This is a genomic window from Candidatus Tenderia electrophaga (genome assembly GCA_001447805.1).
GTDB lineage: Bacteria > Pseudomonadota > Gammaproteobacteria > Tenderiales > Tenderiaceae > Tenderia > Tenderia electrophaga.
Map to the genome: position 1 here is coordinate 1,955,598 of CP013099.1, position 115,343 is coordinate 2,070,940.

99 protein-coding genes and 2 pseudogenes (2 of these 101 cut by a window edge) are annotated in these 115,343 nt (G+C 57.6%); 66 read left to right on the top strand and 35 right to left on the bottom strand.

The window, feature by feature from the left end; translation table 11 throughout:
• The 11 genes from Tel_08975 to Tel_09025 all read left to right on the top strand — a co-directional run.
• On the top strand, window positions 1-2,597 hold the 3' portion of the coding sequence (locus Tel_08975; protein ALP53277.1) for an oxygenase. The gene continues 280 nt to the left of window position 1, outside the view; only the last 2,597 of its 2,877 coding nucleotides appear in the window; its start codon lies off the left edge, out of view; it ends in the stop codon at window positions 2,595-2,597.
• A 7-nt stretch (window positions 2,598-2,604) separates the two neighbouring features.
• Complete coding sequence (locus Tel_08980; GenBank protein ID ALP53278.1) at window positions 2,605-3,924, top strand: hypothetical protein; 1,320 nt, start codon at window positions 2,605-2,607, stop codon at window positions 3,922-3,924.
• A gap of 44 nt (window positions 3,925-3,968) precedes the next feature.
• Window positions 3,969-4,424 (top strand): hypothetical protein, encoded by a 456-nt coding sequence (locus Tel_08985; GenBank protein ID ALP53279.1) that lies wholly within the window; start codon window positions 3,969-3,971, stop codon window positions 4,422-4,424.
• A 2-nt stretch (window positions 4,425-4,426) separates the two neighbouring features.
• Window positions 4,427-5,917: a hypothetical protein gene (locus Tel_08990; protein ID ALP53280.1), complete on the top strand. Its 1,491-nt coding sequence runs from the start codon at window positions 4,427-4,429 to the stop codon at window positions 5,915-5,917.
• Between the two features lie 22 nt (window positions 5,918-5,939).
• On the top strand, window positions 5,940-7,409 hold the full coding sequence (locus Tel_08995) for a hypothetical protein (protein ID ALP53281.1): 1,470 nt from the start codon (window positions 5,940-5,942) through the stop codon (window positions 7,407-7,409).
• Window positions 7,410-7,443: 34 nt separating this feature from the next.
• Complete coding sequence (locus tag Tel_09000) at window positions 7,444-7,938, top strand: hypothetical protein (GenBank protein ID ALP53282.1); 495 nt, start codon at window positions 7,444-7,446, stop codon at window positions 7,936-7,938.
• Window positions 7,935-9,395, top strand: a complete 1,461-nt coding sequence (locus Tel_09005) for a hypothetical protein (GenBank protein ID ALP53283.1) — start codon at window positions 7,935-7,937, stop codon at window positions 9,393-9,395. Before Tel_09000 ends, Tel_09005 begins: the two co-directional genes overlap by 4 nt.
• 368 nt (window positions 9,396-9,763) lie before the next feature.
• Window positions 9,764-12,796: a hypothetical protein gene (locus Tel_09010; GenBank protein ID ALP53284.1), complete on the top strand. Its 3,033-nt coding sequence runs from the start codon at window positions 9,764-9,766 to the stop codon at window positions 12,794-12,796.
• Window positions 12,797-13,046: 250 nt separating this feature from the next.
• Entirely contained in the window at window positions 13,047-13,403 is a 357-nt protein-coding gene (locus tag Tel_09015; protein ID ALP53285.1) for a hypothetical protein, read from the top strand.
• Window positions 13,400-13,639 (top strand): hypothetical protein, encoded by a 240-nt coding sequence (locus tag Tel_09020; protein ID ALP53286.1) that lies wholly within the window; start codon window positions 13,400-13,402, stop codon window positions 13,637-13,639. The genes Tel_09015 and Tel_09020 overlap by 4 nt, the downstream gene beginning before the upstream one ends.
• 36 nt (window positions 13,640-13,675) lie before the next feature.
• Window positions 13,676-14,173: a hypothetical protein gene (locus tag Tel_09025; protein ID ALP53287.1), complete on the top strand. Its 498-nt coding sequence runs from the start codon at window positions 13,676-13,678 to the stop codon at window positions 14,171-14,173.
• A gap of 19 nt (window positions 14,174-14,192) precedes the next feature.
• Here Tel_09025 and Tel_09030 read toward each other — a convergent pair whose 3' ends face one another.
• Both Tel_09030 and Tel_09035 read right to left on the bottom strand, forming a co-directional pair.
• Entirely contained in the window at window positions 14,193-15,191 is a 999-nt protein-coding gene (locus tag Tel_09030; protein ALP53288.1) for a hypothetical protein, read from the bottom strand.
• 203 nt (window positions 15,192-15,394) lie between these two features.
• Window positions 15,395-16,570 carry a hypothetical protein gene (locus tag Tel_09035; GenBank protein ID ALP53289.1) on the bottom strand — a complete coding sequence of 392 codons (1,176 nt, stop codon included), beginning with the start codon at window positions 16,568-16,570 and terminating at the stop codon, window positions 15,395-15,397.
• An 831-nt stretch (window positions 16,571-17,401) separates the two neighbouring features.
• Between Tel_09035 and Tel_09040 the strand changes: the two genes are divergently transcribed.
• The 6 genes and pseudogenes from Tel_09040 (at window position 17,402) to Tel_09065 (ending at window position 21,611) form a co-directional block, all read left to right on the top strand.
• The gene (locus tag Tel_09040; protein ID ALP53290.1) at window positions 17,402-18,304 is read left to right on the top strand and encodes a hypothetical protein; all 903 of its coding nucleotides are present in this window, start codon (window positions 17,402-17,404) and stop codon (window positions 18,302-18,304) included.
• 73 nt (window positions 18,305-18,377) lie between these two features.
• Window positions 18,378-18,821, top strand: coding sequence for a heat-shock protein Hsp20 (locus tag Tel_09045; protein ALP53291.1), 444 nt, complete (start codon window positions 18,378-18,380; stop codon window positions 18,819-18,821).
• Window positions 18,822-18,901: 80 nt separating this feature from the next.
• Window positions 18,902-19,237, top strand: a complete 336-nt coding sequence (locus tag Tel_09050; GenBank protein ALP54796.1) for a heat-shock protein — start codon at window positions 18,902-18,904, stop codon at window positions 19,235-19,237.
• 164 nt (window positions 19,238-19,401) lie between these two features.
• Window positions 19,402-19,662, top strand: coding sequence for a hypothetical protein (locus Tel_09055; protein ID ALP53292.1), 261 nt, complete (start codon window positions 19,402-19,404; stop codon window positions 19,660-19,662).
• Between the two features lie 34 nt (window positions 19,663-19,696).
• Entirely contained in the window at window positions 19,697-20,167 is a 471-nt protein-coding gene (locus Tel_09060; GenBank protein ID ALP53293.1) for a hypothetical protein, read from the top strand.
• Between the two features lie 359 nt (window positions 20,168-20,526).
• Window positions 20,527-21,611: pseudogene (locus Tel_09065) on the top strand (poly-gamma-glutamate biosynthesis protein).
• Here Tel_09065 and Tel_09070 read toward each other — a convergent pair.
• Window positions 21,608-22,201 carry a hypothetical protein gene (locus Tel_09070; GenBank protein ALP53294.1) on the bottom strand — a complete coding sequence of 198 codons (594 nt, stop codon included), beginning with the start codon at window positions 22,199-22,201 and terminating at the stop codon, window positions 21,608-21,610. The pseudogene Tel_09065 and the gene Tel_09070 sit on opposite strands and share 4 nt — an antisense overlap.
• A gap of 143 nt (window positions 22,202-22,344) precedes the next feature.
• Between Tel_09070 and Tel_09075 the strand changes: the two genes are divergently transcribed.
• A complete protein-coding gene (locus Tel_09075) occupies window positions 22,345-22,650 on the top strand; it encodes a hypothetical protein (protein ID ALP53295.1) in 306 nt (101 codons plus the stop codon).
• 107 nt (window positions 22,651-22,757) lie between these two features.
• Window positions 22,758-23,762: a hypothetical protein gene (locus tag Tel_09080; GenBank protein ALP53296.1), complete on the top strand. Its 1,005-nt coding sequence runs from the start codon at window positions 22,758-22,760 to the stop codon at window positions 23,760-23,762.
• On the opposite strand, the gene Tel_09085 is transcribed toward Tel_09080, so the two are convergent.
• The 3 genes from Tel_09085 to Tel_09095 form a co-directional block, all read right to left on the bottom strand.
• A complete protein-coding gene (locus Tel_09085) occupies window positions 23,748-24,887 on the bottom strand; it encodes a geranylgeranyl reductase (GenBank protein ID ALP53297.1) in 1,140 nt (379 codons plus the stop codon). The two genes, Tel_09080 and Tel_09085, sit on opposite strands and share 15 nt — an antisense overlap.
• Window positions 24,888-24,898: 11 nt before the next feature.
• Entirely contained in the window at window positions 24,899-26,200 is a 1,302-nt protein-coding gene (locus tag Tel_09090; protein ALP53298.1) for a cyclopropane-fatty-acyl-phospholipid synthase, read from the bottom strand.
• A gap of 329 nt (window positions 26,201-26,529) precedes the next feature.
• Window positions 26,530-28,566, bottom strand: a complete 2,037-nt coding sequence (locus Tel_09095) for a hypothetical protein (protein ID ALP53299.1) — start codon at window positions 28,564-28,566, stop codon at window positions 26,530-26,532.
• A 733-nt stretch (window positions 28,567-29,299) separates the two neighbouring features.
• Here Tel_09095 and Tel_09100 point away from each other — a divergent pair.
• The 23 genes from Tel_09100 (at window position 29,300) to Tel_09210 (ending at window position 51,583) form a co-directional block, all read left to right on the top strand.
• Entirely contained in the window at window positions 29,300-29,554 is a 255-nt protein-coding gene (locus Tel_09100) for a hypothetical protein (protein ALP53300.1), read from the top strand.
• A gap of 112 nt (window positions 29,555-29,666) precedes the next feature.
• Window positions 29,667-29,930: a hypothetical protein gene (locus Tel_09105; GenBank protein ALP53301.1), complete on the top strand. Its 264-nt coding sequence runs from the start codon at window positions 29,667-29,669 to the stop codon at window positions 29,928-29,930.
• Between the two features lie 177 nt (window positions 29,931-30,107).
• Window positions 30,108-30,512 carry a hypothetical protein gene (locus Tel_09110; protein ALP53302.1) on the top strand — a complete coding sequence of 135 codons (405 nt, stop codon included), beginning with the start codon at window positions 30,108-30,110 and terminating at the stop codon, window positions 30,510-30,512.
• 275 nt (window positions 30,513-30,787) lie between these two features.
• Complete coding sequence (locus Tel_09115; GenBank protein ALP53303.1) at window positions 30,788-31,096, top strand: hypothetical protein; 309 nt, start codon at window positions 30,788-30,790, stop codon at window positions 31,094-31,096.
• 233 nt (window positions 31,097-31,329) lie between these two features.
• Window positions 31,330-31,659, top strand: a complete 330-nt coding sequence (locus Tel_09120; protein ALP53304.1) for an addiction module protein — start codon at window positions 31,330-31,332, stop codon at window positions 31,657-31,659.
• Between the two features lie 5 nt (window positions 31,660-31,664).
• Window positions 31,665-31,988, top strand: a complete 324-nt coding sequence (locus Tel_09125; GenBank protein ID ALP53305.1) for a transcriptional regulator — start codon at window positions 31,665-31,667, stop codon at window positions 31,986-31,988.
• 447 nt (window positions 31,989-32,435) lie between these two features.
• Window positions 32,436-34,823, top strand: coding sequence for a DNA methylase (locus tag Tel_09130; protein ID ALP53306.1), 2,388 nt, complete (start codon window positions 32,436-32,438; stop codon window positions 34,821-34,823).
• Window positions 34,824-34,836: 13 nt separating this feature from the next.
• The gene (locus tag Tel_09135; protein ALP54797.1) at window positions 34,837-36,120 is read left to right on the top strand and encodes a restriction endonuclease subunit S; all 1,284 of its coding nucleotides are present in this window, start codon (window positions 34,837-34,839) and stop codon (window positions 36,118-36,120) included.
• 12 nt (window positions 36,121-36,132) lie between these two features.
• The gene (locus tag Tel_09140) at window positions 36,133-37,122 is read left to right on the top strand and encodes a cytochrome C (GenBank protein ALP54798.1); all 990 of its coding nucleotides are present in this window, start codon (window positions 36,133-36,135) and stop codon (window positions 37,120-37,122) included.
• A 23-nt stretch (window positions 37,123-37,145) separates the two neighbouring features.
• On the top strand, window positions 37,146-40,172 hold the full coding sequence (locus Tel_09145) for a DEAD/DEAH box helicase (GenBank protein ID ALP53307.1): 3,027 nt from the start codon (window positions 37,146-37,148) through the stop codon (window positions 40,170-40,172).
• 42 nt (window positions 40,173-40,214) lie between these two features.
• On the top strand, window positions 40,215-41,201 hold the full coding sequence (locus Tel_09150; GenBank protein ID ALP54799.1) for a restriction endonuclease: 987 nt from the start codon (window positions 40,215-40,217) through the stop codon (window positions 41,199-41,201).
• A gap of 225 nt (window positions 41,202-41,426) precedes the next feature.
• On the top strand, window positions 41,427-41,918 hold the full coding sequence (locus tag Tel_09155) for a hypothetical protein (GenBank protein ID ALP53308.1): 492 nt from the start codon (window positions 41,427-41,429) through the stop codon (window positions 41,916-41,918).
• Entirely contained in the window at window positions 41,918-42,406 is a 489-nt protein-coding gene (locus Tel_09160) for a hypothetical protein (GenBank protein ID ALP53309.1), read from the top strand. The genes Tel_09155 and Tel_09160 overlap by 1 nt, the downstream gene beginning before the upstream one ends.
• Window positions 42,407-42,408: 2 nt before the next feature.
• Window positions 42,409-43,389, top strand: coding sequence for a hypothetical protein (locus Tel_09165; GenBank protein ID ALP53310.1), 981 nt, complete (start codon window positions 42,409-42,411; stop codon window positions 43,387-43,389).
• A 20-nt stretch (window positions 43,390-43,409) separates the two neighbouring features.
• Window positions 43,410-43,883: a pilus assembly protein PilA gene (locus Tel_09170; GenBank protein ALP54800.1), complete on the top strand. Its 474-nt coding sequence runs from the start codon at window positions 43,410-43,412 to the stop codon at window positions 43,881-43,883.
• A 171-nt stretch (window positions 43,884-44,054) separates the two neighbouring features.
• Complete coding sequence (locus tag Tel_09175; protein ID ALP53311.1) at window positions 44,055-44,939, top strand: restriction endonuclease; 885 nt, start codon at window positions 44,055-44,057, stop codon at window positions 44,937-44,939.
• A 208-nt stretch (window positions 44,940-45,147) separates the two neighbouring features.
• Entirely contained in the window at window positions 45,148-46,059 is a 912-nt protein-coding gene (locus Tel_09180; GenBank protein ID ALP53312.1) for a hypothetical protein, read from the top strand.
• Window positions 46,060-46,172: 113 nt separating this feature from the next.
• Entirely contained in the window at window positions 46,173-46,592 is a 420-nt protein-coding gene (locus Tel_09185) for a hypothetical protein (GenBank protein ID ALP53313.1), read from the top strand.
• Between the two features lie 496 nt (window positions 46,593-47,088).
• Window positions 47,089-47,727 carry a hypothetical protein gene (locus Tel_09190; GenBank protein ALP53314.1) on the top strand — a complete coding sequence of 213 codons (639 nt, stop codon included), beginning with the start codon at window positions 47,089-47,091 and terminating at the stop codon, window positions 47,725-47,727.
• Window positions 47,717-48,070 (top strand): hypothetical protein, encoded by a 354-nt coding sequence (locus Tel_09195; protein ID ALP53315.1) that lies wholly within the window; start codon window positions 47,717-47,719, stop codon window positions 48,068-48,070. Before Tel_09190 ends, Tel_09195 begins: the two co-directional genes overlap by 11 nt.
• A 619-nt stretch (window positions 48,071-48,689) precedes the next feature.
• The gene (locus Tel_09200) at window positions 48,690-49,544 is read left to right on the top strand and encodes a hypothetical protein (GenBank protein ID ALP53316.1); all 855 of its coding nucleotides are present in this window, start codon (window positions 48,690-48,692) and stop codon (window positions 49,542-49,544) included.
• 128 nt (window positions 49,545-49,672) lie between these two features.
• Window positions 49,673-50,356 (top strand): hypothetical protein, encoded by a 684-nt coding sequence (locus tag Tel_09205; protein ALP53317.1) that lies wholly within the window; start codon window positions 49,673-49,675, stop codon window positions 50,354-50,356.
• 261 nt (window positions 50,357-50,617) lie between these two features.
• Window positions 50,618-51,583, top strand: a complete 966-nt coding sequence (locus tag Tel_09210; GenBank protein ALP53318.1) for a cytochrome C — start codon at window positions 50,618-50,620, stop codon at window positions 51,581-51,583.
• A gap of 92 nt (window positions 51,584-51,675) precedes the next feature.
• On the opposite strand, the gene Tel_09215 is transcribed toward Tel_09210, so the two are convergent.
• Entirely contained in the window at window positions 51,676-52,251 is a 576-nt protein-coding gene (locus Tel_09215) for a hypothetical protein (GenBank protein ID ALP53319.1), read from the bottom strand.
• 684 nt (window positions 52,252-52,935) lie between these two features.
• The gene (locus Tel_09220; GenBank protein ID ALP53320.1) at window positions 52,936-53,580 is read right to left on the bottom strand and encodes a hypothetical protein; all 645 of its coding nucleotides are present in this window, start codon (window positions 53,578-53,580) and stop codon (window positions 52,936-52,938) included.
• Window positions 53,581-54,027: 447 nt separating this feature from the next.
• Here Tel_09220 and Tel_09225 point away from each other — a divergent pair, with 447 nt between their 5' ends.
• On the top strand, window positions 54,028-54,288 hold the full coding sequence (locus tag Tel_09225) for a hypothetical protein (GenBank protein ID ALP53321.1): 261 nt from the start codon (window positions 54,028-54,030) through the stop codon (window positions 54,286-54,288).
• An 89-nt stretch (window positions 54,289-54,377) separates the two neighbouring features.
• Here the strand turns inward: Tel_09225 and Tel_09230 are convergent.
• Window positions 54,378-55,259, bottom strand: a pseudogene (locus Tel_09230) (haloalkane dehalogenase).
• A gap of 88 nt (window positions 55,260-55,347) precedes the next feature.
• Window positions 55,348-55,575, bottom strand: coding sequence for a hypothetical protein (locus Tel_09235; GenBank protein ID ALP53322.1), 228 nt, complete (start codon window positions 55,573-55,575; stop codon window positions 55,348-55,350).
• Here Tel_09235 and Tel_09240 point away from each other — a divergent pair.
• From Tel_09240 to Tel_09260, 5 genes are all read left to right on the top strand, one after another.
• The gene (locus Tel_09240) at window positions 55,574-56,236 is read left to right on the top strand and encodes a hypothetical protein (GenBank protein ID ALP53323.1); all 663 of its coding nucleotides are present in this window, start codon (window positions 55,574-55,576) and stop codon (window positions 56,234-56,236) included. The two genes, Tel_09235 and Tel_09240, sit on opposite strands and share 2 nt — an antisense overlap.
• Before the next feature lie 159 nt (window positions 56,237-56,395).
• Complete coding sequence (locus tag Tel_09245; GenBank protein ALP53324.1) at window positions 56,396-58,828, top strand: alpha-glucosidase; 2,433 nt, start codon at window positions 56,396-56,398, stop codon at window positions 58,826-58,828.
• A gap of 156 nt (window positions 58,829-58,984) precedes the next feature.
• Complete coding sequence (locus Tel_09250) at window positions 58,985-60,751, top strand: ABC transporter (protein ALP54801.1); 1,767 nt, start codon at window positions 58,985-58,987, stop codon at window positions 60,749-60,751.
• A 153-nt stretch (window positions 60,752-60,904) separates the two neighbouring features.
• On the top strand, window positions 60,905-61,270 hold the full coding sequence (locus Tel_09255; protein ALP53325.1) for a hypothetical protein: 366 nt from the start codon (window positions 60,905-60,907) through the stop codon (window positions 61,268-61,270).
• A 9-nt stretch (window positions 61,271-61,279) separates the two neighbouring features.
• A complete protein-coding gene (locus Tel_09260) occupies window positions 61,280-62,206 on the top strand; it encodes a hypothetical protein (GenBank protein ID ALP53326.1) in 927 nt (308 codons plus the stop codon).
• Window positions 62,207-62,223: 17 nt separating this feature from the next.
• On the opposite strand, the gene Tel_09265 is transcribed toward Tel_09260, so the two are convergent.
• On the bottom strand, window positions 62,224-63,273 hold the full coding sequence (locus Tel_09265) for a fructose-bisphosphate aldolase (protein ALP53327.1): 1,050 nt from the start codon (window positions 63,271-63,273) through the stop codon (window positions 62,224-62,226).
• A gap of 388 nt (window positions 63,274-63,661) precedes the next feature.
• On the opposite strand from Tel_09265, the gene Tel_09270 reads away from it, so the two are divergent.
• From Tel_09270 to Tel_09290, 5 genes are all read left to right on the top strand, one after another.
• Complete coding sequence (locus tag Tel_09270) at window positions 63,662-64,513, top strand: hypothetical protein (protein ID ALP53328.1); 852 nt, start codon at window positions 63,662-63,664, stop codon at window positions 64,511-64,513.
• 91 nt (window positions 64,514-64,604) lie between these two features.
• A complete protein-coding gene (locus Tel_09275; protein ID ALP53329.1) occupies window positions 64,605-64,817 on the top strand; it encodes a hypothetical protein in 213 nt (70 codons plus the stop codon).
• Window positions 64,818-64,884: 67 nt separating this feature from the next.
• Window positions 64,885-65,334 carry a hypothetical protein gene (locus tag Tel_09280; protein ID ALP54802.1) on the top strand — a complete coding sequence of 150 codons (450 nt, stop codon included), beginning with the start codon at window positions 64,885-64,887 and terminating at the stop codon, window positions 65,332-65,334.
• Between the two features lie 104 nt (window positions 65,335-65,438).
• Window positions 65,439-66,110 (top strand): spermidine synthase, encoded by a 672-nt coding sequence (locus tag Tel_09285; GenBank protein ALP53330.1) that lies wholly within the window; start codon window positions 65,439-65,441, stop codon window positions 66,108-66,110.
• 78 nt (window positions 66,111-66,188) lie between these two features.
• A complete protein-coding gene (locus Tel_09290) occupies window positions 66,189-66,734 on the top strand; it encodes a nucleoprotein/polynucleotide-associated enzyme (GenBank protein ID ALP53331.1) in 546 nt (181 codons plus the stop codon).
• Between the two features lie 115 nt (window positions 66,735-66,849).
• Here the strand turns inward: Tel_09290 and Tel_09295 are convergent, their stop codons facing one another.
• The gene (locus Tel_09295; GenBank protein ALP53332.1) at window positions 66,850-67,056 is read right to left on the bottom strand and encodes a hypothetical protein; all 207 of its coding nucleotides are present in this window, start codon (window positions 67,054-67,056) and stop codon (window positions 66,850-66,852) included.
• A gap of 197 nt (window positions 67,057-67,253) precedes the next feature.
• A complete protein-coding gene (locus Tel_09300; GenBank protein ALP53333.1) occupies window positions 67,254-69,041 on the bottom strand; it encodes a glucoamylase in 1,788 nt (595 codons plus the stop codon).
• A gap of 319 nt (window positions 69,042-69,360) precedes the next feature.
• On the opposite strand from Tel_09300, the gene Tel_09305 reads away from it, so the two are divergent.
• From Tel_09305 to Tel_09315, 3 genes are all read left to right on the top strand, one after another.
• Window positions 69,361-69,846, top strand: coding sequence for a hypothetical protein (locus Tel_09305; GenBank protein ID ALP53334.1), 486 nt, complete (start codon window positions 69,361-69,363; stop codon window positions 69,844-69,846).
• Between the two features lie 401 nt (window positions 69,847-70,247).
• On the top strand, window positions 70,248-70,691 hold the full coding sequence (locus Tel_09310) for a hypothetical protein (GenBank protein ID ALP53335.1): 444 nt from the start codon (window positions 70,248-70,250) through the stop codon (window positions 70,689-70,691).
• Window positions 70,692-70,721: 30 nt separating this feature from the next.
• On the top strand, window positions 70,722-71,030 hold the full coding sequence (locus Tel_09315; GenBank protein ID ALP53336.1) for a hypothetical protein: 309 nt from the start codon (window positions 70,722-70,724) through the stop codon (window positions 71,028-71,030).
• A gap of 47 nt (window positions 71,031-71,077) precedes the next feature.
• Here Tel_09315 and Tel_09320 read toward each other — a convergent pair whose 3' ends face one another.
• On the bottom strand, window positions 71,078-73,006 hold the full coding sequence (locus Tel_09320) for a hypothetical protein (GenBank protein ALP53337.1): 1,929 nt from the start codon (window positions 73,004-73,006) through the stop codon (window positions 71,078-71,080).
• A 327-nt stretch (window positions 73,007-73,333) separates the two neighbouring features.
• Between Tel_09320 and Tel_09325 the strand changes: the two genes are divergently transcribed.
• Window positions 73,334-73,702, top strand: coding sequence for an HNH endonuclease (locus Tel_09325; GenBank protein ID ALP53338.1), 369 nt, complete (start codon window positions 73,334-73,336; stop codon window positions 73,700-73,702).
• A 65-nt stretch (window positions 73,703-73,767) separates the two neighbouring features.
• On the top strand, window positions 73,768-75,483 hold the full coding sequence (locus Tel_09330) for a hypothetical protein (GenBank protein ID ALP53339.1): 1,716 nt from the start codon (window positions 73,768-73,770) through the stop codon (window positions 75,481-75,483).
• On the opposite strand, the gene Tel_09335 is transcribed toward Tel_09330, so the two are convergent.
• A complete protein-coding gene (locus Tel_09335) occupies window positions 75,480-77,030 on the bottom strand; it encodes a hydrolase (protein ALP53340.1) in 1,551 nt (516 codons plus the stop codon). The two genes, Tel_09330 and Tel_09335, sit on opposite strands and share 4 nt — an antisense overlap.
• A gap of 173 nt (window positions 77,031-77,203) precedes the next feature.
• On the opposite strand from Tel_09335, the gene Tel_09340 reads away from it, so the two are divergent.
• From Tel_09340 to Tel_09355, 4 genes are all read left to right on the top strand, one after another.
• The gene (locus tag Tel_09340; GenBank protein ALP53341.1) at window positions 77,204-78,421 is read left to right on the top strand and encodes a hypothetical protein; all 1,218 of its coding nucleotides are present in this window, start codon (window positions 77,204-77,206) and stop codon (window positions 78,419-78,421) included.
• A 19-nt stretch (window positions 78,422-78,440) separates the two neighbouring features.
• Window positions 78,441-78,974, top strand: a complete 534-nt coding sequence (locus Tel_09345) for a hypothetical protein (GenBank protein ALP53342.1) — start codon at window positions 78,441-78,443, stop codon at window positions 78,972-78,974.
• Window positions 78,975-79,071: 97 nt separating this feature from the next.
• A complete protein-coding gene (locus Tel_09350) occupies window positions 79,072-79,752 on the top strand; it encodes a hypothetical protein (protein ALP53343.1) in 681 nt (226 codons plus the stop codon).
• A gap of 253 nt (window positions 79,753-80,005) precedes the next feature.
• Window positions 80,006-81,046: a fructose-bisphosphate aldolase gene (locus tag Tel_09355; GenBank protein ALP53344.1), complete on the top strand. Its 1,041-nt coding sequence runs from the start codon at window positions 80,006-80,008 to the stop codon at window positions 81,044-81,046.
• 489 nt (window positions 81,047-81,535) lie between these two features.
• On the opposite strand, the gene Tel_09360 is transcribed toward Tel_09355, so the two are convergent.
• The 5 genes from Tel_09360 to Tel_09380 form a co-directional block, all read right to left on the bottom strand.
• Window positions 81,536-81,784 carry a hypothetical protein gene (locus Tel_09360; protein ID ALP54803.1) on the bottom strand — a complete coding sequence of 83 codons (249 nt, stop codon included), beginning with the start codon at window positions 81,782-81,784 and terminating at the stop codon, window positions 81,536-81,538.
• 299 nt (window positions 81,785-82,083) lie between these two features.
• On the bottom strand, window positions 82,084-90,261 hold the full coding sequence (locus Tel_09365; protein ALP53345.1) for a hypothetical protein: 8,178 nt from the start codon (window positions 90,259-90,261) through the stop codon (window positions 82,084-82,086).
• 475 nt (window positions 90,262-90,736) lie between these two features.
• On the bottom strand, window positions 90,737-91,495 hold the full coding sequence (locus tag Tel_09370; protein ALP53346.1) for a hypothetical protein: 759 nt from the start codon (window positions 91,493-91,495) through the stop codon (window positions 90,737-90,739).
• On the bottom strand, window positions 91,492-92,874 hold the full coding sequence (locus Tel_09375; GenBank protein ID ALP53347.1) for a serine protease: 1,383 nt from the start codon (window positions 92,872-92,874) through the stop codon (window positions 91,492-91,494). Before Tel_09375 ends, Tel_09370 begins: the two co-directional genes overlap by 4 nt.
• A gap of 329 nt (window positions 92,875-93,203) precedes the next feature.
• A complete protein-coding gene (locus Tel_09380) occupies window positions 93,204-95,054 on the bottom strand; it encodes a hypothetical protein (protein ALP53348.1) in 1,851 nt (616 codons plus the stop codon).
• Between the two features lie 384 nt (window positions 95,055-95,438).
• Here Tel_09380 and Tel_09385 point away from each other — a divergent pair, with 384 nt between their 5' ends.
• From Tel_09385 to Tel_09395, 3 genes are all read left to right on the top strand, one after another.
• Complete coding sequence (locus Tel_09385) at window positions 95,439-97,523, top strand: hypothetical protein (protein ALP53349.1); 2,085 nt, start codon at window positions 95,439-95,441, stop codon at window positions 97,521-97,523.
• A 74-nt stretch (window positions 97,524-97,597) separates the two neighbouring features.
• A complete protein-coding gene (locus tag Tel_09390) occupies window positions 97,598-97,984 on the top strand; it encodes a hypothetical protein (GenBank protein ID ALP53350.1) in 387 nt (128 codons plus the stop codon).
• Window positions 97,985-97,989: 5 nt separating this feature from the next.
• Window positions 97,990-99,765: a hypothetical protein gene (locus Tel_09395; GenBank protein ID ALP53351.1), complete on the top strand. Its 1,776-nt coding sequence runs from the start codon at window positions 97,990-97,992 to the stop codon at window positions 99,763-99,765.
• Between the two features lie 5 nt (window positions 99,766-99,770).
• On the opposite strand, the gene Tel_09400 is transcribed toward Tel_09395, so the two are convergent.
• From Tel_09400 to Tel_09410, 3 genes are all read right to left on the bottom strand, one after another.
• Window positions 99,771-100,847 carry a hypothetical protein gene (locus Tel_09400; GenBank protein ID ALP53352.1) on the bottom strand — a complete coding sequence of 359 codons (1,077 nt, stop codon included), beginning with the start codon at window positions 100,845-100,847 and terminating at the stop codon, window positions 99,771-99,773.
• A 143-nt stretch (window positions 100,848-100,990) separates the two neighbouring features.
• Window positions 100,991-102,058: a hypothetical protein gene (locus Tel_09405; GenBank protein ID ALP53353.1), complete on the bottom strand. Its 1,068-nt coding sequence runs from the start codon at window positions 102,056-102,058 to the stop codon at window positions 100,991-100,993.
• Window positions 102,059-102,339: 281 nt separating this feature from the next.
• Complete coding sequence (locus tag Tel_09410) at window positions 102,340-103,662, bottom strand: hypothetical protein (protein ALP53354.1); 1,323 nt, start codon at window positions 103,660-103,662, stop codon at window positions 102,340-102,342.
• 118 nt (window positions 103,663-103,780) lie between these two features.
• Here Tel_09410 and Tel_09415 point away from each other — a divergent pair, with 118 nt between their 5' ends.
• On the top strand, window positions 103,781-104,911 hold the full coding sequence (locus Tel_09415; GenBank protein ID ALP53355.1) for a class V aminotransferase: 1,131 nt from the start codon (window positions 103,781-103,783) through the stop codon (window positions 104,909-104,911).
• 111 nt (window positions 104,912-105,022) lie between these two features.
• Here the strand turns inward: Tel_09415 and Tel_09420 are convergent, their stop codons facing one another.
• From Tel_09420 to Tel_09475, 12 genes are all read right to left on the bottom strand, one after another.
• Window positions 105,023-105,805 (bottom strand): hypothetical protein, encoded by a 783-nt coding sequence (locus tag Tel_09420; GenBank protein ALP53356.1) that lies wholly within the window; start codon window positions 105,803-105,805, stop codon window positions 105,023-105,025.
• Window positions 105,806-105,838: 33 nt separating this feature from the next.
• Entirely contained in the window at window positions 105,839-106,219 is a 381-nt protein-coding gene (locus tag Tel_09425) for a pilus assembly protein PilZ (GenBank protein ALP53357.1), read from the bottom strand.
• A 33-nt stretch (window positions 106,220-106,252) separates the two neighbouring features.
• Window positions 106,253-107,254: a hypothetical protein gene (locus tag Tel_09430; GenBank protein ALP53358.1), complete on the bottom strand. Its 1,002-nt coding sequence runs from the start codon at window positions 107,252-107,254 to the stop codon at window positions 106,253-106,255.
• A gap of 2 nt (window positions 107,255-107,256) precedes the next feature.
• On the bottom strand, window positions 107,257-107,889 hold the full coding sequence (locus Tel_09435) for a thymidylate kinase (protein ALP53359.1): 633 nt from the start codon (window positions 107,887-107,889) through the stop codon (window positions 107,257-107,259).
• 9 nt (window positions 107,890-107,898) lie between these two features.
• A complete protein-coding gene (locus Tel_09440; protein ID ALP54804.1) occupies window positions 107,899-108,909 on the bottom strand; it encodes an aminodeoxychorismate lyase in 1,011 nt (336 codons plus the stop codon).
• Window positions 108,902-109,747 (bottom strand): hypothetical protein, encoded by an 846-nt coding sequence (locus tag Tel_09445; GenBank protein ALP54805.1) that lies wholly within the window; start codon window positions 109,745-109,747, stop codon window positions 108,902-108,904. The genes Tel_09440 and Tel_09445 overlap by 8 nt, the downstream gene beginning before the upstream one ends.
• Complete coding sequence (locus Tel_09450; protein ALP53360.1) at window positions 109,731-111,068, bottom strand: aminodeoxychorismate synthase, component I; 1,338 nt, start codon at window positions 111,066-111,068, stop codon at window positions 109,731-109,733. The genes Tel_09445 and Tel_09450 overlap by 17 nt, the downstream gene beginning before the upstream one ends.
• Window positions 111,069-111,110: 42 nt before the next feature.
• Window positions 111,111-112,313: a 3-oxoacyl-ACP synthase gene (locus Tel_09455; GenBank protein ALP54806.1), complete on the bottom strand. Its 1,203-nt coding sequence runs from the start codon at window positions 112,311-112,313 to the stop codon at window positions 111,111-111,113.
• A gap of 178 nt (window positions 112,314-112,491) precedes the next feature.
• Complete coding sequence (locus Tel_09460) at window positions 112,492-112,728, bottom strand: acyl carrier protein (GenBank protein ID ALP54807.1); 237 nt, start codon at window positions 112,726-112,728, stop codon at window positions 112,492-112,494.
• Between the two features lie 163 nt (window positions 112,729-112,891).
• Complete coding sequence (gene fabG / locus Tel_09465; GenBank protein ID ALP53361.1) at window positions 112,892-113,635, bottom strand: beta-ketoacyl-ACP reductase; 744 nt, start codon at window positions 113,633-113,635, stop codon at window positions 112,892-112,894.
• A 20-nt stretch (window positions 113,636-113,655) separates the two neighbouring features.
• Entirely contained in the window at window positions 113,656-114,591 is a 936-nt protein-coding gene (locus Tel_09470; protein ID ALP53362.1) for a malonyl CoA-ACP transacylase, read from the bottom strand.
• Window positions 114,592-114,625: 34 nt separating this feature from the next.
• Window positions 114,626-115,343, bottom strand: partial view of a 3-oxoacyl-ACP synthase gene (locus Tel_09475; GenBank protein ID ALP53363.1) — the 3' portion only. Its footprint extends 251 nt past the window's final position; only the last 718 of its 969 coding nucleotides appear in the window; its start codon lies off the right edge, out of view — the gene reads right to left on this strand; its stop codon occupies window positions 114,626-114,628.

The following is a 115,343-nucleotide window of genomic DNA, read 5'->3' on the forward strand; positions in this document are numbered from 1 at the left end:
CTCACGGCGGTCGTCACTTGGGACCCAACGGGCGCGGGATCGACGGCGCCTTGCTGGACCTGGAATACCAGCGCGTCGAACTCATTAAGTTCAATCTGTTCGACAACAGCGGCACCTACGCCGACTATGTGCGCGGCCGCGACGGGGTGCACGGCGCTGCCTTGAAGGTCTGGCCGCAAATGCGACTGGCCGTGGATGATCCTTATTACGCCGCGGTGGGCGGCGAAGGCACGCAGCTATGTGAAGGCGAGTTGATCCGTTTCCGCACCCTCACCGGTATTTGCAACGATATTAAAAATCCCCTGATGGGATCATCCGGCACCCTGTTCGCGCGCAATGTCGAGTTCGAAACTGCATTTCCGGATCTGGGTAAAACCGAACTGGTGCGCAACCGCCACGGCGATCGCCTCGGCCTGTTCAAGCCCGACCCACAGGTCATCAGCCGTAAACTATTCACGCGCGCGCAAAGCAAGCCGGATAAATGCCATGACGGCATGGGACTGGCGGACCACGATCCCACGGCCCACTGCGATTATCAGAAGGCGCCTTTCTTCAACGTATTGGCGGCCTTTTGGATACAGTTCATGACCCATGACTGGTTTTCCCATCTGCATGAAGGGCGCAACGCGGACGCCATGATGGCGGTCGGCTGCACCACGCAGCGTGTCGCTAACGAGGAGCGGGCGCTCACGCCACAGCAGATCGCCGAACTCGGCTGTCGCCCCGGCGACCGCATGGATAAAGGCATGATCGCCCAAACTGACGAACCGCCGACATTCACTGCCCACGGCAAGACCTACCTCGGTCGCGCCCACCAGACCACGGCCAACAATGTGACCGCCTGGTGGGACGCCTCCCAGCTGTATGGCTACAACGAGATTTCTCGCCAACGCGTCAAACGCGACCCGAGCGATCCCGCCAAATTACGGGTCCGTTCGGTCGGCGCGCGCGCCGGCGCCGGTGAACAACAGGGTTACCTGCCACTGTTTGCCGCCGCCGACCCCATCCATCCCCAGTGGACAGGGCAGGAGGCCACCGCCTTCCCCGACAACTGGAGCATCGGACTGAGCTTTTATCACAACCTGTTTGCCCGCGAGCACAATTTGTTCGTCGATGCCTTCCGGCGGCAGGCGGCGCAAACGCCCCAGGCCGATTCCGGCCTGCGCAACCCGGCGCGCCCCGATGCAGTCATTGCTTATCAGGACGTGAGCGACGATGAATTATTCGAAGTGGCGCGTCTGGTGGTGGCTGCCGAGATCGCCAAGATCCACACCATCGAATGGACCCCCCAACTGCTCTACGACGAACCCTTGTACAAGGGCATGAATGCCAACTGGAACGGTCTGTTTGAGAACAGCAAGCTGGTTGGGGCGGCGCTGGAAAAGGTGGTGGTGAACAGCTTCGGCAAGGCCGACGACGCCAAAAAGGCCAATCAATGGTATTCCGTGTTCGCCTCCGGCCCGGGCATAATCGGCTTGGGCAGTCACGTATATCAAGACGACGCCATCTTGTCTGGTTATGATCCGGACAAGACCGACCTGTGGCGTCTGGACAATCCCGACCATGTCAACGGCGGGGTCAACCACTTTGGTTCACCGTTCAATTTTCCCGAGGAGTTCGTCACCGTCTATCGCCTCCACCCGCTGGTGCCGGACCTGCTTGAATACCGCGAGTGGAACCGTGACCCGAACAGGATTCAGGCCAAGGTGCCGGTGGTGGAAACGGTGCGTGGCCAGGCTACCCAGGTCATGGCCGACGGCGGGCTGGCCAACTGGGCGCTGAGTATGGGGCGCCAGCGTCTGGGGCTGCTCACCCTGAAAAACCATCCGCACTTTTTGCAGAATCTGCACCTGCCGCGCTTGGATTCGGACACCGGCCAAATCGACGTGGCGGCATTGGATATTATCCGCGACCGCGAACGCGGCGTGCCACGCTTTAATGAGTTCCGTCGGCAATACGGCCTGCGCCAGCTGACCAGTTTCGATGATTTTATCGATCCGCGCCTGCCCATGAATTCGCCCCAGCGTGTCGAGCAGCAACGCCTGGCCACCTTGCTGCGGGACGTCTACGGCCAGCATCGCTGCGACGCCGCCAAGGTAATCACCCGCGCCCAGCGCAATCCCGACGGCTCCTTGATTACGGATTGCCTCGGCCATCCGGACGGCAGCGTGGTGGACAATATCGAGGATGTGGATACGGTAGTGGGCTGGTTGGCCGAGTTTCCCCGGCCGCACGGCTTCGCCATCTCCGAGACCCAATTCCAGGTGTTTATCCTCAACGCCTCGCGGCGCCTGTTCAGCGATCGTTTCTTTACCTCCAGTTTCCGACCCGAGTTCTACAGTTATCTCGGTATCGACTGGGTCAATAATAACGGGCCGGACGGCAAGGTGATGGAGCGGGGCAGACCCAACGGTCACGAGACGGAGGTCTCGCCCCTCAAGCGCGTACTGTTACGCACTACACCCGAGCTGGCGCCGGAGCTGGAATACGTGGTGAATGCCTTCGACCCATGGGCCCGAGATCGGGGTGCCTATTATTCATTGGCCTGGACACCCAGGCCGGGAGCAGAAAACGATGCCGCCTTCAGTCAGCCTTAAACACTCCATGGCCGCCACGGCGGTCATACCGACCGTGTCCCTGTGGCACAGCGTGGTCTATAACGTGATGCATGTGTTGCCCGCGTATAGCCGGGGTTTGTTCACGCCCAACAAATTCTGGACCGGGTTATGGGATCGCCTGCAACCTGATCCTGCGGCGGTGAAGTTTGTCAGCCGCCTGCGCAAGAAGTATCACAGCGATTATCTTTATATACATGTGTTGACCAAAAAGTCCTTGCTGGTGCTGGACCCGGACGGTATCAGGCACGTGCTGGACCATTCTCCCGATATCTACGCCGATGCCAAGTTGAAACGCAAGGGGATGTCGCATTTTCAGCCTGACGCCGTGACTATCTCGCGCGGCGAGGCCTGGCGCGATCGGCGGCGCTTCAACGAAAGCGTGCTGGATTCCGGCCAGGCCCTGCATCGCCATGCCGATCAATTTCTCGACATCATCAACGGCGAAACCCGGCATGTGTTGCAATCAAAGCAACTGAAATGGTCGGATTGGGCCGACCTGTTTGACCAGATCACCCTACAGGTGATCTTCGGTAAGGGCATTCGCGACAATACATCCTTGCAGGCCCTGCGTCAGCTGATGCGCCAGAGCAATCGTGGCTTTGGATTGGATAAATCCAGTCAGTTCGACGCCTTTTATGACAATATCCAGCGCCGCCGTGAAAGCGCGCCCGATACCTCCTTGGCAGGCCTGTGCAAGCACGCCCCGGTGACTGAGGTCACTAAACCGGATAATCAGATCCCACACTGGATGTTCGCCATGGCCGATACCCTGGCGATCAATACCGCCCGTGCCCTGGCCTTGATTACGAGCCATAGCGAAGCCGAGCAGGCGGTGCGGGAGGAAATGGCCGCTACGCGGCTAAACACCGCGGCGGCTGTCCGCAGTCTGACCTATCTGCGGGGCTGTGTGCAGGAGGCCATGCGTTTGTGGCCCACCACGCCCACCTTGGTGCGCGAAACCTTACAAGACGACCGACTCGGCGGTGCGCCGGTGGCCAAAGGCACACAGGTGCTCATACTCAACAGCTTCAATCACCGCGACCGGGAACAACTGGATTTCGCCGACCGCTTTGAACCGCAACGCTGGCAGCAGGGCGACAGTATAAATTATCGTTTCAATCATCTCAGTAACGGAGCTCAGGTATGTGCCGGCAAGGAATTGGCCCTGTTTATGGCCACCGCCGTGTTGGCCAAGTTGCTGGCCACGCATCGTTTTGCGCTGCAACGGCCGATGCTGGATCGGCGTAAACCGCTGCCTTACCTGTATAACCATTTCAAGCTGAGTTTTTCTATCAGGCCTATATAGCCGTGAAAACAAACGCGTGGCGAATTAAACCGGGAGGTAACAGGGTGCATCCAAGCGTGGCCAAATTCCTGGAGATGTCGCAGGCGGAACTGGACGAGATTTACAAGGGCGCCATTGCCGGTGTGGTGCCCGACGGTAATACCCGCGGCACCGCCATTGTCGGCGGCAGCTTGCTCGCTAAACTCTACGCCCGTGTTGCCAACCTGTTTTTTTGGCAAGGCAAGGTGTTCGATATTTTCTGTCCGCCGGATCAGGGTATCCTAATTAATAAGGTCACGCCCTTCAGTCTTACGTTCGTCATTGCCAAGGTATATAAGCAGGCCAGTTGGCTGGATGGCGCCGAGACCATTGTCATCGATTATTCCACCACCTCGTTCTTCGCCAAAAAGGTGCGCGACGAAATCCGCCAGGTTGAGCCCGGCGTCTATTTGGGCAAGGTGTGGTGGGGTAAAAAGCGCATCCTGGATTTCGCCCTGGAAGTGATCGCAGAACGGCCGTGACGATGAAGCCGGCCAGACTGGATAAGGCGCGACGCTGGTTATATCTCCTGTTGGTGCTGCCTACACTGTTGATGTTGGTGTTCGCACTCTATCTCTGGGGCCGATTTGGCGGCGACCGGCCGGTGGAGTACGCCGATCCGGCGGAGCACTTCAAATACGGCTCCACCGGCGGCGAGCGTGAATCGGGCTTTCCGTATTGGGTCTTTCAGGCCTTGCCCCATGTCTGTGCCCAGCACCTGCCCGGCGCCGGTTATGCATCCTTGGGCATGATCTTCGAAGCGGGCAAGCGTCTGCCGGTAGGTATGTCCATGCGCCATCACCTGGGCTTGGAACGGGTGTTCCTGAACTGCGCCGTCTGCCACACCAGCACAGTGCGCGACACGCCGGCCTCAGAAGCCAGGCTCTATCTGGCCATGCCCGCCAATCGTTTCAATGTCATGGCCTTCGAAGACTTCTTTTTTAACTGTGCCAAGGATGAAAAATTCAGCAAGGCGCATATTATTCCCCAGGTGCGGCATTTGCTGCAGCAGCAGGGTGAAGACCTCGATTTGCTGGAACGCTATGTGGTGTATCCCTTGGCGGTCTGGATTATGCGCGAACGCCTGCTGATGCTGGCCGGCCGGTTTGAATGGGCACAGCACCAGCATGACTGGGGACCGGGGCGGGTCGACACCTTCAATGTGGCCAAGGTGCTGTTTAACTTTCCCATGGAGCAACTGGCCGAGCACGAGCAGAACGCCCCGGCGGATTTTCCCTCGATATGGAATCAGGCGCCGCGCCAGGGTATGCAACTGCATTGGGACGGTAACAACACGCTGCTGGCGGAGCGCGACAAGAGCGCCGCCTTCGGCACCGGTACCACGCCGCCCACCCTGGATGTGGACGCCGTCGGGCGGGTGGAGCAATGGCTGATGCAAAAACAGGCGCCGCCCTATCCGTACGCCATCGATCAGGCCGCGGCCGAACACGGCGCCGCGATCTATCAAGAATATTGTGCTGATTGCCACGGCGCCGGCCCCCGTGATTTCAGCGGTGCGTATGTGGGCAAGGTCACGCCTATCGAGGCAATCGGCACCGACCGTCACCGACTCGACAGCTACAGCTATGCGCTGGCCGTCAATCAGGCCACCCTGTACGCCGGCTATCCCTGGCGCTTCAGCCATTTCCGCAAGACCTTCGGTTACGCCAACATGCCGCTGGACGGCATCTGGCTGCGCGCGCCGTATTTGCACAACGGTTCGGTGCCGAGCTTGCGTGATCTATTGGAACCGGCGGCGCAGCGCCCGGCGGTATTTTATCGCGGTTACGACGTCTACGATCAGACGCGGGTGGGGTTTGTGAACGATGTGGCCAGTGAAAACGGCATGTCGTACTTTCGCTATGACACCGCCGTACCCGGCAACTCCAATCACGGTCACGAAGGCCCGGCCTATGGCACCAATCTGGCGGCGCAAGACAAACAGGCCTTGGTGGAATATCTCAAGACGTTTTAGTCCAGCCTGAGGGAGAGCGCGGATGGCACGTCCCAAACAGCCGACACAGCATCACAGCAAATTGCTCATCTGGCTCATGGTCTTGGCCGCCCTGGCGGTGGTCGGCGGGTTGTTTACCTGGTACAAATTCTTCCGCGAACTGCCGCAACCCGAGTGGGTCATGTCCAGTCCGGACATGCGGTTTAAATACGGCTCCATCGGCGCCGAACATGATGCCGGCATTCCGTATTGGATCTTCTATGTCATGCCGCGCGTATTCGCCGACAAACTGCCCGGCCCCGGCGGCTGGGCGTCACTGGGCGTGGCCTGGGAACAGGGCCAGGAGTTGCCGGTGGGTTTTACCAAGAAGGTCATCGGATTTCCCCGCGTCGCCAACAATTGTGCCGTGTGTCATACGGTGAGTTATCGTACCCGGCTCAATGAAAACCCCCGTTTTGTGACCGCCGGCCCGGCCCATACCGATGTGCAGGGCTATTTCCGCTTTCTTATCGACGCGGCGCGCGATCCGCGTTTCGAGCCCGATACGCTTATGCACGAGATCGAGTTGGTCACCGATCTAAGCTTTGTCGACAGTATGATTTACCGCTTTCTGCTCATTCCCATTACCAAGAAACGCCTGCTGGAGCGGGAACACCAGTTCCAGTGGATTTATCGCCCGGACTTTCCCGATTGGGGGCGCGGCCGTGATGATGCCATGAACCTGACCAAGTATTTCATGATCGAGTTTCCCATGGACGATACCTTCGGCCCCACCGACATGCCGGCGATCTGGAATCTGAACAAATATGACCCGGACAAGGGCCATACCCTGAATTGGGCCGGCGACAGCCACGATGCCCATTCAGTGGTCATCGATTCCGCCCTGGGCGTGCTCGGCGCCGAACCCCATGATCATGACGACTTTCAGCGCCAAGTCGAGTGGCTGCTGGAGTATCTGGGTAATAAAGCGCCGCCCGAGTTTCCCTTTCCCATCGATAGGCAACTGGCGGCTCAGGGCGGGGCAGTGTTTGAGCGCAGCTGTGCGCGCTGCCATGACAGCGCCAAGACCGGCACGCGCCTGCCCTTAGAAACGGTTGATACTGATCCGGGGCGTCTGCAGAGTTGGAGCAAGGAGGCCGCCATCGCTGCGAATAAAGTGGTGCGCGACATGGGCATCAAGCGGCGTGGACTGGTCGAACAGACCCTGGATGGGTATAACGCAGTGTTTCTCGACGGCATCTGGTTGCGTGCCCCCTATCTGCACAATGGCTCGGTACCGAGCCTGCGCGACCTGCTCAAGCCGGCCGCCCAGCGTCCCACAGTATTCTGGCGCGGTTACGATCTCTACGATCCGGTCGCTATGGGCTTTGTCAGCCAGGGGGCTGACGCACAGCGTATTGGCACGCGCTTAGATGTGAACAGCAAGAGTGGCAGCAATCAAGGACATGAATTTGGCACCGATCTGCCTGGCGCGGACAAACAGGCCCTACTAGAGTATTTGAAGACTTTGTGAAGGAAAATGTCATATGTCTGGATTGGAGTGAGGGGTGAGCGATGTCGGCGTAATCAAAACCTTCGCCCAGGTGGCGGGACTGGGGGGACTCGCCCTGGTGCTGGTATTGTTCGTGTTTCGCGATGTGATTCGCAAAGACATCTTCGCCCGACTCACCAAGCGGCAGTCTTATCAGCTGTTTCGGCTGATCATCATCGTCACGTCGCTGTTATCGGTAACGGGCATGGGCGCGTGGGTGTATGTATCGCAGGACCCCCCCAAACCCACCAGTAGCCGGGTGGTTATCAGCGGCAGCGTCAGCGGACCCAACGGCGAGCCGCTGCGCGGCGTGATTATTACTGCAGATCATTATCCCTTTCGCGCTGTCAGCAACACCGACGGCAGTTTTGCCGAAAGCCTACTGCTGCCGCAACGCAACGAACCGGTGACCTTGAGGGCCTATCATGAGGGGTATCTAACCAGTGAGACCTCAATCACCGTCGCGCAGGAGAACCCACAGGTGGATATTGTCATGAAGGAACGCCCATGAAACTCACGCGCTGCCGCATGGAATGCCTGGCCTTATGGCTGTTGCTTGCCCTGATGGTATGCAGCCACGCATCGGCCCGTGAAATCAGACTGCAAGGCACGGTCACCTGCAAGGAACAAGGCGATGTAGGCGCACGCCCGGCGCAGGCGGTATTGGTGGTGCCGCGCCAGTTCGTGAGCCAGGCTCGCTTGTCGGATGACCAAGGTCTGTATGTGTTCGATCTGCCCGCGGCCAGGATAATCGACCAAGCCACCACGCTCCACTTTCGCAATGCAGGGCAGGAGATCGGCCAGCGCACGGAGCAGATTTGGGAGTCCGAGTTGCGGCGCTTTCAAGATCGTTATGTCTATTTCCCCGACACGGCCGAAGTCGAGGTGCCATGCAAGGTGGCCGAGGATACGCCGCAAGTTATGCAGCAACAATTGGCGCTGTTTTCCCAGCAAACGGAACAGGCGCGTGTGCTGCTCGATTCCAGTGCCGCGGCCGGCGGCGCCACCGTACTAGCTTCACTGCCCAGCGTCGCCGGGGCCGCGGCGGGTGGCCCGGCCCTGCCGGGCGGTGTGTTCAGCGTGGTCGGGCTGTCGCCGTCCGACGCGGTGGCGGGGCGACTGTCCAGTATCGCCCTGAGCGCCAAAACGACCGCCCCCGGATTCGCCTTTGCGCCGACGCGCAACATCACCGATGCGAGCTTTTGGAATGCCGCCGCCCTGGCGCTGTCCTTGCGTCGCGGCGTGAATGTGGCCAGTGATTTCGATGAATTTTCCCGTCTCAGCCTGGCGGCCGGCGTGGGGGATCGCTACGGCCTTGGTATCGGTGTGATCAAGCTCAAGCAGGAAGATCGGCGCACCGCCACCCTGGATATAGGCACCCCCCATACCCGCTCATTTAGGTTTAGTGAAACGGGCGTGTATTTGTCGGGCGCCGCACGGCTCAACCGCGATGCCGATCGGCCCTTGGCCATCGGGATAACACTCAAGCATATGAGCCAGGAGCTGGATTTGGCCCGGCTCGGTGACCAAGTCACCAATCTGGGGCCGGACGACCCCACATGGGACTACAACAGTGTCTACGTATCAAAGAACGATATGGATGTTTCGCTCAATTACCGCGTCAATCAACACGCCAACATCGGCCTGGCGCTGATGAGTCTGTTGAACCGGAAACTAACAGACGGGGACGGCAACGAGCGCGACCAACGCGCTGTCGGACTCGGAATCAGCATTATGCAGGGGCGTACTCACTACGGCGTCGACCTCATTCATCGCGAGGTGGAGGGTAGCGATATCGCCCTCGGTGTCAATACCGTCCCCTTTGCCCATGGCCACATCAGCGCGGGTTACGACAGCACCTACAATAACTATAGTGTCGGTTTCGGTTATTACTGGTTTCGGTATAGCTATAGCGATGATGATCTGTTTAACAGCACCCATATGGTTGGCGTGGAGTACATATTCTGATGCAAGAGGCGCGCAAAGAGTCGTGATTTAGCGACATTGTTTTTTTACATGCCGCCCTTGAATTGTGATTGAGCCTGGCTATAGTTAGCCCATTGGGCGGTAGACCTGTCGATTTGCACGTGGCTTTGCCAAGGGATGCATCGAGTCACTTAATTGGGTTCATATCGATACCGCCATTTGCCCTGATTATTCTAATAAGCCGGTCGCGATACCGGCTGGTCCGGCGATCCGGCCACATGAACCGTCCGCTATGTTTGCCCACGCGTTTTCTCCAGGGAAAGGAGCACGAAATGAGTGAAGCATTCAGAACATCACCACGCGCTTTTCACATCATTCAATACGCCCTTGTCGCCATAGCGGCGGCAGGGTTGCTGGCCGGTTGTTTCCACGGCGGCGATGCGCCCGCTGTGGCGCAGAGCGATCAGGACCAGATCCAACCCACGGCGCAGACGGGCGTCGTCAGGAGTGTGATTCTGATCGATGCCGTGGCCCTGGCGCAGATCGGGGAGGATCTGGGTGCAGTGCGCGTGGATGTCACCAGAGGGGCGTCTCTGGTGGACAGCAAAACCATTGCGCTGGAATCCAGCGCCGAGGGCGGTGTGCGCGGCGACGCCTTTTTTGCCCTCAATCCCGGCGATTACAACGTATTGGCGACCTTGTTGAGTACCGAGGGGGGCGCCTTGCAGGGCTGTAGTCCGGGCAACGGATTCGCATCGGTGCAAGCGAATCAAACCACCGAAATCAATGTCAATATTTTCTGCAACGGCGGTGAGACCGGCGGCTTGGATGTCATCGTCGGTGTGTCGCAGCGCCCCGTGATTGACGACTTGTTGATACGTCCCAGCAAATTCGCCCTGACCTGTAATCGCATCGGGCTACAGGTGGTCGTTGCCGGCGACGGCAGTGATTTGACATACGACTGGTCGATTCAAAATGGCGACAGCGCGAATTTCTTCATCAACGCCACCGGCGCACGCGCCTATTTCGCCGCCGAGGCGGCCATGAGCTATAGCGCCATGTTGAGTATCAGTGACAGCACCGGCGAGTCGACGTCTTTGTCGTTTCCCTTGCATATCAGCGCCGGGGACATTAGCGCGTGTTTGCAGCAGGACAGCGATGACGACACCATTCCCAACGTGGTCGACAATTGTCCGTCCACACCCAATCCCGGACAAGAGGACGCCGACAACGACGGCATCGGCGACGCCTGCGCCAATGCCGCCGACCTGGTCATCACGCGTGGCGGTATGACACCGCATCCCGGTGTTGCGGGTGAATCCCTGAGCCTGCACGCCGTGGTCATGAATCGCGGCGGCGCGGCATCGCCGCCCACCACGCTGCGCGGTTGTGCGCGCCGCGACAATACCTTTTGCAGTGCCGACAGCGCCGTGCCGGGACTGGCACCGGGCGAACAGACGACGGTGAATGCCACCGTGGCCGGCGACGCCACGTTAACGCGCGACAGCGATCAGCCCTACTATTTCGTCGCCACCGTGGACCCGGGCGGCAATGTACCCGAATCCATGGAAGACAATAACGACGCCGTGCTCAACCCGCTGTTCGTGGTCGTGCCTTTTATACCTGACCCGTTGGTGGCGGAGGATCATGACGACATATTCGTCTTCCAAGACGCCAGGATCATCGCCACCGAGCGTGTCAGCTACCCCAACGGGGCCCCCGGCGACCGATCGGCGCCTGATCCCGAGGAGAAGGCAGGCGTGGAGGAAGACCCGCCCAGCGGCGCGCTGGCAGCCAAGGTCGATCCCTTGTTACGTGAGGAGATGGCCAACCTATCGGGCAGCGACATGATACAGGCGGTATTGCTGTTGGAAGATCGTTTTCCCATGCGGCCCTTGCCTGAGTTGATCCGCGGCCTGTCGCGTTATTCCGAACGTAACCTGCCCTTGTTCGCGCGGCGCCAGGCGGCCTTCGAAGGACTCAGGCGGGCGCGCTTAAACGCCCAGGTGGAACTGCTCACCAATCTGGTCGGGCGTACCCAGCCGCAGCCGGGCGGTTCGAATGTTCCCCTCGGCGGCATCCGCTTGCAGGAATTTTTAAATCTGTCGGGCGCGCTGGTGGTCGAGCTGTCGGTGGACATGGTCAATGTCCTGGCCGATTTTGATGAGGTGCTGCATATCAACTCGGTCAATCAAAGCGGCGAATATTTGGACGACGGCATTACCACCAACGATATTATCGATGCGCGTCAACAGCTGCGTACCGATCCTTACTTCAATGCCGGGGCCGAGGGCGGCGGCTTTTATTTCGGTGTCATCGATAGCGGCGCGCGCATCAGCCACACCAATTTCAACAGTCCCGATCAGATTGACTTCTGGCGCGATTGCTTTCACACCACCAGCGTCACCTGCCAGGATACCGGCGATCCCGGCTGGGCGCCGGGTGACGGCGTCAATCACGGCACCAAGGTAATGGGCATCATTAACAGCAACAGCAATCTGGGCGGCAACTGGCGCGGCGTGGCCGACACCACTGCCGACTCGTGGGACGTTACCGACGACGGCGGTGCCGCCCCCAGTTGTCTGGCGGTACAGCGCGCACTCAATGCGGCGGCCCTGGTATCGGACAAGGTGGTGACCGCCTCGCTTTCCTGTGGCTCCGATTTCACCGATGCCACCGCGCAGGCCGCCGACGCCGCCTATGATGCAGGTATGTTGGTGTTTTTCGCCAACGGCAATGGCGGACCGGGCAGCGGCACAGTGAGTGCCCCGGGCGGCGCGCACAAGGTCATCGGCGTCGGCGCCTTCGATGTCTCCAGCGGCAATCAATATGCGGGTCAGTCGCGCGGCCCCACCAGCGACGGGCGCATCAAGCCTGATTTGCAGATGCCCACCAACACCGAGTCCACCTCCAATGCCGGCAATACGTCCCAGGGCACGATCTGTTGTACCAGCGGCGCCACGCCCTATGCCTCGTCAACGGCCTTGCTGCTGACCGATTGGTTCGGCAATTTTCTCACCGCGCCGGGCAAGATCTACGCCATGCTGTTGAACTATGGCGAGAACCGTTTTGGCCAGATCGACAACACCGAAGGGGTGGGACCGGTGGAATTGGGCACCGGTGGGGTGCATTGGTCCGGTGCCCGTACCCTGAACGCATCGGGCCAGAACAGCTATGTCAACTTCACCGTGCCCGCCGGCACCGAGGATCTGCGCGCCGCCATCTGGTGGCCGGAGGGCGCGGCCGAGGCGCACGACGATATCGACCTGCGAGTGGAGCATCCACCCGGCACGCCGGTGCAGTCGAGCATTTCCATCAATTCGGTGTTTGAGCATGTGATCGTGTCAAACCCGGCGGCGGGAGATTGGCGTATCCGCATTCGCGGCTTCGATGTGGACAGCGGGCCGCAGACAGTGTACTACGCCATTCGGCGCGGACCCTGACATGTACAGAGTGGATGAGTTGCGGCCACGCTTGCCGCTGCTCATCCCTTTGCTCATCTCCCTGAACGGGCTTAAAAACCTCACGCCTGCCCCCCCATTTCCGGGGGCGAAACGGCGTCTTCTCACGTGTGGATCGACAGACATAGTGGCTGGAGTGCTGCGCGTCCGCTGTCTATGCTGATAAGTGTAAGGCGGTCTGGAGGCGGCAGCATTCACGCCCCCTAGAGTTGAGAGGAAAGAGGAGTCTCCTTTGCAAGAGCTGTGGTTCGATCTGTATCAACGCATAGGCTGGTATCCCAAGGCGGATGTATATCGCTGCGCCGACGGTTGGCTGGTGAAGTTGGAACTGGCCGGTGTGACGCCGCAGGATATACGCATCAGTCTGGAACAGGATCACCTGGTGGTGGAAGGGCGGCGCCGCGACTGGTGCGTCGCCGAGACGCAGACCTGCCTGTCCATGGAGATCAGCTATGACTGGTTCCGCCGCGCCATCCCGTTGCCGGGGCAGACGGACAGCGCCAATCTGCGCACCGAATTTCGCCAGGGGATGTTGTTGATTCATTTGCACGACCGAAGCAAGCAGTCACACGTTCAGGAGCGCATATGACCCAAGCACCCACCCCCGTATTACCTCTAAAAAACAGCGTGGCCTTTTCCAATCGCGCCGGCTTCAAACGGGTGGTGTTGCCCAAGGACAATGAGGCGGACTTGGAGGAGCTGCCCGAACAGGTGCGCCAGGCCTTGGAACTCGTGCTGGCCGAACGCATCGAGGATGTATTCGCCGCCGCCATCCCCGGTTTCAGCGTGGTGCGGCCGGAGCGCCGTCCGGCCACCGTGGAGTAGGGACTATCCAAATTTAAAGGAGTACGGAGGGCGTCTATGGACATTAAGGAGTGGGCCTTTATCGCCGGACTGGTTCTGGGCAGTCTGGCCATCGTCTCGGTATGCTGGGTCTGGATTCAGAAACAGGTCCTCGGTGCCGGCGGCGGGGTACTGAGTTTTTTCGGTGTGCTGTTGGTGGGCTTGTCCTTATGGACCAGCGCCAGCGTAGAGGTCACGCCCGAGGGCTTTCGCGCCGAGTTCGAACGCCTGGAACGAGAGGTACAGCAGGTGGCGCAGAAAAGCCAGCAGATCGGTCAAGAGGTGGAGAGCGTGGCCCAGGCCAACAATGCCTTAAGCCGCGAGGTCAAGGTGGTAGCCGAGAACCTCAAGGTGAACAAGTCGCAGTTTCTGGAATTGACCCAGACACTGCAACAGCGCCAGCTGCTTGATCAGCAACAGCTCGAACAGCTCAACGCCCCGCTGCAGCGCCTGCCCGAGGTGGATCAGCGTATCCTCGATAGCAGCCAACTGAAGCTGCGCGACCCGTCGCAGTAGCCTGGGGCGGCCGGCGCGCTTACCTAAAGCCCTTCGAGATGCCCACCATGAGGCGGTAATCCGGCTCCGACTGGGTGCCGTTCAGATCCTCTAACACGGGCAGACTCAAGCTGCCGAAGAGACTGAATTGATGGGGCAGGGCGGCGCGCACGCCAGGTGAGACATAGATCAGATTGCCGCCGCTGTGTGGCGCCGCCAGCCCCGCGCTCTCGTCCTTGTCACGCCATTCGCCGTTCAGTTCCAGGACGATACTCCAATCGGTATGGGGCGCGGCCTGGCCCGGGTGGCCGTCCTCATGGCCGAGCAGGAGTGACCAGGCCAGGTTGTAATTCAACATGTCGCCCGGTTGGAAACTTTGACTGCCCTCGCGGCCGATCCGATACAGCAGATTGGCATCCAGCGCGCCCTGTGTCAGGGGGCGACTGACGGCCACGCCCAACAGCGGCTGCCAGGTCCCGATACCGGGCTGCAACTCGGCCTCCAGCAGTGCGCCGTTGTCCCTCACATCATCCTCGCCGGTGGCCAGCTGAACACCAGCCAACAAGGCGACATCCATCGCCATGCTGCGGTGCAGCAGATAGTGCCCCAGCAAGGTCATATCACCCAGACCCTCGGCATCATTGTGGCGGTGCACCTCGGGCGTGGCGCCGTGCAGGTGCCCTTCCCTGAGCCCGCTGCGGCGGGTGTAGGGCAGGGTGATGCCGAGGGTGAAGCGATCACTCAGGCCGTAGCCCAGGCCGATGAAGGTGGTGGTCAGGCTGTCGACGCTATGGATATCCGCGTCGTCCAGCGCTGCCTGTTCCAGGGTCGCGGCCGAAAGGGGGTTCTGCTCCACGTGCTCCAAGCGCAGGCCGAGGCTCCATTGGCCCGCCGCCAAGGGGGGGGCGGCAATGGTGATCAAGGGGCCGGCGTTGATATTGCCGAAGGTGGTGGAGGGGTGGTCGCCCCAGGCGTTGGCGCAGTATAGCCCCGCTAGGCTGCAGGAGAGGGCAAATGGGATGAGCACAGAATTGTTCATGACACACTCCTGGGTGGCTGCACGGTTATATATTTGATTGAGCATAGCAGCCGCCGCTGCCGCAGCGGGATGCGACAAATTGTCACAGACTGAAATTAAGGATATGTGCGGTGGGTGCTGCCGTTAAAGGCCGGAGGGTGCCCCCTGTCATGCGTGCATCGGGCTGGGCGGCAACGCTGCTTTGAAATTAGTGTTAACAGGCCCTAGCCACGGATGTCGGTTTCGGTCGATGGAATCGCTTCAAACGCGCGTTCACCCTCCAGGCCGGGGTCGAGTTCCAGCCGTAGTCGCTCACCGACGGGCAGGTTGAGACGCCGCAGTTGTTCGTCTAGCACATGTTTGGTCTGCTCTTCGATGAGACGCGTCATCTCGGTTGTGGTTACACAGCTGACGTCGTGCTGCAGGGCCTTCACCCGCACCTGCGCTTCCTCCTCGCTGAGGGTGGAGGTAATAAAGTCGATCCAGTTGTTGAACAGGCTGCGCACCTGGGCGTCGATGGCGCTGGCCGAGAGCTGTTGCGGTGCTGCAGTGCCGCCGCCAAAGCCGTTGATGAAGACCCCCAGACGGAAAAACACATCGGCTGGCGTCGGCAGTGTGTCCGCAATGCGATCCACCAGATTACCGCCGCTGGTATTCGTACCACCGCCGGTGGCGGTCTGGGCAAACTGGATGGTCTGGCGCACGATGGCCTGCAGGCGGCGAAAGATTTCCTTGGCCTTGTCGCCGGCACCGTTGAACTTTACCGTCACCGTGATCTCATCGCTGACGTCGATGCGATCCTTCGGCGAGCTGACATAGGCGCGCTGAGTCGTATTGAGGACGGCGGAGCCAGGCATCAGGTCGGCCTTGTCGAAGCTGATGTCGGCACCCAAGGTGCGATTCTCGACGGTGCTGCGGACCACGATGGTCCAGGTCACCAGATCCGTGCTGCTGGCGGCGGCGTCGACGCTGCGGTCGAATACGTAAGACGCATTGCCGGCCGGCTTGTCCTTGGCATAGGACCAGTCGACGAGTTGGCGCCAGACGATCTCGGCGTCGCTGAGCAGGTCCTGCACCTGCTGCACGAAATCGGTGATCGCCTGTTCGATATTGGCGGCGGAGCCGATGCTGATTTTGTCCAACAGGTTCTTGACCAGGTCAATGACTTCCTGGACCAGATCACGTTTGCCGTCGACGATAAAGGTGGAGAAGCGATGGACCTTGCTGATAGCCGGGCCCGCCGTGGGGTCGTCGTCGGGACGATAGCCGGCGTTGGTGGGTAGGGAGCGGGAGGCGTCGTTGGGGGCCTTGATCTGCGGCGCGGAGACGTTGACGAAACGGTCGCCGAACAGGCGGAGCAGGCACCCGGCATCGGCTGTGGGCGCGCTTAAATCGAGCATGCTTACCACCCCCCTAGGAGGTTATAGCGTCTAGATTGATAGACCCGATATGGTGTCCTGTCAATAATAAAGGCCTTGTGTCTTTAACGCTGGCCAGTGTCGTTGTAAAGCTGAGGCCTCGGTTAGGGGTTATCCTGCAGCGCCACTCAAAAGGGAAAACTGGCCACCTCGAAGGTCTTGGCGATCGGCCAAGATTGATTGTCGATGACCGTGACCTGGTTGTCGGCGGTGACGGCCATACAGGTCCAGCGATTTTCGCGGCTCTCATCCTTGGATGAGGTCCAGATTGTGGGGTATCTCGATGTCGGGGGTGGGGATAACGCGCCACCTGATCCGATGCCTTCAAGGTGACAAAGGCGGGCGCTGGAAAGTACTCTTCGGCATATATGTGAGCGGTTGTGAAGACCGTGGCCAACAGTGCGGCGGGTGCTGCGTTTCAGTGCGCCGGATAGGGGGCTCGCCATAACAAACACACCTTGTTGCCCTTGTGTGCCAGTCAACAAACATAGTTGTTGCTGCCAGGCAGTACCAAGCTCGGGCGGATGCTGTTCAGGGCGCGACTCGATCTGTATCTTACCAGGCTAAGTGCGGCAAATTGGATGACAGGGCATGCCCTTGAACAAATGGGTCACGACAGGGTGTTTTGGCGCAGCGAGTGGTGCGGCGATCGTGGCCTTGTGCATGTGTCTCGCTGTGCTCACCGCCTGCAGCACGTCTCAGACAACTGCGCAGACGGGTAGCGCGGCCGACCGGCCCGCTCACCATACCGAGACAGGTTTTCGCAATCCCTATCTGGCGCCCGCAGAGCGCAGTTTCTTTTCTTATCTACGCATGCGCTGGTTTGGTGACGCGCAGTGGGCCGACTACCAGGCCACGGCTGATCGGGTGCCGACGCGGCCGGCGTCCCTGGATCGGATCATGAACCCGCCCCCGCATGTGCCTCAGATCACTTGGATCGGGCACGCCACGGTGCTGGTGCAATATGCCGGGCTCAATATCCTCACTGATCCCGTATTTTCGCAGCGCGCCTCGCCATTCTCCTTTGTTGGCCCCAAGCGCGTCACGGCACCGGCCCTGACCATTGAACAGCTGCCAAAAATCGACATCGTACTGATCTCGCACAACCATTATGACCATCTGGACGAATGCACAGTGGAGGCGATCGGCGATCAAGCCACCTGGTTGGTGCCGCTGGAATATCAGGCCTGGTTCGCCGAGCGCGGCGTCACCAATGTAATCGAATTCGATTGGTGGGATAGGCGCCAGGTCGCAGGTGCCCAGGTTATCGCCACGCCCTCCCAGCACTGGACCGGGCGCGGTCTGTTCGATCGCTATGAACAGTTGTGGGCGGCCTGGGCGGTGCAGGTCGACGACTTTCGTTTCTGGTTCGGTGGCGACACCGGTTATAACGCCAAGATCTTTACCGAGATCGGGCGCCGCCTGGGCCCCTTCGATCTGGGGTTGATACCGGTGGGGGGTTATGCGCCGCGTTGGTTCATGCAGGACATGCACGTCAATCCGGAGGAGGCGGTGCAGCTGCACCGTGACATCGGCGCCCGCTTCTCCCTGGGGATCCATTGGGGGGCCTTTCCCTTGACCGCCGAACCCATCGATGAGCCGCCGGCGCGTCTGCGCCAGGCCGCACGATCCCTGACGGACTCGCGCTTCGTCACCTTCCCGGTGGGCAAGACGGTCCGGCTCGAGGGCTTCACACCCACCTCAACCTCACCTTGAAAACCCAGCGCCCACCCCTATGTTTGAAGAGTAAGCATCGACACAATCAGGCAACTCAAAAGGAGGTGTGGACATGTTCACCAATATTGCCAATCGAGGCGGCGGTCTCTTCGATGACTTCCGCCGTCTGCAACGGGAAATGGACCAGCTGTTTTCGGCCTCGCCCATGCCCAGTGGTATCCGCGCCCTGGGGCGGGAGGCCTATCCGCCCATCAATATCGGCAGCACCGAGGAGCAGGTGGATGTCTATTTGTTTGCCGCCGGCGTAGATCCCCGGAGTCTGGATATTTCCATTCAGCAAAACTTATTGACCCTGGCCGGTGAGCGTAAGCTGGACACCGAGACGGGCGTCAATTATTACCGCAAGGAGCGCTTCAACGGTGCCTTTCGTCGGGTGGTGACCCTGCCCGAGGATGTGGACCCGGATAAGGTCCAAGCCAAGTATCAGGATGGGGTGCTACACGTCACCCTTCAACGGCGTGAGTCATCCCGGCCACGTAAGATCGAAGTCCAGTAACGCAGCAGGAGGGAAATATCATGAGCGAAACACAAGACGTGACTAGCCAGGCAGGCAAGGCCGTGCAGGCGGGCCAGGAGATGGAATACGCCCTGCGCCCGCCGGTGGATATCTTTGAAGACGAGCGCGGCATCACCTTGCTGGCCGACATGCCCGGTGTGTCCAAGGATCGGCTCGACGTGGACGTGGACAGAGACAGCCTGTCCATCCAGGGCAGTTCCGCCCTCGAGGTGCCCCAGGGCATGGAGGCGCTGCATGCCGATGTGCGTTCCACCCGCTATCAGCGCAGTTTCTCCCTCAGTCGCGAGCTGGACGGGGAGAACATCACGGCCAATCTGAAAGACGGCGTGCTGACGCTGCGCATTCCCAAGCGCGAGGAGCACCAACCGCGCAAGATCGAGGTGCAGACGGGCTGATCCACGCTCCGCAACATCACCCCCGCTTCGTTCGGAGCGGGTTCGGAGCGGGGTGAGACCCGATGCGGTCGCGCGGTGCTGGCAACCGTCTTGTCGGCGTCTACACTGGATAGGTGGATTTCCAAATCGAATTCGGTCGACGACAAGGACAAGGTGAACCCCCAGTGGCGGTGACAGAGATCCATGTGGAGTGCTATGCCGGTTACCGCGCCGATCAGCGACCGCAGCGCTTCACCCTGGGTCAACGCCTGATCCAGGTGCAGGAGGTGATCGACCAGTGGTATGGGCCGGACCACCGCTATTTTAAGCTCAGGGGGGATGACGGGGGGATCTACATCCTGCGCCAGGATGAGTCGACCCAGCACTGGGAACTGAGCCTCTTCGACGCCGACAGGCGGGAGGAAACCCGCCTGTCCTCGACCTGACGCCAACGGAAACACTGTTCTGAAGGAGGTCACCATGGCCTTAGCGCTTTCTTCCCCGGCCTTTGATGCCAATGCCGAGATACCGCGCCCATTCACCTGCGATGGTGCGGACCTGTCACCGCCGCTGAGTTGGGGCGGGGTGCCGGCGCAGGCCAAGAGCCTGGTCTTGATCGTGGACGACCCCGACGCCCCGGACCCGGCGGCGCCGCAAATGACCTGGGTGCATTGGGTGGTGTACAACCTGCCCCCGTCCGCCACGGGCCTGGCTCAGGGCCAGCGCAGTGCCGAGCTGCCCCCGGGCGCGCTGGAAGGGTTGAATGACTGGAAACAGAGGGGTTATCGCGGGCCTTGTCCGCCGCGGGGACGGCATCGCTATTTTCATAAGCTGTACGCCCTGGACAAGACCCTGCCCGATCTCAGCTCGCCCACCAAGCCCCAGGTGGAGGCAGCCATGGCGGGGCATATCGTCGACAGTGTCGAGCTGGTCGGCACTTATCAACACTAGGTCGGGCCAGCATGCAGGCGGATGACAAAACAACAGCGCATGACTTGCCCCGGCAAGAGCCCAAATTCTGTCGTTGTCGTGTCTGTCATGAACACTTCTACGCCAACACCATCGCCCAGGCGCGCCAGGACTGCCGAGCGCACGCCAAGCAACAACACCCGGATTGGGGCGCAACGGTGTGTTTTTGTCCCGACTAGACCGGCCATGAGAAGGGACCGCGTTTGGACCGACGCCGTTTTCTGCGCCTGCTGGGTCTGTTAGCCGTGGCCGGGGGTGCGCGACCGTTACGGGGTCAGGGGCAGGACCGCGATCCCGCTGGGACTCGCGCCGGCGTCACCCTGTTCCTGTGCGGCGACGTGATGACCGGCCGCGGTATTGATCAGATCCTGCCCCATCCCGTTCAGCCCCGTCTGTACGAGTCCTATGTCAAGGATGCCCGCGATTATGTCGCCTTGGCAGAACGGGCCCATGGCCCGGTGCCACGTGCAGTGGACCCGACCTATGTCTGGGGCGAGGCGCTGGAGGTGTTGGCTCAGGTGGCGCCGCAGGCGCGCATTATCAACCTCGAGACCGCCGTCACCCGCCACAATGAGCCTTGGCCCAAGGGCATCAACTATCGCATGCATCCTGACAATATTGACTGCCTGACGGCGGCCAAGATCGATTGTTGTGTCCTGGCCAACAATCATGTGCTGGACTGGGGGTATGCCGGGTTGGAACAGACCCTGGCCACGCTCGCCGAGGCCGGCATCCCCAGCACCGGCGCCGGGGCCACGGCGAGTGCGGCCGCCGCCCCCGCCATCTTGGATGTCGGGGCGGGGGTGCGCGTGCGGGTATTCTCCTATGGGCTGGCGTCCAGCGGTATTTCCCCCGCTTGGCGCGCCACCGCAGAACGTCCGGGCGTCAACCTATGCCCGACCTGAGTGATGCCACTGTGCACCGTATCACCGCCCAAGTGAATCCACTCAAACAATCGGGCGACATCGTCATCGCCTCCATCCATTGGGGCGGCAACTGGGGCTATGCCATCCCGGAGGAACAACGCCGCTTTGCCCATGCCCTGATCGACACGGCCGGCGTTGATCTCATTCATGGCCATTCCTCCCATCACGTCAAGGGCATGGAGGTGTATCGGGGGCGGCCCATTCTGTATGGCTGCGGCGATTTTCTTAACGACTATGAAGGCATCGGCGGTCATGCGCAGTACCGTGGCGATCTGGGTCTGATGTACTTCCCCCGCCTAAACCCGGCCAGCGGTCGTCTGGTTGATTTTCAGCTGCACGCCACGCGTATCAAGAACCTGCGGGTCATGCGCGCCTCGGCCGAAGAGACGCAGTGGCTGCTGCAGGTCTTGAACCGAGAAGGTGAGGCCTTGGGGACCCGGGTGACCTCGCTCGGGGACGGACGGTTGCGCCTGCATTGGCGGGCGGAAAGGCAGGATTAGTTAAAGCCGCGGTCGCCGGTTTCTATATTCGTCAACATCCCGTTACGAAAGGTAAGCACGCGCATGAAACGGGTGGGGCCGAGATTGTAGGTCCATTCATCCACGCTCACGGAGACCTGCTGCCGCCCGCCTTCGATGGGGCGCGAGAGGGTTTCAAAGCGCTGTTCCTGCTGGTCCGGCGCGCCGCACAAGGCGCGGATTTCCGCCGAGGTGTCGCCCAGCGACAAACTGCTGAAATCACAGCGCTGCATGCCGGGCACCACGGTGAAGCCGCGGCTGCCGGTGTCGATGTGGGTGACCTTGCCGTCGCGGAAACTGATGATGCGCAGAAAGCGGGTGGGGCCGAAATTGTATATCCAGCGTTCGTTGATACGGCTGATGCTGCGCTCAAAATCGGTGTCCGGCAGCGCCACGATCTGTTCGCCCCAACGGTCGACCCAGGTGGGTTCGCCGCACTTTTTCTCCACCGTCAGCTTTGCATCCCCCACCGTGATCAGTCCACCGTTGCAGCGCAAGGCATAGGCCTCCTGGCTGACGCCGATGACCATACAAAAAAGGTATAGAGAAAATAAGCGGCGATAGCGGAACATCGTTGTGGTTATCTGTTTGATCTGGTGTCGGTCTATTGTAGTCACAGTCTCCCAGTCGAGTCGACCGTGCAATTAAGATTTGTCAATGAAGGCCGGCCTGCGCTGCGCTAAGCTTTAGAAAATTCGCTTAGGAGGAATTCGTCATGGCACATAGTATCGATCCCGTCGTCGACAACTGGTATCAACACTTGGACAAGGGACAACGCTTCCGCGTTGTCGCGGTCGACCAGGACGGGCGCACGGTGGAACTTCAGCACTTCGACGGCGATGTGGAGGAGGTCGATTTTGACGATTGGTACCAGATGGCCATCGCGCTGGCCGAGCCCCCGGAAAGCTGGGCCGGTGCCACCGACATCGGCAATGCCGATGACTTCGGCACCGAGGTCACCGACACCAAGGCCGGCGATTGGAATGAGCCGTTGAAGGAGTTCAAGACACCGCGAAAATAATCGCGGGTCCGACCTGATCATGTGAGGTCCTATTGCGCTTGAGCCCGCGCCATGGCATATACTTTGCCCTTGCGCCAGGGTGCGGCCGCGTCAAGCAAAGGATCTGCATGAAACAGCAATTACACGCACAGCCAGAGGAACGGGTTTATCATACCAATCCCCCGCAAAAGCATACACAGCTGGCGGACCTGGCCAGCATTGAAGACCGGCGTCCCGCCACGGAGGTGCAGCGCCGACTTATGGACGGGCTCAACCAGCGTAGCGCGCCGCTGCGGTTCACGCGGCACCCAAGCAGCGGCACTGTTATCCAGCGGCAGCTCAAAGCACAGGAATATGAGCAGATCCGTGACTTCAGCGCCCAATTGATGAAGCTTTATCCGCCCGATCGCTATTACTATATCGGCCTGGGTAAGAGCCCCACCCCCATCATCGCCTTCATGCAGGCGACGGGCGTGCCGGCCAGCAACATGCCCTTGAGCAAATTCAGCCATCGCACCAAGGGCCGCCGGGACGGCGGCCAGCTGGGTCTATCCGAACCGCTGACCGGCACGCAGCTGGCCGAACTGGAGCGCCACTTCGACAACTTCATTCCGAGCAAGGAAGTGCTGCGCGGCCGTGACCTGCTACTGATCGATTTCGTGCAAAGCGGCCGTTCCCTGATCGCCTCCGCCGATCACCTGCAGGATTACATCACCAAGAAATACTCGCGCACCGTGGGCTTTTTGTGTTGCAAGTCAACAATCCTGGACGACTCTGCCCCAGAGGTTGAACCCCTGGCCCTGACCCTGGAGGAGATGGAGGCCATGTCGGGCCAGTTTCTCGGTAGGCGCGGCATCGCCAATATGAATCTGCCCGGCGGTACGGAGGAGGCGGGCTCGCTCGGGGCGCAAATGGGCGCGGAAAAATACAAACCCATGGCCGAATACCCGGGCGATTTCAAGATCAAGGAAGGCCATCGCAGTCGCGACATCGCGCGCAGCGAAGAGGCCTATGACGCACTGGTGCGCGAGATCGAGACCTTCGCCAGTAAAGACGAAGACCTGGCCGAACTGCTGGGCATCGATCTTAAAAAGTTAAAAACCGAGGCGAGCAGCGAATTAAGCGATCTTTAGCTGCGCCGGCAGCGCCGCTTGATGGGTATGGAGAAACCACCGCTCGATCAGCACGTGGCGGCTGAACCAGGCCGAGCCCAGCAGTTTGCGCGCAGCCAGATGACGCAATCCGTCGGGCAGCCAGCCCAGGGTGTCGCCACCGGCCTGGCGCTGGCCGAAGCGGGCGACGATCTTGTCTTCGTACTCCTTGAGCCGTTCGCGGCGATAGTCGCCGTCGGCGCCGACAATAATATCCGCCGCCAGCAGCGCCGATTCGATCGCCGGTCGGATGCCTTCACCGCTTTGCGCATAGGCCAGGCCGCAGGCATCGCCGATGAGCAGGGCGTGGTGGGTCGCCAAGGGGCGCGGCTGTTTCTGGCGGGAGAGTAAATAGGCGTGGCCGTGGAACTTCTCCGGTGTGTCGCTGGGAATGCGGCCGCTATCGATTAGAAACTGACGAAACGCCGCCACGTGCTGGCCGAGGCGATGATTGTCCTCGCGTCCCAGGCCCACATTGAGTACATTTTGTTTGCGCACCGCCCAGCCATAGCCTTTCAGGTCATTGCAAAAAAACAGCTCGGGGCGATGGGCATCGACAGCGCATCGCTCGGCCTGGGCCGGTGTCATTTCGAACTCCACCTCCTGGGCCGAAATGACGTGCTCGTCGCTGCCCAGGCGGGTGCCTAATGCCCGCGCCACCGGGCAAAAATGACCGCCGGCACCGATCAACAAGGGCGCGCTGAAGCGCGCATTGATTTGCCAGCGGCCGTTTGCACACTCGATCTGTTTGATGGGCTGGCCCAGTTCCAGCCGGGCGCCGCAGCGTTCCAATAGGTAATGGTCGAACTCGCAGCGGCGGATGCCGTAGCTCACCACTTGGTCGTAGTCGGTGGTCACCTGCGCACCGCCAATGGTGCCGGTACGGAAACCGTAGAACGGCTGCAATACGCGGCCCCGGCGATAATCCTCGCAGTCGAAGCCCAGCGCGTCGATCACCGCCGGGGTGACCCAACCGGCGCACACCTTGTCGCGCGGGAAGTGTTTTTTGTCCAGCACCAGCACGTCCAGGCCCGCCGCCTGCAGGCGTTTGGCGCAGGTGGAGCCGGCCGGTCCGCCGCCTACAATCAGCACATCATAATGCTCCATGCTTGCGCTCCTCAGGTCTTGTCCGCGTATAGATGGGCCCGGCTCCAGGGTAAGTCGTTATTGCCCGGCCGGGTAAACATGACCTGGAACAACTGCAGCGCGCCGGTATTGAAGGCGGCGATGGAGGAGACCAGGTACAGCCGCCAGGCGCGCACGAACTCGTCGTCGAACATCTCCCTGACCTGCGCCTCATGCTGTTCATAACGCGCCAGCCAGTGCTCCAGGGTTTTGGAATAGTGTAGGCGCAGGTTCTCCACGTCCTGCACCGCAAACGCCCACGGCTCCAAGATCCCCAGCATCTCCCGCAGGGTGGGGGGATAGGCGCCGGGAAAGATGCGCTTTTCGATCCAGGGATTGAGCGGTGCGGACTGAGTTTGGCCGATGCTGTGGATCAGGCCGCGGCCGTCGGGGCGCAGCGCCCGGTTGATGACGTCTCCCAGCTCGCGGTAGTGCTCCACACCCACGTGTTCCAGCATGCCGATGGAGACGAAGGCGTCGAACTCGCCCTGGATATTGCGGTAGTCGTCTTCGACGAACTCCACCTGATTCGCCAGCCCCGCCTCGCGGGCGCGCTGGCGCGCCAGCTCTACCTGTTCGTGGGAGATGTTGTAGGCCCTGACATTCACTCCGTAGTGCTTCGCCATATGCAGGGCGGTGCCGCCCCAGCCGCAACCGGCCTCGACCACCGTTTCGCCGGGCTGCAGCCGCAGCTTGCGGCAGACATGATCCACCTTGGCGGCCTGGGCCGCCTCCAGGGACATGTCGGGGGCGGGAAAATAGGCACAGGTGTACTGCATTTCCGTATCCAGCCACAGACGATAGAAATCGTTGCCGATGTCGTAGTGATGGTGGATGTTTTCGCGCGAGCCGCTCAGGCTGTTGGCGTTGGAGCGGCCCCACAGATCGGCCAGGCGGCGTTTGTATATCCCTGTGTCGGCGGTGGCGGTCAGCCGGCACTGATGAAAGATTTCCAGGAAGGTCAGCAGCTCGCCTTCCACATCGATGTCGCCGCTGCAGTACGACTCGCAGAAATTGAGACTGGGTTTGCTCAGCAGACGGCGCAGGGCACTGCGGTCATGGATGATGACCCCGGTCTTGGGCTCCGGGGTGGTGCGGAACAACTCCTTGCCGTCCCACAATACGATGCGCAGCGGCGGATCGCCGATCTCGCGGATGACCTTGCGCAACAGCCAGCGCTCCAGCGCGGAGACGGGGGGCGTGTGCTTGTCGTCCTGGGCCTGAATCTCGACCCGGTTGAGGCCTGATGTATAACTGGAATTAGGGGTAAATTGGTCGTGTTGTTCCGGTTTCATGGTAGCGTCCTTCCACCTGGTTTTGATTGCTTATTCTGAATCTCACTGACATGCCCAGCGTCGGCACATCAAACAGATGCTTATTCACAACTATAGAAAACCAATTTAAAAATGGGAGTGTTGCGGGCGCATTGATAAAGCGCAAATAAGTTTGATTTGTCTTTAATCAAGAGTGTGGGGGCGCTGCTTCGGCGTGTGATTTCAGCTTAAGTTTTATATGCAAGGCTATGAACTTTTTATATTTTTCCATGGATGGTCGGCAATGTCGGGGGCGCCGGCTTGGACAATGCGTGATTCCGTAACCCCCTTTGGAACGGGCCCTGACATCCTCACTCCACCTGCCCCGGCTTTAACCGATGCGCGCGCCGAAACGCCGCCGCCAGCGGCTCGTCATCGTCCTCGTTACACAGCCGATGGCCGATCTGAAAGCCGAGCTCGCGATAGGCCTCGAACTGGGCCTCGTCGAAGAACTGATCACCGGTGCTTTCGTCCGGGTACGAGGGATGGGCGCGGCGGTAGCCGTAGATGTCCTCGGGCAGGCCGTCGATGAGGGTGGTGGTGACGAACAACAGCTCCGCCTCACTGCCGTCCACATAGGTGATGCGGCCGTGGATGAAGGCTTGCTCAGAGCGGCCGCTGACCGGGTCGGGCTGCAGCGGGGCGGTGTCCAGCTCCACCCGGGCGCCGAAGTCCACCCGCACCCGTTGAATCACCTGGGACAGGTCGCGGAAGGTCCAGTCCGGATCGGCGGCGGCATCGGCGACGATGATGTAGCGACAGCGGCGCCGGATCAGCTCATACAGGCCCAGGTTTTCGAAGTGGCCGCCGTCGGACAAATGGATGTGCATGCGCTTCTCGTTGAGAAAACGACCCGTGAGCTCGCGGAACATATAGATGTACCACCACGGCCGCGACCACTTGCCCATTTTGGTGGCCGGGCGACGCGGATTGCGAATCCAATAGCCTAGGCGCACGTTGAGCAGGGTCATGAGAAAGATCAACGGCCGCGAGCGGGTGGCATAGGTGTTGGGGGCCACCGCGGCACCGGAGATGGCGAAGGCAGTGGCTAGGTTTAAGCTGCCGCCGACGTATTCCGACGAAGGGACATAGCCGGTGCTCGGGGCGCCGCAATACAGCGGCGAGAGGATAAAGCCGTCGCCGCCGCGCTCTTTGTACTCCGGCGTGTCGGAGCCCACCAGCTGGATGTTGGTGTTGATCAGGTGATAGGGCGCTGCGGTCTGAGGGATCTCGTGCAACAGGCAGGCGTCGGCTTGCTCCTGCGGCACGCCCGCCACGGTGCAGGGCAGGTAGGCCTCCATCAATCGATTGCGATAGAAACGGTGCATGGAGACATGGTTGATATTGGCGTTCAAGGCCAGGATGAGTGACAGCAGCAGCGCGGCGCCCAGCCAGCCGATATTGTCCATGTGCCAGGTGAGGTGGTAGAACCAGAGAAACACCCCATATACCAGCAGACTCAACCCCAGGCTCAGCAACACCGAGCGTCCGCCCTTGGCCTCGTTGCCGTTCTTGCTTCCCTTAAAGCCGGCGAACAGGGAGACCACACCTGAGAGCGACACCGATGACATGATGGCGTCGAGCCATTGCGCTGCGTGCTGGGCGAGATATTGATAGACCAACGGCAGCGTCCCCAACACCAGTGCCAGGCCGGCCAGCATCAGCGCCAGCCCGGCGCGCTCGCGCACCTTGCGCTGAAACATGCAGCGCCGTGCCGCCGGCCAGCGGGTACTCACCGCGAACACCAGCGAATAGACCAGGTAGCCGGCCAGCACCAGCACGCCCAAGGTGAACAACCAGGCAAACAGGTTGTTGTCCGCAACATGGCGCCCATCGACGGTTGGAAAGAAGGGCGCGGTGCCGAGGTCGATATTGATCAGCAGTACAAACAGCAACAGAAATACCGGCACCAGTACCAGCAGGCTCACCAAGGTGCCGGTGAGGATGGCGCCGATCAGCGCCCATACGGTCAAGCCATCGCCGGGCGTCAGATACTTGCCGCGCGCACGCAACCAATACAGGATGTCCGAGCCGCGGTCCTGGCGTGAAGTGCCGAAGGGGAAGTCCCGTCCCAGATAAGACATGAACCAGGTCAGGGAGGCGCCGATAAAGCCGCCGCCCGAGACGGTGGAGAGATAATCCACCCGCTTGAGCAGCCCGCAGCGGTGCAGCGCCTGCAACAGCCCCAGATTAAAGGTGGCCGAGCGCACCCCGCCGCCCGACAGGGCCAGGCCCACCGCATCCACAGCCGGATCGCCCTCGTCCTGGCCGGCGAGGCGGCGGCGTTCCTTGATGCGTTCCAGCTCATCCTGATGGATCTGATCAAAGTCCTTGGCGTGCTCGTCCATGCTGCCCTTCCTTGCATTGTTATTGTTGTGCAATCGCGGTGACTGCGTGGCGCTATTTTTTCACTAAGCGGTTGATCGCGCCAGTCTTGCCATAGGCACCGGTTCCCCCTTCGCACCCCGTCCCCAAGTCCTTGACTCCAACAGTCCCCCCTTTGAAAAAGGGCACCCACAGGGCATAAAGGGTTAGGGGGGATTTATGCAAAACCAGCCGTGCCCGTTGGGCACTCATTGAAACAACGTTGTGTTGCTTCGCCCATGCTCGGTGGGTTACGCAAAAATCGCTCACCCACCCTACATTGAGTCTTAAGTCAGTGCCATAAGGTTAGGGGGGATTGATATAACTCCAGTATAGCCACCCGGGAACCGCCCAACATGACTGGGGGCCTCTATACCCACGCCGCCGAATATCATTCGCTGGCGTATCCGGTAATATTTGCCAACAACCATATAGCTAAAAACGACATTAGAATAATTCAATTACTCATTGAATTATATAAGCATAATGGTTACATTCATAAGCCTGGAGTGGCCGGCTCGGGTACCCGTCGAGCGACACCGACTTGCGCCCTGCAGCAATCAGCGTCTTGGGAAACCAACCGTGCAGACACCGAAATTTACCCTCGATGACGTCAAATACGCAGACAGTGCCGCGACCTACCGCCGCGCCCGGGACCTATACCGAACAGGAAAGGTAAAAGAGCTCAGCGCAACACCGCGGGGCTATCGCGCCGTCGTGCAAGGCACCCATCCCTATCAGGTCATTCTGTCTCAGCGCAGCATCGACCAGTGCGATTGCGCCTGTTACCTGGGGGAGCACGGCAGGCTGTGCAAACACGTGCTGGCCCTGGCATTGGCCGTGTTGCATGCCTGCGGAAAAACGACTGAGCCCCAAGCGCAACAACCGCCCGCCAGCCTGGCAGAGGCCAAGCCCATCGTCACCGCCGCCATGCGCAAACTGCGCCGCTATACCGAGCCCCCAAGCCCGTGACCACAACAGTCCCCCCCTTTGAAAAAGGGGGGGTAGGGGGGATTTTCTAATGCCTGTATAGCCACCAAACCAGACAAGCCACGGACGGTGATCACTGGCCACCGGCGCGGGCATGATCGCAGAAGCCGCCAGCAGACTACCGCCGACAAAAGAGCATGCCCGCTATCTCTGGCAGCTCGTCACCCGCATCGATAAAAAGCTGGCGAACGGGGTGGATGATTCGGATGGCGTCGTCGGCGAATGCGTTATGGGCATCATCGAGCAACTGATCGGGTATTCAAAACAGAACCCCGAGCTGGCGCCGGCCATCCGAAAGTTTTGCGAGACCGACACCCACTTTGGATTTGAGCGGGAGTTGCGTGCAGGATTGGAGTAGAAGAGAGATAGTGAAGCGCGAGCGGTGGCTTGATTTAAGCGATCCATACATCGGCGTCCGCTCGCCACCAGTATATTCCTAACGTATCATAAATCTCCTACAGTTCTACCTATTGGTCGCACGCTTGGATGAATAGGCCATATGCGATATTTTATCGCCTAGAGAAGGGGGGGATGTGTGCCAGAAAGTAACTTTTCAGATTACATCGTTTATGTGGATGAGAGTGGCGATCATAGTCTCACCAGTATTGATCCGGAATATCCAGTGTTTGTGCTGGCCTTTTGTATTTTTCATAAGCGACATTACGCTGAAGCGATTGTGCCGGCACTCAGCCGGTTTAAATTCAAGCACTTTGGCCACGATATGCAGGTGCTGCATGAGCATGATATTCGCAGACAAAAAAACCAACTCAGTGGGGTGCAATTGGCTGACTTGGTAGCGCGGCCGATTGGTTTGAAAATCATCCGGCCAGGGCAGGAGAACAGCGCCTTTGAAATATTGGCCAACAAGCTTTATAGCAAGAATGGCAGACAAGGGGTGGGCACGGGATACGAGGGGTATGGGTTAAAGTGTTTTCCCTAGGCCCATAAAAGCGAAAGGCCCCGGTGATCACACCGAAGCCATAACGCCGACCGGGAACTCCCAATCCATTTAGCTCTTATAAACCTTTAGACGGCCCCCGTGATGTCTAAGTTCCTGATACTTAGCCAACCGATGGATGGGAACATATCAGACACATCGCAGGAATTACCCGTCTTCCCGTATGATCGGCATTTTAGGGCTAAAAATCAAGTATCGCTTAACTCGGCCACTTCGGTACAGTCATAGACTGGGCCTGCAGGATTATGAAATAACTTTTGATAATTCAATTGGTTATCGATATAAAAAAAGGGGTGGGCAGGGTGGCCATCACTCCCGAGACTACCATCAAGCTGGAACGCGCCCTCGGCATGCCGGTGGGCTTTGCCGGGCAGGAATTGCCACCCAAAAAGGCCTTTAACGCCTTCACCGCCCAAGCACCCTTCAGCAAGGCCGCCATTTGCCGCTTTGCCGATGACGTGGGCATCGCCCCCGGCATTGTCGTCGGACAGCTGCAACACAAAGGGTTGTTGCCCACAACCCACTGCAAGGACCTGAAAGTGCGCTATCAGTGGGGGCATGAATAGCCGAGCGAGTGGGGCGGGATCGCTGTTATTTGTGGAGTTTTTGTGGCATTTTTACATCTATAAGATTAAATCGCTCCATTCTAATAAGTGTTGGTATCACGCCAACCGCAAACTGGCTCCGGGGGGAGTTTGTATCATGTCCAAGTTTTGTAACCAAAACATCAGATCAGCATTCCTGGGATCAGACTCGCAAAAAGCTGCTTGACAATAGTAACGTATAAGTTACTATTAATATGTCGCTACGGAAACTTGTCGAGTACCTGGAAGCAGATGGCACATCGCCATTTGAGCGCTGGTTTAAGCGGCTTAATGCTGTTGCAGCAGCAAAGATAACGACAGCGCTTTACAAAATGGAGCAGGGTAATCTCTCCAATGTAAAATCGGTCGGCCAGGGTGTGGCTGAATACAAAATCGATCACGGGCCTGGCTACCGGGTATATTTCGGACAGGACGGAAAAGAGTTGATCATCCTGCTTGGTGGTGGCTCTAAGAAGGGGCAAAATGCCGATATTCGGCTGGCCCAGAAGCATTGGCGCGAGTACAAGGCGCGCAAAAAGAGGTAATTGCTATGCCGATCACACGCAAATTTCGTGAAACCGTCTGGTCCCGCGCGCAGAGCGATGCCCGATTTCGCGCCGCCATGCTTATCGAAGCGCTAAATGAACTCCTGGCCGGCGAGCTCGATACCGGCAAGGCCATGCTGCGTGACTACGTCAACGCCACTATCACCTTTGACGGTCTGGAAAAGGCAACCGGCATTCCCACAAAAAGTCTGCAACGTATGCTGGGGCCACGTGGCAACCCAACAGCAGAGCGACTCTTCACCATCATCCAGGCTTTGCAACAATCGGAGCAGATCAAGCTTACCGTCACGAAAAAGCGTGCCGCCTGAGCGCCACGTTGGTTGGCGTAATGCATACCACCTGCCAGCAAACCCGCCTGGCGGCGACAAATCAGCCTTTAGAAATATGCTCAATAATTAACAGTAACTTACTGTATTTTATGTAAATATATGGTTAATTCCTGGTGCTGATCTGCAAGGTTGCAGGAATACCACAACCACAAGCCAGCTCCACGGCCATCACCAGCCCCAATCCCAGCCTAAGAGAAAGCCACTAAGCCACTGTTATTTATTTGATATTTGTGGCATTTTTACATCTATAAGATTAAATCGCTCAATTCTAATAGTGTTGGTACCACACCAACCGCAAACTGGGCCCGGGGGAGGGGGGATGCCAATTCCGGACTTTCAAACCATCATGCCGTCATTGCTTGAACAACTGGCGAACGGCGTACCCTTGTACCCGTCGAATTTATAAAAATAAGCAGTAGGAATACTATGAACCACGCCGTACACAACAAACTCGTCTCCTTCATCTGGTCCATCGCCGACGACTGCCTGCGCGATGTCTATGTGCGCGGCAAATACCGCGATGTCATCCTGCCCATGGTAGTGCTGCGCCGCCTCGACACCCTACTGGAACCCACCAAAGAGAAGGTATTAAAAGAGTTTCAGTTCCAGCAATTCGAATTGGGCCTCACCGAATTGGACGACAACGGCCTCCAAGACGCCTCCGGCTACGTCTTCTACAACACCAGCAAATGGACCCTCAGCCAGATCGCCAAAACCGCCACCAACAACCAGCAGATCCTACTGGCCAATATGGAGGAGTATCTCAACGGCTACAGCGCCAACGTTAAAGAGATAATCAAGTGCTTCAAGCTCAAGGCGCAGATTCGCCACATGGCGGCCAAGGACGTGTTGCTGGATGTTTTGGAAAAGTTCACCTCACCCTATATCAACCTAACCCCTAACGATGTTGAAGACCCGGACGGTTACCGCCTGCCCGGCCTGAGCAACCTGGGCATGGGCTATGTATTTGAAGAATTGATCCGCAAGTTCAATGAAGAGAACAACGAAGAGGCCGGGGAGCACTTTACCCCACGCGAGGTAATCGAATTAATGACCCACCTTGTTTTTGACCCCGTCAACGGCAAGTTACCGCCGGTCATGACCATCTACGACCCCGCCTGCGGCTCCGGCGGTATGCTCACCGAATCGCAAAACTTCATCACCGACCCGGAAGGAGCGATCAAAGCGACAGGTGATGTTTACCTCTACGGCAAAGAGATCAATGACGAGACCTACGCCATCTGTAAGTCCGACATGATGATCAAGGGCAACAACCCGGCCAACATCAAATCCGGCTCCACCCTCAGCACCGATGAATTTGCCGGTACCCGTTTCGACTTCATGCTCTCCAACCCGCCCTACGGAAAAAGCTGGGCCAGCGAGCAGAAGTTCATCAAGGATGGCTCCGATGTCATCGACCCGCGCTTTCAGGTCAAACTCAAAGATTATTGGGGCAATGAAGAGACAGTCGACGCCACCCCGCGCTCCAGCGACGGCCAACTGTTGTTTTTAATGGAGATGGTGAGCAAGATGAAAGGCCTCGCCAATAGCCCCGGTGGTAGTCGCGTCGCCTCCATCCACAACGGCAGCTCACTGTTCACCGGCGATGCCGGCAGTGGTGAAAGCAACATCCGCCGCCACATCATTGAGAACGACCTGCTGGAAGCGATTATCCAGCTGCCCAACAACCTCTTCTACAACACCGGCATCACCACCTATATCTGGCTGCTCTCCAATAACAAGGCAGAGGCGAGGAAGGGCAAGGTGCAACTGATCGATGCCGGGCAGCTCTACCGCAAGCTGCGCAAAAATCTCGGCAACAAAAACTGCGAATTTTCACCCGAGCATATTCAACAGATCACCGACTGCTACCTGCAACTGGCCAGCCAAGAGCGTGGTGCGGATGAAGAGGGCATTGCCGCACAGGTATTCGACAACAGTGACTTCGGCTACTACAAGGTCAACATCGAACGCCCCGATCGCCGCAAGGCCCAGTTCACTGCCGAACGCATTGCCCCACTACGGTTTGACAAGGCCCTGCGCGAACCCATGCAGTGGGCCTATGGGCAATACGGCGATGCCATCTACGAAAAAGCGACCCTCAAACAGCACGAAAAGGCCATACTCGCCTGGTGTGAAGAGAATGAAATTTCACTGAATGCAAAGAACCGCAAGAAGCTACTGAGTGTGGACACCTGGCAAAAACAACTCAATTTAGTCGAAGCTGCCACCACCCTAATGCAGGCCATCGGTGAAGCCGAATACGATGACTTCAACGCCTTTAAAGCACAGGTCGATGCAGAGCTAAAAGCACAGAAGATCAAACTGGGCGCCGCCGAGAAAAGTGCCATTCTCAACGCCGTGAGTTGGTATGACGAGAACGCCGCCAAGGTGATCAAAAAGGTCGTTAAACTCACAGGCGACAAGCTGGACGAACTGCTGCACCGCCTCGATTGTGAAGAGAGCCAGCTGGCCGACTTCGGTTTTTACAAGACCGATAAAAAAGGCGAATACCTCACCTACGAAACCAACTCCGACCTGCGCGACAGCGAATCGGTGCCCCTTAAAGACAACATCCACCGCTACTTCCTGGCCGAAGTAAAACCCCATGTGAGTGAGGCGTGGATCAACCTCGACTCCACCAAAATCGGCTACGAGATCAGCTTCAACAAATACTTCTACCGCCACAAACCCCTGCGCAGCATGGAAGCGGTAGCCAAGGATATTATTGCACTTGAACAACAAGCCGAAGGGCTGATTGCCGAGATTCTGGGTGTGGAGGTAGAGGATGTCACGGGAGTCGAACATGCTTGAAGCGATCAAGGCGATGCCCCGTTATGAGGGGTATAAGGACTCTCAAGAGGATTGGATCGGAAGTATTCCTACACACTGGAAAGAGAGAAAGCTAAAACACCTGTTTTATGAAAAGAAGCACACGCCGAATATGGAGCTATCGTGTGGTTCTATTAGCTTTGGTGAAGTAGTTGAGAAGGACGACGAGAAAATACCGTTGTCTACCAAAAAGTCTTATCAAGAGGTTTGCGTAGGAGAGTATCTTGTTAATCCGCTGAATCTTAACTATGACTTGAAAAGCCTTAGAATTGGATTGTCTGAGATCAATGTGGTTGTCAGCGCAGGCTACATTGTTTTGAAAAACTATAAAGGTATCAGTCGAGAGTATTTCAAATATTTACTCCATCGTTATGATGTGGCTTATATGAAGTTGCTTGGCTCGGGTGTCAGGCAAACAATCAATTTTGGCCACATCGCGAATAGTATTTTGCTGTGTCCTCCGATTGAAGAACAAACCGCCATCGCCACCTACCTGGATCGCAAAACCGCGCAGATCGACCGGGCGGTGCAGATCAAACAACAACAGATCGACCTGCTCAAAGAGCGCAAACAGATCCTCATCCAAAACGCCGTCACCCGCGGCCTAAATCCCCACGCCCCCCTGCGCGACTCCGGCGTTGAATGGATTGGGGAGATACCGGCGCATTGGGAGGTACGAAGAAGTAAGTTTGTTTTTACTCAACGGAAAGAACTGGCTAGGAAGGATGATATCCAACTATCCGCTACTCAGGCTTATGGCGTAATACCGCAGGATGTTTACGAAGATCGGATTGGACGCAAAGTTACAAAGGTCACACTTCATTTGGAAAAGCGAAAGCATGTGGAGATTGATGATTTCGTTATAAGCATGAGAAGTTTTCAAGGTGGGCTTGAGCGTGCATGGGCGCAAGGTTGTATTCGATCCTCCTACGTAGTGCTTCGCCCGTTAGAGAAAATTAGTGCAGGTTTCTACGCCTATTTGTTTAAGTGCTCTCGATACATTTCAGCGCTTCAAACAACGGCTAACTTTATTCGAGATGGCCAGGATTTAAATTTTGAGAATTTCTCTTTGGTTGATTTGATGATTCCACCTATTGAAGAGCAGGATGCTATCGCTAAGCACATCGAAACCCAATCCGCCAAAATCGACCAGACCATCGCCCTGCAACAACAGCAGATCGAGCGCCTCAAAGAGTACAAAGTCACCCTCATCAACAGCGCGGTAACTGGCAAGATCAAAGTGCCGGGGGTGGTGGATAATCGGGAAGCAGCCGCTTAACGGGGAGATGTGGTGACTGATCAGGGTCAAATCGAGATTTACCAATCTGAGGATGGGCAGACCGAGATTCAGGTTCGCCTGGCGGGGGAGACCTTGTGGCTGTCACAAGCCCAGATCGCCGAGCTGTTTGGGGTGAATACCCCGGCTATTTCGAAGCATATAAAAAATATCTTCTCCAGCGGCGAGCTGCAGCAGGAGGCAACTGTTTCCAAAATGGAAATAGTTCGCCAGGAGGGGAGGCGGCAGGTGCGCAGGAGTGTAGACCATTTCAATCTCGATATGGTGATTTCGGTGGGCTATCGGGTGAACTCTACTCAGGCGACACGTTTTCGTATTTGGGCCACACAAACCTTGAAGGAACACCTCACCCGTGGCTATACCCTCAACCAGCAGCGCTTTGAAAAAAATGCGGCTGAGCTGGAGCAGGCGCTGGCGTTGATCAAAAAGGCGGCCCAATCGCCGGAGCTGCGTAGCGATGCCGGCCGTGGCCTGGTGGAGATCGTCAGCCGTTATACCCACACCTTTCTCTGGCTGCAGCGTTATGACGAAGGCCTGCTGGAAGAGCCTGTAGGGCAGCGTGGTGGCGCCTTGCCTAGTCCTGATGTTGCAATGCAGGCATTGGGGGAATTAAAGCAGCAGCTGATGGTGCGGGGTGAGGCCACGGCGCTGTTTGCCAACCCGCGTGAGGATGGCCTGGCGAGTATCTTCGGCAATCTGGATCAGAGCGTGTTTGGAGAACCGGCGTATCCCACCGTGGAGAGCAAGGCGGCCCATCTGCTCTATTTCGTGGTGAAGAATCATCCCTTCTCTGATGGCAACAAGCGCAGTGGTGCATTTCTGTTTGTCGATTTTCTGCACCGCAATGGCCGTTTGTTCAACGACAGGGGGGAGGCGGTGATCAACGATACCGGTCTGGCGGCCTTGACGCTGCTGGTGGCGGAGTCTGATCCGAAACAGAAAGAGATATTGATCCGGCTTATTATGAATATGTTGAGCCGTTAGTAGGCTTTGAAGTAGGGGGTTATATGGTCAGTCAAACCAATGAGCAAGCGCTGGAAGCGGCGATAGAGAAATACCTCACCGGCACTTGTCTGGAGGAGCGGGGCAAGGTTGCGGAGGGGGGCGAGGTACCCTTTAGCCAAAACCATGGCTACCAGTTGGGTTCGCCCCACGATTTTAATGCCGCCTATGCCATAGACACCAAGCAGTTTTGGGCCTTTCTTGCGAATACGCAGAACGATGAGCTGGAGAAGCTGCAAAAGCAGGGTGATGACTGGCAGCGCAAGATCCTCGAGCGTTTCGACCGGTTGGTGAAAAAGTACGGCCTGCTGCATCTGTTGAAGAAGGGGCTGGCGGTGGATGATGCCGTTTTCAATCTGATGTATCCGGCTCCTCTGGCCAGCAGCTCCGATGCGGTCAAGCAGAACTTCAAAGCCAATATCTTCAGCTCCACCCGCCAGGTGCGTTATTCGCTGGCCAACACTCTGGAAGAGATCGACCTGGTGCTGTTTATCAACGGCCTGCCCTTTGCCACGCTGGAGTTGAAGAACCCCTGGACCGGCCAGACTGCCCGTTATCATGGCCAGAAGCAATATCGTGATAACCGAGACACTGCACAGCCGCTACTGCAGTTTGGCCGCTGCCTGGTACACATGGCGGTGGATACGGATGAGGTCTACATGACCACCAAGCTGGCTGGGAAGGGCTCTTTCTTCCTGCCTTTTAATAAGGGACACAACTTTGGTGCCGGTAACCCCCCCAACCGTGACGGCCATAAAACCGCTTACCTGTGGCAGGAGGTGTTCAGTAAGCAGAGTGTCGCCAATATCATTCAGCACTTTGTGCGCCTGGATGGTAGCAGTAAGGACCCACTGAGCAAGCGTGCGTTGTTCTTCCCCCGTTATCACCAGCTGGATGTGGTGCGTAAGTTGGTGGCCCATGCCGGTGAGAAGGGGGTTGGGCAGACCTATTTGATTCAACACTCGGCCGGTTCGGGTAAGTCCAACTCCATCACCTGGGCGGCTTATCAACTGATTGAAACCTATCCGGCCGGTATGGATACACCAGGCGCCAAGGGATTGGAAGAACCACTGTTTGATTCAGTGATTGTGGTGACGGATCGCCGCCTGTTGGATAAGCAGCTTCGCGACAATATAAAGGAATTCTCAGAGGTCAAAAATATCATCGCCCCGGCCTTCAAATCTTCCGAACTTAAAAGTGCGCTGGAGCAGGGCAAGAAGATCATCATTACCACAATTCAAAAATTTCCGTTCATTATTGATGGTATTGATGACCTGAGTGATAAACGCTTTGCCGTGATTATTGATGAGGCCCATAGTTCACAAAGCGGCTTGGCCCATGACCGGATGAATCAGGCCATGGGTAAAAATGAAGATATCGATTTAGTCGATGCTCAGGATAAGGTTCTGGAGGCGATGAAGTCCCGCAAAATGCGTGGCAATGCCTCTTATTTCGCCTTTACTGCGACACCTAAAAATACCACCCTCGAAAAGTTCGGCATAAAAACGGCGGATGGAAGCTTTAAGCCGTTTCATCTCTATTCTATGAAGCAAGCCATAGAGGAGGGCTTTATCCTCGATGTGTTGGCTAATTACACCACCTATAAAAGTTATTACGAAATCCAGAAGTCTATTGAAGATAACCCGCTTTTTAACACTCAGAAAGCACAGAAAAAACTGCGAGCCTATGTAGAGAGGGAAAAACAGACCATTGCTACCAAGGCAGAAGTGATGTTGGATCACTTTATTTCTCAAGTGGTGAACAGTAAAAAGTTAAAGGGTAAGGCCAAGGGGATGGTGATTACTCAAAATATTGAAACCGCTATTCACTATTTTCATGCGATCAATAGGGTTCTCGACGAACGTGGTAATCCGTTAAAAGCCGTGATTGCTTTTTCAGGCACTAAAGAAGTGGGTGGTGTGGAATACAGTGAAGCCGATATGAATGGTTTTTCTGAGAATGATACTCGTGATCACTTCGATAAAGATGAATACCGCCTATTAGTGGTGGCAAATAAATATCTCACTGGTTTTGACCAACCCAAGCTTTGTGCCATGTATGTGGATAAAAAACTTCAAGGTGTTTTGGCTGTCCAGGCGCTTTCTCGCCTGAATCGGGCCGCGCCGAGATGGGGTAAGAAGACAGAGGATCTTTTTGTGCTCGATTTTTTCAATCAGGTTGAGGATATAAAAACTGCATTTGACCCTTTCTATACCGCGACGACATTATCTGAGGCGACGGACGTTAATGTACTGCATGAGCTAAAACAGGCGCTTGATGATGAGGGGGTGTATGAGTGGTATGAGGTGGAACAGTTTATAGAGCTTTATTTCGATAATGCCGATGCTCAAAAACTCAGTCCGATTATCGACATTGCCGCCGCTCGATTCAATATTGAGCTTGATCTGGAAGAGGACGAAAAAGCCGATTTCAAGATCAAGGCTAAGCAGTTTGTGAAGATATATGGCCAGATGGCCTCGATAATGCCCTATGAAATAGTGGTATGGGAGAAGCTGTTTTGGTTCCTTAAGTTTCTGATTCCAAAGCTTATTGTTAAAGACCCTACCACCGAGAAGATAGATGAGTTATTGGAATCTGTAGATTTATCATCGTATGGTCTTCAGCGCGTAAAGCTAAATCAAAGTATCGGCTTGGATGGTAGTGAAACTGAACTGAAACCACAGAACCCGAATCCACGAGGGACTCACGGCGAAGACGAAGAGCACGATCCATTGGATGAAATAATACGTGTTTTTAACGAACGCTGGTTCCAGGGGTGGAGTGCGACTCCAGAGGAGCAAAGGGTTAAGTTTTTGAGCATTGCCGATCGAATAAAGGCACATCCTGATTTTGAAGAAAAGTACAAAAATAATAGTGATTCTCATACTCGAGAGCTAGCATTTGAAAGAATTTTTACAGATGTAATGCTTGAAAATCGTAGAAGTGAAATGGAGCTTTATAAGTTGATTGCAAATGATGCTGCGTTTAAAGCGGCGATGCAGGAAAGCTTGAAAAGGTTGATGGGCGCCTGATTTCTTTGTGAGTAAATGCTGGGGGTGGGTTTTATGAAAAATATGTGGATGGTAAGAGCTGGGCGGGGCGCCGAATATGTGGACTATTTCATAGATAACAGGGTCGTCGCCATTGGCTGGAATGCCGTAGGTGAAATCAATCCCGGTGCCTCACGTGATGAGATATCAGCAATTCTGAGAGAAAACCGGCCAAATATGCCGAATGGTAGGGTGGCTATAAGTTCCGGTCAGATCTACCGATTTCTTAATGAAATAAATATAGGCGACTATGTTGTCACCTACGATCCCAGCCGGCGCATTTATCACATCGGTGAAATTACATCGGCGCCCAGGTATTCCCCGTCACAGCTCGAGGAGCTGCCGCGCATCCGGGATGTTAAATGGATGGGCGAAGTGCAGCGAGATAACATCACGACCGCCACAAGGAATACTCTGGGGGCCATATCAACCTTGTTTCTGCTGTCGCAGGAAGCCTGCGAGGAAATGCTCTCTCGATTGAAGGGCGAACAATTCGCGCCTGCGGTTCAGGCGGAGGAAGAGGCCGAAGAAACGGAAGCGTTGGCGCAAGATCTTAGGGCGAAATCGCGCGAGTTCATCAAGGACAACATAAGCCGCCTGGATTGGGCGGAGATGCAGGAACTGGTTGCCGGGCTGCTGCGCGCCATGGGATATAAGACCCGTATATCGCCCAGCGGGCCTGATCGGGGGAAAGACATTGTGGCTTCCCCGGACGGGTTTGGGTTCGAATCACCCAGGATTGTCGTTGAGGTCAAACATCGGCCCAATACGGCCATGGGGTCTCAAGAGATCAGGAGCTTTCTCGGTGGTCGCCATCAGGAAGACAAGGGACTCTATGTGAGCACGGGCGGATTTTCCAAGGACGCCCGCTATGAGGCCGAGCGTGCCGCAATTCCTTTGGTGTTGCTCGATCTTGATGACCTGGTGAAGGAGATCCTGCGTCACTATGAGAATATGGACATGGAGGCAAAAGCGATGATTCCATTGACCAACATTTATTGGCCGGCATGACAGGGATAAAACTGGTCAGCTAAACGCATTCAAGGAAATTGCCTAGATTGCCCATACTAACAATATATAATTAATAATAACAATTACTTATATGGTATGTTTGACGTTGTTTCTTGTGTGTTTTATGGGGGCATGGGCGGCCGAACGCGCCCGCATAGGAAACACAATTTGCGGGACTATGCCAAGTTGTATTCATGAAGGTCAAGCTGCTATTGAGCGGGTTCCATGCCAATGTTTAGTGCAGTAGAAGAGCAGGACATTGCATACTATGCGCCCGGTCAAGGGGCGCCGTTATATCACCAGGTGCAGCCGCTTACCGTATTGTTGCTTAGTATCGTCACCCTAAGCTTGTATTCTTATTGGTGGCATTACAGGAACTGGCGTTGTGTCCAGCGCAATGCAGAGCAAACAATATCGCCGCTATTCCGGGCGATATTCCATCCCCTCTACGCTTTCTCGCTTTACAACATGGTCGGTGAGACCGCTTCCAATATGCATATCAAAGGCGTTGCATTGCTCGGCGCGCTAGGTTTTATCCGCCTAGTGTCATTCTTTTACCATTTGCCGGATTTTCCCATGCTAGACGGGCCTGCTGTAGGATATTTCGATATCTTTTTCACCATGTTTCTTTGGATGTCGGTCGATATGGTGTACGTTCAGCTGGTAGTGAATAAGGTAAACCAGCGCCTTGGTTTAAGGCGGGGTAAATCGCGGTAATGAAGATTAGACGGGTAGGTTACGGTTACGGGCAACGCCGCTTCGTTGAACTGGTCAGCGTTGTCCTGATCTGGGTTTTTCTGACCTGTCTTGCCGTCACCATATATCCCCGCTATCTCTCAAATGCCTACTTGGCCGAGGTAATGAACATTGCCAAAGATGTGCAAACGCACATTGTGATTGATTCAGCGTTTACAGGAGATCGGCGTGGTAGTCGGGCGCTATCGGTCGATCAAGATTATCCCGATGGCATTGAGGCGGTCGAGGTTGATGAACAAGGCAATATCAATGTTGGTATGCAATATAAGTCGCAAGGCATTGAAGAGGGTAATCTAGCCTTTAATTTGGGAAGATACGAGGCGGGCGGCGGGCTTATATTCAATAGTTGGTATTGCGGTAATAGTCAACCGGTGCAGGGTTATGTCGTTAAAGAGCCGCTGTCCTCATCTGTTGACACCCGATATTCGCATACAGTGTGTAGGAAATAATAATGATTACAAATGAATCGGCTACAGAGGAATTGGCGATGGTCAGTCGGATGCTGTCATATCAATTGGAGCGAGACCAGCCCCTTCCTCAAGCGATCAAGGTTTTAAGAGACACCCTTCCGGAAAAATACCAGAGCAGTATTAACGCGCTCGAGCGGATGGCTTCCGGTAACGGTCAGGTGAATCTTGTCGGCTACGGTTACAGCTCTTTTGGCATATTGAATGAATTTGCTGAAATTGTTAGAGCGGAAGGCAAGGATGTCAGTCAGCTTTTCGCCTGCGCGCAGGGCGGCATGCGCGATGCTGTGGTGCAAGCCCGAGATTATTGGAGTGGGTTTAACTCATTGATCGGGTATTTCGGAATTGTATTAATGATCGCCATCTCTATTTCCGCGATTTTTTCCTTTTATGTGCTGCCGCCGTTTCAGGAGATGTTCGACACAATGGGTGGAACATTGCCTGGGATTACAGCATTTGTGTTAGGCGACAATGGTATTTTCCCCGTGGTGATCTTGATACTAACGCTACTTGTGGTGGTGTGTGTGCTCTGTGCTTATCACATCAGGGTGCGCGTGGCACAGTTCCGACCGCTTTCGAGGCTGGCGAGCTGGATCCCCGGGGTAAAAAAGCTCAGTGATGTCTATAGCTATTTTCTGTTTGTGCAGTATTCAACTGTTCTGCACAAGTCGGGGGTGCCGGCGGATGCAGCGATTCAACACGGGGAGGCGTTTTCGAATCTTAAACATGCGAATCAAAAGTCTTTGGGGCTTTGGCGGACCGCGGTGAATAGCGCGGGCCAGATGGGCGCACTGTTAACCGAGCTCGAATACCAGTGCGACCAAATATCGAGCATGTTCGGGAAGTATATGATTATCGTGCGTGAGAGATTGACGTTGTGGGTCCAGGTCATTCTTGGTCTGCTGGTGGGAACGTTGATTGTTGCAATGTACCTCCCAATATTCAAGATGGGCGAAGTAGTATGAAAAGAGATAAGGAGAATATGATGCAGAGGGGATTCACATTAATCGAGCTGATGATCGTTGTGGCGATTATCGGAATCCTGGCCGGCGTTGCCATACCGTCATATCAGACTTATACGACACGGGCCCAAGTGACGGAGTCATTGGTGATAGTTGGTGAGTTAAAAAGCATGGTCGCTGAGTACTATAAACAAAGAGGACAATTTCCGGCGGACAATGCCGGGGCGGGCATTCCAGCGGCGGACTTGCTGCTTGGCAATTATGTCCGAGGCATTGAGCTGACAGATGGAGCCTTTCATGTAGAATTTGGCAATAAGGTAAATAAAATTCTCGAAGGAAAAATTCTAACAATCAGGCCCATTGTGGTCACTGGTTCACCACTTAGCCCGTTCTCCTGGGTGTGTGGAAATGCCGATATTCCTGAAGGGATGGAGGCATCAGGGGAGAATCGCACCGATGTCGATCGGACATTGCTGCCCGCCTCCTGTCGAATTTAGAGATTAGAGCGAAAATGGTGGAAATAGAATGCGGAAGGATTTCAAGATAGCGCTTCAGGCACTTTTATCATATTAATTTCCAGTAGATTTTGGGGAATGTGAACCGCCAATAAATAAGCGTAATAGCTAAGAATTGGATAACAATCGAGCTATAAGAACGGGAGGGGTGACATGAGCAAGGGTATAACGGCCGAGCGTAAAGGGGTGTTACTGCAAGCCCTGTTTAGGATATTGAAAGACAACGCTGACGGCGTTCCCGCCAGAGAGGCGATTGCCAGCGTCGCCAAGGCGATTGAACTCACTGAGCATGAGCGCGGCGAATATGACAACGGTGGCCGGCGTTTTGATAAGATTTTGCGCTTCTCGACTGTTGGCGCGGTCAAGGCCGGCTGGATGCGTAAGGACAAAGGGGTTTGGTCCATTACTGACGAGGGCTTGGCGGCGCTGGAGGAATTTGCATCCCCTGAAGCCTTTTCCCGCGAAGCTACCCGACTTTATCGTGACTGGAAGAAATCCCGCGATGAGTTGGAGGAGCAAGACGAGGAGGCGGATCAGGCCACTGAGGCCAGGGTGACATATGAAGAGGCGGAAGAGCAGGCCTGGGCTGAAATTCGCGAACACCTTGACGCTATCAATCCCTACCGTTTGCAGGATTTGGTGGCAGCCTTATTGGAGGCCATGGATTACCATGTGTCCTGGACCTCACCGCCGGGCAAGGATGGCGGTATCGATATACTTGCCTGGAATGATCCGCTGGGTACGAAGCCGCCCCGCATCAAGGTTCAGGTTAAACGACGCAAGGACAACATCGCAGTCGAAGAATTACGGTCATTTCTTGCGCTGATCAACGAAGATGACGTCGGCATCTTCGTCACCACCGGTGGTTTCACCAAAGATGCCCACGAGCTGAGCCGCTCGCAGGAGCGCCGTAAGATTACCTTGATTGACCACCAGCGCTTGGTGGAACTCTGGATTGAGTACAATGATTGCCTCGAGAAGGACAAGCGCAATCTGTTGCCCCTAAAACCCATCTATTTTGTCGCCCCGGTAGATTGATAGCTGGGGTCAATGGACGAGTATCAGAATTATTTGAGGAGCGACAGATGGAGATTTTAGTTTCGCCCGGGTGGAATGCCAGTCAAGCCAGTCCGATGTGGACAAGGAGACGGGGGGGAATAAAAACATCCATCCGTCACGTTAATTCAGCCACCCAGGCAGCTATCCCCGGCCAATACGAAACACGTTCAATAAACTAGGATGATTGATGGGGGAATTAAGCATGTGGGGCGGCGAAATCAGGGTAATGCCATTGGTTGTTCTTGGTATTACTTTTTTGATCTTGTTTGTTCTGGTCGAGGGAGGGATCCGCTTCGACAAATATAGGAATCAGGCTCGCCGGCACCCGCTTACTCACGGGCTGTTGAGGGGGCCTGGCAATGCGCTACGTGAAAAGGTCGATAATCTAAAGTTGGACCTGATGGGGCAGTTGATGATGTTGCTTATGATGCCCATGCTGCTCTACGCCTTCTATGTCTCGGAAATGGCCGCTCGAAAGTCATCTTCCGGCTTGCCCGAAGCCATTTATGGAAGTATAGCGATATGCGCTGTTATCTACACCGGCTATCGAATTACGCGATTACGCGCACAGATACGACAAAATCGCCTTGGCCTGGATTGTGAAGTCGCTGTTGGACAAGAACTCAACTCGCTCATGGCCAACGGGTTTTACGTCTATCACGATTTCCCGGCAGAAAACTTTAACATCGATCATATCGTCATCGGGCCCACGGGGGTGTTCGCCGTCGAAACAAAAGGGCGCTCGAAGCGAATGACCGGAAATGGCCGAAACGACGCAAAGGTTGTGTTTGATGGCAGGTGCCTGTTGTTTCCTCAATCGGCCGAAGTCAGGCCATTGGAACAGGCACGGTTACAGGCGCAGTGGTTATCTAACTGGCTCAATAAGGCGGCCGGTGAGCAGGTTCAGGCTGTCCCAACGCTCGTCATCCCCGGTTGGTTTGTCTCTCGAGAAGGCAAAAGTGATGTGATTGTGTTTAATGGAAAGAATCCGTCGAGTTTCTTTTTCAAGCATCGGCCGACGATACTGGACCAAGGGCAGATTGCGAGGATTCGCCATCAAGTTGAGCAAAAATGCCGTATTTACGTCATAGAAAAATAATAACAAGGTAAAAGAGAAAAGCGACGGAGGAATATATGGTGAAGGAGGGGGCATAAAATATCCCCTCGTTTATCAGGTTCGGGAAGTCGCCAAACCCTTGCCAGGAGCGATAGATGGAAGACTTCAGCATCGCCCGGGTTGAATGCCAGTCCAGCCTCCCCGACGGATCATTTTTTATGACGTTGGATAGATTAATGGCCGGGGCGGAGCCCAGGTGCGTAATTAACTATTGGGACTTGGACACCTACACCCGAGAAAAGCCCAGGCGCCGCGCGGTTGGGTACGGCTATGTGGAACACCGCTTGTGCCTGTTGCGCGAGTCGCGCATTCCGGGACTGTTAGACGAGATCGCCGGCTGCGACGGTGCCCATTACCTCGTGGAGTTTGAGATGGGTTTTAATTCTTGCAGTTACCGCTGGTGGGGCCCGGCACCGATGGGTTACCGACCGCTGGTGGAGTTCGCCAACGATCTGCTTCAGGTGGCGGGGATTCGCGCTCACAGGATTCCGATTGACTCGGAGTCCACACGCTGATATTCGTCATTGCCCGGCTAAGTTTTGGACTAAATTTGGGTTCAATATGGTACACAAGGGCGGTTAACTTAGGTTTATGCATGTTTTACTCGCTTCGCAAGAGAGCGCGAGCGAGTGAGTTTTTCTTCGATCTTGTTAATTGGCTCACCAGTTTCAATTGCGGTGGAACTGGATACGCTAGTGATTAATGATTTCCGGAATTTCTCGCGGTCACGCAGATAGGGATTTGAGTCAAGCAATGATCTCTTTTTCATACTATGCCTCGGCAATATTTAAGTGACGGCCCCTGCTATGTCTAGGAAGACTGGGGTCGGACCTAGGTAAGCCATTGATATGAAATAACTAACGCCTAAAAATATACCAAAATTTTCGCTTAAACCTCCCATTTCTATTTAAAAATCATCGCCCTGGAAAAACTCTAAGATCATACACCTCCTGGCTTGATAATACCCAATAAGGGTCCTATAGTGCCCATATTGGGACTTATTTGAGGGCGTTGGATTTGGCTTCTATAGGCGATGCACTGTTTTCCAAGACACAGCAAAAGGTGTTGGGGTTGCTTTATGGCAGGCCTGATGAAACCTTTTACCTGAATGAAATTGTTCGCCTGGCGGGCGTGGGAAAGGGGACTGTCAACCGGGAGCTGGATAAGATGCTGGCGGCGGGGCTTGTGACAGTTAGCCGCGTTGGCAACCAGAATCATTATCAGGCGAACGCCCAGTGCCCGATTTACGATGAGTTGTTAAGCATTGTGCGCAAGACCATTGAAGCCGGGGATAAACGTAATAGAGGAAGGCAAGCTATGCAACGCAACCGGGATACGCTTGTGATCGGTGGAAAGATTGAGATTTCACGGTCAGATTTGCAGGAAGTTGCAAAGCGATTTCATATTCGTCGGCTTTATTTATTCGGGTCTGCAGCACGGGGCGAATTAAGGCCGGATAGTGATATCGATTTATTGATCGAGTTTGAAAGTAACGCTGCTCCCTCCATGGGGGGCATGGTTGAAATTCAGGATGCTTTTGCACAACTGTTTCATGGCCGCAAGGTGGATGTCGCGACACCGTCGATTCTGAACAACCCTTACCGGAAACGGGCCATCGAGAAGGACATGGAGGAATTGTATGCAGCCTGAGGAAAGGGATGCGGCTTATCTGTGGGATATGTTGCAGGCGGCCAAGGAAGTGGCGTCGATGTTGGATAATCGTGACTTGCCGGCTTTTCTCAATGATCGTGTATTAGTACGCGCGATTGAGCGTGGCATAGAGATTATCGGTGAGGCCGCAAGACGTGTATCGGCCTCATTCATGGATTCACACCCGGAAATACCCTGGCGCCAAATTATCGGGCAAAGAAATATCCTGGCCCATGAATATGGACAGATTGACCATGAGTTACTTTATAAAACGGTGGTAGATGATGTTCCTGAACTCATCGTATTGCTGGAAAATTTATTGCCTCCGATTGAAGAAGATTAGCCTGCTGGCCTGGTTTTTAGATGATTTTTAATCAGCTTTTCAATTTAACCTGCCCGTCATCTTGTTTTATGCAGCGAGTCGCCCTGATGGTGTGTAAACGTAATCCGGGAGACATATCCAACACCCTGGATTTCACTCTGGTCCATCCAGGCTACTTCCTTCGAAAGGCGCGTACGCGGTGGCAGTCGCAAAGCGCAAGTCACGGCTTAAAACAAGTATCCCGCTACAACGACCGCCTGAAAAAGACAAGCGCAATCTGTTGCCTTTGAAGCCTATCTATTTCGTTGCGCCAGTGGCGTAGTAAATAATATGGGATAGACTCATTGCTGTCCCGTTAACATCAGACAAGCCCCCCTCTTTAGCAAAGAGGGGTTGGGGGAGATTTGAAGGCTGACAGAAATATCAGTTATATCAGCAAGCTGAAAAGTTTATACATCCCCCTCAATCCCCCTTTTAAAGGGGGAGGTGGTAATGGCGTGTTTTGAAACTCATGTCCAGCTTTCCGAAAAATTCGTAACTTGCTGATCGCTATCAAGAACACAGTATCTCTTCAGACGTTAACGGGACAGCAGTAGGATAGACTCCATTTTTTGGTGCATCAGAACCGTAGGCTAGATATATGGCAGCTAAACAATTAAGAATCCTGTTCACAATTATATTTGTGATTGCCTTCGGGCTTATTGCCACCCAGGCATTGGACGAGCGTGGGCAGGAATATACTGATGACGCCTTACAGCGTTCATTGCTTACGTTTGGTGTGGCACGGGCTTTAAACGGGGTGATATCTGTCGCCCAAGGCACGGAAATTGCGTTGCAACCTGCCGGGGTGGGGCTGACCTTTACCCCTGGCCAGATTCTCGACCCTATTAACGATCTTGTAGAGCGTTTTTCTTGGGTAATGCTTATGAGCAGCGCTTCCATTGGTATTCAGAAGACGCTGTTGATGATTAGTGCCTGGCCTTGGTTTTCTGGTACAACTCTGTTTATTCTAATCTGTACGACGGCGATGTTATGGCTGCCGAAGACGCAAAGTCGGCCGGCCACCAAATTCATGCTAAAGCTGTCACTATTGGTCCTGGTGTTGCGGCTGTCTGTGCCTTGTATCGCCATTGGCAGCGAATGGGTTTATCAAGGGTTTCTGGCCCCTCAATATAACGAAGCGACAGCAAAGCTGGAGAAAACGAAACAGAACATTGGGCAGATTAATGAAAGTATTACGGATACTGAGCCAGCAGGCAAAGCCTCGGGCTCTATTTGGAAAAATGCCACGCAACTCTACCGATCAGCCTCCAAGCAAGTCGATATTGACGCGCAATTAGAGCGATTAAAAATAGCCGCCGCCGAGATCAGCGAATACCTGATTGATTTGATTGTCGTATTTGTTTTTCAAACGGTATTGCTACCGCTGATATTTTTAGGCGGATTGTATTTTTTGCTAAAGAGCCTGTTGAATAAAAAGTATTTCGTTGAGTAACGCTAAGGGCAGAGTAAACGTGGGGCAATAGGGGATAGGGCATGGTTTTAAACAAACCACGTGATAAGTCCAAGTTCAACCCGATATAATCTACCCGCCCTGTTTTAAAACAATTTTGGAGTACCACCTTGCATAAAAAACTGGCCAAGTTTCTCGTCTCAGACAAACGCCCCGAAGGCACCATGAGTCTGCCTGAGGTATATGGCTTTCTGTTTACGGTGTGTACGGCGCCTGAGCCTGTCGAGACGGCTGAGTGGATGGAGGTGGTGTTTAACTGTAAGGACCCGAATTACAAGAGCGATGAGAAGCGGGGCAAAATCGAGACGGCCTTGCTGGCGGTATTTGCCGAGGTTGAGGCCCTGGTGCAGTTTGATGAGCCTCCGTTGCCTGAAATCATTGAATTGCTGGAGCCGCCCATTGCCAATGTCAGGAAGGGTGCGCCGCTGGCCTTTTGGTCTGACGGGTTTTTTGATGGTGTGGACTGGCTGGAGGATGTGTGGGCCGCCAATCTCGACGAGGATGCCGAACAGGTCTGGAAAGAGGCGGTCAAGGTGTTGGCCTATTTTTCGCATCGGGATGCCGCGCGTGAGCTATGTGCCGGAGATGAGGATGCCTGGGTGTCGGATCAGCGGCGCGCGGAGCAGCGGCTTAATGCATTGGGGGATGCCATGGCGACCTATGCCCGTATGGGGCGTGCCTTGGCCCAATCTTCCAAAAATCATCAGCCCTTTGTAAGGGAGGTCCAGCCTGGTCGAAACGATCCCTGCTTTTGTGGGAGTGGCAGGAAATACAAGAGATGTTGTATGAATTGACCAGTTTCAACCTGATCAGCCCCCTGATTTTCTTAATCCGTTTCCGTCTCTAGATGTTTCGATATAGCAGTGGAGCTGGCAATACCGAGGATGAGTGAATCCCGGTATTTGTGTGAATCTTGCAGATAGACGGGTTTTTCCCAGGTAAAAATCAAATAAGGGATACGGTGTCGGACTCAACCGTTTCTAATATTTCAAAGCAAATTGTTCTCTACCCCCAAACATTGTTACTGTCTTGGTGTACATGCGGGAGGATACGCTGTGAGTGATCTCGTCATATTCGAGGGCGAAGCAACGCGGGTTGAGGTGCGGCTCGAAGGTGAAACCTTATGGCTAACCCAGGTCCAGATGGGAGAGTTATTTGCCACATCAACAGACAATATCAGTCTCCATCTAAAAAATATATTTAAAGACAAAGAGTTAGAAGAGTCGGCAACTACCGAGGATTTCTCGGTAGTTCGCCAGGAAGGCAAAAGACAGGTTAAACGCCAGCTCAAACACTATAACCTCGATGCCATTATATCCGTGGGCTATCGAGTCAATTCTTCCCGCGCCACCCGCTTCCGCCAATGGGCCACCCGCGTCCTCCGTGAGCACCTGACCCAGGGCTACAGCCTCAATGAACACCGCCTGACCCAACAGGGCTTGGCGGAGCTGGAGCAGGCGGTCGACTTGCTGGGCAAGACCCTTACCCGTCAGGTGCTGGTGACGGACATCGGCCGGGAAGTGGTCGGCCTGATTCTGGGCTACGCCAAGACCTGGCGCCTGCTGCTGGATTACGACGAAGGGCGACTCACCGTTCCCGAAGGGGCGCGCCCGGCTCGGGGGGTATTGCATCTGGATGAGGCACGCCGGGCGTTGGATGCTTTGGCCGACGAGCTGCGCCAGCGTGGTGAGGCCAGTGAGCTGTTCGCCCGTGATAGGGGTGATGGGCTGGCGGCAATTCTGGGGAATATCGAGCAGACCATGTTTGGTGAGCCGTTGTACAAAACCCGCGAGGAGCGCGCGGCCCACCTTCTCTATTTCGTCATCAAGAACCATCCGTTTTCTGATGGCAACAAGCGCTCCGGCGCCTTTCTGTTTTTGCTCTATCTACGTCAGGAAGGCATGCGCCTGCCGCTGGATGAAAATGGCCTTACGGCATCGACCTTGCTGATCGCCGAGAGTGACCCGAAGGCCAAGGAGTTAATGGTGCGTTTGATCATGAATCTATTGGCGCTTGCTTGATGCAGAGACTGTAAAAGAAGTGGAAGAAGGACTGGAATCGATTCTGCCCAAGCCACTGTTGTAAAAAGCGCTTTCAATCCCCCGATTGTTTGTTAATCCATTTCCGCCTCCGCGGATTTGCTTTTTTCCTGCGCTGTCACCATTGCCGCGAATTTCTCGGCGAAATGCGCAACCCTGTCCCAGTCGGTATATTCATGATCACGTGTGGTGTCCGTGCTGCCACCTTCGTGTTTGCTGATTCTTTTCATGATATAGCGGGTAATGAAGCCGTATTGTGTGTACTTGACGGCGCCGGCGAATGTTTCGTTCAGCATCGGCTTCCAGCCGGTCTGGGACAGAAAATTCTGGCCAAATTGCAGGGCTTGCTGCTGCGACTCCGGCCGTTTGCTGTTGATCCCCATGCACACGGTAAAAAAAGCGCTGGGTGTGGCGTTGAGCCAGTCCCGGTGGCGGGTGACGAACTTGATCATCGGCTTGGGATATTTGTTTATATGGATGGAGCCGCCGACGATGGCGGCGTCATAATCTTCTACCTGGAAATCTGTGGGTAGATGTTCGCTGGACAAGGTGGTGGTTTGGTGGCCGTTGGTTTGAAGGATATCAGCCATGTGTTCTGATATCTTTTTCGTCTGGCCTTCGAGTGAGCCGTAAATGATGAGTATGTCCATTATTTATCTCCCCTTGGCGAAATAATATCGTTGGGATAAGCGATAGCTGGCAACCCTGGTTTCTGTTTGTTCTTCGTGGGTGCTGTTTTGCGAGGTAATTTTCTTTAATTTTATAAATCCCCCCTAACCCCCCTTTTTCAAAGGGGGGATGGTGTGGGGTACCCCCTCGCTAGTCATCAACCCCCGTCGTCCCCTTTTAAAAATGGAGATGGTTTGGGAGTATCCTCTCGCTAGTCATCAGCCCCATCATCTCCCTTTAAAAAATTGGGGGTGGTTCGGGAGCGCCCTCGCTATTTATCATCCTCTGTTGTCCGCTTTTGAAAAGTGGGGATGGTTCGGGAATGCCCTTCGCTATTCATCAGCCCCGTCGTCCCTCTTTGAAAAGTGAGGATAGTTGGGGGGTACCCCTCGCTACCCATCAGCCTCGTCGTTCCCCTTTGAGAAAATGGGGATGGTTCGGGAGTGCGCCTCGCGATTCATCAACCCCATCGTCCCCCCCTTTGAAAAAGGGGGGTTAGGGGGGATTTAACAACCATCGACATCAACCCGCCCGCGAAATCTTGTTCCCAACGTTCAGCATTCCCGCCCGATCACCCGCGCAATCCCGCGCAGCTCCGCCATAAAAAGGGGCAATGATACGCCTCCATAAATCGCAGGAATAGAAGCGTTGGTCGCTATGACGGACTAGGGATAATGTTTCGCGATCTCCGCTTCCACTAGTTGCGTGAGCTGTTGCAGGCCGAAGCTGGGTAGGGCCCGGCCGTTCACAAAGAAGGTCGGGGTCTTGTCAGCGCCCAGCTGCCGGGCGTCACTGAGGTCCTGCTGGATGATGTGGACAATCTCAGGTGCTTTCATGTCTTGCGCCAGGCGATCCAGGTCGAGCTCGAGGGCGTCCAGAAATGGCCAGAAGCGATCAGGATAGGCGATGTGGTTCTGAGTCCACTGGCTTTGGGTGTCAAACATCAAATCCAGCACCTGGCCGAATTTATTTTGCTTGCGCGCGGCTTCCAGGATGGCGACCATGCCGTCGGAGCCTTGATGAAACGGGGCATAACGCAGCACGACGCGGATCTGATCCGGATATCGCTGCAGCATGCGCTTTACATAGGGGTGGAACTGGCGGCAGGTGCCGCAGGCGGGGTCCATGAATTCAACGATGGTCACCTTGGCCTGTTCCGGCCCGACGCGCGGGGAGTGCTCGCGGATCAGTTGTGCGCCGCCTTGGGATACGGTTGCGTCTTGTTGGGATTGCGGCTTGAGGAGAACCGCGGCCAGCAGGGCGCCGGCGATCAATACTAGGGCGATAAGGGTAATGTGACTTTGTTTCATGACTACCTGGTAAGTTGGGTTAAAAGACAATAGTGCGTTTTATCATATTTTGAAGCCCTCGGCCTGGTCTTCCGGCTGGAGTTGGGTGACCTAAACATCTGCACCGGGCAGTCACGGCCGGTCAGCAGCAGGGTGGCGGCGGGGGCGTGGTGCGGTATTGACACTATAAACGATGCGTTGCTGCCCGGCTGGAAGCTTAAAGATCGAGATAAAAAGTATCTGTCATTGACGTTGCGACATTCTCTGCGCTTTTCGACCTGGCACTCATTCAAGAATGATAAGATTTCCGATATAAAAATGGTGGATCTTGTAATGCAGTGGCTCAATAAATGCGGTTAGATCGCGGCTGCCGACATGACAATCCCCATTCTCCAGGGGGGAGGCATGGTTCTCCGAACCCATGTATTCACAGCATATACCGCAGTTTAACGCGAATGAGGAGCGGCGATGAAGAAGTTAAAACACGAGGCAGAGCTGGTAAAGGGCGCGATTGCCGCCGGCGCCAAGTACGGCGAGGAACGGGGCGTGGTTGAGTTCGACGCGACGGATTCCGCCGCCCTAAAGATCGAATACATCTATCGCCTACTGGTCCACGACAAGCTGATTCAGCCCTTGCCGGAGGATCAGGTCTCGCAGCAGAGTATGCGGCACAAACTGGCCTTGTGGTATGCAAAGCAGCTACCCAAGGGGCATCCGCTGTTGAAGTGACGTTAAATCGACTCAGATCTGTTTCCCCAGCTATGCACCCGGCGCCACTAGAAATCGATAATCATATCCCGCCAGACTGATCATGCTTGTTACAGCTTGGTGTACCACTTTGCCACGGCCTCGCCAATGGCGTGGGGATGGTCCTCCGGGAGATAATGAATACCCTTGCCGAGATCCACGCTTGTGATGTTGTGCAGATGCGCTTGACACCAGTCCACATCGTTGGCGGTGATCAAGCCGCCGGGTGAGGCATGGCACAACAACTTGGGCAGTTCGGTGTCCTGCAGCCAGAGGTGATAGGCATCTACCACCACCTGGACGTCAGTGGGCCGGCCGTCAATGGGAATCTCGCAGGGCCACTGGCGTACCGGTCGGCGGCTGGCGATGGTGGTGAAGGGTGCGGCGTAACGGCGTTTTTCTTCTGTATTCAGATCGCGCAGCGTGGCCCGGGGCAGGATCTGTTTCACAAACACATTCATCACGCTCACCATCAGCCAACCCAATAGGGGCGTGCGCATAAGCTTGAAACCCAACTTGAAGTCCATGGGAAAGTCGGCCCACTGCAGCGGTCGATAAATGGCCTCCATAAAGGCCAAGCCCTTGATATTGGCCTCATGCCTGTGGGCGTAGTAGAAACCCAGCCCTGCGCCCCAGTCGTGCATCACCAGGGTGATCGTTTTCAAGTCCAGCGCCTATATAAAGCCGTCCAGATAGCGGGCGTGATCGAAGAAGCGATAGGCCAAAGCCGGTTTGTCCGATTGGCCCATGCCGATGAGATCGGGCGCGATACATCGCCCGTAGGGGCTGAGATGGGGAATGATGTTGCGCCACAGATAGCTGGAGGTGGGGTTGCCGTGGAGCAACAGGATGGGCTCGCCCGCGCCTTCGTCGATGTAGTGCATGTTGGCGCCGTGCACCTGGACGTAATGCGACTTAAAAGGAAATTCCTGCGCAATCTGTTCACTGTTCATGGCCGTTCCCTGTGCCAGTTGCCTTGAATAACATCTTGATTCTTAAAGTTCCGTAAATTTCCACTCAGTTTTTGCATGGCTCCTGCCGTTATTGCCAGAGTAGCATCTGGAACAAGGAAGTCATGTCAAAGACGTTTGCTGTAGAGGAGTACTCGGGGCCGCTCGAGGCCGCAAGGGAATGGAGTTTACGCACAGGCCTGCGCTTGGTGTGCCTGATTCTGGTTCTCCTCAATACCGCCTGCTCAACCACGAATATCGCCTCGCGCACGCCTGGCGATGGGGTATGGATCAATTTGAGCGCGTCCAGCGCCACCATGAAGGCGCTGAAGGATCCCAAGACATGGATGCCCGCGGCGGCGGCGCTATTGATTGCCTCAACGGACAGCGATCAGCGCATCTCCGACTGGGCCAGCGAACACAATCCGGTGTTCGGCTCGCAGAGCGGGGCGCAGGCCGCCAGCGATAATCTGCGTACCGTACTCGCCAGCTCGGCGGTGATCACCAGTGTGATGCCCCCCGGCAAACTCGATGCCCTGTTGCCTGGGCGCACCGGCTCGCTTGCGACCGCCTCGATGGCGGCCCTGGCCACCAGTCAGGTAACCGGGGCGCTTAAGGATTCGACAGACCGCGAACGCCCCAATGGCGTGGACGAGCGCAGTTTTCCTTCTTCGCACACGGCGGCGGCCTCGACCTATGCCACCTTATCTGCGCAACGGGTGGATGGGATGGCCCTCAGTCTGACTCATCGGCGCCGACTGAAGACCGGTTTTCACGCGGTGGCCGCCGCCACTGCCTGGGCACGGGTGGAGGCCCAGGCCCATTACCCGGCGGATGTCCTCATGGGCTTTGCCCTGGGCAACTTCACCGCTGTGTTGATGCAAGAGAGTCTGCAGAATTCGCAGCGCCCGGTTTGGTTCGGCATCGATCGCGACCGCACCACCGACACCTTTCTGTTTCAGGTGGGCTGGCCGTTCTAAGGCGTCGCCGCCGCCGTTCCTTTTCCCCCCACAAGGCGCGATGTCGCGATGACGACATCCGCGCTTGCGTATATTGCGTTTTCGCCATAACCCCTTTGTATTCCCCACTGTAAACCCGCCATACTCTTCTTGATGGCACAGGGACAACAACAGGCCCGCATGCAGACCTGTGGTGCGATACACCACTGGCAGCGCGCGGCCCATGGCCTGGAAGTGGTATTCGAGCAGGGCGTGATGCGCCTCGAGGCCGTTGCCGCGGATATTTTTCGGCTGCGCTTTCAACCCCAGGGCGAGTTCGCAGCGCGGCGTGACTGGGATGTGGTCCAGCCCCAGGCCGGTGCCGAGGTACAGGTGTTCCAGACCGACGCGGTGCTGGGCCTGCGCAGTGATGCCCTGCGGGTCGAGATCGACCCGGACAGTGGGGCGCTGAGCTTCGACGGCGCGGATGGACAGCCCTTCGCCCAGGATATGGGCGGCCCGCACTGGCGCTGCGTGTCTATCAATGAAATGCCGGGCTTGGCGACGGTCCCCGACCGTGAGCTGCCGCCGGGGCCGGCGCGTATCGGGCTGTTTCTGGACAAGCACATGCATCCCCGGGAAGGCTATTTCGGCGTCGGTCAGCGCAGCGGTCGACTCGATCGCCGCCATCAGCGCCTGAGCAATTGGACCGTGGACTGCGCCTGCCCCGGACATGCGCAGGCCCACGACAACATGTACCAGGCCCATCCCTGCGTCATGGCCCTGCGCCCGGGGCGTGCCTGGGGGCTGTTTCTACACTCCACCTGGTACAGCGACTTCGATGTGGGTGCCAGCCAGGCGGACAGTCTCAGGCTTTTCACCCTGGGCGGAGAGTTGGACTATTACCTCCTGGCCGGGCCGACACCGGCCGCCGTGGTGGAACAGTTGACCCGACTCACCGGCCGACCGGCACTGCCGCCCTTGTGGTCCCTGGGGTATCACCAGTCACGCTGGAGCTACGCCGACGCGGACAATGTGCAACAGATCGCCGCGGGCTTTCGCCGGCGCAACATTCCCCTGGACGTGATCCACCTGGATATCGACTACATGCACGGTTATCGCGTCTTCACCTGGGACCGGGACCGTTTTCCGCATCCCGAGCAGACCGTGGCGCGACTGCGGCAACAGGGCATCCGCACCGTGGTGATCGTAGATCCGGGGGTGAAGAACGACACGCGGACCGACTATGCCGTCGCCGAGCAGGGCAGGGCCCAGGGGCATTTCGTCACGCGACCGGACGGGGGCTTGTTTACCGGGTATGTCTGGCCGGGCGAGTCCCTGTTCCCGGATTTTTGTCGCGCCGCCACGCGGCGCTGGTGGGGCGACTGGCATGCCGACTTGTTGGCCCAGGGCGTGGCCGGCATCTGGTGCGACATGAACGAGCCCGCCATCGTCGACCGGCCCTTCGACACCCCCGGGGCCCGGGAGCAGCCCATGGCCTTGGCCACGCGGCAGGGTGAGGCACAGGCCCCGGCCTTGCACGCCGAGGTCCACAATCTGTACGGCCACTTGATGGCCCGGGCCACCGCCGCAGGGCTGCAGCGGTGGCGCCCGCAACGGCGGCCCTGGGTGCTGACCCGCAGCGCCTACACCGGCATTCAGTCACATGCGGTCACCTGGATGGGCGATAACCGCTCCTGCTGGGAGGACCTGGCCATGAGTCTGCCCCAGGTGAGCAGTATGGGCCTGTGCGGCGCGCCCCATACGGGCGTGGACATCGGCGGCTTCTTCGACGATAGCTGGGGCGAGCTGTATGCCCGCTGGATGGAGATCGGCAGCTTCTATCCCTTCATGCGCGGCCATACCGCCACGGGCACACGGCCCCAGGAGCCCTGGCGTTTTGGTGCCGAGGTGGAGGCGGTGGCGCGTGGCGCCATCGAACTGCGCTATCGTCTGTTGCCCTATTTGTATACCCTGGCTCACCTGGCCAGTCGCCATGGCGCGCCTATCCTGCGGCCGCTGTGTTATGACTTCCCCGACCATCCCCGTTTCTATACGCTGGAGGATCAGGTCATGTTCGGGCCGCAGCTGATGGTGGCCCCGGTGACCGCCGCGGGCCAAGACCATCGTTGGGTGGAGTTACCCGCGGGCGTTTGGTACGACTTCTGGAACGGGGCGCGCGTCGATCCCGGTCCCTTGATGCATCCGGCGCCGATGGGGCGCATCCCGCTGTTCGTGCGCGGCGGCTCTGTGCTGACGCTGGGTAATCTGCGCCAGTCCACGACGGAGCCCTTGTCTCAATTGACCCTGCAGGTGTATCCCGGCATTGATGCGCACTGGACCTTGATCGAGGACGCGGGCGAGGGCTGGGCTTACAGCCAAGGCCACATCGCGGAGACCCCGCTGGCCGTGTCCCAAACGCAGGGCGGCACCGTGGTCACCCTCGGGCAACGTCGCGGCGCCTTTCAACCCGCCCCGCGCGACATGGTGCTGAAGCTGCATCTGCCCGTCGCGCCCAAGGGCTTGATGTGCGACGGTAGGCAAGTCAATGACTGGCGGTGGGAGCCCGCGCAACGCTGCCTGCGATGGCAATGGTGCGATGACGGGCAAGCGCGTCGCCTCGAGACCGTGTAGGCGGGACGCTTGGCCACGCCGATCCCGGGATGATCGGACTACGTTTTACAACATACAGGCGCGGCGCAACCGCTGCGCGTGAGGTGTCACACTCGATGAAAACTTTTACCTCGCTTTTGCGCCCCCCTTGCCACAACCGGGCCGACAATTGTGGACTTGCACAGGCCTGACGATGCCCCTTTGGCCGTCAAGCTGCGCCCGCTGGCGCGCTTGGTGCCGTTCTTAAGACCCTACCGCGGCGTGTTGTCGCTCGCCCTGCTGGCCCTGACCCTGGCCGCTGTGGCCACCCTGGCCGTGCCTTACACCGTGCGCTATATGATCGATGCCGGCTTTACCCAGGACAGCGCCGCCTCGATGGATCGCTATTTTCTCGCCTTGTTGGGGGTGGCGACGCTGCTGGCCCTGGCCACCGCCACGCGCCACTACCTGGTCTCCTGGCTGGGGGAACGGGTGGTGGCGGATATCCGCCAGGCCATCTATCGCCATGTCATCGTCATGGACCCCGGCTTCTTTGAGGTCACCCGCACCGGTGAGGTCCAGTCCCGCCTGACCACCGATACCACCTTGATTCAGACGGTGGTGGGCACCACGGTCTCCATGGCGCTGCGCAATGGTTTTATCCTGGTTGGCGGTTTGCTGATGTTGATGATCACCAGTCCCCGATTGAGCGGCTTGATCGTCATCCTGGTGCCCATCGTGGTGGTGCCGCTGATCATCATCGGACGCCGGGTGCGGCGCCTGTCGCGGGCCAGTCAGGACCGGGTCGCCGATATCAGTGCCTACGCCGGTGAAAGCCTGAATGCGGTGCAGACGATTCAGGCCTTTACCTTCGAGGCGCGCGCCAGTGACAAATATTGTCGCGCAGTCGAGGGCTCGTTCCAGACGGCATTGCGGCGTTTGCGGGTACGCTCGCTGCTGAGCGCGCTGATCATACTGCTGGTATTCGGCGCCGCCGTGGCCTTGTTATGGGTGGGGGCCCAGGCGGTGATGAACGGCACCATGTCCGCCGGCGAATTGAGTCAATTTGTGCTCTACACCGTGTTGGTGGCCAGCGCCAGCGGGGTGCTGAGCGAGGTCTGGGGTGAGTTGCAACGCGCCGCCGGCGCCACCGAACGGCTGATGGAATTGTTATTGGTGCGCCCGGCCATCGCCGCGCCCGCCCAAGCCCTTGCCCTGCCGGCGACGCTGCAGGGCGCCGTGCGCTTTGAGGATGTTGGCTTCTGTTATCCCTCGCGGCCCGAGCGGCCGGCGCTGGCGTCGTTCTCCCTGGCGATCGAGCCGGGCCAGACCGTGGCCCTGGTCGGGCCGTCCGGAGCGGGCAAGAGTACGGTGTTTCAGTTGCTGTTGCGGTTTTATGATCCTCAGCAGGGTGGCATCCAGCTGGACGGCGTGCCCATCGATCGGCTCGACCCCAGGGCGCTGCGGCAACGCATCGGGCTGGTGCCCCAGGAGACCGTGGTGTTCGCCGCCGACGCCATGGAAAACATCCGTTACGGCCGCCCCGAGGCCACTGATGAAGAGGTCATGGCCGCCGCACGCCTGGCCGCCGCCGATGGCTTCCTGTCGCGCCTGCCCGAGGGCTATCAGACCTTTTTGGGCGAACGCGGCGTGCGTCTCTCCGGCGGTGAACGGCAACGCCTAGCGATTGCGCGCGCCATCCTCAAGGACCCGCCGTTGATGTTGTTGGACGAGGCCACCAGCGCCCTGGACGCGGAGAGCGAACAGCTGGTGCAACAGGCACTGAATCGCCTGATGGCGCAGCGCACCACCCTGGTCATTGCCCATCGCCTGGCCACGGTGTTGAAGGCCCAGCACATCGTGGTCATGGAGGCGGGGCGCATCGTGGCCACCGGTACCCACGACCAGTTGATGCAGCAGGACGGTCTCTATGCAAGGTTGGCCAAGCTGCAGTTCACCGCTTAGGCAAGCGCTGTTGCCAAACTGGGGTGAGCGAAGTAGGATTTTGCTTGTCGGTGTTACAAGGAACAAAAGTGGTAACACCAAGAGTGCGACGCGAGATGCGGCGAAGCGCGCCGGGCGTCTACGGCCAAGGGCGAACTATTGGGGACTGAAGCGATGAACGTGAAAAATCTGACGACGGCGCTGCTAGGCGCGATCTTGATGCTGGGATGGCCCTTGGTGGGTTTAGCCCACGTACACATGGAAAAATCCGCGCCGGCCAAAGGCGCACAGCTGGACAGTCCCCCCGAGCGGGTGCAGGTCTGGTTTTCCGGCAAGGTTGCCGAGGAATGGAGCAAGATCGAGGTGACCGATGCGAGCGGCAAGCGCGTCGACACCGGCGAGGTTCGCAGCGAGGGTGACCCCAAGCGCCTCAGCGTCGGACTCCAGCCCCTCGCCCCCGGAACCTATGAGGTGACCCTCAATGTCGTCTCCGGTGACGGTCACCGGGTCAAGGGCGGGTTCTCATTCAGCGTCAAATAGGGGCGGGCGGTGTCTAGCGCGGCACTGGCCGTCGCCAGCGAATCCCTGGACCGCTTGGCCCTGGCCCTGGTCTGTGCGCTGGCCGTCGCCACCCTGTGGCTGGCGCCGCCCACCTCAACACGCGAAGCGGCACGCAGGACCTGGCTGCTGGCCGGCGCCGGGGTCATCATGCTGGCGGCGGCCGGTATCGAATTGCTGCTGAGGACCGCGGTTATGGCGGACGTGGCGCCGGCCCAGGCCTGGGGCTTCATCCCCAAAGTGCTGGGTCACAGTGATTACGGTTTGTATTGGCAGGGGCGGCTCGGGGCGTGGGGGGTGATGCTGCTGGCCTGGTTATGGATCTGGCGCCGAGGCTGGTCCGCCGGCGCGGCCGCCGTGCTATTAGGGACCGTCTTGGCGACGGCCTTATTGGTCAGCGTCACCAGCCACGCCGGTGAAGACGGGCTGTGGTCCTGGGTCAATTTGATCAACACCCTGCACCTGGTCAGCACTGCGCTATGGGGTGGGGCGGTCATCCTGTATGCCCTGTGGGTCTTGCCCGAACTGCGGCAAGGGGAGCAATGGCGGCACATCGGGGAACGGGCCGTGGGTCTGTCCGCCCTGGCCACCCTGGCGCTGGCCCTGGTGCTGCTGAGCGGGATCTTTAACAGCTGGCGTCAACTCGCCGGGCTGTCGGACCTGTGGACGAGCGCTTATGGATGGGCCCTGTCGATCAAGCTGGGCCTGGTGGCGGTAATGATGACCATCGGTGCCTTGAACCGCTTCTACTGGGTGCCTCAGCTGGTTGCCGCGGCGCGGCGCGAACCAGCGGCGGCGGCCGCATCCGCCCAACGTTTTCTCGTCATCTTGCGCATCGACGGCTTGGTGTTTGTCGCCGTATTGATCACTGCCGTGGTGCTCGGCACCCTGCCGCCGCCGGCCCACAATACGGGTTGAGGGAGAGATAAGGGGGTTCAGGCGATATCGACCTGGCTTGACAGATAGACATCCTGGATCGCGTTCAACAGCCGGACCCCTTCCTCCATGGGGCGCTGAAACGCCTTGCGTCCGGTGATCAGCCCGGTGCCACCGGCGCGTTTGTTGATCACCGCAGTGCGCACCACCTGGTGCAGATCGTCTTGGCCCGAAGGACCGCCCGAGTTGATCATGCCGACACGGCCCATGTAGCAGTTGGCCACCTGATAGCGCACCAAATCGATGGGGTGGTCGCTGGTGAGTTCAGCGTAGACCTTGGGATGGGTCTTGCCGAATTTAAGGGCGTTGTAGCCGCCGTTGGTTTCGGCCTGTTTCTGCTTGATGATATCCGCTTCGATGGTGGCGGCCAGGTGATTGGCCTGGCCGGTCAAATCCGCGGCCTTGTGATAGTCGACGCCGCCTTGCTTGAATTCGCTGTTGCGCAGATAGGCCCACAAAAAGGTCGCCATGCCCAGCTCATGGGCATGGGCGAAGGCCTCGCTGACTTCCTGTATCTGGCGCCTGGATTCTTGCGAGCCGTAAAACACCGTGGCGCCGACGGCCACGGCCCCCAGCTCGAAGGCCTGCTCCACGCCGGCGAACAGGGTTTGATTGTAGTGGTTGGGGTAGGTAAGCAGCTCGTTGTGATTGATCTTGACCACAAACGGGATCTTGTGGGCGTATTTGCGCCCCACCGAGCCGAGCACGCCCAGGGTGGAGGCCACGGCGTTGCAGCCGCCGTCCATGGCCAGCCGGATGATATTCTCCGGATCGAAATAGATGGGGTTGGGTGCAAATGAGGCGCCCGCCGAGTGTTCCACACCCTGGTCCACGGGCAGGATGGACAGGTAGCCGCTGCCGCCCAGGCGGCCGTGGCTATAGAGGGCCTGGAGGTTGCGCAGGACCCGAGGTCCGCGGTCGCTGTCCGTCACCACCCGGTCAACAAAATCCGGACCCGGCAGGTGCAGCATGTCCTTGGGGATGCCTTGGCAGACATGGGTCAATAGATATTCAGCCTCGTCCCCCAGCAGCGTCTGAATGTCAGTCATCTGCGCGTCTTCCTCCTCGATCCAGTGGTGGTGTGCATGGGTGCATTGGAGGCAACCATAACCAAGCTGTCTTGCAGCTCTGTGACAGGGATGATGGCAGGGGGGCAGCCGCGGCTATGCGTTTTACCCTCGGGGTCACCCTGCCGCAGGAAATCCTCCGGTCCCTAATGACTGTAGGGAAGGGCGTGATCTCAGTCAATCGGCGCAGTCCTTAATGATCCTGAAGCCTGCGGCGAGGCGTGATTCGCGCCGCCATGCTGACCGCCAAAAGATGCGGTGTCTGTCGTCTGTCGGTTATCCGTTGTTGCCCTCAAGTGGTCATGCGCATGCGCCACCCTGGCTGGACGATTTGCTAGACTGGTCAGACTGAACTTTCAGAGTGACCGATATGCTGAACCGCTTATTCAAAACACAGGCACCGCTGCCGGAAGCGACCATCGACTGGCTGTTCCAGGGCTTTGCCTGGGCCCTGCAGGGGTTCGGCAGTGATGTCTTTTACCGGGAAACCATCCTCGTCGAGCCGTCCAATCGCTGTTTTCCCGGCACGGGCGAAAGCGTCGAGGAGATGGCCGCCCTGATCCTGGGCCATGTCAAACGCTACGCCGGCTTGGACTATCTGCCTTGCCGTGTCGCCGATCATCGCGAATTCGACCCGTCGGCTGCCGCCCTGGCCAACATGCAGCAGGTGATGCAGGGGCTACACAGCGGTGACGCTGCGGTCCTGACCTTGCTGTATGAGCCTCAGCAGGTCGGCAACCCGAATGCCATGGTCGCCAATTATGCCCATGCGCTGGCCTATCATCTGGGATCCATGGCCCAAGCCCCGGCGCACTGTGAGGAGGCGCAATGGCCACACTTGATGGAGCTTCTGGCGGTCTACATGGGCTTCGGGATTATGTTCGTCAACACCGCCCGGCCCAAGGTGAATGTGGGGTGTGGCAGTTGCGGCAACCCCGCCATGGAACGCAAAGGGGCCATGGATGAGATGGAGGTGCTCTATGCCCTGGCGATCTTTTGTGTACTGAAGGATGTCCCCGCCCAACAAGCGCTCCCGCACCTTAAGGCTTATCTCAAACCGTTGCTGAAAAAGGCGATCAAGGATGTAGCGCAAAGAAACGATTGGTTGGCGCAGTTGCGGGGCATCGACTGCCCTGCCCGAATCCGTGGTCAGTCCATGACTGCCAAGCCGGACCAGGGATCAGGGGGTCAGACGCGTTTGGCCGGCGCGCCCATAGAATGACGACGATGTGGGCCGTGCGCTTGCGCTGTCTCTAAGGCCAGCGTGGGGCAGCGCTGGATTGCCGCGCTTTAATTCTTATAGGGAGGATGATATGACCATTGATGACCGCCACGCCCTTCAAGCAGAGGCCCAAAGGCCCGAGCCGGAGATCGAACCCCAGTCACCGCCCGAGGCGCCCGAGGAAGAAGAGCCGGTGGGCGTGCCCGCCACAACGCCGGAGGAAGAACCCTTTGAAACGCCGAATGAAGGACCGGCCGACGCCCCCCTGGAGGTCCCGCCGGACCAGCCCCCAAGTGAGGTTTGAGTGGGCACCCGTCCCTTAGCTTAGGCTGGCCCACTATAGAAGGATGGGAACTGTTGTGGCCTGGCTGATGGGGATTGCGGGCGCGCTCATAGTGCTGAGCGTTGTCCTTGCACTGAGTCCAAAGCCCCAGGCCCAGGTCGGGATCAGCCAAGCTCGATTACGTCCGTGTCCCGGCAGCCCCAATTGCGTCTGCAGTGAATTCAATGGAGCGGCGTGTTATATCGCCCCGATGGCATTTACCGATGACCCGGAGACAGCCTGGGCAAGGGCCAGGCAAGCCGTGTTGCGCGCAGGTGGGACGATGCAAGCGCAAGGCGACGATTATCTGTGGGCACATTTTACCAGCAAGGTGCTGCGCTTCGTCGATGATCTGGAACTGAGGATGGATGCCGACAATTCGGTCATCCATGTGCGTTCGGCAGCGCGGGTGGGATATTGGGATCTCGGTGTCAATCGCAAGCGGATAGAGAGGATTCGTTCATTGTTTAACGCTGCCCCGTCATCTCTGCGTGATTGAGGGGGTGGAAAGCGCACGCGGTGTTTGCAACCGTTCGCCGCGTGGGGGCACCGATCGTTTACAATGCCCCCTGGCGCCGTCCGGCGCATTTACACGAGGTGGCGATGAGACCCTGGGAATTACTTGACACCGGCGCGGTGCCCGGCGACGGCGCTGAGCTGCGTTTGTTGCGCCGCGGTGATGAGTTTTCCATCAAGAGTGGTTACGCCGAATTGATGAACAGCCGCATGCACGGCTCGGAAGACGCCCTGGCCGAGTTGGCCTGTCGGCGTATCGCGGCGCGAGCGCAGCCCCGGCTTTTGATCGGCGGCCTGGGCATGGGCTTTACCCTGGCGGCGGCCTTGCCGCTATTGGGACCGGCGGCGGAGATCGTCGTCGCCGAGCTGGTGCCGGCGGTGGTGCGCTGGAATCAGGGCCCGTTGGCGGTATTGACCGGGGCGCCGCTGCAGGATCCCCGCGTGACCGTGCACGAGGATGATGTGGGCCATCTTATTCAGGCACAGCAGGCGGCCTTCGACGCCGTTTTGCTGGATGTGGACAACGGTCCCGAGGGGCTGACCCGAACGGAAAACGACGCCCTCTACAGCAATGCCGGGCTGGCCGCCGCCAAGGCGGCGCTGCGGCCGGGCGGTGTCCTGGCGGTCTGGTCGGTGAGCCCGGCGCCCGCCTTCAGCAAACGCCTGCGCCGGGCCGGCTTTCGCGTGGAGGAGGTGCGCGTCCGTGCCCATGCCGGACGTGGCGCCCGGCACATGATCTGGCTGGCGTCCAAATCATAGCCGTTGCGGGGGCGTGACATCCGGATCAAAATCCGTACCCTATAGCGAAATTGTAATGCTTAATTTTTCGGAGCACCGATGGCAAATTCCCTGATCGACCAGCTCAAAAAGAGTGGCCTGGTGGGCAAACACAAGGCCCAGAAGGTCAAGCACAGTCAATACAAAAACAAAAAGCGGAAGGATAAAAAGGGCGCTGCCGCCGCCACCGACGAGGCCAAACGCCTGGCCCAGCAGGCCCAGGCGGAAAAGGTGGAGCGCGACCGCCAGTTGAACCAACAGCGCAAGGAAGAGGCCGAACGCAAGGCCGTCGCCGCTCAGGTGCGGCAGTTGATCGAGACCAACCGGGTTGAGGCGCGCGACGGCGAAATCGCCTATCACTTCAGCGACGCCAAGGTGGTCAAGCACCTCTATGTCTCCGAGCCGGTGCACAAGCACCTGAGCAACGGCCGCCTGGCGATTGCCAAACTGGACGAGGCTTATGAGTTAGTGCCGGCGGCGGTGGCGGAAAAGATCAAACAACGCGATCCCCAATGCATTATTAGCTGCGCGGTCAGCGAGACGCCCGAGCCGGACGCGGATGACCCCTATGCCGACTACAAGATCCCGGACGATTTGATGTGGTAGTCATGGAAGGCCGCATGGGCGTCGCAAACGCGCTCAGCCCAAGCGCTATGATGATCGATTTGTGCGGTGAACCTGTCGGCGGGTTGGGTTGCTGCGGCGGCGTGTGTCGGGGGTCTCAGCGTTGCTCCGGCGGCAATGCCATTTTCCCCCGCTTCGCGATGGCCGCTCTGCGCTCCCGGGACAGCCGACGCACGACGCCAACGGTGTGCTTCAATTCCGCCGCCGCCGCACTGGCCTCATCAGCCGTGGCGGCCTTGCGCGCCTGGCCGGGCGCGGAGGCGAATTGGGGTTTATGGGCCTCGTGTAGAATCTCATCCTTCATTCGTCCATCCCTCTTAAGTCTTATCATTGAGACATTTTGTATAGCACAAATGCGTGTTTCTATCGACACTTGAAACATGAGCTCCGGCCTTTGCGCCCCTGCTCACGACTATTTAGGGGCGGCATCAGTCGTTTCGATACACGCCTTGCCCCTAGAAAACCGTGATACTTTTGGTGCCGCTGCGCGTGTCTATGATCTCAAAATGCATCGCTCCATTTCTTGCTTAGGCGCAGGGCCGAATTGATCAGCCCGACCATGGAGTAGGTCTGCGGAAAGTTACCCCACAGTTCGCCGGTGTTGGGATCGATGTCTTCGGACAATAAGCCCAGGTGGTTGCGCGACTCGAGCATTTTTTCGAACAAGCGGCGTGCCTCGTCGCTGCGGCCGATGGCGTCCAAGGCGTCGATGAGCCAGAAGGTACAGATGTTGAAGGCGGTCTCGGGTATACCGAAGTCGTCCTTTTGGGCGTAGCGGAACATATGATCCCCACGCCGCAGCGCCTTTTCCACCGCCTCCACCGTGCCGACGAAGCGTGGGTCTTCAGGCGGCAGAAAGCCCAGTTCGAACATCAGCAGCAGGCTGGCATCCACCTCTTGGCCGCCGAAGCTTTCGACGAAGCTGTTGCGCTCGCGGTCGAATGCCTGATCGATGATGGTTCGGTGCATATGCTCGGCCCGCTTGCGCCAGTAATCGGCGCGTTCGGGGTTTTGCAAGTGGGCGGCAATGCGCGCCAGGCGGTCGGCCCCGGCCCAACACATAACCGCTGAGTAGGTGTGTACCCGAGCCATGGTGCGCAGCTCCCACAGGCCGGCGTCGGGCTGATCGAAGAGTTCGATACAGCGCTGACCGACCGCTTCCAAGCGTTCGAACAGGGCGACGTCGCCAGGGTCTTTTAGGCGCTGGTCGAAGAAGGTTTGGGTGGCGGCGAGGATGACGCTGCCATAGATATCGTTTTGAATGTGTTCATAGGCCTGGTTGCCGCGGCGCACCGGTCCCATGCCGCGGTAGCCCGGCAGGTGGTCAACAATCGCTTCTACCAATGATTTGTTGAGCGCCACACCGTAAACAGGTTGCAGGTGCTCGCCCTCCCAGCCGGCGACGATGTTGGTGATATAGCGCAGGTGGTCTTCCATGGTCTTGGTGGCGCCGAGACGGTTGAGGGCCTGGACCACGAAGTAGGCATCGCGCAGCCAGCAGTAGCGGTAGTCCCAGTTGCGTTCGGTGCCCGGCGCTTCGGGGATGGACGTGGTGGCGGCGGCGATGATGGCGCCGGTCTCTTCAAAGCTGCACAGTTTGAGGGTGATGGCGGCGCGGATCACCGCCTTTTGCCACTCGAAGGGGATGGCAAGGAAGCGCGTCCAATCCTGCCAGTATTCGCAGGTGCGTTCGAAATATTCATGTCCGGCCAGCACCAAGTCATGCGGGAAGCTTTCGTCCATCCCGAAGATGAGGGTGGCTTCTTCCTCCAATAAAAAGGGCACCTCGTCGGCGAGATAGGCCACCGGCAGGTTGGTGGTGCAGCGTAATGCCAGACTCGGCCCGGCAAAGCGCAGGTGATTGCTGCCGCGCGAGCATTGGCCGCGTTCCGCACCGTAACCGAAGGCCGGGCGCAGGCGCACGCTGATGCGCGGATGGCCGGCCAGCGGTCGCAATTGACGGATGATGTGCAGCGGCCGGAACATGCGCCCGCGGTCCTTGAAACGCGGAGCGAAGTCGGTGATCTGGACGGCGTTGCCGTGCCGATCGTGGAGGGTGGTGACCAGAATCGCGGTATTGTGCAGATAGTGCTGGGTGCTGTGGGACATGTCTTGCATCAGCACGTCGAAGAAGCCGTGCTCGGCCTGCTCGCGTGCGCCCATTAATAAACTGCAGAACACCGGGTCGCCGTCAAAGCGCGGCACGCAAGCCCAGGCGATACGGCCCTGTTTGTCGACCAGTGCCGAGAAGGTGGAGTTTCCGATAATGCCCAGATCAAGGTTGCTCATGCGGCGGCTCTCTGTTAAGGGGGGCGGTGGAGGCTTGGGTTAGCTTAGAACATAAGGCCGCAGCGATCATGTGTAAAGCCGGTGCGGGACAAAGTCGACTCGCCTGATACCGCCCGGCAGCCGATGCGGGGGCATTTATTTCATGCGAAAATTTTCACACCCAGCATTGATACATTCTATGAGCATCAAACCGTGGCAATTTGCATAATAGGGCCCATACTTGATCAATTTTATCGGGTATTGTCTGTGGCTTTTATCAGCGGTGCTGATAAGTGTTCAATCTTTCCGCTGTCTATCGCGTTAATGTGAGGAACAAACTATGCAAACAGCCTTGTCTTCAGACCACGCCACCGAGCTGCCGTGTCTGGCCGTGATTCAACACCTGATCCAGGAGAACCTGTGGGGTGACTGGGTGATACGTATTGAACACCGTGCCCCGGATACACGCTCGAGCTACGCGTGGCAGGCCTGGGGCGACGCGTTTTTTGCAGTTGAAGACCCGGCACCGGTTCTTGATGCCATTAAGGCTTGCTATTCGACCCATGCCGATCATGAGGTACGTCTGTGCGCCGACAAGCTTCAGCCGGCGTCGCGCTTGATCTATCGCATCCCGACGCCCGATCGGGACCTTCCCCTGGTTGATCAACCACTGCCGGAAGCGGCACCCCAGCCGGGGATCGTCATGGGACAGAACGCATCCACCGCCGTGCGTAAGGTTTTCGCCGCACACCGACGCTGGGGCAGCGTCGCCCTGGTGGGGGGCTTGCTGGTATCCGCACTGCTGTTCGGCTTCACACCGATGTGATACCCCGCGCGGTGGATTGCCGGGTCATCCGCCGCCGACATGCGCTGCTAGAGACACAAGCCGAAGTGCGATTGACCCCGATTCCTCACCACCATTCTTGGCGAGACGGTTCAAGCGTGCGGCATGGTCGGCCTTTACTCTCGAGTAACAGCCGGCCAGATTAGCATTGAGCCGTCGCAGCACCAGCGGCGGTGAGAAACACGGATTTGCGCCCCAAAATATTGAGCATGTGTGCTCATTCTCCCATTCCCTCGCTTCAATCCCCCTGAACCTGACAGGCGCCACCCATTGCTCGAGGTGTTAGCAGTGTTTACCAATAGCCTGCTATTGTCCGGTAGAATGCCTTGACCAGGCCACGCTTCGGTATAAATCTGGGAATATTTCAACGGGAGGTCGTGCTAATGCATCAACATAAACGCATTCCGCTTGGGTTGGTTTTGATTTTTCTGGGGCTGCTCAGCGGCGCCTGCACAGTTCACTATGTGGCCGACTATAACGCCGAAGTCAAGGCGGATATCCTGCGCGTCGCCAAGCAGGTGGATCTGTTTTGGGGAAAATTACTGGCGACGCCCGTCGACCAGCGTCAGTATGCCAAATTCAAGGACGACTACATCCGCATCGAGACCGACTTGCGCGGACTGCTCATGCAAAACCGTATTAGACCGCTGAATGAGCTTTCCACCCAGCAGTCCCAGATAGCGCTGGAGCTGTGGGAGCAAGATATGGCCGACCATAAAAACAATGAGGGCATTTCAGATTTTATCGCCAAACGTCATCGACAGGATTTTGTGCGGGTGTTCGTGGCCATGGCCAAGGGCGAGGAAGCCAAGCAGCTGGATGAATGAGGCCCACCATTTCACAGGGGGAGGTGAAACATGGATATTGAAAAGATTCTGCGCGATATGGCGCAGGCGGCGAATAACGCGGTCAAGGATGATGTCGGCGAGATCACCGAGTACGCGAAGCAGATTATCGACAACGAAAAACAGTCGTTGGAGGAACTGGGCAAAGCCCGGCTGCGCGGCGAAATTGACGATGCCATTTTTGACAGCGAGGTCGAGCGACAGAAAAAGGTGGTCGAAGTCGAGATGCTGACCATCCAGATCATGACCAAGGCGGCGGCGCAGAAGGCGGTCAATGCGGCACTGGATACCTTTAAGAGGGCGATTAAGGCGCTGGTCTAGGAGGGTGTGTATTTTTCTTTCGGGAAACCGCACGGGTGTGGGCCGAATCAACCAGCGCCCATCACCTGTTTGACGGCGTGCGCTATTTCATTGATGTGAAATGGCTTTTGAAGGTAATTGATAGCACCGTCCAGCATGCCGTGATGGCTGGTGATGTTGGTCGGATATCCGGACATAAAAATGACCCCGATCCCAGGACGTCTGTTTTCGATCTCGCGCCGCAGCTCGGTTCCGGTCATTTCCGGCATCATCAAGTCGATTAGCAGGAGGTCGATGCTCAGGGCACTATCCTTATCGCAGATTGACAGCGCTTCACGTGGAGTTGCGGCCGCCAATACCTGGTAGCCGAGTTTGGTCAGCATGGCGTGGGTGACTTTGCGCACCATATCGTCGTCTTCCACCAATAAGATAGTGCCGGTTCCGGCCGGTGCGCTGGTGCTTTGGGCGACTTCCGGCATGCTATGCATAGCCGCATGTCGGGGGAAATAGATGGTGAAGGTCGTGCCCCGGTCTTTGGTGCTGTTCACGCTGATATGCGCATCGTTTTGCTTGACAATGCCGTAGACGGTGGCCAGCCCCAGCCCCGTGCCCTTGCCGTGCTCCTTGGTGGTGAAAAACGGTTCGAAAATGTGGGCGCGCGTGTCTTCGTTCATGCCGGAGCCGGTATCGCTGACGGTGAGGCGGATGTATTCCCGTGGCATCAGGGCATTGTCTTCGTTTGGGTCTGTCTGATTAAGTGTGACATTTGCCGTTTTGAAGATAAGGCTGCCGCCATTGGGCATGGCATCTCGAGCGTTAATCGATAAATTGACGATGATCTGATCTATCTGAGAAGGATCGAAATTGATTTTCCAAAGATCTTCACCGGGTACGAAGCGCAGCTCTATGTCTTCGCCGATGAGTCTGGACAGGGTTCTGTGTGTCGCCCAAACCTGCTCATTGAGGTCGATGGGTCTGGGGCGAATCAGTTGCTGGCGGGAAAACGCTAACAGCTGCTGCGTGATGTCCCTTGAGCGGGTTGCCGCATTCTCGATTTCGATCAGGTCGCGCAGAATCGGGGCATCCGCGGGCTGGCTGGCCCTTATCAGATCGGCATAGCCGATGATCACACTCAGCATGTTATTGAAGTCATGCGCGACTCCACCCGCCAGGCGGCCAATCGATTCCAGTTTTTGAGCTTGGGCAAGCTGAGCCTCCAGCGTATTCTTTTCCTCTTCGGCACGCTTGCGTTCAGTTATATCGCGCACGAACGCGACATGGAATTCGTCGGTGCCGAGCCATAGATGTTTGGCGCACACTTCGACCGGAAATTGCGTTCCGTCTTTGCGGCGGTGGCACGTCTCGGCATAGATTTCTTCGTGCTCAGTATCTATTCCAGAGCGCCAGATACTGTCCCACTGATCTTTGCTATAGTGAGAGTCGATATCCCACAGTGTTAGCTGAAGCAGCTCCTCCCGGCTATAGCCGAGTGCTTTGCAGGCTTGCATATTGACATACGTAAACTGGGCTTCGCGCGTCATGAAGAAAACGGCTTCAGGCGCATTCTCGAGAGAGAATTGGTATTTTTTCAACGCCTTTTCTGTGAGGACGCGTTCGGTGACATCTTGCACCATGCCTACTGAGCGTATCGGATCGCCCTTATCATTGTAATAGGTGATGCACTTCTCATTGACATATTTCAACGTGCCATCCTTCAGCAACAGGCGATGGACGATGTTGTAGGGCGTTTTATTTTCCGCCGAGTCCTTATAGGCCTTGTTGACGAAGTCCCTGTCCTCGGGGTGGACGGCATCGATAAAGGCCTCGAAAGAGGCGTCGAATTGACTTGGGTCTAAGCCGAAAATACGGTATACCTCATCAGACCAGGTGAGCTGATTGGTGACCAAGTCCAACTCCCAATTGCCCAGCTGGGCGATGCGCTGGACCTCAGCCAGGATGGCAAATGTCTGATCGAGAGGCGTATCTTCAGTTATCATGTGTATCTACCAAATTGCCGACCGCGATGGAATGCGCTAAACGATATCAATGCGCGGCACCCCCAAAAAGCACAAAATAAATAGAGTATAGGTGCTGTTTATCGCATCATAGACTATATATCGAGAAAATGGCGTTTTGCGTGAGTGATGAGCCGACTACGTTGCAGCTGTCCAGGCAGTATACTATCTAACAAATGGCACTTATCGATACAACGCATACTGCCGAGCGCAGCAGCGGCGCGGGCGTCCGTTTCCAGGATGTCGCTGGAATAAACCGGTCGATCTTGCCGCGATGTGGATTGCGACACGAAACGGAGGTAATGACGTATGGCGGACAAGCTTAGTGACAGACTTGATCAGGTGGTGGCCGAGGCACGCCGGGCTCGAGAACAGCGCGAGCAGGATTATCGCAGCCGGGCGCTTAAAATGTACCCCCATATTTGCGGCCGCTGCGGTCGCGAATTCGAGCGTAGCAATTTACACCAGTTGACCGTGCATCATCGCGACCACAATCATGACAACAACCCCGACGATGGCAGCAACTGGGAGCTGCTTTGTCTCTATTGCCACGACAACGAGCACCAGCGCCAGCTGGAAGCGCAGCAGGGGAATTCCCCAAGGCGTGGGGGCAAGCGGGATGATGCCTCATACAAGGCCTTTGCCGATCTCAAGGAGATGCTCGACAGGAACCGATAAAGGCGCTTTATCGAGGCGTCAATAAACCACCAACATTTGGCAGGCACGCTGTACAGGAGGCTACGATGGATACGCTAAGCCAACTGCTGAAGCAAATCGATGGGCGGGGCTACAAGGCCTATAAAAAGCTTGAGGGCACTTTTCAGTTTTCGGATTTCCGGCTGCGCATCGACCACGTTCAGGGCGATCCCTTTGCCGACCCTTCGCGCTGCCGCATTTTTATTGATGCTGCCACCATCGGCTTGGAGCCGCCGCTGTACGCCAATGCAGTTCGTCGCGTGGCCCTGGAGGATTATCTCGGGCGCATGTTCGCAGCTGCGATAAATCAGCATGTCAAAGGGGATAGGGGGTCCGGCAAGAGTGGCGAAATTGCCATTGCCCGTTATGGTCAGCAGGTGCTGCAGCGCAATGCCGTGTTGGTGCGTGAAGGGGCGGTGGAGATCCGCTTTCGTCTGGCCTTGCCGAGCGAAGGGCGCTCGGTAAACGCCCATCAGGCCAGGGTGATGTTGTTTGAAGAGTTGGTGAGTCTGGTGAGGGCCTTGCTGACATCGCTGCGCCAAGATCCGGCCGCGGCGCGGCGCCATGTGGATTCGGTGGAAGACCAACAATTCCTGCGGCGTCAGCTCAACGATAAGGGCCTGGTTGCGTTTATCGCCAACAATGCGCGATTGCCGCGCCGCAGCGGAATCGATGACCGTCCGCTGTCAGATGCACTACCGTTCGAAGCCCCCGAGTCACTGGTATTGGAGTTGGAGCGCCTGCACGGCGAACCTGTACGCGGCCTGGGCATTCGCCAGGGCATCACCTTGATTGTCGGTGGTGGCTATCACGGCAAGTCGACGCTGTTGCACGCCATTGAGCGAGGTATCTATGACCATATCCCCGGCGATGGGCGCGAACAGGTGGTGACGGATGCCAGCGCGTTTAAGATACGCTCCGAGGACGGACGCGCCATCAGCGGCATCGATATCAGCCCCTTCATCGGCAACCTGCCGCAGGACAAGGATACGCGGCGCTTTTCCTCTCAGAATGCCAGCGGCAGCACGTCCCAGGCCGCGAATATCGTCGAGGCCCTGGCTGCAGGCGCCCGAACCCTGCTCATCGATGAAGACACGTCAGCGACCAATTTCATGATACGCGATCGGCGCATGCAGGCCCTGGTCGCCAAGGAGAAAGAACCCATCACGCCCCTGGTGCAGCGTATTCGCGACTTGCATTACGACATGGGTGTTTCAACCGTGCTGGTCATGGGCGGCAGCGGTGATTACTTCGGTGTGGCGGATGTGGTGATAATGATGGACAACTACCTGCCGCGGGATGTCACCCGGGAAGCGCAGGCCCTGGCACAAACAGAAATTCGCAAAGAAGCCGGCGCGCTGCGATTTGAGCCGCGACGGCGTGTGCCGCGACGCGCCTGCCTCAGCGCCGAGCTGCGTCCCGGAAAGAATAAGATTCAAGCCTTCGAAACCCGGGCGCTGCGCTACGGCCGCAAGGAGATCGATCTGTCCCGCGTCGAACAATTGGTCGATAGCGCCCAGCTGCGCGGTATCGGTTATATGATGCATTACTATGCCGAACACGCGTGGGACGGGCAGCAGGACCTGGTGGCGGGATTATGCGGCATATTGCAGACGGTGGAGGACGAGGGGCTGGATAAAATCACGCCCTATATTGTCGGCAATTTGGCCATGCCCCGGCTGTTGGAGTTGGTGGCGGCGGTCAATCGCATGCGTGAGCTGGAGTTGGAGCCGGACACCCCCGGACACTCCGGCGCGGACTAATTCGGCTTCAAACCACTACCGAGCCAGCGCAGGTCGAACAAATCATCACGCCGGTCCTTGGAGTTGGTCACTGAGCCCTGGTGGCGCAGTTGCGCCAACTTATCCAGATCCAGGTCGGCCACCAAGGCCATTTCGGTATTCGGCGTGCTCTCGGCCATGATGGCGTCGTGGGGAAAGGCGAAGTCCGAGGGCGAATACACCGCCGACTGGGCGTATTGGATATCGACGTTTTGCACCTGCGGCAAGTTGCCGACACTGCCGCCGATGGCGACGTAGCATTCATTTTCAATGGCGCGCGCCTGGGCACAGCGCTGTACACGCAAAAAACCGTTTTTAGTATCGGTCCAGAAGGGCACGAAAAGAATATCCATAGCGTGCTTCGCCAACAGGCGCGGCAGCTCGGGAAACTCCACATCGTAGCAGATCAGGATGCCGATGCGCCCGGCATCGGTGTCAAACACCTGCAGGCTGTCGCCCCCTGAAATCACCCAGTCACGCCGCTCATGCGGTGTGATATGAATTTTCGGCTGGATGCCTACCGTGCCGTCGCGACGACAGAGATAGGCGTTATTGTAGAGCACGTCGCCTTCCATGGCGGGCATACTGCCGGCGATGATGTTGATATTGTAGGTGACGGCGAAATGCGACAAGGCCTCGGTAATGCGGTCGGCAAAGGTGGCGAGAAAGCGGATCGCCTCAAACTGGTTGTGCTGATCACCCATGCCCATCAGCGGCGCGTTGAAGAACTCGGGAAACATCACAAAGTCGGCCTGGTAATCGGCCATGGAGTCAACGAAGTATTCCACCTGGCTGAGCCAGGTTTCGAATGAATCGGTGAGGCGCATCTGCCACTGCAGTATGCCGACGCGCACAGTGGTCTTGCGGATCTCCTCGACGGCGATACCTTCCGGCTCGTAGAGAATGTTATTCCATTCCAGCAGAGTGGCATAGCCGAGGGATTTTTCGTCTTCCGGCAAATAGCCCTTCATCAGCCGTTTGACTTCGAAGTCATTGGCCAGCTGAAAGCTGAGGATGGGGTCGTGGACTTCGCGGCGGCGCACCGCCTCTATGTACTCCGCCGGCGTCATGTCGGCATGTTCGTGATATTTGACGATGCGCCCGCCGGCGAGAATGGCACGCAGATTCAGGTTGCGGCACAGCTCCTTGCGCGCATCGTACAGTCTGCGCCCCAGGCGCAGGCCTCTGTATTCGCGACTGACAAACACGTCCATGCCGTAAAGGGCGTCACCGTCGGGGGCGTGGCGAATGCGGTCACGGCGTCCAATCAGGTCATCATAGGTGTGGCTGCGACTGAAACGGTCATAGCGGCATTTAACCGTCAGTGCGACGGCGATGATTCGGCTGTTGTCCTGAATGGCGATTTGCCCTTCGGGAAATTCCTTAATAAGCGCCAACAAGGAATCGTGTGACCAGGCGCCACCGATATCCGCATATACCGCTTCCATGAGTTGCGCCACCTGAGGGTAGTCGGCGCTTTCCAAGTTGCGCAGTTTGAGATGCAGATCAGACGGGGTATCATTATTCATCGATTGTAATACGGCACTTGTGGGTGGATGTTGATATGGTACCAGAGCCTCACCCGGCTGTCCTTAGCCTGCGCGGCGTGACCGTTGGGGCTTGACAGCGTCCCGGTAATTCCTATGCTTCTTGAAGGTATAAACAAAGACTGAATGACTAAACAACAATAGACAACGAGGAGGTGGCTATTAATATACAAAAAAAGCTGCTTTCCGGCTATGTAATCATTGCCATTGTCGCAATCAGTGTCGGCTATTTGTCGGCGCGCGCAACCCAAGAGTTAAACGATACCTTTGAGGAAATCACCACCCGCACCGTGCCGATCATGGATGTGATGAATGACTTGCGCTACTTCGCCGCGCGTTCCATTAGTCATGCCACCGAACTTGCGTTGCTGTTGTCGCCCGGCCATCCAAGCACGGAGTTCACGCGCATAGAACACGGCGAACAGGAGTTAGATCAAACCCTGGCCGGCTATCGTGCCGCTGTGTCCCGTTATCGTCTGCTGGTGGGGCATCGAGCCGGCGGGCAAGACCGGGAAGTGCTGGGAATGATTGTTTCAACGAGCCAAATGCTGCAGCAATTATTGCGTGGCTTGGTCAAAGCGGGCCGCGAGGGTGTTTCCGCCGAAAGCCTATTTGCAAAAATGGAGCAGATCGAGGCCTACGAACTCACGTTTCTCTATTCGGTGGACGCCGCCTTGGCCTCGGAAGTCGAGCAGTTGAATAGCGACCGGGCCCGATTGCAAGAGGCCATCGGACGGACCCGCAACATCGCCGTAGTGTTCGGTCCGGCCAGTGTGGTGATCGCCGTGCTGATTACCATGTATTTTTCCAGGCGCATGACGTCAGTGCTGGAACGCCTAAAAAACGCCAGCTTGGCGGTTGCCTCCGGTAATTGGAACATACGCGTGCCACGGGTGGCTAAGGATGAGTTCGGCGACGTGGTTCAAACGTTCAACGACATGGCGTCGGCATTGCAAGCCAAGGCGCAGCAGGCCGATACGGTCAAGGTGCATTGCCATGAAATTCTAGACACCATGTCTGAATTGGTGGTGGTGACAGGTCTTGACGGAAAAATAGAGACCGTGAACAACGCGGCCACCCAGTGGCTCAAGGCCAAAGAAGAAGATCTGGCCGGCCAAAGTATCGACACCATATTCGCCAAGGAATACCGCGACACGCTCCAGAGCCGCTGGTTGCCGACTCTGATCAAGGGTGGCACGATCCCTCATGCCCGTGTCGCCTATGTTGACAGTGACAAAAAGGCGATTGCCATGATCGTCACGGCATCGGGCATGTGCGGCAGCGGTGGCGTAATCGACGGTATCGTCTATAAAGCCATTCCCGAGTCTAAATTGAATTCGGAGCCGGGGTATGATGGGTCTGCCAATATCTGAATGTTGTGACCTGGTCGCGATGCGGATCATCCGGAGTAAAACGCCGATATGGCTCCTGTTGGTGCTTTTTTTTAGCGTCGCCTGCGTACCGCCGCCTGCAGTGCGCCCGCCCGGATTCGACAGCTACGAGGCGGTGCTGGTGAGGGTGAGCAGCGAAATTCCGGCCACCGACACAGAGACCGAGCAGCTCACCACTTTACTCGTCGATGCCCTGAATGACGCAGGGATTTATCGCCAAGTGGGGCGCATGCCGTTTGCGTCCGAATTGAAAACACTGCGTGTTGATGTGGAGATCGTTCACATGAATCGCACCAGTGACGCCAAACGTATCGCCTTCGGAAAGATGGCGATGAGTAATGAAGTCCGTGTTCAAGTGAAGCTTACAGACCAAGCCGCCGGCACGGTGTTGACCTCGTTTCCGCTGGAAGGAACATCGCCGAAGCGTAGCGGCATTCAGGCCGATTGGCCCTGGGGCAATGTGAATAACGCCCTGCGGCAAATCAGTCGGCAATTGGTGCGCCGCCTCGCCGCATGGTCAACACCCGAGAATTGAAACCTTGCGCCCACAGCTTTCTTGCTATTCTGTGCGCGCAATATAGACTGTGTAGTGAGCGCGATTGCGCAGCAAGGACAGGAAAAAAGGGTAGTTGATGGACATTAAAGACATAAAGGCGGCTTATCGCCGCTATGCGCCGGTATATGACGTGATATTCGGTCCCATTTTTAATCAGGGACGCAAGCACATCATAGATTCACTCAATTGTCAGCCAGGAGACCGAATTTTAGAGGTGGGTGTGGGCACCGGCATCTCCTTGCCGCTGTATCCCGCCGATGTCAGTGTTACCGGTATTGACGTATCCACCGAAATGCTGCGCAAGGCCGAGCGCCGCGTGGCACGCACGGGCCTTGAAAACGTAGAGGCGGTGCTGGAGATGAACGGTGAGGACATGGACTTTGCGGACGGCAGCTTCGATAAAGTGGTGGCCATGTACGTGGTGTCAGTCGTGGCCAATCCGACCCGGCTGGTGGAGGAAATGAGCCGGGTCTGTAAGCCGGGCGGCGAGATCTTCATTGCCAACCACTTTTGTTCCAGTCATCCGCTGGTGAGCGCCATGGAAAAGAGGCTGGCGGGCATGTCGTCCATGGCGGGATTTCGCCCTAACGTGGACCTCGACGAATTCGTCGACGCCTCCGGGCTGGATGTCGTGGACGTGCGCGATACCAATCTGTTTGGTTACTGGAAAGTGCTGCGCTGTCGCAACGAGGCCAAGGCGGAGGATATGCTGCACGCGGCGATGGCGGCCGAGCCCGTTACCGCCAGTCAGGGGTGAATGCCGGCGAAGGGGAAGTGCGACGGATACCGATCTATTTCGTATTTAACATAATATATATTATGCGCACTACAAGAGATTGGGCGTGTCCGGGCTATTTTCATCAAAACAACGCCTTAGGTCGAATTATTGGAGTTCCTCCTATGCTCCAAGGGATTTTTGCCAAACCGACCGATTGAGCAATTTCAATGCCGATAGCTCACGACTTTCCTAAACTCCGGGTTCGATTCACTAGGAGAAGGAGGAACAGCCGATGACTAACAAAATCCAGCAATTGGTTGAGACTGCACACGCCTTGGTGGCGCCCGGCAAAGGGATCTTGGCAATGGACGAAAGTAACCCCACCTGTGGCAAGCGCCTCGCCTCTGTGGATGTGGAGAACTCCGAAGACAATCGCCGTGCCTACCGCGAGCTATTGCTCACCGCGCCGGGCCTTGGCGACTATATCAGCGGCGCGATTCTGTACGACGAGACCCTGCGCCAATCGGCATCGGATGGCACTGCTTTTCCAGAATTGGCACGTGAGCGCGGCATCATTCCCGGCATCAAGGTGGATACCGGCGCCAAGGACCTGGCCGGCCACCCCGGTGAAAAAGTCACCGAAGGTCTGGACGGCCTGCGCGAGCGGCTGGCTGAGTACAGTGATCTGGGCGCCCGTTTCGCCAAGTGGCGCGCGGTGATCACCATCGGCGACGGTATACCGAGCCGTGCCTGCTTGGAGGCCAATGCCCACGCCCTGGCGCGCTATGCTGCCTTGTGCCAGGAAGCCGGTTTAGTCCCGATAGTTGAACCGGAGGTCTTGTTGGACGGTGATCACAGCATAGAGCGCTGCTTCGAGATTACGCGTGAAACACAGAACCGTGTGTTTTCTCAGTTGTATCGCCAGGGCGTGGAACTGCCCGGTATTGTCCTCAAACCCAGCATGGTGCTGCCGGGTAAGGACCATTCCAAGCAGACGACACCCGAACGGGTGGCCGAAGAGACCCTGCGCTGCCTGCGCAATACCGTACCGGCGGCGGTGCCGGGGGTGGCCTTTTTGTCCGGTGGACAAAGCGACCTCGAGGCCACCGAGCACCTGAATTTGATGAACAAGCAGGCCAAGAAGATGCAGCTGCCGTGGCGGGTGACATTCTCTTATGCGCGCGCCCTGCAGCATGTCGCCCTTACCACCTGGCGTGGCGATAAGGCCAAGCTTGACGACGCCCAGCAGGCCTTGTTGCATCGGGCCAAGTGCAATAGTGCGGCCAGCCGGGGTGAATACAACGATCGTTTGGAGCACGAACTGGCGGCATAGCGACGCATGTTAAACGAGAGGGGCTGTGCCCCTCTCGGCCATCTTGCGGCGTTGCAGCAACTGGGCTGGATCGAAATGTTGCTATCCTATGCGCTGTGACAGTTCGCTTGCCGACGGTAGAATGCCTGTGAGTACAAGCATCACGATGAGTGCTGTATAAAGCGTCGTAGTGATCAAGGTGGCTTTCCACGACGGTGGTGCTTGTTTACCTCGTTTTATCAAGGCCTTGCCACCGCGATGTAACAACAGAACCCCCGCCAAATTGCTTAACCAATAGCCCAATACAAAGGCCGGCAGATATAACGTGTCACTGATGAATGAAAAAGGCGCCGCGAATAAGTATGCCAGCGGCAGGTTGACGAACAGATCATTCCACCAGGATAAGGGGGACAGCACATAGCCGAAGATCACTTCAGCCCAGGCGGCTACACGCGATTTCACTGGTCTATCCTGTGCCGCAGCTGACCCTGCGGCCGCGCAGAAGATACACTAAGGGTTGTCCGGATCACACCCTCCTTCCATGATCCAGATACCCTTTTCACAGTGTAACAATTCACCGCTGCCACTACAGACGTAACTGCCGTCCGGATAGGCGACGTTATTGAAATAACACTGTGTCTGATCTTCCTGCCCCAGCGCCATCACCTCCATCTCCTCATCCGTTTCCTCCAAGATGGGCGACGTCTTGGCATCTAGGTCCGGAGCACCGACCTGAATTAATCTAGGACGCTGATTCATGTGAGCCACTCCCCTGTTAGTATCCTCGAGCTCCGCTTGTATGGTTAGAATAGTAAGTACCAGGGGCTTATGCCAAGATGATTTGATGTGCGTGTGCTGTTGATCGAAGACAATCGTGATTTGGCCATTGAAGTGACCGAGTTTCTTGCAGCACAAGGCCACGTTGTGGCTGCCGCGGAACGTTGGACGCCCGTTCTCATGCTTAGCGCTCGCGACAAGCAGGATCCGGTGTTCATCTTCGGGCAACTTTCCGGGCTATTTCGCCATGCACTATTAATAATAAACCCGCATGAACCGGATCAGTAACTCACCGTTACGCCCGTGGCATAACCGCTGTTTCTGAGCGTGTCGGCGTCGATGCGGCGGCTGTTGCCGGCGGCGTCATAAAGCTCAACGCCAGAGACTGTCCAACGGCCTTCCTGGGTCAGATCGCTGAGCACGGCAGTATCGAGCTGGGCGCTGGTAGACAGCGGCGTGGTATCGAAGAAGTAGCCCCAGGCGGCTAGATATTGGCCGTTGGGTCCCTGCAGGTCGACGCGGATCTTTTCTATACCGGCTACGTCGTCCAGGGCCGAGACCATGAAGCTCATGCGGGCGTTGCCGCCGGCCGGGAAAATTTCCGGCGTCAGGATAGTGAAGCCCTGTAAGGTCGGCGCCACGCCATCGCCGCCGGTGTTGGTCACGCTGACGGTGGTGTCATAGCCCAAGCCGGCCAGCTGATCGGCATACTGAGAACTGTTGCCGGCCGCATCGGTAAGCAGCAGGCTGGTAATGGTCCAGGTCCCTTGCTCGGCGAAGCTGCTCAGGGTGGCGCTATCGATCTGAGTCGACAGACTGGTTGGCGTGGTGTCGGCAAAGGTACCTACCGCTTCCACGATGACACCGCCTGGACTGGCCAGCGTGAGGCTGATCGAATTCAGTCCGGCGATGTCATCCGAGGCATCCACCTGGAAGCTGAGTACGGCATCACCCGTCAGTGCATTCACCGTCGGCGTCAGCACGCTAAAGTCATCCAGGCTGGGCCCCGCACTATCGCTGTTAAGGTTGCGCAGATCCACTTCGGTGGGGAAACCGGCCTCGGTCAGTGCATCGCTGTCGAGGCTGCGTTTATTACCTGCCTCGTCATAGAGGGTGATACCACTGATCTGCCAGATGCCCTGCTCGGCGAAGGCGCTGAAGCTATCGCTATCCAGCTTGACGCCGCGCACCAGCGGATAATCGTCGAAGCTCACCGAGGTGGTGGCGAAGGCGCCTGAGGGACTGAGTAGGTCGATGCGCGCGCGTCGCACACCGGAGGCGTTGTCGATCAAGGTCATGTTGAAGCTGGCCACGCCATCACCGTTGGAGATGTCTACCACCGGCGTCGCGATATCGAAGGCCAATAGGCGCGGTTTAATGCCGTCTGAGCCGGAATCGAAACATGGCGGCAGATGGCCCAGCGTCGAGCCGGTGGGTTTGGAAGCGTTGCTCGCAGGATCGGAGCCGAGCCAGATTTCCACATAATCCGGGAAGCCGTCGTTGTCGTCGTCATCGATGAAGGAAATACCCAGATCAGTGGCATTCATACCTTCCGGCGTCGATCCGGCATCATTAAAGTCAGTATTGAAGGCGACTTCCACCACATTGGCATAGCCGTCACCATCGTCATCGACACCCGCTACGGTATCACCGAAGCGACACACTTGGTCCTCGTGCAGGATGCTCACGTCGATCATTGCTACGTTGGAATCGTAACCGCCGTCCGACACATAGAAGCTGAAACTGTCGTCGCCAAGCTGGTCTGCGTATGGCGTATAGACATAGGCGCCGCTATCTTGATCCAGCGTCACACTACCGTGAACGGCATTGGTCACCAAGTGATACGTGAGCCCATCATTTTCCGGATCAACGCCCTGCAGCACGCCGCCGTAGGCCAGGTTGCGGAATACGATGATATTTCCGTCATAGGCCACCGGATTGCCGTTGGCTTCGGCAATTGTGATGTTCACCGTGGCGATATTGGATTGGTTAAAGCCGTCATCCACCTTAAAGCTGAAGCTGTCGCTGCCCACAGTATGGGCCGGAGGCGTGTAGGTAAACTCGCCGCTGACGCTGTCGATGTCCACAGTATGGGCCGGAGGCGTGTAGGTAAACTCGCCGCTGACGCTGTCGATGTCCACGCTGCCCTGGCTGGGGCTGCTGACCAGGCTGTAGCTGAGGCTGTCACCGTCGGGATCGTCGGCGGATAAGTTGGCGACCAGCGGGATGTTCTTCTGCGTGGTGAGATCGGCGTCATGCGCAACCGGGTCCACGTTATCTACGACTTCGACGGTGGCGGTGAATCCGGCACCGACCAAGTCTTCCAACACCATCACCGCTGCCTCGTTGGGTTCTTGCGCGGACAGGTTGCGGAAGGTCCAGGTGCCGGCCTCAAGGTCGGTGGTGCCGGTATTGATCAACTCCGACAGGGAGATCGGATCGCTGCTGCCGACACTCAGGGAACGCAGGTAGGGGATGATCTGGCCGGACGGACCGATAAGATCGACACGCACTTTGTAGAGCGTAGCCGCGGCCTTATTAAAGGTGACGGCGGCGCCGATGTTGACGTAGGTTTCTTTGTTGGAGACCACGGGTGTCGTGACGTCGAAATCCACCACCCAGATATCCGGTTTGATGGCCACCGATACGGTAAACGGACCGACACTGACCGTGCCGTCGCTGACCATAAAGGTAAAGCTGTCATCGCCCAGGGCGAAGGCATTGGGCGTATAGGTGAAGGCGCCGCTATTGGCATTGGTCAGGCTGGCGCTGCCGAGGTTGCCGTTATCGGCAATGCTGAAGGTCAGTGTGTCACCATCCTTGTCCTGTGCTTGAATCACCCCCGAATAGACGCTGTCAGCGGTCACTTCGATGGCAAAATCTTCAGCAGTCGGTGCATCATTGACGGCGTTTACCGCAATGGCAACCGTAGCGATATTAGACTCGTCATAGCCGTCGTCGACTCTGAAACTGAAGATATCGGCGCCGAAATAATCCGCCGCGGGGCTGTAGCTGAAACTGCCGCTGGCGGCATCGATACTCACCGATCCGTGGCTGGGTTCTGTCACCAGATGATAGGTCAAGGCGTGACCGTCGGCGTCATAGCCGCGCAGCTGGCCGTCGTAGGTCGTGTCTTCATCCAGGATGATAAAGTTGCCATAGGCCACCGGTCGGGTGTTTATGGCGCTACCCAAGTAAATCACATGTACCGTGGTATCGAAACCGGCCGTTGTCAGGTCGGCGGTGGAATACAGTGCCCGGTTATTGGCGGCGTCGGTGACCACAACATAGCTGACTTCCCACACCCCGGCTTCGGCGATCTGGCTGAAGAGAGCGGTTTCCATGTCAATCTGAATATTGTCCGGATGGCCGGGGCTGGTGAAGACCGCCTGCATGGATTCGCTGCCGCTGGGTGAGATCAGCATAACTTCGATAGAATCAATGCCTGACTTGGCGTCGGAGGCGGTAACCGAATACTGGGCGTTGGCCGTCCCGTCAGCGGGATACAGCTTAGGCGTCAGGATCTGGAAATCGCCCAGCAGGGGCAGTCCCGAGTCCAGCAGGCCGTTGCCGACCTGCACTTCGGTATCGAACCCCAGCCCGGTCAACTGGGCTGTGCTCACGCGCAGGGCGTTGTTGGCAGCATCGATGATGGCCAGTTCGGAGACCGTCCAGGTGCCGCTTTCGGCATAACTGTCGAAACTATTGGCATCGATCTGCCCGTTAAAACTGGTGGGATGGTTGGCATCGACCATTTCACCCCAGCGGAAGCTGGTGCCGGACGGGCTGCGCAGGGTAATACTGATGCGCTGTATGCCGGCCGGGTTGTCACTGACCGAGACAGTAAAGCTGGCCTTGGGATCGGGATCACTCAGATCCATTACCGGGGTGAGTACGACGAAATCAAGCAGGTCGGCGGGGCTAATATCGCTGTTGGCGTTGACCACTTCGACCTCGGTGGGAAAGCCACGCTCTTCCAGGTCGCTGGTACCGAAGAGCCTGACATTGCCCACGGCATCCACCAGTTCCAGCTCGACCACCTGCCAGATGCCCGCTTCCGCATAATAACTGAACGCCCCGCTATCGATATTTTGGTAGAACATCAGCTCGGCGTTTTGTTGATTCACCACCGCCTGCACTTCCTGGCCGGCAGGGCTGCGCAGCAGCACGGACACGTCTTTGACGCCGCTGATATTATCCACAACCGTCAGCGCAAAGGTGGCGACATCGCTGTCGCCGGAGATGTTGACCACCGGCGTGACGATATCGAAGGCCAACAGGCTGGGGGCAAAGTGATCATTGCCGGCGCTGGCACAGGACGGTACTGCCTTGTTGAGCGAATCGGTGGGCATGGAGGCGTTATCGTTGGGATCACTGCCCAGCCACAATTCCACGCTGTCGCTGAAACCGTCGCCATCGTTGTCGTTGCTGAACGAGACGTTGTAGTCATCGGGATTCAGACCGGCGGGGGTAACAGCGGCATCATCGGGGTCAGCGCCGAATTCGAGTTCCACCACATCGGCATAGCCATCGCCGTCAGTATCAAAGCCGGGCGCTTCCGGCCCTTTACAGGCCTGGCCCAGGCTGAGTACTTGGGCATTGACCGTTGCCCGGGCGGAGGTCTTATCGCCGTCGGAGACAGTGAAGCTGAAATGGTCACTTCCCGAGCGGCCGTTAAACGGTGTGTAGCTGAATTCGCCGGTGGTGTTGTCCTCGAAGCCGGCGCTGCCCAGGCGGCCGTTGCTGGCGATGGCGAATTGCAGGGCACTACCCTCGCTATCCGTGCCGGTAAGCATATTGATGTAGGGGACGCCTTCAAAGGCGACGAAACTGTCGTCGTTGGCGACGGGTGGATTATTGTATTCAATCACCGTGACGCTAACAGTGGCCACGTTGGAAGCCGACTTGGCATCGCTGGCGCGATAGCTGAAACTATCATCGCCCACGGCGCCGCTGGGGGTGTAACGGAATTTGCCCGTGCCGATGTCCAACAGCTGCACCGTCCCCTTGCCGGCGTTGCTGACAATCTCATAAGTCATGAGGTCGCCTTCAGGATCGGCAGCGCTCAACGTGCTTTCCAGCGCGGTTTGATTGTCGGTGCTGATGGCCATATCCGCCGCCACCGGTGGATCATTAGGTTCGATGGTGATGGGTACGTAGGCGATATTGGAATTCACCGTACCGTCACTGACGATGTAAGTGAGGGTATCCGAGCCGTTGACATTGCTATTCGGCGTATAGGTAAAGGCGCCGGTAGCCGCGTCGGTGATGACCGCCGTGCCGCGGGTGCCGCTGCCGAGCAGTTGGTATGTGAGGCTATCAAGATCGATATCCTCGCCGTCCAGGCTGCCGCTGACGGCCTCATTCTCGGGGGTGAAAATCCGATTCAGGTCGTGGGCCACCGGGGCGTCGTTGACTGACTCCACACTAATGCTGGCGGTGGCAAGATTGGAGTTGTCCTTGCCGTCCGTGACGCGGAAGGTAAAGCTGTCGTTCCCTTTGAGATTGGCCCCGGGGGTATAGGTAAAGATGCCGTTAACCGCATCAGTGAGTACAGCGGTACCGATGTTGCCATTGCTGGCGATCTCAAAGCTTAAGGCCTCGCCGTCGGGCTCGACGGCACTGAGCTGCCCACCGGCCAGAACGGTGTCTTCCTGTGTCGTATAGTTGCCACCCTGGGCTACGGGCACATCATTTGTACCGTTAATCATGACGGTCACTGTCGCAGGCGCCGAACTATCATGGCCGTCATGGGCAATGACTTGAATGGTGTCGGTGCCGAAGGCATTCGCATCGGGTGTGTAGGTGAACGCACCGGTGGCGGCATCGTCAATGCTGAGTGTGCCCAAGCGGCCCTGCTCTGCCACGCTGAACACCAGCAGCTGATTGTCCACGTCGGTGGCGCTGAGCGTGCCGGAGACGGATACGTCTTCGTCGGTGCTGAGGCTGAGATCATCTACCAGCGGCGGGGTGTTCTCCCAGCCAACGCTCATAAGGACGGTGGCGATATTGGAGTTACCGTAGCCGTCATTAACCTGAAATTGAAAGCTGTCGACGAACCCTTCGGAAACATCAGAGGGCGACTCACCCTCGCCCGGTGCCACATCGACGACAGTGATATCAACGCACGCGGTGCTGGTATTGTTGCTGTTGCCGATAAACCCGCTGATGCAGACCTGATGCATACCGGCATCGGTGGCAAGGAACTCAGCGGTAGTGCCATCGCTCTCCACACCAATCCATTCAAAGCCTTGCAGTTTAGTGGCATGAATACTGTTAGATGTGGTCAGCGTGACCGTGTCGTTAATGGCGACGACGAACTTGTCGGCACAGAGTTTAATGACCGGCACATCCTTGCCGCCAAATCGGTTATCGAAAGGGGTATGATCGGGATGGTACTTACAACCTTTGTCACCGCCCGGCACGTACACAAATTGACCGGTGAGCGGATCGATCGTGACACCGCCATTATGGGGTTCGGTCAACAAGCTATAAGTCAGGTCGTCCCCGTCTCCGTCATAGGCGTTCAGATACCCGGCACCGACGTCACCCAACAGCGGGTCGTGAAAATCATCACTGGCCAGCGGCAGGCGGTTGCGCACGGTAATGACTGCGTCATCACTGGCGGAATGGGCGCCGTTACTGACCGTCAAAGTGGCGGTGAAACTGCCCAGGGTGGCGCTGCTGAAGTTGGCGACCGCGTTGTTGCGGCTACTGAGGCTGCCGCCGTCGCTGCTCCAAGCATGGCTGATATTCAATCCATCCGGATCGTAACTATCGCCGCCATCGAGTTTGACAATCTGATTGCGAAATGCGGTGCGATCCGGACCGGCATCCGCGACCGGGACCCCTTTTTCACGTACCGCAATTGTTAGATCCATACTGGCACTGACGCCGTCCTTGGTGGCGGTATGACGAATCACATACTCACCCAAGGTGGTGGCGCTAAACCGGGTCACAGCTTGATCGGTGTTGCTGAGTTGTGCCTGATTGCCGCCCGGTGCCTGGACAATATCCCAACGAATGGCGTCGACAGCGCTGCCATCGGTGGAGATGCTCGATGAGGTCAATGTGGCGGCCGAGTCGGCGTCACTGATATATATCTCGTCTTTGTCTGTAGTGGCGATAGCCACAGGCAATACATCATAGACCTGGATGGTAATCGTCTCTTGCGTTTGTGCATCGTTATTAATGGTCAGGCTGATATCGTAGCTGCCTTTAAGCGCGGGCGCCGTCCAGCTGGTTGCCATTGCCGAACTGTCGGCGAACTGCCCCGCCGCACTGCTCCATTGGTAGCTCTGCGCACCGACACTGTGAAACCCGGACAGGCTGACCGATTCGCCGCTGGGCAACTGGGTCGGATAGGCCGTAATGACGGCATAGGTGACCGGTTTAACCTCCAACCGCACACAGTCGCTGCTAGTCTTGGCCGGATCTGCGGTTTCGCCCGTGACACAGACCAGATAACTCCCGGGCTCGGCGCGGCTGAATGTGGCCTGGCTGGTGTCGCTGTCCACACCTAACCAGGTATAGCCAAAGAATTGGTCGGCGTTTAGGCTGTTGTCGGTGGTGAGGTTGATGACTTGATCGACATAGGCGACATAGCGATCGGCATCCAGAATGACAACGGGCTCATCGGAACTGGCATTGCTTATGTCATTGACCTGAGAAAGTGTGCGGTCCGTGGTCTCATCGAAGGTTTCGGGGTTGAGCAGACTTTGGGTCAGATTCTTTTCAATCGTATTCAGTGCGGTGCTGTCGCCCTGATTGTCGACCACCAGTTCGGCCAGGTCTTCCAGAGCCGCTTCGTCCGCTTCATCGAGCAGCTCGAGATTGGCCTCCTTGAGGTTGAGTTCCGTGGTGTCCGCGCCCGACTCCGGAGCATTATCCTGCATGCTGTTGCCCAGAGCGGCATTGAGGACGCCGGCATCCAGGTCGTCGGCCACCTCTGCCAATGACTTGTCATGTTTTCCCTGAAGCTTGACCTTGTAGTGTGATTCCACCGCCTTAACGGCGGCTTCAGAGAGGGCATTGATATTTGCGCCTTTGTTATTTTTCTCGCGCTTGACCTTCTCAACCCTACGCTTGGATTTGATATTGATATAGGTGTCGCGATCGATACCGGGTTTGGAATAGGCGCTGATGAAATTATAGGTCTTTGCCAACAACACCATCTTATCCGGCGAAGTAATGGCATCTGAAGGCAACTCGATGTTGTAATCGCCATTGCCGGACACCCTCACCCCATGACACGCGGCGGCGACGCCGTCATCCACCGGATCGGGACATGTGTCGGCGGCGTTGTTGGGGGTAAGCAGAGTACCGTTACCATCGTAGGCATAGACGAACTTTTGTTGCTCCGCGTAGGCGGCCGGCAGAACCGCAATGCTCAACAGTATTACGCCAAGCAGACGAATCATCGAACCTGCCGCGTGTTTCAGTCTGATCTGGGCCGCCATGGGTTTAGGCCTTACCGCTGATCACGGTGACCGAGGCCGGAGGCGTCTGAGCCGCGGGAGTGGCGCCACTGCCGGCGCTGTCTCCACCTCCGCCGCAGCCGGTCAGCACGGTGGCGGCCATGAGGGTGATGCCAAGCAGGATTGATTTTGTTGTTGTGCGCATGTTCTCGGCCCTGTTGTGGAAAAAAGGCCCGAACAAAGACGTGCTGCAAGTCAATTATGGAGGGATTGTCTTGTATTCCGGCAATCCCGCTGCCTTAGGGCTGCGCCCCTTAGGCCGGTGACTTTGCGCCCCCGACCTTTCGTTCGGGGTAGCCTTTTTCGGATGTCTTACTAGTGATGTTATCGACAATATAAGAGCATAATTAAATACTGAGAGTGTGCGCCAGTTCACGAAACCGCAATGGGATGATGCGCCCTCCGCGCCCCGAAACTCAACATTTCTTTAATTATATCAGATGGTTACGCGATATCATTAAGTGTGTTTGTTAGTGCTGATAAGGCTTTCCACTAAATCCATGGGCAGAGGGAACACGATGGTATTGGTGCGTTCGCCGGCGATATCGGTAAGGGTCTGCAGATAGCGCAGCTGCAAGGCCTCCCGCTGCTGGGCCAGTTTCTGTGCCGCCCAGAGCAGTTTCTCCGCGGCCTCCGATTCACCCAAGGCGTGGATCACTTTGGCACGTCTGACGCGCTCGGCCTCGGCCTGTTTGGCGATGGCGCGGATCATGCTCTCATCCAGGTCGACGTGTTTGATCTCAACATTGCTGACCTTGATGCCCCAGGCGTCGGTTTGCTCGTCCAGGGCTTTCTGGATGTCCGCGTTGAGGCGATCGCGCTCGGCCAGCATCTCGTCCAATTCATGTTGTCCCAGCACCGAGCGCAAGGTGGTTTGGGCCAGCTGGCTGGTGGCCTCGAAATAATTTTCCACTTGTATGATGGCCTTGTCGGGATCGATGACGCGGAAGTACAATACCGCGTTCACATGCACCGAAACGTTGTCTCGTGAAATCACGTCTTGGGTGGGCACGTCCATGGTGATGACGCGCAGATCGACCTTGACCATTTGCTGGATCAAGGGGATGACGATGATAAAGCCCGGGCCTTTTACTTTCCAGAAGCGTCCGAGGAGAAAAATCACGCCGCGTTCATACTCGCGCAGGATGCGAATGGCAGAGAACAGAAACAGTACCACCAGGATAACAACGGCGTAGACGGCGTAAGATGATGTCATGACGCACCCTCCTCTTTGGGTTTGATGGGCTCCACCTTCAAGGTCAGGCCCGTGATGCCGGTGACCCTTAGCTCTTGGCCTTTACTCACCGGCTGGTCGGTTTTTGCATTCCAGTGTTCGCTGTGAATGAGCACGCGCCCCTGGCGATCGAAATCATCATCGGCCACGGCGGTGCCGCCTACCAGTTGTTCGAGCCCGCTGACTACCGGTCGGCGGCGTGCCTTGAGCGCCATGCCAAGGGCGACGACGAACACCAATACGCTGGTGATGGCGAAGGTGATGATGACGGCGATATCGATGCCGAAGCCCGGCGCGCGGGTATCCATGAGAATGATCGAGCCGATGACAAAGGCCACCAGCCCGCCGATTCCCAACATGCCGAAACTAGGCTGGTAGGCCTCGGCGACCATCAGCGCGACCCCGAGCAACAACAAGGCCAGCCCGGCATAGTTGATGGGTAACAGCTGAAACGAATACAGGGCCAGCAACAGGGAAATAGCGCCGACGGTGCCGGGTACAATGGCGCCGGGATTGGAGAACTCGAAAATCAGGCCATAGATTCCGATCAGCATCAGGATGTAGGCCACATTGGGATTGGTAATGATGCTGAGCAGGCGGTTGCGCCAGTCGGGTTGAATCGGGGTGATGGGCATGCCGGCGGTATCCATGGTGCGTGTCGCGCCCTGCACGTCGACTTCTCGGCCGTGGATCTGTTGCAACAAATCGCCCGTGCCGGTGGCGATGATGTCGATCACGTTCATATCCAGCGCCTCGCTGGCCGATAGGCTGGCGGCCTCGCGCACCGCCTTTTCCGCCCATTCCTGATTGCGGCCGCGCATCTGCGCCAGGCTTTGGATGTAGGCCACCGCGTCGTTGATCGCCTTGCGCTTCATCGCGCCCGGGCTGCCGTCTGCGGGTGCCTGTTTGTCTTTTTCTTGCTCGGTTTCGGGCATGCCCGGTGTAGATCCTCCACCGCCCATCTGCACCGGTGTCGCCGCCCCCAGGTTGGTGCCGGGCGCCATGGCGGCGAAGTGGCTGGCGTAGAGGATATAGGTGCCGGCGCTGGCGGCGCGCGCGCCGCTGGGGGCCACATAGGTGGCAATAGGGATCGGGGAGTTGATGATGTCCTTGATGATGCTACGCATGGAGGTATCCAGCCCGCCGGGGGTGTCCATGCGGATTATCACCAGCCTGGCGTTGCGCTGTGCCGCCACTTCCAGCGCCCTGCCGAGATAATCGTCGGTCGCCGGGCCGATGGCCTCGTCCACCGTCAACTGGATGATCGGGCTTGCACCGTTATTGCCCGAGACACCGCTCAACATCAACACGCCGGCGACCAGCAGCAATGCGCCGGCCAATTTCCGCGTCAGCTTTGTCATATTTTGACATCCATCACATCCACCCATTAACAGCATAGCTGTGATCTGAAAATAATATAGGGTATCCGCTTGGGGCGTAAAGCTTGCAATCCTTCTTGGCTTTCATATCGTGACTTGATGAGCGAAGGGCTACCACCTCAGGAAAGAATGCGTTTCGACAATGTCTGCACGCTGATGGACTCACCGCTGAAGCAATCCCACAATGAACGTCCCTGCCACAGCAAATCGATGCGCAAGTGGCGCGCTTGAAACGTGTGGCCATCGACACCCTCACCGAGACGCGCAGACGCGCTATTTGTGCTCGTGGCAGGAAGGGACCTGAGGGAGGCTTATTCGCCGGGGCGTGCCCCGGCCGGCGGCGGGTTTTTTTGCTCGGCCAGCAGCTGCTTCAGGCTGTTCAGCTGGGGCGAGTCCGGGGCCAGGTTTTCAAGCAGATTCATGCTCACTCGCGCGCCCTCGAGGCGACCGGAGACGAGATCGACAAAGCCCAGGTTGTAGATGGTCTGCACGTCTTCGGGAAAATACACCAAGGCCGTCTCCAAATGTTGGCGCGCCGCCGCCGGGCGTTGCATGATGACCAGGATCTGACCGATCCATTTATGGGCATAGCCGGTTTCCTTCAGCGCCAGCGAGGACTGCAGAATGGATAAGGCGCGTTCGAACTGCTCCTGTTTGAGCAGATAATCGGCGGTCATGAGATAGAAGTCGACAAAATACGGCGCGGCGCTCATCACCGCCAGGTATTCGCGCAAGGCCAACTTGGGTTCACCCTGCGATTCATAGTGCTCGGCCAGTTTTACGTGCGCCTGGACATAGGGCATTTGGTTCTTAAACACGGCCAAGGCCAGCTCCTCGACAATATTGCGCGGATTGTAATTGGCGATGGTGCGTTCCTCGGGTCCTTTGGACGGATAGGGATAATGATCGGTGAGGTTGATCATTCTGAGCTCCCCCAGGGCGCGGTCCAGCGGGGTAATCGGCCAGGAGTTGCGATAAAATATTTTCGACTCAAGCCTGTCGCTGTCCCAGTGCGGCTGGATGAGTCCCGTTGCTTTAATGGTATCGAAGAAGGCCTCGCTCATTAGAAGATAGCCTTCCACGTTGGGATGCAGGTGTTCCAGCATCAGTTCTTCGCCCACGATGCCGTGACGCGCCTCCGCTTCGAAGTAACGCTTCATGGGCACCACCGGCACGTCGTGTTGCGCCGCGACTTTATGGATGCTTTGATTGAAATCTTCAGAGGCCCTGAAACGTAGCCCGTCCAAGTCCTTGGCCCAGGCATAGGCTTCGCGCGCCATGCCGTACATGCCCTCCTGCTCCATCATGCCGGCCCACTCATAGACCAGGTCGGCGGGCAGATGGACGCCGTCGTCCACGGAGATAAAGGGGGCATGGTCGCGCAGGTTGCTGACCAGCTCACTGACAATCACCGGCACGTCGGCGGCATTGAACTTGGCCAGAATCTCGCTCAAATTGGCTTCGTAGTTTTTTCGGGCGTTTTCATAAGTCTCGCTGCCATAGGCGATACTGTTATCGCCCACCATCTGGCTCATCAGGGTGGCGTGGCCCGACAATTCGTCGGTGCCGCTGCTGAGCCAGCGTTTGCCGCTGTCGACTAAGCTACGTATCCACTGTACGGTCTTCAGTTTCGAGAGGGTGAGATAGGTCTTGATCATCCAGCGCGCCTGCCCCACCGTTTGCGTGGAACCGGCCCCCAGGGCGCCGTAGAATTCGTTATGGCCGCTGTAAACGAGAATGGCATCGGGTTGCTGCGCCAGGATCTCGTCGACGAAATCGAGCAAGGTAAAGCTGTTGACGGCAGCGATGCCGGTATTCACCACTTCGATATATTTGTCGGGGAAGGCGTCGGACAAACGTTGCGCCAGCACGCGCGAAAACAACACATTGCGCGGATAGGGCCAACTGGCGGCGGTGGAACCGCCCATGACGAAGATGCGATAGCCGTTGTCGGGTTTGGTCGCCTTGAAATATTCTTCCGGCGGTGAGGGTGTGTAGTACCCTTGGGGAAAATAGCGCTTGGCGACATGGGCGTTAATCCGTAGATAGGGATCATTGAAAAACGTTTCCTCCGCCGGGATAAACAGCCTCAGATCAGCGCCGTAATCGAAGGCGCGCAGGCTGAGTTCCAGCGCCACGAAAAACAGCACGGGAATGAGCAAGGCAATAAGGTGGAAAACAAATTGCCTGGGTTTTCGCGGTGTGGACATACGAGGTGACGGCGCCTGGTTCAAGCGAATCGGATATGATTGTGCCGCTGTTCAACAACGGCGTATAACTCATTGTAAATAAAGGATACGGCCTGCGGTCCGATATCTTTAACCAAGTGCGCCGCGCAATCTGTAGAAGGAGTATCGACGTAAATGGATTTTTTTCGCGAATTGCTGGTATTCCTCAAGACCAGAAAGAAATTATGGTTATTGCCCATTATCTTTATACTGCTGCTGCTGAGTGTGCTGATCGTGTTTGTCCAGGGCAGCGCCATCGCGCCGTTCATCTATGCCGTATTCTGAGTTGATCCTACCGGCCTGGCAAGTGTAAGCAAGATGGTCGAGGGTCGACGCATAACTGCGGGCGTTTTCAGGCAGGCGCTGTATCTGCTCACCATCCTGATTTTGTTCTTCGCCGCCCTCGAGCTGGTATTGGGACTGGTGGGGGTGCGTCCCCAGGCCTCGCACGAGGATCCTCTGGTCGGATTCGCCGGCAATGCCCCGCTGTTCGTGGCGCGGCCGGCTCCCACTGGCACCACGCTCATGACCACGGCCAAGAACAAAATCGAGTTCTTCAATGAACAGCAGTTCCCGGCCCACAAGCGCGACAACAGCTATCGCATCTTCTGTATGGGCGGGTCCACCACCTTCGGCCGCCCCTATAGCGACAGCACCTCGTTTTGCGGCTGGCTGCGCGCCTTTTTGCCCGTGGCCGATCCCAGCCGCAATTGGGAGCTGATCAACGCCGGCGGCGTCAGCTATGCCAGCTATCGGGTTGCCCGCCTGATGCAGGAGCTGACCCAATACCAGCCGGACCTGTTCATCGTCTATTCCGGCCAAAACGAATTTCTCGAGGAACGCTCTTACGGCGATCTGAAACGCCTGCCCTACTGGATGTTATACGGCGATTCCGTATTGAGCCATACTCGCACCTACAGCGCCTTGAAACGGGCGATCGATACGCTGGGCGCGCCGCAAGCTGCGGATAAAGCGCCACGCAGCGAGCTCAACGACGAAGTCAGCGAAGTCCTGACCCGCACCATCGGCCCTAGCAGCTATGCGCGTGACGACACGCTCAAGCAGCAGATTCTTACCCACTACGGCATAAATCTGGGACGCATGGTAACTATCGCCCGCAATGCCGGGGCCGGCATCATGTTCGTCGAGCCGGTGGTCAATCTCAAGGACATGTCACCCTTCAAGAGTACGCATCGCGCCGGGCTGGGCAATGCCGAACGGCGTGAATGGGACAAGCTTTATCAGCAGGGTAATCTGCGCTTGCAGGCCGGTGCGGCCGAGGCGGCGCTGGAATTCTATGATCAAGCCGTGCAGCTCGATGAGCGCTATGCCGAATTGCACTACCGACGGGGCCGGGCCTTGTTTGCCCTGGGCCACTATCAGGCCGCCGAAGCCGCCTTCTGGCGCGCGGTCGACGAAGATATCGCGCCGCTGCGTATGCCCAGCAGCATGCCCGGGCTGATCGCCGAAGTGGCCGACTGGCACGATGTGCCGGTGATTGATTACGATCAGGTGCTGCGCCGCGCCTATCTGCGCCGTTATGACCATGCGGTATTCGGCAATGAGTTTTTCCTTGATCACGTGCATCCCAATATCGAGGGGCACCGCTTGCTGGCCCTGCAGCTGTTGCAGCAGTTGATCGATCAGGGTGTCGTTACACCGGCACCCACCTGGAACCCGGAACGCATCACCCGTATCACGGCCGAGGTGATCGCCGGCCTGGACGACCGCGCCCACGCCAAGGCCTTGGTGACCGCCGGCCGTCTGATGGACTGGGCCGGTAAATTCGATGAGGCCCACCACTTGTTTTCCAAGGCCCTGGAAAAAGAGGGCCCCAACGGCTTTGTCTACGGCATGCTCGGCAAGACGGCGTTCAGAAACGGCAAACCGCAACAGGCCATCGACTATTACAGAAAGGCAGTGGCGGTGGCGCCAGAAATGGGCTGGGTACAGCGCGCCCTGGGGGGCTTGCTAGCGCGCAATGGCGAGATCGACGCAGCCATTGAACACTATCGCGCGGATCTGAAACTGGATGCCGACAACTATTTTTCCCACGATCGGATCGCCGTTCTGCTGGCCTCCCGGGGTGACGCACAGGGGGCGGAAGACCATTTCAAGCAGGCCCTGCGCAGCAAGCCCGATTACGGCCCCGCATTGCTGAATTATATGGTATTTCTGGGGCGGCAAGAGCGCTATCACGAGGCGGAAGCACTGGGACGACAGCTGCTGGAGACCACCCGGGACAACGCCGTGGCGCATAACAATTTCGGCATCATTATGGCGCAACAAGGCGATTTCGAACGGGCGATCGAGCATTTTTCGGAGGCGTTGCGGATTAATCCCAAACTGCGCGAGGCCGCCGACAACCTGGCTCAGGCGCAGGCCAAGCGCGCCTCACCCTAAGCGGATGCATCATCAGGCGGGGCGCTGCTATTATCTCAGACCATGCGCAGGGAGTTGCAGTGGGAAACAGATCGATGAGTGTTAGATATCGTCAGGAAAGACAGTTTGGCGCCGTACTGGCGATCATATTCGCGGCCGTGGGACTGTGGCCGCTGCTGCACGCCCAAGCACCCGCGTGGGGCTGGGTTGGCATCAGCGCCGCCCTGCTGCTTGTCGCCGGATTGGCGCCGGCCGTGTTGAGCCCGGTGGTGAAGATCTGGCTCAAGATCGGCCACATTATCGCTGTGATCAACACCTGGCTGTTGTTGGCGATCGCCTTTTTTCTACTGATCACCCCCCTCGCCCTGCTGTTTCGCCTGTTCGGCCGTGATTTGCTGGCCTTGCGTGTGAAAAAGAAGGATAGCTATTGGCTGGCGCATGACAAGCGCTGGTCACCCGACTCCTTCAAAAATCAGTTCTGATCGGCGTGTGGATTCTCGGCATTTCCGCCTACTACCATGATAGCGCCGCGGCGTTGATCAAGGACGGCCAGATTGTGGCCGCAGCGCAGGAAGAGCGCTTTTGCCGCGAGAAACACTATGCCGGTTTTCCGCGCCAGTCTATTGAATACTGCCTGGCCGAGGCCGGCATTCCGCTGCACGAAGTCGACAATATCGTTTTCTACGAAAAGCCCTTTCTCAAGTTCGAGCGTCTGCTGGAGACCTATCACGCCTTTGCACCGGCGGGCTTCGCCTCCTTCGTCAAGGCCATGCCGATATGGCTCAAGGAAAAGTTGTTTCAGAAACGCCTATTGAAACAGGAGTTCGCCGCGCTGGATGCAGATGTGGATATCACGGCAAAGCTGCTGTTTTCCGAGCACCATTTGTCCCACGCCGCATCGGCCTTTTATCCCTCGCCCTTCGAGCAGGCGCTGATCCTGACCATGGACGGCACCGGCGAATGGGCCACCACCACCGTCATGCTGGGCGAGGGGCGCGACATCCGCTTGCTCAAGGAGCTGCACTTCCCCCACTCCCTGGGACTGCTGTATTCCGCCTTCACCTATTATTGCGGCTTCAAGGTCAATGCCGGTGAATACAAACTCATGGGGCTGGCTCCCTATGGCCGGCCGACCTATGTGGAGGTCATCCGCGAACACTTGGTGGATATCGCCGCCGACGGTTCGTTTCGCCTCAATATGCGCTATTTCAATTATTGCACCGGCCTGACCATGACCAATCGCCGCTTCGACCAATTATTCGGGCGCGGGCCGCGCCGGCCTGAATCCGAGATCACACAGATGGACATGGACCTGGCCCACTCGGTTCAAGTGGTCACTGAGGAAATCGTGTTGAAGCTGTCTCGATCGCTGCGGCAGGAGTATGGCGTAGACAAGCTGTGTCTGGCCGGCGGCGTGGTCTTAAATTGCGTCGCCAACGGCAAGCTACTTCGGGAAGGTATTTTCGATGAGCTGTGGATTCAACCCGCGGCCGGCGACGCCGGCGGTGCCTTGGGCGCCGCCCTGGTGGGCTACCACCTGCATCATCAACGGGACCGAGCGGGCTTAAGCGGCGCGGACGGTATGTCGGGCAGCTATCTGGGGCCCTCATTTAGTGACGAGGATATCGGGGCGGCGTTGGAGCATTCCGGGCTGTGCTATGAATTGCAGGATGAGGATGCGCTGATTGATGCGGCGGCGAAGGCCCTGGCCGAGGACAAGGTGATCGGCTGGTTCCAAGGGCGCATGGAGTACGGTCCGCGGGCCTTGGGTAACCGCAGTATTTTGGGTGATCCGCGTTCCCCCCGCACCCAGTCGGTCATGAATCTGAAAATCAAATACCGGGAATCCTTCCGCCCCTTCGCACCGTCGGTGCTGCGCGAGGATGTGCATGAGTATTTTGACATGGAGGGCGACAGTCCCTACATGCTGCTGGTGGCACCGGTGCAACAACATCGGCGCCGACAACTATCCGACGTCACCGGGCTGGAACAGGTCAATCAAATCCGCTCCGACATCCCGGCCGTGACCCATGTGGATTATTCGGCGCGTATTCAAACGGTCTCGGCCGACGTGAATCCCCTTTACTACCGTCTCATCCAGGCGTTTAAGAGGCTCACGGGTTATGGATTGGTCGTGAACACCTCGTTCAACGTGCGCGGGGAACCGGTGGTCTGCACACCGGCGGATGCGATTCGTTGTTTCAGGAATACCGACATGGATGAGCTCTATCTCGGTCGCTGGCGCGTGCTCAAGCGCGGCTGAGCAAATTACCAGCCGCCCCAGCCACCGCCGCCGCGGCCGCCACCCCCTCCGTCACCATTGGTACAGGCGCCGTTGCCGGACCAGTCGACGTTTTGCCCCTGAATACAAAACACGGAATAGTCCTTGTTCACCGGCTGAAAACCACCGGGATTCACCGTAACCCCGTCTTTCTGGTAATAGGTGTAGGTGCCGTTACTGCCGCCATACCCTGAACCGGTGCTGTAGGTATACGCGCCGGCGCTGATGCTGTCACTGCCTTCACGGAAAAAGGTCGGTGTGATAACCGCGCCGGTATCGTCGTAATCGCCCTGATTGGCGGCAGTGTCGCCGATCAGGATGGTGCGGTTGGTGCGTTCGTTCTCGGTGATCGGGGTGTTATCGGCGTAGGTCTTGCCGCGCATGTCCAGGGTATATTCCTGGGTGATGCCTTCCGTCGGATTGGGGTCCGACATGGTCTGGGTGATCAGGGGCTTGCGATCAAACTGGTCCTTCAGGAATTCATTGCGCGTGGTGCCGTCATCGGCGACCTGTCGGATTATCACTCGATTGGGATTCCCCGTGCCTGTCCCGGTCCTGGAGGAATCGGAATCATAGGGATTGATCATGTTGAATTCGCGATTGCTGGTGCTGCTGTTATTACCGGTACTGGCGCTGGCGGCAAAGTCGTTATTGTATTCAGCCCAACCGGAGTTGGCCTCGATCATGTACTCAAGATAAAAATCATCCGTTGTGGAGTCACCGATAATGACGTGGTAATAGTTCTTGCCGCCGTAGCTGAACATGCGCTGGTAAGCGGCGGTGCCGTCAAGGTGGGCGCCGTTTTCGTCGGTGCCCCCTCCCCAGCCGCCACCGCAGTTAAAATCCGACCCAAAGGACATGCCGCAGGAATAATTGACGTCGTTGCCCGTGCTGCTGTAGTTATGGTCGTTGTTAGTGGTCGGATCAAAGTTCAGCTCAAAGGCCGCCTGGGTGTCACGCAGCGCGGGAGACAGAAACAGCAATGAGGTGGCCAGGGCCAACACCAGAGGCTGTACGAGAAATTTTAGTTTTGATCGTATAGGCGACATATCCAGATACTTCATATGCATCTGGAAAGGTTATCGACCACGTCGGGGCAGAGCTTTAGCGCTGACTAATGCACTCAATTACCCCTTTTTAATTAACAGATCATTGACGATGCTCATGTTACACGCAAAACAACCTCATTATTTCAATCAGATACAGGCTACCAGCCGCCCCAACCGCCACCGCCACGGCCACCACCCCCGCCGTCACCATTGGTACAGGCGCCGTTGCCGGACCAGTCGACGTTTTGCTCCTGGATACAAAACACGGAATAGTCCTTGTCCACCGGCTGAAAACCGCTGTTATCTACCGTGACACCGTCGCTCTGATAATATATGTAAGTCCCATCACTGCCCCCATAGCCCGAACCGGTGCTGTAGGTATACGCCCCGGCGCTGATGGTGTCATTGCCTTCGCGGAAAAAGGTCGGTGTGATCACCGCATAGGTATCATCGTAGTCGCCCTGATTGGCGGCCGTGTCACCGATCAGGATGGTCCGGTTGGTGCGTTCGTTCTCGGTGATCGGGGTGTTATCGGCGTAGGTCTTGCCGCGCATGTCCAGGGTGTATTCCTGGATGATGCCTTCGGTCGGGTCATTATCTGTCACGGTTTGAGTGATCAGCGGTTTTCTGTCGAATTGGTCCTTTAGAAATTCGTTGTAGGTAATGCCGTCATCCAGAATCTGGCGCATGATGACGCGGTTCGGGTTCCCCGTCCCGGTGCCTGTTCTGGAGGAATCGGCGCTATAGGGATTGTCCATGTTGAATTCGCGATCGCTGGTCGTGGAATTGTTACCGGTACTGGCGCTGGCGGCGAAATCGCCGTTGTAGCGGTCCCAGCCGGAGTCGGCCTCGATCATATACTCCATATAAAAACTGTCCTGGGTGTAATCGCCGATAATGACGTGGTAATAGGTTTTGCCGCCACTGGTGAACATGCGCTGGTAGGCGGCCGTGCCGTCGTCGTGGGAACCGTTCTCATCAAAAGAGCCGCCGAAACCACCACTGTCACAATTGAAATCGGAGATATACGACATATTGCAGGAATAGTTGATGTCGTTGGAGGTGCTGTCATAACTGCCGTCATCCGGGATGAAGTTGAGGGTGAAGGCGGCCCGGCTGTCTTTCAAGGCGGGCGAGAAAAATAGCGTTATGCCAGCTATCACGAATACGAACACGCGAAGAGGATTCGCAAAAGATTGGTTTTCGCTGCCGAACAGAGTCATCATCAGGCCCTTATTACTGCACCTAATATCTATATCGGCTTGTTCTAATACATCTTTAGACTCTGTTTAATATTTTATATAGCCTATTCTATTGCTTGATTTTATATCTGACCAAATTACTCAGATATAACGAATTATTGTTACTATATCAATATCTTTAATAAGTCTTGGGGGAAGACGTGTGTTTGCTTTAATAGCCCCGCCTGTACGCGGCCGGCGGAACCTTATTGTTTGGCATGGCATTAATAAGCTCTTAGGCCGCTAGCGCCCCGGCGGTTTAGCGTTTAGTCATTGTCTGCCGCCTCGATCAACAGCTTTCCGTCAAGGGCCTTCTTGGCCTTGGCGCCCAGCTTTTTCAGCTTTTCGGTGCGACCCACAAGGTTACCTTTGCCGTCCACCAGACGCTTACGCGCGGTGTGGTAGGCGTCGCTGGCCTTACCGAGCTTATCGCCGATATCGTCCATGGATTCAACAAACAGCACAAACTGGTCGTAGAGACTGCCGGCCCGGTCGGCAATCTCCAGGGCATTGCGATTCTGGTATTCATAACGCCAGATGTTGTGCACAGTCTTAAGAGTGGCTAGCAAAGTGGTGGGACTGACCACGATGATGTTCTTGTCGAAGGCCTCGCGGAAGATATCGCGGTCGTTTTCCACCGCGGTGATGAAGGCTGCCTCGATGGGCACGAACAGCAGCACGAAATCGAGCGACCTAATTTCGGCCAGGCTTTCATAGTTTTTGACGCTGAGCGCTTTTATGTGGGCCTTGAGTGAGGCGATGTGCTCCTTTAAAGCGGCCTGGCGCTGGGCGTCGTCATCGCTGGAACAGTAACGTTCATAGGCGGTGAGCGAGACCTTGGAGTCGATCACGATATCCTTGCCCTCGGGCAGGTGGACGATCACGTCCGGGCGCAGGCGCTTGCCCTCCTCGCCGGTGAACGTGCCTTGGGTTTCGTACTCGCGGCCGTTATGCAGGCCGGATTCCTCCAGCACCCGTTCCAGGATCACCTCGCCCCAGGTGCCCTGGGTCTTGGTCTGGCCCTTGAGCGCGTTGGTGAGGTTGAGGGCATCTTCGCTGATCTGCAGGTTCAGGTCTTTCAGGCTCTTGATCTCATGAAATAGGGACATGCGGTCCTTGGATTCCTTGTCATAGACATCCTCCACCTTGCGCCGGAAATCGCCCAATTGTTCGCGCAAGGGGTGCAGCACGCGATCGATATTTTCACGGTTTTGTTCGGTGAATTTTTTGCTCTTTTCGTCCAGGATCTTGTTGGCAAGGTTTTCGAACTCGGTGTTGAGCCGGGTGCGGGTCTCTTCCAGGAGTTTAAGTTTTTCCGTGGATTGTTTGCGCTCCTCGGCCAGTTGGGTTTCCAACCGGGCGATGGCGGCACGCAGCTGGCTGTTTTCGTCCTGGCGCGCTTGATTTTCGTGCCTCAGCTCGGCCGATTGCTTTTCCAGGCGGGCGCCGTTCTGCCTTTCGGCCTCCAGTTGGGCCTGGAGTACACCGCTTTGCTGCGCCGCCGCGCCACCGCGCAGTTTGAGCCACAGCGCGGCGATCACGGCGCCGAGCAGGATGCCGGCAAGCACATAAAGCAGAACCATATCCATCCAAACGAGTCCTTTAGTAAGATCCACCCGCAAATTACACCACAGTAATCGGCGCTTGCCAGGATTGCAAGCGATTCACTATAGTAATCAGACATCTACAATCAAAAGTTAATACATTATGCCAAAATCCGACACGCAGCAGTTCCCCCATCTCGAGCACATGATCCACCTCAACCACGCCGCTGTGGCCCCCTGGCCGGCGGTGACGCGGGATGCGGTGCGGGGCTTCGCCGATGAAAACGCCCGTCTCGGCTCGAGCCATTATCCCGCCTGGCTCAAGCTGGAGCAGCTGTTACGGCGCCAACTGGCGGAACTGATCAACGCCCCCTCCGCCGACGACATCGCCCTGGTCAAGAACACCTCCGAGGCGCTCTCCTTCGTCGCCTACGGCCTGGAGTGGCAGGTGGGTCACAACATCGTTTCCAGCGATCAGGAGTTTCCCTCCAATCGCATCGTCTGGGAATCCTTGGGGCAATACGGGGTGGAGTTTCGCGAGGCTGATCTGAACAGCGGCGCCAGTCCCGAGGAGGCGCTGTTCGCCAAGGTGGATCAGAACACGCGCATGATCACCATCAGTTCCATCCAGTATGCCTCGGGCTTGCGCATGGACCTGGAACGCATCGGCCGGTTCTGCCGCGAAAATGGAATCCTGTTCTGCGTCGACGCCATCCAGAGTGTCGGTGCGGTGCAATTCGACGTGCAGGCCGTCAAGGCCGACTTCGTCATGGCCGACGGCCACAAGTGGATGCTGGGGCCGGAGGGGCTGGGCTTTTTCTACTGCCGCCCCGAGTTGCGCGAACAGCTCAAGCTGACCCAGTACGGCTGGCACATGGTCGATCCGCTGGGCAACTACACCTATAAAGATTGGAAGGTCGCCAAGACGGCGCGGCGCTTCGAGTGCGGCAGCCCGAATATGATCGCCATTCATGCCTTGCAGGCCAGTATTCAATTGCTGCTGGAGACCGGCATGGATCTAGTGGAAAGACGGCTGTTGGAAAACAGTCGCTATTTATGCCAACGAATAGATGCCATGCAAGGTGTAGAGTTGCTCACCAATACCGACGCGGGGCGCTACGGCGGCATTGTCAGTTTTACTGCCGGTGACAAGGATGATGAGATATTCCAGACGTTGCAGCAGCGTAATGTGTTCTGCGCTTTGCGTGGCGGCGGGATACGGTTTTCGCCGCATTTCTATACGCCGCGGGCGCTGCTGGATGAGGCATTGGAGGTTGTGGCTAGGGGGCTTTAAATCCCCCCTAGCCCCCCTTTAGGAAAGGGGGGAATGATTCTCTGCCAACCCGCTTAGTGTCATGTATTGTTCCCCCCTTTGAAAAAGGGGGGCTAGGGGGGATTTAGGGATTCAGCCCCTGCACTGAGGAAACAACCGATAGAAATTCTCGGTAGTCGCCGCCGCCACCTCCTCCACCGAAATCCCCTTCAGCTCGGCAATATGCTCGGCCACGTAGCGGGTATAGCCGGGCTGATTGCTCTTGCCGCGATACGGCATGGGGGTCAGATAGGGCGAATCGGTCTCCACCAGCATCTTCTCCAACGGGCACTGCCGGGCCACCTGTTTCAACTCGGTGGCATTTTTGAAGGTGACGATGCCGGAAAAGGAGATGACGAAGTTGAGCTCAATGGCGCGCCGCGCCGTCTCCCAGTCATCCACAAAGCAATGCATGATACCGCCGAACTCGTCGGCGCCCTCCTCGGCCATGATGTTGAGGGTGTCGGGTTGGGCCTCGCGGCTGTGGATGATCAGGGGCTTGCCCGTCTGTCTGGCGGCGCGGATGTGGCGCCGAAAGCGCTCGCGCTGCCATTCCAGCTCACCCTCACTCCTGAAGTAATCCAGCCCGGTCTCGCCGATGGCGATCACCTTGGGATGGGCGGCCAGCTCCACCAATCTTGCCACGCTGGGTTCTTCACCCGCGTCTTCATTGGGATGGACGCCCACCGAGGCATAGACCTGTTCGTAGCGCTCCACGATCGCCATCATGGCGGGCCACAGCTCCAGATTGATGGCGACGCAGAGCATCTGCTGGACGTCCAGCGCCCGGGCCTGCTCGAAGACATGGTCCAGGTCGCCGCCGAGGGCCTCCAAATCAAGACGATCCAGGTGACAATGGGAATCTATCAATTGCATAGACATAAAATTGAAAGTATTACTTTAAGGGAATTACATGGTATGGGTGGGACGATCCGACTTGAGCGCGCCGCCCAGATAGGTTTCGATCTTCTTGCGCGCATTCTCGCCGTCCTGGTCGGAGGCGAATTGCACCCCGATGCCGGCCACCCGGTTGCCCTGGGCGCCCTTGGGGGTGATCCAAATCACCTTGCCGACGATAGGCAGTTTTTCGGTCTCTTCCATCAGCTTGAGCAGCATGAAGACTTCGTCGCCCAGCTTGTAGTCCTTGTTGGTGGGGATAAACAGGCCGCCGTTTTTGACAAACGGCATATAGGCCGCGTAAAGGGCGCCTTTGTCCTTGATGGTGAGTGACAAAATCCCTTGTCGCGGCGCTGCGGGGGCAGACGGTTTGTTGTCTTCTGCTTCAGCCATTGGCTTAGTTATCGTACCTAACTTGTTTTATCTTTAAGCAATTTTCTGCTTGTTGTGAGCCACGCTGTGCTGCCAGTGGATCAATACGGATTCCATTACCAGGCTGGGGTTGAGATTGCGCTCCAGCGCCCGCTGCGCCTGTCTGACACGATCCTGCAACAGAAACAGCTGAGTCAAAGATACCTGATCCGCCAACTTTAGCAAACGGTCGTGAAGATCCGGGTTGGCCTGACGCGGCGGTCGCCCGGCGGCGCTCTTGAGGCGAATCATGTCGGCGCTCCAGGAATAGAGCCAATCCAGGCTGCGCTCGGCGCCCAGCTTGACGCACTGCGCTGCCAGGGCAATCGGGTCGAGTTGGCGGCGCACGAATTGTTCCAGGCCGTCCAGCAGGCGCTCGCGTTGTTGCGCCATGCCGTCGCCGGACAGTTCCAAGGCCTTGAGGGGCGCGCCCCCGGCCAGGGCGAGCAATAGATCGATATCGGCATCAGTCGGTAGCTGCTGCGCCAACCAGGCGCGGCCGGCATCCGGCTCGATGCCGAAACGGACCTCTTGGCAGCGCGAGCGGATGGTGGCCGGCAGCTGGGCCGGCTGGTGGGTGACCAGCAGCAACAGGGTCTCGGCCGAGGGTTCTTCCAGGGTCTTGAGCAGGCTGTTGCTGGCATTGATGTTCATGACCTCGGCGGGCTCGATGATCACCACCTTGTAACCGGCGTATTGGGACGTGAGTGTCACGAACTGGGCGATGGCGCGGACCTGGTCCACGGCGATCACCTTTTTGCCTTCCGGCGGCGCCATCGAGATGATGTCCGGGTGGTTGCCGGCCTCATACAGCCGGCAATAGCGGCACACCCCGCACGGGATGGCGTCTTGCAGCGTTGTCTCGCATAACAGACTTTGGGCGAACAGCCGCGCGAAGGCCGCTTTGCCCATCCCCTGCGCACCGGTCAGCAGCAGCGCATGGGGCAGCCGGCCTTGTTGCCGCGCGGCCTGGAGGCGCTGCCATTGGGACTGTTGCCAGGGATACACGGACGACATGTTCAATACGCCTTGATTAGCCGGTTGATGACTTCACCGAGTTGTATCTTAACCTGTTCCAGCGGCTGGGCGGCATCGATGACGCAATAGCGCCCGGGCGCTTGACTGGCCATGTCCAGGTAGGCCTGGCGCACCTTGATGAAAAAGGCCTGCTGTTCCCGTTCAAAGCGATCGGCCTGTTGCGCGCGCCCCGCGGCACGCGCCAGCCCCACTCCCACCGGCGCATCCAGCAGCAGGGTGGCGTCGGGCCGCAGCTCGCCCTGCACCCACTGCTCCAAGGCGGCGATACGCGCCATGTCGATGCCGCGGCCACCGCCCTGGTAGGCATAGGTGGCGTCGGTAAAACGATCGCATAACACCCACTTGCCCTGCGCCAGGGCCGGTCGGATCACCTCGGCGATATGCTGGGCCCGGGCCGCGAACATGAGCAGCAGCTCGGTGTCGGCAGTGATGCGTTCATTGGTGTGATCCAACAACAGGGCGCGGATCTTTTCACCCAGCGGGGTACCGCCCGGTTCGCGGCTCAACACGACTTGGATACCTGCCGCCAACAGCGCTTCATGCACGTATTCCATGTTGGTGGACTTGCCCACCCCTTCGATGCCTTCGACGGTGATAAACAGACCTGGTTTCATGCTGAGCTCTTATGGTTGGCGCCTGAGTTGGTATTGTCGCACTGCGTTAATGTGTTCTTCCAGCGTGGCGGAGAAATGGTGACTGCCGTCGCCCTTGGCGACGAAGTACAGGCTTTCACCCGGCGCGGGATGCAAGGCGGCATAGACCGCGTCGGCGCCCGGCAGGGCGATGGGCGTGGGCGGCAGGCCATGACGGGTGTAGGTGTTATAAGGGGTGTCATGGCGTAGGTCACGACGCCGGATATTGCCGTCAAAATCCTCGCCCAGGCCGTAGATCACGGTGGGGTCGGTCTGCAGGCGCATGCCCTTTTCCAGCCGCCGCACAAAGACGCCGGCGATTTCGGCCCGCTCCGCCGGCACGGCGGTCTCCTTCTCGATGATGGATGCCATGATCAGAGCCTCGTAGGGGCTTGCATAGGGCAGCCCGGCGGCGCGCAGCGGCCACTCGCGTTGCAAGAGCGCGCGCATGGCCTGATAGGCGCGTTTGAGGAATTCCACATCACTCAGGCCGGCGGCGAAGTGATAGGTCTCGGGGAGAAAGCGGCCTTCCGGATGCTCCCCCGCCACCCCCAGGCGGTGCATGATTTGGGCGCTGTCCAAACCCTCCAGGGTATGGCTCAGCTTTTCATGCGCGGCGACCGCCTGCAGCATCTCTTTGAAGGTCCAGCCTTCGACAACGGTGAGGGCGTATTGCACCACCTCGCCGGCCACCATGCGATCGAGCAGTTGCAGCGGCGTCATGCCGGGTTCGAGGCGGTATTCGCCAGCTTGGAGCCGTTGCGCGTGGCCGCGCCAGCGCCCCACGAGGCTGAGATAGCGCGGCTGCTCGATCACCCCCGCGTTGTGGAGCCGGCGCGCAATCCCACTCAGGCTGCTGCCCGGCTCAACCACGAAGATCTTTTCTGCGGTGACATTCATCGCGTTGCGCTGAAAGCTAAACAGCTCGAACGCGAACCAGCCCCCCACCAGACCTAGACCGATGGCGCTGATGCCTAGCAGCTTGAAAACGAATTTAGATATTTTCATGGCCCGCATGCTCATGCCTGGCGCGATCAAGCGCGTTGATGATCTGGTGCGTCAGCGGCCCCGCTGGAAAGCTATACTGCTCCAGTTGTTTGAGTGGCCAAATACCAATCAGGGAGTTGCAAATGAACAGCTCGTCCGCGGCCTCGAGGTCAGCGCGGCTGAAGTGACCGATGTCACACGGAATGTGGCCGCTACGGGCGATATCCAGAATCACATCCCGCATAATGCCGGCCACGCCGCAGTTGGCCAAATCAGGCGTGTACAGCGTGCCGGCCTTGATAAAAAACACATTGCTCATGGTGGCTTCGATGAGATGCCCGTGCACATCCAGCATCAGCCCCTCATGGATATGTGCGTCATCCCATTCACTGCGCGCCAGGACTTGTTCCAAGCGGTTGAGGTGTTTGATGCCGGCCAAGGCCGGATTGATGCCGAGCGCCGTTGTACAGATACGGGCCGCCACCCCGGCGCGTTGATTGGCGGCGGGATGGTCGGGCCAATCGTACAAGGAGACGATCCGGTTGGGCCGCGCCAGGGTGTACTCGGGGGCGCGATAACCGCGACCGCCCTCGCCACGGGTGACGATGATCTTGATCACCGCCTCACTGCGGCCTTGAAGCAAGTGCCGCGCCTCGGCCAACAGCAATCGGCTGTCCGGACACGGGATCTGCAAGCGCCGGCAGCCGGCCTGCAATCGCTGCATGTGTTGCTGCCAGAACTCCAGTCGGCCCCGGCGTACCGCGATGGTTTCGAACAGGCCGTCACCGTACTGCAGGCCGCGATCCTGCAAACCGATGTCGATGGCGCTGTGACCGTTAAGCAGATGCGGCATCATCCAAACCCAGGGCGCGCAATAAGCCGCGCGCCTTGGCGCGGGTCTCCTGCAGTTCGTGTTCGGCAACGGAATCGGCGACGATACCGGCACCGGTACGGAAGCTAAGCCGATCGCCGTCCAACAACATGGTGCGAATCAGAATATTGAAGTCCATGCGGCCGCAATGGCTGATGTAACCCACCGAACCGGTATAGGGACCGCGCGCCGTGTGTTCCAACGCCTGAATGATTTCCATGCAACGCACCTTGGGACAGCCGGTGATGGTGCCGCCGGGAAACACCGCCCGAATCACCTCCATGGGCGTGACCCCGCGGCGCAGACGGCCGCTGACATTGGACACGATGTGGTGCACATGGGCATAGGATTCCAGCACCATCAACTCATCCACGCGCATACTGCCCGGCTGGCACACGCGCCCCAGATCATTGCGCTCCAGATCGATGAGCATGACATGCTCGGCGCGTTCTTTGGGATGGGCCATCAGGGTGTCCGAAAAGGCCCGGTCGGCCGCCTGATCACCGCTGCGCGGCCGGGTGCCGGCAATGGGACGGGTGCTGGCCCGAGCGTCGTGCACTTCCACCAAGCGCTCGGGCGAAGAGCTGATAATGGCCGTGCCGCCGTAATTCACCAGCGCCGCAAACGGTGCCGGGTTGTGGCGGCGCAGCGATTGATACACATCGATCGCTGTCGTCTGGCGCAGCTGCATACGCCAGGCGCGCGATAGATTGACCTGGAACACATCACCCTCGCGGATGTAATCGCGAATACGATTCACAGCGTCGAGGTAGCGCTGCGGATCATCTTCCTCCACCCCCAGCACCTGGGGCGGCATGTCAATCAGCGCGTCAGCATCGCCAAGGTCCGCCTCCATCTGCGCCAGCAACGCTTCTCGACCCGGTTCGCAGACAAGATAGGTGCAGGCGTGGTGATGATCACGGATCAGCGCGGCCGGTATGCGGGTGGCGAACGCGCTGGGCAAGGGGGTCTGTTCAGCCGGCAGATTCAGCGTCGGTTCTATCTCCGCGGCCAGCTCGTAGCCGAGGTAGACAAACCAGCCGCCCGCAAACGGCAACTCCGTTTCCAGCACGGGCACGTGATGACGCCGCCAGTCCTGTTCCAGTTGGTCGAGAAAACCGCTATCGCCGGCTTCCATGCCAGCGCCCGGAAAAGCGAACAGGATGTCGTAGCGCGACTGCGGCGTACCGTGTACCACGCTCTCAAGCAGGTAGGGATAACGCTCGGGCTGAGACTGGTGCAGCGCCAGCAGATCAATCGTGCTGTCCAGACGGCGGATACAGGGTGATGGCCGAATCAACATGCGACACCCGAGTCTGCATGGGGGGTTAAGCCCATGCCGGGTTTAAACTTTGGCGAACAGCAGGCTGCCGTTGGTGCCACCGAAACCGAAGGAGTTGGACAAAGCGACATCGATCGTCATCTGGCGCGCTTCGTTGGGCACGTAGTCAAGATCGCAGTCCGGATCGGGGGTGGTGTAGTTGATGGTCGGCGGCGCTACCTGATCGCGGATGGCCAGCACGGAGAAGATCGCCTCAATGCCACCGGCCGCACCGAGCAAATGACCGGTCATGGACTTGGTGGAACTCATGGCCAGCTTGTAGGCGTGATCGCCGAACATCGCCTTGGCCGCCATGGTCTCGGCCTTGTCGCCCGCCGGCGTGGAGGTGCCGTGGGCATTGATGTAGTCCACCTGATCGGGATTGACGCCGGCGTCCTTTAGGGTCAGTTCCATGCACTTGCGCGCGCCCTCACCGCCGGCGCTGGGCATGGTCATGTGATAGGCATCACCGTTCATGCCGAAGCCGATCAGCTCGGCATAGATGGGCGCGCCGCGGCGCTTGGCATGTTCGTATTCTTCCACCACCACGACGCCGGCGCCGTCGCTGAGCACGAACCCGTCGCGCTCCTGATCCCACGGACGGCTGGCGCCTTCCGGATCGTCGTTGCGGGTCGACAGGGCGCGCGCGGCGGCAAAGCCGCCCAGACCGGTGGGCGAGGTGGCCATCTCGGCGCCGCCGGCGATCATCACCTCGGCATCGCCGCGTTCGATGATGCGCGCCGCTTCACCAATGTTATGGGTGCCGGTGGTACAGGCGGTGACGATGGCCATGTTGGGACCCTTCATGCCGTACATGATGGAAAGATTGCCCGAGATCATATTGATGATGTTACTGGGTACGAAGAACGGCGAAATCCGGCGCGGGCCGGACTTGTCGAATGTCTCGCGTCCCTTTTCGATGCCGGGCAGACCGCCGATGCCGGAACCGATCATGACACCGATGCGTTCGGCGTTCTCCTCGGTGACGTCCAGGCCGGAGTCCTCGATCGCCTCTTTTGCCGCGGCAATGCCGTAATGAATGAACGGATCCATCTTGCGTGCTTCTTTGGCGGAAATGTACTGGGTGACGTCGAAACCGTGCACCGAGCCGCCGAAGCGCACCGGGAATTCAGACACATCGAAATGCGTGATGGGGGCGATGCCGCTCTTACCGGCAACGATATTGTGCCAAGACTCTTTGACGGTCAAACCGACGGGGCACACCATGCCCAAACCGGTCACGACGATGCGACGCTGTTTACTCACGCTTAATAACCTCTGAATCTTCCCTGGACGTTGATCATGCCCCGACAACGGGGGCACAAAAGCAAAGGCCGCCAGCTGCGTAAAAAACGTGTTGCGGAAACGCGCTGCTGCGGCCTTACACGGGATCTAAATTAAGAATTTAGCCCACGTTGGAATTGATGTAGTCGATGGCCTGCTGAACGGTGGTGATCTTTTCAGCTTCTTCATCGGGAATTTCACACTCGAATTCTTCTTCAAGCGCCATCACCAATTCCACGGTATCGAGGGAATCTGCGCCCAGATCATCGACGAAAGAAGCTTCGGTGGTGACCTCGTCTTCCTTAACCCCTAGTTGCTCAACGACAATCTTTTTGACGCGTTCTTCGATAGTGCTCATGATAAATTCTTCCTCCAAGATTTTGACGCAGACCCAGCTGCGGTCGGTATTTTATCCCTATTACCGCGAGTTGCAAGCGAGATCGCGGCAAATGATACAGGAATTTCCACTAAAATTGTTAAGCTTGACCCGGCTCAAAAGCTATGGCCGAGAGTTTTTCCATTTAACCCATGTACATACCGCCGTTGACATCCAGGGTGGAACCCGTGATGTAGGCGGCGCCGGGCGATGCGAAGAAGGCCACGGCGGCGGCGATTTCCTCCGGTTTACCCAATCGGTTTAAAGGAATCTGTTTGAGCAGCGCCTGTTTTTGATCGTCCGGCAGCCCCTTGGTCATATCGGTATCGATAAAACCGGGGGCGACGGCGTTGACGGTGATGCCGCGCGAGGCAACTTCCCGCGCCAACGACTTGGTGAAACCGAAGATGCCCGCTTTGGCGGCAGCATAGTTGGTCTGGCCGGGATTTCCAGTTTCACCGACCACTGAGGCGATGCTGACGATGCAACCCTGCTTGGCCTTCATCATGCCGCGCAGACAGGCCTTGCTCATGCGGTAGACGGAACCGAGGTTGGTGTCCATGATGGCGTTCCATTCGTCGTCCTTCATGCGCATAAGCAAGTTGTCGCGGGTAATGCCGGCATTGTTGACCAGCACGGTCGGCACGCCGAAATCCTTGTTGATCTGCGCCATGGCGCCATCAATGGAGTCTTGGCTGGTGACATTCAGGGCCATGCCGGTGCCCTTGACGCCGCTCTCATTCATATAACTAGAGATCGCTTGCGCACCGCTGTCCGACGTGGCGGTACCGATCACCCGCGCGCCCTGCCTGCCCAGTTCCAGGGCGACCGCCTTGCCGATGCCGCGGCTGGCACCGGTGACCAGGGCAATTCGATTTTCCAGTGTCATTGCTCTTCCCCTCTTGTGATTTATGCCTTGTGGGCCTCAAGGGCGGCCGCCAGCGTCTTGGCATCAAATACGGGCAGCGCCGTCATGTCACGATTAATGCGCTTGTTGAGTCCCGCCAGCACCTTGCCCGGTCCGCTTTCCACCAGTGTGTCCACGCCCGCGTTCGCCAGCGCCTGTACAGTCTCGACCCAGCGCACCGGACTGTAAAGCTGCCGCGCCAGCACATCGCGAATGGCCTCCACATTGCTATGGCTGGCCACATCCACATTATGGATGACCGGGATCTCGGGGGGCTGGATGTGAATCTGCTTCAAGGACTCGGTCAACTCTTCCGCCGCGCCCTGCATCAGGCTGCAGTGCGACGGCACGCTCACCGGCAATATCACGGCGCGTTTGGCGCCCGCCGCTTTGGCGACGTCCACGGCCCGCTCCACGGCGGCCTTGCCACCGGCCACCACCACCTGACCCGGGGCGTTGAAATTCACCGCTTGGACAACCTCCCCCTGCGCGGCCTGATTGCAGACCTCCACCACCTGTTCATCGTCGAGCCCGAGGATGGCGGCCATGGCCCCTTCCCCTTGCGGCACGGCCGCCTGCATCAATCGCCCGCGGCGTTCCACCAGCCTGACGGCAGCGGGAAACTCAATGGCGCCGGCGGCCACCAGGGCACTGTATTCACCCAGGCTGTGGCCGGCCAGATAGGCGGGTGTGGCGCCGCCGGCCGCCTGCCAGACGCGCCAGGTGGCGACGCCGGCGGCGAGCATGGCGGGCTGGGTCTTGTCGGTCTGGTTCAGCGCGGCGTCGGGGCCATCTTGCACCAAGTGCCACAGGTCGTAGCCGAGCGCCTCGCTAGCCGCGGCGAAGGTCTGTTGAACGCGCGGCCAGTCGGCGGCCAGTTCGGCCAGCATGCCCAGCGATTGCGAGCCCTGACCGGGAAAGACTATTGCAAAAGACATGACGTTAACTAATATCCCTATAAGTTTGTTTTGTCTAATATTTTAATAACACAGAACCCCAGGTGAAGCCGCCCCCGAAGGCCTCCAGCAGGAGCGTGTCGCCGCGCTTGATGCGACCGTCGCGCACCGCCACATCCAGGGCCAGGGGCACGGAGGCGGCGGAGGTGTTGCCGTGTTCGTCCACTGTCACCACCACCCGCTCCATGGGCATGTTGAGCTTTTTGGCAGTGGCGGCAATGATACGGATATTGGCCTGATGCGGCACCAGCCAGTCGATGTCGCCCTTGGTCATGTGGTTGGCGGCCAGGGTCTCGTCGACGATCTTGCCCAGGGTGCGCACGGCAAAGCGAAACACGTCGTTGCCCTGCATTTCCATATAGGCGCGCCCTTCCCTGACGCTGTCATAGTCGATAGACACACCGGTGGGCACATGCAGCATTTCGTCGTAGGCGCCGTCGGCATGCAGATGACTGGACAGAATGCCGGGCTCAGCGCTGGCCTCAAGCACAATGGCACCGGCACCGTCGCCGAACAGCACGCAGGTGCCGCGATCCTTCCAGTTGGTGATGCGCGACAGGGTTTCGGCCCCCACCACCAGGGCCTTTTTGGCGCTGCCGCTGCGAATGAATTTGTCGGCCACATCCATGGCATAGATAAAACCTGAACAGACGGCCTGCACATCAAAGGCCGGCGGGCCGTGGATGCCCAGACGCTTTTGCAACAGGCAGGCGGTGCTGGGGAAGATCTTGTCC

Bases quoted from the DNA above. Each gene is read 5' to 3' on its own strand.
- Tel_09450 (ALP53360.1), bottom strand. From the start codon at position 111,068: ATGTTGATTCGGCCATCACCCTGTATCCGCCGTCTGGACAGCACGATT.
- Tel_09305 (ALP53334.1), top strand. From the start codon at position 69,361: ATGCAAACAGCCTTGTCTTCAGACCACGCCACCGAGCTGCCGTGTCTG.
- fabG (ALP53361.1), bottom strand. From the start codon at position 113,635: ATGACACTGGAAAATCGAATTGCCCTGGTCACCGGTGCCAGCCGCGGC.
- Tel_09270 (ALP53328.1), top strand. From the start codon at position 63,662: ATGCTGAACCGCTTATTCAAAACACAGGCACCGCTGCCGGAAGCGACC.
- Tel_09420 (ALP53356.1), bottom strand. From the start codon at position 105,805: ATGCAATTGATAGATTCCCATTGTCACCTGGATCGTCTTGATTTGGAG.
- Tel_09400 (ALP53352.1), bottom strand. From the start codon at position 100,847: ATGAAGTATCTGGATATGTCGCCTATACGATCAAAACTAAAATTTCTC.
- Tel_09080 (ALP53296.1), top strand. From the start codon at position 22,758: ATGAAACAGCAATTACACGCACAGCCAGAGGAACGGGTTTATCATACC.
- Tel_09455 (ALP54806.1), bottom strand. From the start codon at position 112,313: ATGGTGTGCCCCGTCGGTTTGACCGTCAAAGAGTCTTGGCACAATATC.
- Tel_09390 (ALP53350.1), top strand. From the start codon at position 97,598: ATGAGTGTTAGATATCGTCAGGAAAGACAGTTTGGCGCCGTACTGGCG.
- Tel_09290 (ALP53331.1), top strand. From the start codon at position 66,189: ATGGCAAATTCCCTGATCGACCAGCTCAAAAAGAGTGGCCTGGTGGGC.
- Tel_09435 (ALP53359.1), bottom strand. From the start codon at position 107,889: ATGAAACCAGGTCTGTTTATCACCGTCGAAGGCATCGAAGGGGTGGGC.
- Tel_09410 (ALP53354.1), bottom strand. From the start codon at position 103,662: ATGGATATGGTTCTGCTTTATGTGCTTGCCGGCATCCTGCTCGGCGCC.
- Tel_09040 (ALP53290.1), top strand. From the start codon at position 17,402: ATGCGCTGGTTTGGTGACGCGCAGTGGGCCGACTACCAGGCCACGGCT.
- Tel_09375 (ALP53347.1), bottom strand. From the start codon at position 92,874: ATGACAAAGCTGACGCGGAAATTGGCCGGCGCATTGCTGCTGGTCGCC.
- Tel_09095 (ALP53299.1), bottom strand. From the start codon at position 28,566: ATGGACGAGCACGCCAAGGACTTTGATCAGATCCATCAGGATGAGCTG.
- Tel_09245 (ALP53324.1), top strand. From the start codon at position 56,396: ATGCAGACCTGTGGTGCGATACACCACTGGCAGCGCGCGGCCCATGGC.
- Tel_09050 (ALP54796.1), top strand. From the start codon at position 18,902: ATGGAATACGCCCTGCGCCCGCCGGTGGATATCTTTGAAGACGAGCGC.
- Tel_09365 (ALP53345.1), bottom strand. From the start codon at position 90,261: ATGGCGGCCCAGATCAGACTGAAACACGCGGCAGGTTCGATGATTCGT.
- Tel_08990 (ALP53280.1), top strand. From the start codon at position 4,427: ATGAAGCCGGCCAGACTGGATAAGGCGCGACGCTGGTTATATCTCCTG.
- Tel_09005 (ALP53283.1), top strand. From the start codon at position 7,935: ATGAAACTCACGCGCTGCCGCATGGAATGCCTGGCCTTATGGCTGTTG.
- Tel_09360 (ALP54803.1), bottom strand. From the start codon at position 81,784: ATGAATCAGCGTCCTAGATTAATTCAGGTCGGTGCTCCGGACCTAGAT.
- Tel_09280 (ALP54802.1), top strand. From the start codon at position 64,885: ATGGGGATTGCGGGCGCGCTCATAGTGCTGAGCGTTGTCCTTGCACTG.
- Tel_09045 (ALP53291.1), top strand. From the start codon at position 18,378: ATGTTCACCAATATTGCCAATCGAGGCGGCGGTCTCTTCGATGACTTC.
- Tel_09220 (ALP53320.1), bottom strand. From the start codon at position 53,580: ATGAAACAAAGTCACATTACCCTTATCGCCCTAGTATTGATCGCCGGC.
- Tel_09145 (ALP53307.1), top strand. From the start codon at position 37,146: ATGGTCAGTCAAACCAATGAGCAAGCGCTGGAAGCGGCGATAGAGAAA.
- Tel_09275 (ALP53329.1), top strand. From the start codon at position 64,605: ATGACCATTGATGACCGCCACGCCCTTCAAGCAGAGGCCCAAAGGCCC.
- Tel_09265 (ALP53327.1), bottom strand. From the start codon at position 63,273: ATGACTGACATTCAGACGCTGCTGGGGGACGAGGCTGAATATCTATTG.
- Tel_09030 (ALP53288.1), bottom strand. From the start codon at position 15,191: ATGAACAATTCTGTGCTCATCCCATTTGCCCTCTCCTGCAGCCTAGCG.
- Tel_09295 (ALP53332.1), bottom strand. From the start codon at position 67,056: ATGAAGGATGAGATTCTACACGAGGCCCATAAACCCCAATTCGCCTCC.
- Tel_09135 (ALP54797.1), top strand. From the start codon at position 34,837: ATGCCCCGTTATGAGGGGTATAAGGACTCTCAAGAGGATTGGATCGGA.
- Tel_09385 (ALP53349.1), top strand. From the start codon at position 95,439: ATGGTCGAGGGTCGACGCATAACTGCGGGCGTTTTCAGGCAGGCGCTG.
- Tel_09350 (ALP53343.1), top strand. From the start codon at position 79,072: ATGGACATTAAAGACATAAAGGCGGCTTATCGCCGCTATGCGCCGGTA.
- Tel_09120 (ALP53304.1), top strand. From the start codon at position 31,330: ATGTCGCTACGGAAACTTGTCGAGTACCTGGAAGCAGATGGCACATCG.
- Tel_09150 (ALP54799.1), top strand. From the start codon at position 40,215: ATGTGGATGGTAAGAGCTGGGCGGGGCGCCGAATATGTGGACTATTTC.
- Tel_08980 (ALP53278.1), top strand. From the start codon at position 2,605: ATGGCCGCCACGGCGGTCATACCGACCGTGTCCCTGTGGCACAGCGTG.
- Tel_09020 (ALP53286.1), top strand. From the start codon at position 13,400: ATGACCCAAGCACCCACCCCCGTATTACCTCTAAAAAACAGCGTGGCC.
- Tel_09335 (ALP53340.1), bottom strand. From the start codon at position 77,030: ATGAATAATGATACCCCGTCTGATCTGCATCTCAAACTGCGCAACTTG.
- Tel_09200 (ALP53316.1), top strand. From the start codon at position 48,690: ATGGCAGCTAAACAATTAAGAATCCTGTTCACAATTATATTTGTGATT.
- Tel_09075 (ALP53295.1), top strand. From the start codon at position 22,345: ATGGCACATAGTATCGATCCCGTCGTCGACAACTGGTATCAACACTTG.
- Tel_09185 (ALP53313.1), top strand. From the start codon at position 46,173: ATGGAAGACTTCAGCATCGCCCGGGTTGAATGCCAGTCCAGCCTCCCC.
- Tel_09025 (ALP53287.1), top strand. From the start codon at position 13,676: ATGGACATTAAGGAGTGGGCCTTTATCGCCGGACTGGTTCTGGGCAGT.
- Tel_09070 (ALP53294.1), bottom strand. From the start codon at position 22,201: ATGTTCCGCTATCGCCGCTTATTTTCTCTATACCTTTTTTGTATGGTC.
- Tel_09300 (ALP53333.1), bottom strand. From the start codon at position 69,041: ATGAGCAACCTTGATCTGGGCATTATCGGAAACTCCACCTTCTCGGCA.
- Tel_09255 (ALP53325.1), top strand. From the start codon at position 60,905: ATGAACGTGAAAAATCTGACGACGGCGCTGCTAGGCGCGATCTTGATG.
- Tel_09235 (ALP53322.1), bottom strand. From the start codon at position 55,575: ATGGTGGCGCTGGACGCGCTCAAATTGATCCATACCCCATCGCCAGGC.
- Tel_09315 (ALP53336.1), top strand. From the start codon at position 70,722: ATGGATATTGAAAAGATTCTGCGCGATATGGCGCAGGCGGCGAATAAC.
- Tel_09170 (ALP54800.1), top strand. From the start codon at position 43,410: ATGCAGAGGGGATTCACATTAATCGAGCTGATGATCGTTGTGGCGATT.
- Tel_09430 (ALP53358.1), bottom strand. From the start codon at position 107,254: ATGTCGTCCGTGTATCCCTGGCAACAGTCCCAATGGCAGCGCCTCCAG.
- Tel_09320 (ALP53337.1), bottom strand. From the start codon at position 73,006: ATGATAACTGAAGATACGCCTCTCGATCAGACATTTGCCATCCTGGCT.
- Tel_09215 (ALP53319.1), bottom strand. From the start codon at position 52,251: ATGGACATACTCATCATTTACGGCTCACTCGAAGGCCAGACGAAAAAG.
- Tel_09060 (ALP53293.1), top strand. From the start codon at position 19,697: ATGGCCTTAGCGCTTTCTTCCCCGGCCTTTGATGCCAATGCCGAGATA.
- Tel_09105 (ALP53301.1), top strand. From the start codon at position 29,667: ATGATCGCAGAAGCCGCCAGCAGACTACCGCCGACAAAAGAGCATGCC.
- Tel_09090 (ALP53298.1), bottom strand. From the start codon at position 26,200: ATGAAACCGGAACAACACGACCAATTTACCCCTAATTCCAGTTATACA.
- Tel_09175 (ALP53311.1), top strand. From the start codon at position 44,055: ATGAGCAAGGGTATAACGGCCGAGCGTAAAGGGGTGTTACTGCAAGCC.
- Tel_09085 (ALP53297.1), bottom strand. From the start codon at position 24,887: ATGGAGCATTATGATGTGCTGATTGTAGGCGGCGGACCGGCCGGCTCC.
- Tel_08995 (ALP53281.1), top strand. From the start codon at position 5,940: ATGGCACGTCCCAAACAGCCGACACAGCATCACAGCAAATTGCTCATC.
- Tel_09225 (ALP53321.1), top strand. From the start codon at position 54,028: ATGAAGAAGTTAAAACACGAGGCAGAGCTGGTAAAGGGCGCGATTGCC.
- Tel_09310 (ALP53335.1), top strand. From the start codon at position 70,248: ATGCATCAACATAAACGCATTCCGCTTGGGTTGGTTTTGATTTTTCTG.
- Tel_09460 (ALP54807.1), bottom strand. From the start codon at position 112,728: ATGAGCACTATCGAAGAACGCGTCAAAAAGATTGTCGTTGAGCAACTA.
- Tel_09425 (ALP53357.1), bottom strand. From the start codon at position 106,219: ATGGCTGAAGCAGAAGACAACAAACCGTCTGCCCCCGCAGCGCCGCGA.
- Tel_09445 (ALP54805.1), bottom strand. From the start codon at position 109,747: ATGCCGCATCTGCTTAACGGTCACAGCGCCATCGACATCGGTTTGCAG.
- Tel_09125 (ALP53305.1), top strand. From the start codon at position 31,665: ATGCCGATCACACGCAAATTTCGTGAAACCGTCTGGTCCCGCGCGCAG.
- Tel_09180 (ALP53312.1), top strand. From the start codon at position 45,148: ATGGGGGAATTAAGCATGTGGGGCGGCGAAATCAGGGTAATGCCATTG.
- Tel_09165 (ALP53310.1), top strand. From the start codon at position 42,409: ATGATTACAAATGAATCGGCTACAGAGGAATTGGCGATGGTCAGTCGG.
- Tel_09160 (ALP53309.1), top strand. From the start codon at position 41,918: ATGAAGATTAGACGGGTAGGTTACGGTTACGGGCAACGCCGCTTCGTT.
- Tel_09355 (ALP53344.1), top strand. From the start codon at position 80,006: ATGACTAACAAAATCCAGCAATTGGTTGAGACTGCACACGCCTTGGTG.
- Tel_09325 (ALP53338.1), top strand. From the start codon at position 73,334: ATGGCGGACAAGCTTAGTGACAGACTTGATCAGGTGGTGGCCGAGGCA.
- Tel_09195 (ALP53315.1), top strand. From the start codon at position 47,717: ATGCAGCCTGAGGAAAGGGATGCGGCTTATCTGTGGGATATGTTGCAG.
- Tel_09155 (ALP53308.1), top strand. From the start codon at position 41,427: ATGCCAATGTTTAGTGCAGTAGAAGAGCAGGACATTGCATACTATGCG.
- Tel_09330 (ALP53339.1), top strand. From the start codon at position 73,768: ATGGATACGCTAAGCCAACTGCTGAAGCAAATCGATGGGCGGGGCTAC.
- Tel_09345 (ALP53342.1), top strand. From the start codon at position 78,441: ATGCGGATCATCCGGAGTAAAACGCCGATATGGCTCCTGTTGGTGCTT.
- Tel_09470 (ALP53362.1), bottom strand. From the start codon at position 114,591: ATGTCTTTTGCAATAGTCTTTCCCGGTCAGGGCTCGCAATCGCTGGGC.
- Tel_09130 (ALP53306.1), top strand. From the start codon at position 32,436: ATGAACCACGCCGTACACAACAAACTCGTCTCCTTCATCTGGTCCATC.
- Tel_09405 (ALP53353.1), bottom strand. From the start codon at position 102,058: ATGATGACTCTGTTCGGCAGCGAAAACCAATCTTTTGCGAATCCTCTT.
- Tel_09240 (ALP53323.1), top strand. From the start codon at position 55,574: ATGAAGGCGCTGAAGGATCCCAAGACATGGATGCCCGCGGCGGCGGCG.
- Tel_09415 (ALP53355.1), top strand. From the start codon at position 103,781: ATGCCAAAATCCGACACGCAGCAGTTCCCCCATCTCGAGCACATGATC.
- Tel_09285 (ALP53330.1), top strand. From the start codon at position 65,439: ATGAGACCCTGGGAATTACTTGACACCGGCGCGGTGCCCGGCGACGGC.
- Tel_09370 (ALP53346.1), bottom strand. From the start codon at position 91,495: ATGACATCATCTTACGCCGTCTACGCCGTTGTTATCCTGGTGGTACTG.
- Tel_09035 (ALP53289.1), bottom strand. From the start codon at position 16,570: ATGCTCGATTTAAGCGCGCCCACAGCCGATGCCGGGTGCCTGCTCCGC.